Origin of the sequence: Geodermatophilus tzadiensis (genome assembly GCF_003002915.1) — a bacterium.
GTDB classification, from domain to species: domain Bacteria; phylum Actinomycetota; class Actinomycetes; order Mycobacteriales; family Geodermatophilaceae; genus Geodermatophilus; species Geodermatophilus tzadiensis.
Map to the genome: position 1 here is coordinate 1 of NZ_PVTG01000011.1, position 111,066 is coordinate 111,066.

Sequence of the window (111,066 nt, forward strand, 5' to 3'; positions counted from 1 at the left end):
CACCCGCTACGACAAGCACGTCCGCAACTACGCCGGCGCGCTCAACCTCGCCGCGCTACTGACCTGGCTCCCTTGATCCGGCAGAAACTCCCTAGCGGACCTCGACGCCGCGCCAGAACGCGACGCGGCCGGTGATCTCCTTCGCCGCGTTCTTGGGCTGCGGGTAGTACCAGGCCGCGTCCGGGTTGGTCTGCCCGTCGACCTCGAGCGTGTAGTACGACGCCTCGCCCTTCCACGGGCAGGTGGTGTGGGTCGACGACGGGCGCAGCACGTCCTCGCGCACCGACTCGCGCGGGAAGTAGGCGTTGCCCTCCACGGTGACGATGTCGTCGGACTCGGCGACGACGGTCCCGTTCCAGGTGGCTGTGGTCATGACCGGATCGTCCTCCGCGCCCGGCCCCCGCGGCACCCCGCGGACGCGTGAGACCTGGTCGGCTGGGCATGGGAGCGGGGGAGGGGTGTGCACCGGCCCGTCGCGCCGGCCCATCGGCGTCGCGTCGCGCCGCACCCGCCCGAGCCGCCGCCGACGACGAGGAGACGCCATGTCCACCCCCGACCCCGACGACCAGCGCCACGGCATGACGCCCCGGCCCAAGCGCGGGCGGGCGCTGCTGCTCGCCACCTTCCTGGGCGTGATCGTCTTCGTCTTCCTGTTCATCACGCTGGTCAGCCAGTGCGGCACGGGCGAGGACACCGCCCAGGGCCCGAGCTCCGTGGTCGAGCACCAGGTGCCCTCGGCCGTCGGGGTCTGATCGGCGACGACGTCCCGGCCGACCGCTCCCGGCCCGTGTCATGCTCCCGGCCGGTGACCGGCGCCGCGCCCGGCGTCGGCCGGAGACCAGGAGCTCGACATGACCCACCCCGGACAGCCCGGCTCCAGCGTCCCCGGCCCATCCGGCCCCGGCCGGCCCGGCGCGGCGCCCCGGGGCGCCGGCAGGGGCCGCAGGATCGGCGGCGCCGTCGCGGCGGTGGCGGTCGCCGGCGGGATCGCCGCGGTCACCCTCGGCGGCTTCGGCAGCCCCGAGGTCGGTGACTGCGTCCAGCAGGAGGGCGTCGACTCGGTGGAGACGGTCGACTGCGACAGCTCCGAGGCGCAGTACCGCGTCGTCGGCACCGAGGCCGACGAGGTGACCGAGGCCGAGTTCTCCGACACGGCCTACACCCCGTGCACGGAGTTCGAGACCGCCGTCCGGGCGCTGTGGCGCGCCGGGGACAACGGCGACGGCACGGTCTACTGCGTCGAGCCGGTCTGACCCACTGCCCGCGAGCGCCCCGCCGGACCGACCGGCGGGGCGCTCGCGCGTCCGGGGCCGGTCAGCGGTCGAGCAGCGCGAAGGTGGCGACGGCGTGCGCGACGGCCTTCCCGTCCTGCTCGACGTCGGCCTCGCAGATGGTGAGGTGCTCGCCGCGGGTGCGCACCCGGCCGCGCACGTCCAGCCGCCCCGGCCGACCCGGGCGCAGGTAGGTCACGGTCAGCTGGCTGGTCGCCGGCACCTCGCCGTCGCCGATGGTGGTGCGCACCGCCTGGCCCATCACCGTGTCGACCAGGGTCGCGACCACCCCGCCGTGCAGCGTGCCCGCCGGGTTGAGGTGCTCGTCGCCGGCGTCGAAGGCGAGCGTCGCGGCACCGTCGCCGGCCTCCTGCAGGGCCGCGCCCAGCCGTTCCGCGAACCCGCCGACCGTCGCGTCGTCTGCCATGCGCGGCCGGTACCCGGTGCCGTGCGCGGGACACCCCCCGGCCGGACGGCGCGCGGCTAGGGTCCGCCGCCGTGGCGGTGCGGCGGCGGACGTGGATCGCGCTCGCGGCGGTCGTGGTGGCCCTGCTGGCGGCCGTCACGCTGGTCTGGTTCCAACCGCAGAAGCTGTTCTACGACCAGCGCGTCGACGAGGCGCTGCCGTCGGCGGAGGCGCCGTCCCCGGCGCCCGCCGGCGAGCCGACCCCCGAGCCGCCGCCCGGACCGGTGGACCTCGCCGCCGGCACCTTCGTCTCCCGCGAGCACGACACCGCCGGCACCGCCCGGGTGGTGGGGCTGCCCGACGGGCAGGTGGTGGTCCGCCTCGAGGGCTTCACCACCTCCAACGGCCCGGCGCTCTTCGTCTACCTCTCGCAGAACCCCGCGCAGGGGGAGGAGGCGGCCTTCGACGACGAGTTCGTCGACCTCGGCCCGCTCAAGGGCAACGTCGGTGACCAGAACTACGCCGTGCCCGCCGGTGTCGACGCCGGCGGCTGGACCAGCGTCGTCATCTGGTGCGACCGGTTCGACGCGGCCTTCGGCGCCGCCGACCTCAGGCCCGCGACGGCGACCTGACCGCCGCTCACTCCGCGACGTTGCCGGCCAGGGTGGCGAGCAGTCGCCGCAGCTGCGCCACCTCGGCCTCCGCCAGCCCGGCCCGCACTCGCCGGTCGAAGGCGACCGCCACCTCGCGCAGCCGCAGGAACAGCTCCTCGCCGGCGGGGGTGAGCACCACGCGCTGTCCGCGCCGGTCGCCGGGGACCGGCGCGCGGGTGACCAACCCGTCGCGCTCCATGCCGTCGAGGTGGTGGGTCAGCGTCGGACCCCGGACGCCGACGGCCGCGGCCAGCTCCGCCTGCGTGCGGTGCGATCCGGTCCTGGCCGAGAGCAGCACCAGCCAGGTCGGCGTCGACCCGCCGGCCGTGGCCAGCGCCTGCTCGAACGCCCGGGCCAGGGTGCGCGAGGTCCGCGTGACCACGAGCCCGACGGGTTCCTCCTGCGGTCCGGGCACGCACCGAGCCTAGCGGTCCGGTAGACGACTAACCGTTAGACGTCTATCGTTTCCGGCATGGCCGGGATGTCGCGGCTGTCACCGCGCTGGCGCAAGGGGTGGGTCGTCCTGCACGTCGGGACGTCGGTCGGACTGCTGGGCGCCGACGCCGCCGTCCTGACCCTCGACGTCGCGGGCGCCACCGGTCGCGACCCGGCGACGGTCTACCCGGCGGCGCACCTGGTGGGCACCGCGCTGCTGGTGCCGCTGGCCCTCGCCGCCCTCGCCACCGGGGTGCTGCTCGGCGCCCGCACGCCGTGGGGCCTGCTGCGCCACTGGTGGGTCGCGCTGAAGCTGGTGCTCACGGCCGCCGGTGCGGTCCTCGCGCTCGCCGTCCTCGTGCCGGCGCTCGCCGGTGCCGCCGACGCCGCGCTCGCCGGTCCGCCGCTCACGGCAGGGGAGCGGTGGGGGCTGGTGCGCAACTCCTCGGCGGCCTCGGTGGTGCTGGTGACCACGCTCGCGCTGTCGGTGGTCAAGCCGTTCGGCCGCATCCGCCGACGGGCCTGACCCGGGCGGTCAGGCCGGCTCGCGGCGCATGGGGACGTGCGGGATGCCGTCCTCCACGTAGCCCGGCCCGCTGCGCCGGAAGCCGAACCGTTCGTACCAGCCCTCCAGGTGCGCCTGAGCGCCCAGCGTGATCGGCGCGCCCGCGCACTGCTCGATCCCGGCCTCGACCAGCCGCGCGGCCAGGCCCCGCCCGCGGGCGGTCGCGGCGGTGGCCACCCGGCCGATCGCGCGCGCGTCCCCGTCGTCGAGGACCCGCAGCGTGGCCAGCACCTGCCCGTCCTCCTCCAGCCACAGGTGCACCGTGGCCGGCTCGCAGTCGCGGCCGTCGAGCTCCGGGTAGGGGCACTGCTGCTCGACGACGAAGACGTCGACCCGCAGCCGGCACAGCGCGTAGAGCTCGAACGGCGTCAGCTCGGCGAAGCGGGCGCGGCGCAGCGCGGGACCGGTCACCCCTCGTTTGTAGCCGAGCGGGCTGTCGGGGCGGCGGCGTGGTCTGTTTAGGTGTGCCTACCCTGGGCTGCCACACGCACAGCCGCCGTCGTCTGCTGGAGGACCCCCGTGACCAGGCCCGCGCGGGCGACCGCCGTCGCTCTCTCCGCCCTCGCCCTCGCCGGGGGTCTCACCGCGTGCGGCGACACCGCCGGGGCCTCGGACGCCGAGACGCTCACCGTCTACAGCGCCCAGCACGAGAGCCTGGTGCGCACGATGGTCGAGGGCTTCACCGAGGAGACCGGCATCGAGTTGGAGTTCCGCGACGGCAACGACGCGGAGCTGGCCAACCAGATCGTGCAGGAGGGTGAGGCCAGCCCGGCCGACGTCTTCCTCACCGAGAACAGCCCCTCGATCGACGTCCTCGACCGGGAGGGCCTGCTCGCGCCGCTGGAGCAGGCGACCCTCGACCAGGTCGGCGAGCAGTTCCGGCCCTCCTCGGGCACCTGGACCGGCTTCGCCGCGCGCTCGACCGTGCTGGTGTACAACCCCGCGCAGCTGCCCGAGGGCGACCTGCCGGCCTCGATCCTCGACCTCGCCGACCCCGCCTGGGAGGGCCGGATCGGCATCGCGGCCGGCGGCGCGGACTTCCAGGCGATCGTCGCCGGCGTCCTGGCGCTGGAGGGCGAGGACGCCACCCGCGCCTGGCTCGAGGGCCTGCAGCGCAACGCGAACGTCTACCAGAGCAACACCGCGGTGATGGTCGCCGCCGACGAGGGCGAGATCGACGCCGGCGTCATGTACCACTACTACTGGTACCGCGACCAGGCCGAGCAGGGCCTCAAGGGCGACGACGCGCGGCTGCACCACTTCGGCAACGGCGACCCCGGCGCCTTCCTCAGCATCTCCGGCGCCGGCGTGCTCGCCTCCTCCGACCAGCAGGACGACGCCCAGCGGCTGGTCGCCTGGCTGACCGCCCGGGACGCGCAGCAGCGGCTGGCCGAGAGCACCGCGCTGGAGTACGCCGTCGGCACCGGGGTGCCCTCCGCCGAGGCGCTGCCGCCGCTGGACACCCTCGGCGCGCCCGCCGTGGACCCCGGCTCGCTCGACCAGGACCGGGTCACCGAGCTCATGCAGGAGGTGGGTCTGCTCTGAGCGCCGCCCCCGTCCTCCCGGGCCCCAGGACGCCGACCGTCCCGGCGTCCCGGGGCCGGCGCGCGCCCGGGACGCTGCGCCGCTCACCGGTCACCGTGCTGCTGGCCGCCGCGGTCGCGGCGCTGGCGCTGGTGCCGCTGGGCCACATCGTCGTGGCGGCCGTGGGCGTGGGCTGGGACGGCATCACCGAGCTGGTCTTCCGGCCGCGGGTGGCCGAGCTGCTGGTCAACACCGTCCGGCTGGTCGGCGGCGCGGTCGTGGTCTGCGTCGTCCTCGGGGTGGGCGCGGCGTGGCTGGTCGAGCGCTCGGCCGTCCCCGGCCGCCGGGTGTGGCACGTGCTGCTGGTGGCGCCGCTCGCGGTGCCGGCCTTCGTCACCAGCTACGCCTGGATCTCCCTGCTGCCCGGCTTCGACACCTACGGCGGCGCGCTGCTGGTGGTGTCGCTGTCGTACGCGCCGTTCGTCTACCTGCCCGCGGTCGCCGCCTTCCGCGGGCTGGACCCGGCGCTGGAGGACACCGCCCGTGGCCTGGGGCTGTCGACGTGGGGGGTGTTCCGGCGGGTGCAGCTGCCCCAGCTGCGGGTGGCCGTGCTCGGCGGCGCCCTGCTCGTGGCGCTGCACGTGCTGGCCGAGTTCGGCGCGCTGGCGATGCTGCGCTACCCGACCTTCACGACGGCCGTCTACGACCAGTACCGCGCCACCTTCAACGGGCCCGGCGCCACGATGCTCGCCGGCGTCCTCGTGCTGCTGTGCCTGGTGCTGCTGCTCGCCGAGATCCGGCTGCGTGGCGCCCGGGGCTACGCGCGGACCGGCGCCGGCGCGGCCCGCGCGGTGCGGCCGGTGCGGCTCGGCGCCCTCACCGCGCCCGCCCTGCTCGCGCTGGCCGCGGTGGTCGCGCTGTCGGTGGCGGTGCCGCTGGTCAGCCTGGTGCGCTGGATGGCCACCGGGACCTCCGCCGGCCTCGACGTCGACACCCTGGCCACCACCACGGGGACGACGCTGGCGCTGGCCGCCGCGGCCGCCGTCGTCACCACCGTGTTCGCGCTGCCCACCGGCTGGCTGGCCGTGCGCCGGCGCGGGCCGGTGGCCACCCTGCTCGAGCGCAGCACCTACCTCGGCAGCGCGGTGCCGGCGATCGTCATCGCGCTGGCCCTGGTCACGGTGTCCATCCGCCTGGTGCCCGGCCTCTACCAGACCGTGCCGGTGCTGCTGGCCGCCTACGCGATCCTGTTCCTGCCACGGGCGATCGTCACCGTGCGCGCGGCGGTCGAGCAGTCGCCGCCGCTGCACGACGACGTCGCCGCCTCGCTGGGCGCCTCGGCCCCCGCCCGGCTGTGGCGGGTCACCCTGCCGCTGTTGGCGCCCGGCATCGGCGCCGGCGCGGCGCTGGTCTTCCTCGCCGTGGTCACCGAGCTGACCGCCACCCTGCTGCTCGCCCCCACCGGCACCACCACGCTGGCGACGGCGTTCTGGTCGGCCAGCAGCGCCCTGGAGTACGGCGCCGCCGCGCCCTATGCCGTCGTCATGGTCCTGCTCTCGGCACCGGCCACGGTGCTGCTCTCCCGCGACGTCTCCCGGGACGTCCTCCCCGCTGCCCGACGAGGTCCCACCCCATGAGTGCGCTGTCCGTCACCGGCGTGACGAAGTCCTACGGCCGCACCCCGGTGCTCGCCGGCGTCGACCTGCACGTGCCGGCCGGCACGACCACCGCGCTGCTCGGGCCCTCCGGCTGCGGCAAGACCACGCTGCTGCGGATCGTCGCCGGGTTCGACGACCCGGACGCCGGCACCGTCGAGCTCGGCGGCCGGGTGGTCGCCGGAGCCGGGCGCCCGGTGCCCGCCCGCCGGCGCGGCATCGGCTTCGTGCCGCAGGAGGGCGGGCTGTTCCCGCACCTGACGGTGGCCGGCAACGTCGCCTTCGGCCTGCCTCGCCGGCTGCGCCGCGACCGCGCCCGGGTGGCGTCGCTGCTGGAGCTGGTCGGGCTGGACGCCGCGCTGGCCGACCGCACGCCGCACCAGCTCTCCGGCGGCCAGCAGCAGCGGGTGGCGCTGGCCCGCGCGCTGGCGCCCGAGCCCTCGCTGGTGCTGCTCGACGAGCCGTTCTCCTCGCTGGACGCGTCGCTGCGGGAGGACACCCGGCGGGCCGTGGTCGCGGCGCTGCGGGCCACCGGCGCCACCGCCGTCCTGGTCACCCACGACCAGGCCGAGGCGCTGTCGACCGCCGACCAGGTGGCGGTGCTGCGCGGCGGCGTGCTGGCGCAGCTGGCCGACCCGCGCACGCTCTACCGCGACCCGCGCGACCTCGACGTCGCCGCGTTCGTGGGCGAGGCGGTGGTCCTCGACGGGGACGCCGTCGGCGGGCGGGTCGCCTCCGAGCTCGGGGAGCTCGTGCTCGGGCGGGCGTGCCCCGACGGGCCGGTGCGGGTGCTGCTGCGCCCCGAGCAGCTGCGGCTGTCGGCCGGCCCCGGACCCCGGGCACGGGTGTGCGCGGTCGACTTCTACGGCCACGACGCCCGGGTGGAGCTCGAGCTGCCCTCGGGACGTCGGGTCAGCGCCCGCACCGAGGGCGGCGACCTGCCGCTCGCCGGCGCGGAGGTGTCGGTCGCCGTCACCGGCACGGCGGTGCCCTTCCCGGTCGGCACCCCGTCGGGCGCCCCGTGCCCGTCCCCGGCGCCGGCCCCCGCCTGAGGGCGGCGACGATCAGGTCCCCTGGTCATCGCGTGTCCTCCTCGACGGTGGGCGGTCGGGGAGGACACGCTGCGGTGGGGGAGGACGCGGGATCCGGGGACCCGCGCCCCCGGCGCCCGGACCTGGGTGCGGGCCGTGAGTTAGGTGTGCCTAAGCTCACTCCCGTGGACCTGCTCCTCTTCACCGTGGACCCCGGCTTCGGCCGGGACGTCGTCGCCGCGGGTGCGGCCGGGATCGTCGTCGACTGGGAGCGCCGCGGGAAGGCCCGCCGCCAGGCCGGCGAGGGCACCCAGATCAACGCCGACACCGCCGACGACCTCACCCGGATGCGCGCGGCCACCGACGGCCGGCTGGTGTGCCGCGTCAACGGCTTCGGTCCCTGGACGGCGGGGGAGGTGGACGACGCGATCGCCCGCGGCGCCGACGAGCTGCTGCTGCCGATGGTGCGCACGCCCGAGGAGGTCGACCGCACCCTCGACCTGGTCGCTGGCCGCTGCGGCCTGGGCATCCTCGTGGAGACCCAGGACGCGGTCGACCGGGCACCCGCGCTGGCCCGCCGGCCGCTGTCGCGCGTCTACGTCGGCCTCAACGACCTGCGCATCGACCGCCGGTCCCGGGAGCTGTTCCGCCCGCTGGTCGACGGCACGGTCGACGCCGTCCGCGCGCACGTGGCGCAGCCCTTCGGCGTCGGCGGCCTGACGCTGCCCGGCGGCGGGTTCCCCGTGCCCGGTGACCTGCTGGCCGCCGAGCTGGTGCGGCTGGGTACCGACTTCACCTTCCTGCGCCGCTCGTTCACCGCCGACATGGCCGGCCGCGACCCCTTCCGCGAGGTGCCGCGGCTGCTCGCCGCGCTGGCCGACCTCGCCTCCGCCGACCCGCTCACGGTGGTCGAGCGGCGCGCGGACTTCGTGGCCGCCGTCGAGTCGGCCGGGTCCCCGGTCCCGGTGGCCCTGCCGGCGTGAGCGGCCGGGCGCTGGTCACCGGCGCCGGCGGGTTCGTCGGCCGGCACCTGGCCGACCGGCTGCGCGCCGACGGCTGGTCGGTGACCGGGTTGACCCGCGCCGACGTCGACCTCACCGACCCGGGAGCCGCGGCCGCCGCCGTCCGCGCCGCCGACCCCGACGTCGTCTTCTCCCTCGCCGCCGGCCGCGCCAAGGCGACGGCGCAGGAGCGCGCCGCGACGGTGGCGGTCAACACCAGCCCCTGGCTGGTCGACGCGCTGCCCGACCGCTGCCGCGCGGTGGTCCGGCTGGGCTCCTCGACCGAGTACGCCGCCGGGCCGGTGCCGCTGGCCGAGGACGCGCCGCTGCACCCCCGCGGCTTCTTCGGCGCCACCAAGGCCGCCGGGTCGCTGCTGCTGCAGGCCGCCGCCGCCGAGCGCGGCGTGCGGGCCGCCGTGCTGCGCGCCTTCCAGGTCTACGGGCCCGGCGACCACCCCACCCGGCTGGTGCCCGTGGTGCTGGCCGCCGCCCGCAGCGGCGGCACCGTGCCGCTGCCGGCCGGGGTGAGCCGCCGCGACTGGGTGTGGGTGGGCGACGTCGTCGACGCCTGCGTGCGGGCCGCGCTCGCCGACGACCTGCCGCCGGGCGCGGTGCTCAACATCGGGACCGGCGTGCAGACCGGCGTCGCCGACCTGGTGGCCACCGCCGAGCGGGTCACCGGCCGGCCGATCGCCACGGCGTCGGGTGCGCACCCCGGCCGGGCGTGGGACACCGCCGACTGGGTGTGCGACCCGCGGGCGGCCCGCGCCGCGCTCGGCTGGGTGCCGACGGTCGGGCTGGAGGAGGGGCTGGCGCGCACGTGGGCGGCGGGCTGAGCGGGCCGCGGGTCGCCGTCGTCGTCCCGGTGTACGGCAACGCGGCCACGCTGCGCCCGCTGGCCCACCGGCTGGCCGCCGCGCTGGCGGGCCGGGACTGGCGGCTCCGCCTGGTGGTCGACGCCTCGCCCGACGACAGCCTGGCGGTGGCCGCGGCGCTGGCCGCCGACGAGCGCATCGGCGTCACCGGGCTGACGGTCAACGTCGGCCAGCACCGGGCGCTGGCCACCGGGCTGCTCGCCGAGGACGCCGACGTCTGGGTGTGCCTGGACGCCGACCTGCAGGACCCGCCCGAGGCGGTGCCGCTGCTGCTCGACCGGCTCGCCCGTGGCGACGTCGGCGCGGTGTTCGCCGGCCGCCGCGGCCGCTACGAGTCGCCGGTGCGGCGGCTCACCGGGACGCTGCACCGCCGGCTGGCCGCCCGCCTCACCGGCCTGCCGCCCGACGCGGGCGCCTTCCTCGCGCTGGGCCCGGCGGTGCGCGCGGCCGTCGTCGACTCGGTGCTGGGCGGCGACGCGCCGAGCGTGGTGCTCGCCGCCGGCCGCGCCGGGCTGCCGCTGGCCAGCGTGCCGGTGGCCCGCGACCGCCGTCCCGAGGGCTCCTCGTCGTGGACGGCGCGAGCGCGGCTGCGGCAGTCGCTGCGCTCGCTGTGGTGGGCGGCGCGCCGGCGGTGACTCAGGCCCGGTTGCCGTAGCGCCGCATGGTCAGCGGCCCGAGCACGGCCACCAGGGCGACCGCCCAGACCAACACCAGCAGCACGTCGGAGCCGGCGACCTCGCCGTGCACCAGCCCGCGGACGGCGGTGACCAGCGAGCTGAACGGGTTGTCCGTGACCGCGAAGCGAGCGGCCACCTCGGGACCACCGAGGTCCCCGTCGGCGCCGGTGTCGGCCTTGACCGCGTCCAGGCCCCTCCGCCGCGGCTGGCCAGGAACGAGCCGTGTGCGTTGGCCGAGCTCCTGCCTACACCACGGGGCCTGCGGTGCAGGGCGCACGGAAGACGAGCAAGTGCGGCGACTCCTCACCGTGCCCTGGAGGCAGCCGACCGTTCGACGACCTGACCGCAGGCGGCTCGGATCGTCTCCGAGTCGAGTGGGCCGGCCTCGTGGTTCATGACCGCCCGCAGGGCGTCCGGCGGGTGCTCGACGAGGGCGGCTACCGCGGTCGGCAGCGACCGGTGGATCTCCTCCGACGGGCGGTGGAAGAGCCGGACCGAGTCGGGGTCCACCTTGAGGTGCTCGGCGAGCAGTGGCCAGCGGGCCTCCAGGATCGTCCATAGCGCCAGCGGTCCGACGCCTACGGCAGACCCCTCGGCGGTCCGGACGGCCCGCATCATGCTGTAGGCCATCAGGAACCTCTTCATCACCCGAGGAGTCGGGTCGAGGAGCGGGGCGAACCGGGCGAGGGCGTGCTCGGTAGCAGCCTGTGCATCAGGTCCGAGGACGATCTTGTCGACGGCCACGTCGGCGACCTGTAGGCGGTCGTCCGGCGACATCCGGGCGTACTCGGCCAGGGCCTGGTCCGGAGGTGCGTTGGTGATGCGCGCGGACAGCTCCGCCCGAGTCGGGCCGTCCCCAAGTGGGCGGTCCGGGAGCGGTCGTCCGTCCAGCAGCCCGGAAAAGTACGGGCGTCCGAGTTCGTCGGGCAGCCGTGGCACGGGCACCGACACCTGGAAGATCTTCTGCAGGAACAGCGAGCCGACGGTCGCCCCGGGCCGGCTCACCGCATCGTCGAGCGACGTGTAGGCGTTGTCGTACGCCTTGCGGATCCACCGGCCGTCGGCGGCGACGACAACGAACAGACTCGGCGCCGTGTCCGGCTCCGCCGGCGACCCGTGCCGGGTGGGATGGGGCTCGCGCATCAGCTTCTGCACGACGTCGAGAAGTTCGACGACGAACGTGTCCGGACACCGGTCCAGATCGTCGACGAGCAGGAGCAGCGACCGCCGCGCACGACCGAACACCCACCGGAAGTGGTCGGCGAGGTTCTCCATGGGGTCGGCCCGGTTGTCGAGGAACGCCTGGGCGGACCGCCGTGAGTCCAGGGAAAGGAAGCGTGCCCCGAGACTGGAGAGGGCCCACACCGCAGCGGCGAGTGGCACCATGCCTCCCGCGAGCCTCCCGACGTCGCCCCACCGGCTCAGCGTCACGCCGCCGGCCGCGGTGGCGGCGACGAGCCAGACGAGCGTCGCGGTCGCCGCTGTGACCAGGGCGAGGGCGACCCACTGCCAGGCGCTGACCAATCTGGCCCGTTCCCGCATCGAGAAGACGAACCGTCGCCACCGGGATGTCTGGCTCCTGCGCACCTCCGACCGCACCGCTTGCAAGAGGGTGAGCCACGACGGGCCGACCCGGGACTGCCGCCACGCGTCGTACGTCGCCACCAGCCACGGGTTCCTGACTGCACTGCTCTCCGGTCGGGAGCTGTGCGCGCGGGGGTCCGCGGCCAGTTCGGCGAGGAAGCGGAGCAGAGTGCTCTTGCCCGCGCCCCAGGCGCCGTCCACGTGAACGAGGAAGGACCGCCCTGGGAATTCGGTCTCCAGAGTCGCTAGCTGGTCCCACAACGCCTCGGCTACCTTCGCCCGGCCTAGCTGGTCGGCCGCCATACCGACGGGCTCATCGGCCACGAACCGGACATGCTGCCGCTGCTGCCCGCCGGCGGTGTGCCCACCTGCGAGCTCCGCGTTTCGCCCCGCGTCGGCTCCCGCATCGACGACCGCATCCACGACGCCGTGCTGCCGCATGGCCCGGACGACAGCGCACCCTTCGACGGACAGTGCGCCGGCCAGGAGGTGCCGGGTGCGGACCCATCCGTCGACGCCCTCCCGTGCGAGATCGAAGGCCCGTTCCACCGCCTGCGCTGTGTGCCGGGACATGGGCGGGAGCCCCGTGAGCTCCGTCGGCTGCACGTCCTCCGGCAGGGACACCTCCACGGCCTTGGCGATGATCTCTCTCAGCCGGTCCCGGTCGATCCCGTGCCGCTCCAGCAAGCGGCGGGTGGGCCCGTCCTCCTTCTGGTAGAGGCCCTCGATCAGGTGCTCCATGTGCACCTCGCGCTGGTTCAGGACGCGACGCAGGCCGTCCGCATACGCCAACGCCGCCTGGGACGAGGGCGAAAGCGCCACCGGGGGCGAGGGCGCGAGGCGGTCCTGGGCGGCGGGGAGCTCGTCACGCCCTGCGGCGGGTCGGGGCGACGCCCGATGCAGCCTCTGCCTGAGCTCGCCTAGGAGCCTCCGCAGCACGGGGTCGTCCCGGGAGCCGTCCCATCCCGAGAGATCCACCGTCTGGTAAGTCATGAAGCTGCGCGGTACGGCACGGAAACCGTCCAGCGTGACCGGCACCAGCGTCCTCGCGGCGGCCGCGCGGTCGGCCTCCCGGAGGAGCCACTCCGACTGCCTGACTCCCTCGGTCCAGATCACCAGGACGGCCGATGCGCCCTTGAGGAGCTTCGTGTGGACCGCCTCCCAGTCGTCACCGGGGCGGAGCGCTTCCTCCAACTGGAGCGCCGCGATGCCCTCCTCGCGCAGGGTCTCGAGGAGCGGCTCGGCCCGCCTAGCCCCCTCCTGCGCGACGCTCACGAAGACGTAAGGCTCGGACGGGAACCCGACGTTCCGGGTTCCCCTCGCCGGTCCCGCAGGGAGGTCGCGGGACGTCGGTGTCTCGGTCATCGGCCCCTCGACTCGTCAGCGCCTGAGTCACGTGCGCGGTCCCGGCCGGCAGCGCGGCATCGGCCGTCACTGTCCGGTCAGCCCGTCACCGCACCGTCACGAGGGCCACGACCGAAGGCCGACAGCTGGTCGGCGCGGGTGCGCGCCGCGGCCCGGGAGTAGCCCAGCAGGAGCGCACCGCCCGCGGGCACCGGCCCGCCGGCGGGCGCCGCGTCGACGTACGCCGTCACGTGCCCCACCTCCTGCTCTGCGCCTCGGGTGCGCGCACCGTCGCGCGCGGGTGTGACGCTTCCGACCGCGCGGGGGGCGCGGACTCACCGGTGCCGCGGGTCAGCGGCTCCAGAGCTGCAGGACGAGGTCGGTCCGGGTGGCGGGGAAGGCGCGCTCCTCGGCGAGGGAGAGGCCGGCGGCGGTGAGGATCCCGTCGTCGTCGGTGGGCACCGGCTCGCCGTCGATCTCCCGCCGGACCAGCCACACGCGGTCGGCGTCGGCGGGGGCGTCGTCGGGCGGCAGGACGACGTCGGGCCGCAGGCGCGGGGCCAGGGTGCGGACGTAGTGGTCCAGGCCGAGGGCGGAGCGCTGGTCGGCCGCGACCACCGGCTCGCCGGGCCGCTGCAGCCGGGCGAGGGTGGCCACCACCTCGTCGGAGCGCTCCCGGGGCTCGCGCACGGCCAGCGGCGAGGCGGCGAGCAGCGAGAGGCCGACCAGCGCCGCGGCCACGGGCGCGCGGGCGCCGCGGGGGAGGGCGGCGGCGCCGGCGGCGGCCAGCACGCCGAGCCCGACCAGCCCGGCCAGCAGGTAGCGGGGGTGGTACACCGGCCGGACCAGCTCGCCGGCGAGCAGGAGCAGCAGCGGCACCAGCAGCCAGCAGGTGCCGACGACGCGGACGCCGGTCCCGCGCAGCGCGCCGACGACGGCCAGCCCGACGGTCAGGTACAGCAGCGGCGTGCGGCCCCCGGCCCAGGCCTCGACGGCCAGGTCGGGAAAGGTGCCGCCGGTGTCGCGCAGGTGCTCGGCGTTGCGCGCGCCGGTGCCGTTGAGCAGGTTGAGCGCGACCAGGCCGAGGGTGGGCAGCACCGCCGCGGCGCTGATCGCGACCACGCGGACGGCGGCCCGCCCGCGCAGCAGCAGCGCCGCGACGACGAACGCCGCCAGCACCGTGACCGCGTACCAGTGGGCGAGCCCCGTGCCCGCGCCGGCGAGACCGAACAGCAGCAGGCCGCGCGGTGGCTCCTGCAGCCAGCGGACCAGCCCGAGCAGCGCCCCGCCGGTGGCCAGCACGGCGAGGCCGTAGCTGCGGGCCTCGACGGCCTGGGCGAGCAGCAGCGGCGCCGTCGCCACCACCAGACCGGCCAGCACGCCGGTGGGCCGCCCGGCCAGCCGGGTGACCGCGCGGGTGACCAGTGCCAGGCCGCCGGCGGTCGCCAGCACGGACAGCACCCGCAGCGAGGTGTCCCCACCCAGGCCGGGCAGGGCCATCCACGCGTGCACCACGACGTACCAGGGCGCGTTGTAGGACGGGGGGACGTCGGCGAGGTAGCTCGTCGTCCCCTCGCCGCTGACGATCGCCCGCAGGATCTCGCCGAGCGGGCGCCGTCCCACCTCGGCGGTGAACAGCTCGTCGAACCACAGCCCGTGGCCGGGGGCGAGCAGGACGGCGGCGAGCAGCACCAGCACGACCGGGGGGAGCAGCTCGACCGGCGTCCAGCGGGCGACCGGGACCGCCGGCGGTACCCCGACCGGGTGCGGCGCCGTCGTCGTCACGGAGAGGAAGGGTAGGCGACCCTTCCTCGGGCGGACCGTCGGTGCGGGGGAGCAGGCTGCGCGACGTGGACCCCTGTGCCGGCCCGGGACCCGCGCCGCCGCCGTCCTCGGAGGGAGTGCGGGCGCGGTTCCGCCGGCAGGGCCGGCGGGACACCGCGCACGATCTGGCCGTGCGCCGGCGCCTGCACGCGCGCGGTGTCCGTTACCGCGTCGACGTGCGGCCGTGGCCCCGTCCAGAGGCTCGCCCCGAGCCTGCGAGGGGTGAGGAGGACGGGGTCCTTACCGGGTGCTTCTGGCACGGCTGCCCGTCGTGCGGGCACCTGCCTCGGGCGAACCGGGCGTGGTGGGCGGCCAAGCTGGCGGCCAACACCGCCCGCGACCGCCGCGCCGACGCCGTGCTCACCGCGCTGGGCTGGCGGGTGCTCCGCTTCTGGGAGCACGAGGACCCCGACGACGTCGCCGACGCCATCTGCGCCGTGCTGGGCCGCTGACCGTCGTCACTCGTCCCGAGCGCCGCGGGCGCGCTGGACCACCGGGCTGCCGATCCACAGCCAGCCGAGCAGCGCCGCCACCACGCCGCCGGTGACGAGGGCCTGGGGCAGCGCGAAGAGGAAGTCGACCACCAGCACGACGGCCGAGACGATCGCGACGGCCAGCACGACGAGGCCGAGGAAGGCGTTGCGGTTGCTGCGCCGCAGCAGGTCCTCCTTGTCGTGCTGGCGGAACAGCGCCCGGTGCTGCGCGGCCGGGGCGATGAGCAGCCCGGTGGCCACCACGGCCGCGATCAGGGTCACGAAGTAGACGTCGCGCTGGAAGTCCGTCGCCCGCTCCGTGGCCTGCTGGAACGGCACGACCAGCAGGAAGGCGAACAGGAACTGCACGCCGGGCAGCGCCACCCGCAGCTCGTTGAGCAGCTCCATCAGCTCCCGGTCGATGCGCTCCGCGTGCGTCTCGTCGCGACCGGAGGCGCCCCGGCGGGTGCCCTCGGGGCTCCGGTCGCGCTCGTCGGCCGCGGCGCCGTCGACGGCGGCCCTGCGTGCGGGACCCGGTCGCGCGCCGCGCCGTGCCCGCTGTCCCGATCCCGTGGTGGCCATGTCCCTGGTCCTCCTCCTCGGATCCCGACGTCCCCCTGGGTCCCGCGACCCCGTGTGCGGGTGACGCGTCTACCCGCTGGCAACCCCCGCGTCACCCGCCGGCCACTCTCCTCGCCCGGACGTGGGTAGGGGAGAGGCATGTCGATGGGGGATCCGATGACGCCGCACCAGCAGCAGCCCGGCGACGAGGTCGCCGCCGCCGACCCGGGTGCCGGGGGACCGCCGCCGGCCGAGGGCTTCGGCGTCGGGGGCGAGGAGCCCGACCGACCCGAGGAGGCCGACGAGGCCGGCCGCACCGCCGGCGAGGTGGCGACGCCCGACACGCCGTTCACCCCGCCCGACCCCGGCACCGTCCGCCGTCCGGGCGCCGGGTGACCTGCACCGCGGCCGTACCGTCGGGAGCGTGGACCTGAGCGTGCTGCCCCGCCGTACCGCCGACGAGCTCGACGCGATGCGCGACGCCGGGCGCGTGGTGGCGCAGACGCTGCAGGTGGTGCGCGCCGCGGCGGTGCCGGGGGTCAAGCTCCGCGAGCTCGACGACCTGGCGCAGACCGCGATCCGGGAGGCCGGGGCGACGTCGTCCTTCCTCGGCTACAAGCCGGCCTGGGCGCCGACGGCCTACAACGGGGCGCTGTGCCTCTCGCCCAACGAGGTGGTCGTGCACGGCCGGCCGAGCGGGCAGCGGCTCAAGGAGGGCGACCTGCTCAGCGTCGACTGCGGCGCGATCGTCGACGGCTGGCACGGCGACGCCGCGATCACCGTCCGGGTGGGCGCCGGCAGCGAGGACGACGCCCGGCTGGTGACCGCCACCGAGGAGGCGCTCGCCGCCGGGATCGCCGCCGCGGTGCCGGGCGCGACGCTGCAGGACGTCGCGCAGGCCGTCGACGCCGTCGCCCGCCGCTACGGCTACGCGCACCTGCCCGACCACGGCGGGCACGGCATCGGCCGCTCGATGCACGAGCCGCCGTTCGTGCCCAACCGCCCGCAGACCGGCCTGGACCGGGTGCGGCTGCACGCCGGCAGCACGCTGGCCATCGAGCCCATGCTGCTGGCCGGCGGCGAGCGCTACCGGCACAAGAAGGACGGCTGGGCGGTGGTCACCGCCGACGGACGGCGCGCCGCGCACGTCGAGCACACCGTCGCGGTCACCGACGAGGGGCCGGTCGTCCTCACCGCCCTCTGAGCGCGGTCACCGCTGCCGGCGCCGGGTCATCGCCCACCGGACGGCGCGCCGCTGCGCCGCGGCCAGCGGCGGCGGCGCCCACGAGGTCGTCGGCGGCTGCAGCGCGGTGCCCAGCTCCACGCGCAGCAGGTCCACGCCGTCGAGCAGCGCGCCGTGCTGCGACCAGGCCGCCGGGTCCGCCCGGGGGTCGACCAGCAGGGCGTCGGCCAGCCGGCCGCGCAGCTCGAGCAGCGCCGTCAGCGAGCCCAGGTCGGTGCCCGACGCCACCCGGGTGCCGTCGGCCACCGCCCCGGCGTCGCGCAGGGTGGTCGCGACGACGAGCAGCACCTCGGCCAGCGCCTCCCGCGCGGGCGGGGACCAGGCGCGGTCGGCCTCGTCCTCGGGCAGGAAGTAGGTGCGGTCGAGCAGCACCCGTGCGACGGTGCGCAGGCTGACGTGCAGCCGCTCCAGGGCGGTCAGCGTGTTCCGCAGCCGGGGCTGGGCCTCGCGGGCCGCCCGCCCGCGGGGGTTGAGGCGGGCGCTCTCCTCGGTGCGGGCGAGCCGGCGGTCGGCCCGGGCCAGCTCCGTCGCCAGCCCGCGGGCCCGGGTGAGCAGCTCGTCGGCGAGGCCGCGCGACCACGGGCCGCGCAGCGAGGCCGCGAGTTCCTCGCTGACGGCGGCCATGCGCTCGGCCAGCTCGGCGATGGCCTCGCCGGCCGGCTGGATGTAGAGCGGCGGCGCGATGACCAGGTTCACCAGCACCCCGACCGCCGCGCCGACCAGGGTCTCGGTGACCCGGTCGAGCGCCGCGCTCTCCGCCCCGCCCACCGCCAGGACGAGCATCGCGCTGATCGGCACCTCGGCCAGGTGCGGCCCGAGCCGCAGCAGCCGGCCGACGACCAGCGAGAGCGCCACGACCAGCCCGAGGCTCCACCAGCTCAACCCCACGACGGAGGCGAACAGCGCCGCGATCAGGACGCCGGCGGTGACGCTCGGGATCCGCTCCCAGCCGGTCGCCAGCGTCTCGTACAGCGTCAGCTGCACGACCAGCAGCGCGGTCAGCGGCGCGAGGATCGGCGAGCTGCTGGTGTCCAGCCAGGTCGCGACCTGGAACGCCACCACCGCGGCCAGCACGGTCTTGGCGGTGCGCAGGCCGGGGGTGCGCCCGCGCCGCAGGAGCCGCGGCAGGAGCCGGTGCAGCCGGCGGGGCAGGGCGTGCGGTCCGGCCACGGCTGCCAGTGTCCCCGGCGGGCGGGCCGGACACGCGCCGGCCGCCGCCCGCGTCGTGCGGGCGGCGGCCGGAGGGGAAGCGCGGTCGGCCCGGCCCGGAGGCCGCGGCGCCGCTGCGGCGGTGCGTCAGCGGCGGGCGGTGCCCTTGATGACCTCGCTGGCGCGCTGCTGCTCACCGGCGTAGGAGCTGACCCACACCAGCGCGCCGGTCAGCGCCGGGATGACCCACTGCAGCGCGTCGAGCTGCTCCTGGGCGGCGGCGATCTCGGCCTTGGTGAGCTTGGTCGGCTTGGTGCCCGACCGCGACGACGGGTTGTCCTGGCTGTTGACGATCTGCCCCAGCGAGCGGCTGTAGGCGGTGACGCCCAGCGCGGCGGCGGTCAGCACGGTCTTGAGCGTGGACATCGCGGCCACGCCCTCCTGGTTGGCCACCCGGCCGCGGTTGCCGATCAGCTGGCCGACGCTGCCCACCAGGTGGGCGCCGATGGCGACCGCGTTGACGGGGGTCCAGCGGTTCCAGCCCTCGTTGGCGACGCGTCCGGTGTCCTTGCCGGCCGCGGACGCGGCGGGGTTGAGGGCGACGGCGTTGGCCAGCGTGCCGCCGAACCAGGCGGACAGGCCCAGGTCGTGCAGGGCGCGGGACAGGGTGTTGCGGGCCATGGATGTCTCCAGCAGGTCGGGTGCGGTGAGATCGCCACCTACCCGCTCATCCGGGGACCATTCCCGCAGCGTGCATCCCGGTCCGGCGCCGGACCCCCAGCCGTCCTCAGCGTGCGTAGCGGACGGCGGCCCGGGCGCGGGCCTTCTCCGCCTCGACGGCGCGGTCCTTGGGCGGGGCGGTGGTGACCAGCGCGTCGAGCAGCCGGGCCGACGCGGCGGCCACCTCGGCGACGGCGCGGTCGAAGGCCTCGGCGTTCACCCGCGCCGGTCGCGCCGAGCCGCTGATCTTGCGCACGTACTGCAGCGCCGCGGCGGTGACCTCCTCGTCGGTCGCCGGCGGCTCGAAGTTCGACAGCGGGCGGATGTTGCGGCACATGCGCGCAGCGTAGGACCGGGGTACGACCGCGGGACCCGTCCGCGACCGGACGGGTCCCGCAGTCGGCCTCCCTGCAGGGCCCCGCCGCGAGCTCGCGAGCGGTGGGGGGCAGGGAGGTCCTCCTAGAAGCCCGCGCGGTCGACCTTGCGGTGGTAGCGGGTGCCGAGCGTGCCGCCGAGCAGCGCGCCGACCAGGGTGACGACCAGCACCGCCGCCAGCGTGACGAGGCCGGCCGTGGTCGCGGTGCCCTCGTCGATCGGGATGCGCGGCAGGTTGAGCTGCTGCAGCACGTTGTACTGCGCCCCGAGCACCGTGCCCACGATCGCCAGCACGACCACGACCAGCAGGCCGATCAGCCACACGGCCAGGCCCTGGCGGGCGCCGTCGAAGCGGGCCATCCGCCCGGCGACGTACCCGCCGGCCAGGTAGGCGAGGAAAAGGATCACCAGCAGCGCGATGCCGCCGGCGATGCCGAGGGTGCTCGCCGGGTCGGCCGGCACGTCCTCGACGCCGTCGACCTCGGCGAGGCTCAGGCCCACGCCGGTCGCGGCCAGGAGCGCGGTCAGCACGACCGCCAGCCCGTTGGCCGACAGCCAGCCGAAGAAGGCCGCGCCCCACTTGATCCCGCCGAACCGCGCCCGCTGCGCCGCGACGGCGTCCCGCGCCGGCCCGCGGGTGACGCTCGCGCCCTCGGTCGTCACGGTCGCGTCGTGGTCGTGGTGGGTACGGTCGTTGGTCGCCATCGGACCTCCTCGTCGTGGGCGGGTAGGGGAGCTCCCGGCCCGGCGTGCGCCGGCCCGTCCGGCGCGTCCGCGCAGGCCAGGTACCCGGTCGTGACGATCGTGAACAGCGGCGCCCCGACCGGGTGACCCGCGGGAGGTGGCATGACGGTCCTGCTCGTGGACGCCGCGAACGTCGTCGGCGCCCGCCCCGACGGGTGGTGGCGCGACCGCGCCGGGGCCACCACCCGGCTGCTGCGGCTGCTGGCCCCGCTGGCCGGCCGCGCCGTCCCGGACGTCGGCCTCGTCACCGAGGTGGTGGTCGTCGTCGAGGGCGCGGCGGCCGGGGTCCCGCAGCCCGACGGCGTCCGGCTGGTGCGTGCACCCGGGAGCGGGGACGACGCGCTGGCCGCCACCGCCGCCGGCCTGGCCGCCGCGGGCCGCCGGGTGCTCGTGGTGACCGCCGACCGCGGCCTGCGCGCCCGCCTGCCGGCCGGGACCGGGGTCATCGGCCCCGGCCGGTTGCTGGCCGCGCTCGATCGCATGGCGGGCAACGGACCGGGGTAGCCGGGACCGGACTGCCGAGCCGGGGATGGCCTCGGCGCACTCCGAGCCGAGGAGCCCGACCGCATGCCCCAGACCGTCCTGATCACCGGAGCCTCCAGCGGCATCGGCCGCGCCACCGCCCACCTCTTCGCCCGGCGCGGGGCCTCCCTGGTGCTGCTCGCGCGCGGCCGGGAGGCGCTGGAGGAGACCGCCGCCGAGGTGCGCGCGGCCGGTGCCGCCGACGTCGTCGTCTGCCCGGCCGACGTGCTCGACGAGGACGCGCTGCGCCGCGCCGTCGAGGGGACGGTGGCGCGCACCGGCCGCCTCGACGTCGTCGTCCACGCCGCCCAGGTGGTCGCCTACGGGAAGCTGGAGGAGGTGCCCAAGGAGGTCTTCGAGCGGGTGGTCGACACCGCGTTGCACGGCACCGGCAACCTCGCCCGCACCGTGCTCCCGGTCTTCCGCCGGCAGGGCGCCGGGCACCTCGTCGTCGTCAGCTCGCTGTTGGCGTCGGTGACCACGCCGTTCATGGGCAGCTACACCACCGCCAAGTGGGGCCAGCTGGCGATGATCCGGACGCTGCAGCAGGAGACCCGCGACGTGCCCGGCATCCACGTCTCCGCGGTCGCGCCCGGCGGGGTGAACACCCCCATCTACTCGCAGGCCGGCAGCTACATCGGCCTCAAGGGCCGCCCGCCCATCCCGATCTACTCGCCCGAGCGCGTGGCCCGCTCGGTGGTCGCCCGGCTGGACCGGCCGCGGCGGCTCGTCCAGTCCGGCTTCGCCAACCCCGTCGTCATCCTCGGCTTCCGGCTGTTCCCGGCCGTCTACGACCTGCTCGTGGGGCCGCTGCTGCGCATGTTCGCCCTCGCCGACGACGACAGGACGCCGCCGACCGAGGGCAACGTGTTCGAGTCGCGGCCGGCCGGCAACGCGACGAAGGGGCGCTGGCACGGCATCCCGTGAACAGCGTGTTGCGCACCGCCGCACCCCGTTGACCTGGGGTCGGGGCCGGGACGAGGCTGGCCCTCCCCGCCGCCGGGCGGGCCGACCGCCGGAGGCACCGTGACCGTCGACCCCACCGCCCGTCCCGCCCCGACCCGGCACCCCGCGCACGCGGGTGTCGAGGCCGAGCGGGTCGGCGCCGAGTACCTGGAGCGGCGCCGGCTGCGCACCGGGACGGCGGGCTGGCTGCTGCTGGCCGGCCTCGGCGTCTCGGCGGTCATCTCCGGTGACTACGCCGGGTGGAACTTCGGCCTGGCCGAGGGCGGCTTCGGCGGGCTGCTGATCGCCACGGCGCTCATGGCGGTCATGTACACCGCCATGGTGTTCGGCCTGGCCGAGCTCGGCTCCGCGCTGCCGACGGCGGGCGGCGGCTACACCTTCGCCCGGCGCGCGCTGGGCCCGTGGGGCGGGTACGCCACCGGCGTCGCGGTGCTCATCGAGTACGCCATCGCGCCGGCCGCGATCGCCACCTTCATCGGCGCCTACGTCGAGTCCCTCGGCCTGTTCGGCATCACCGACGGCTGGTGGGTCTACCTCGCCGCCTACGCGCTGTTCATCGGCATCCACCTGATGGGCGTCGGCGAGGCGCTGAAGGTCATGTTCGCCGTCACCGTGGTGGCCGTCGCCGGGCTCGTCGTCTTCCTCGTCGGCGCGGTCCCGCAGTTCGACGCGGCCAACCTGACCGACATCGCGCCCACCGACGCCGCCGGTGCGTCGTCTTTCCTGCCGTACGGGCTGATCGGCATCTGGGCGGCGTTCCCGTTCGCGATCTGGTTCTTCCTCGCCGTGGAGAGCGTGCCGCTGGCCGCCGAGGAGGCCCGCGACCCGGCCCGCTCGATGCCGCGGGGGATCGTCGCGGCGATGGGCGTGCTCGTCGTCCTCGCCGTCCTCATGCTGGTGTTCACCCCGGGCGCCGGCGGCGCGTCGACCATCGCCGACTCGGGCAACCCGCCGGTCGACGCGCTGGCCGCCTCCGCGGCGCCGGACGCGCTCACCCGGGTGGTCAACTACGCCGGGCTCTTCGGCCTGGTGGCCAGCTTCTTCTCGATCATCTACGCCTACTCGCGGCAGGTGTTCGCGCTGTCCCGCGCCGGCTACCTGCCGCGGGCGCTGTCGGTGACCAACTCCCGCCGGGCGCCGGTGCTCGCGCTGCTGGTGCCCGGCGCGATCGGCTTCGTGCTCTCGCTCACCGGCCAGGGCGCGATGCTGCTGAACATGGCCGTCTTCGGCGCGACGGTGTCCTACGTGCTGATGATGGTCAGCCACATCGCGCTGCGCCGCCGCGAGCCGGACCTGCCGCGCCCCTACCGGACGCCCGGCGGGACGGCCACCACCGGCGTGGCGCTGGTGCTGGCCGCCGCCGCGGTCGTGGCCACCTTCCTCGTCGACGTCACCGCCGCGCTCTGGACGCTGGCGGCCTACGTCGTGTTCCTCGCCTGGTTCGCCCTGTACAGCCGCCACCACCTGGTGGCCTCGGCGCCGGAGGAGGAGTTCGAGCTGCTGGCCGACGCGGAGGACGACGTCCGGTGAGCGCCCGGCGCGGCACCGTGGGCGGGCACACCTTCGAGTTCCCGACGCTGGTCGAGCTGCTGGCCAGGGCGACGCCGCTGCGCTCGGGTGACGTGCTGGCCGGCTGCGCGGCGGAGTCGGCGGCCGAGCGGGTCGCCGCCCAGGAGGTGCTCGCCGACCTGCCGCTGGCCACCTTCCTCGACGAGCAGGTGGTCGGCTACGACGAGGACGACGTCACCCGGCTGGTCCTCGACACCCACGACGCCGCGGCGTTCGCGCCGGTCGCGTCGCTGACGGTGGGGGAGTTCCGCGACCGGCTGCTGGCCTGGGCCGCGGCCGGTGACGAGGCGTCGATCTCCGCGCTGGCCCCGGGGCTGACGCCGGAGATGGTGGCGGCCACCTCGAAGCTGATGCGCAACGCCGACCTGGTCGCCGTCGGCCGGCGGACGCGGGTGGTCACCGGGCTGCGCAGCACGATCGGCCTCCCCGGGACGCTGGCCTCCCGGCTGCAGCCCAACCACCCGACCGACGACCCGCTGGGCGTGACCGCCTCGATCGTCGACGGGCTGCTGCAGGGGTCGGGCGACGCGGTCATCGGCATCAACCCGGCCACCGACTCACCCGCCCGCACCGTGGCACTGCTGGAGCTGGTCGACGCGGTGATCGAGCGCTACGGCATCCCCACCCAGTCGTGCGTGCTGGCGCACGTGACGACGACGCTGCGGGCGCTGGAGCAGGGTGCCCCGGTGGACCTGGTGTTCCAGTCGGTGGCCGGCACCCAGGAGGCCAACCGCGGCTTCGGCGTCACCCTCGACCTGCTGGCCGAGGCCCGGGCCGGGGCGCTGGCGCTGGGCCGCGGCACGGTCGGCGACAACGTCACCTACTTCGAGACCGGGCAGGGCTCGGCGCTGTCGGCCGGCGCGCACCTCGGCGTCGGCGGGCGGCCGGTGGACCAGCAGACGCTGGAGGCCCGGGCCTACGGCGTGGCCCGGCACTACGCGCCGCTGCTGGTGAACACCGTCGTCGGGTTCATCGGCCCGGAGTACCTCTACGACGGCAAGCAGGTGCTGCGCGCCGGGCTGGAGGACCACTTCTGCGGCAAGCTGCTCGGCCTGCCGATGGGCGTGGACGTCTGCTACACCAACCACGCCGAGGTCGACGGCGACGACACCGACTCCCTCATGCTGCTGCTGGGCGCCGCGGGCTGCTCGTTCCTCATCGCCGTCCCGGGCTCGGACGACGTGATGCTGCACTACCAGTCGCTGTCGTTCACCGACGTGCTCACCGCCCGGCAGGTGCTCGGGCTGCGCCCCGCGCCGGAGTTCGAGGCGTGGCTGGCGCGCATGGACCTGCTCGACGACGCCGGCCGGGTGCGCGAGCTCGCTCCCGACGCGCCCGCGGCGCGGGCCCTGCTCGCGGCGGCGTCGGCGTGAGCGAGGCCCTCGACCGGCCGCTGCCGCCCGGGAACGACCCGTGGACGGTGCTGCGCGCGGCCACCCGGGCGCGGGTGGCCCTGGGCCGCGCCGGCGACGCGCTGCCCACCGCCCGCGAGCTGGAGTTCCGCGCCGCGCACGCCGCCGCCCGCGATGCGGTGCACCAGCCGCTGGACCCGGACGCGGTGCGCGCCGCGCTGCCCGGGCGCGAGCTGCTCGAGGTGCACTCGGCCGCGCCCGACCGGGCCACCTACCTGCAGCGGCCCGACCTCGGCCGGCAGCTGGCGGAGGGGACGGCGCTGCCGCGGACCGACGCCGACCTCGCGGTGGTGGTCGCCGACGGGCTGTCCCCGCGGGCGGTGCACGAGCACGCCGCGGGCCTGGTGACCGCGCTGCTGGAGCGGCTGCCCGGCTGGCACGTGGCCCCGCTGGTGCTCGCGCACCAGGCCCGCGTGGCGCTCGGCGACGCCGTCGGGCAGGCGCTCGGCGCCCGGGCCGTCGTCGTGCTCATCGGCGAGCGGCCCGGGCTGTCCTCGGCCGACTCCCTCGGCGTCTACCTCACCTGGGACCCGCGGCCCGGCCGGGTGGACTCCGAGCGCAACTGCGTCTCCAACGTCCGCCCGCCGCACGGGCTGTCCTACGCCCAGGCCGCCGACACCGTCGCCGCCCTGCTGGGCGCGGCCCGCGAGCTGGGCGCCTCGGGGGTCGCGCTCAAGGACGAGGGCCCGGCGCTGACCGCCGGCTGAGGTCAGGCGAAGAACTCGTCGACCGTCGCCTGCTCGGTGTGCGCCGCCCGGAACTCGGCGGCCCGGCCGTCCTCGAAGCGGAGGAGGTGGGCGGCCAGCACGTCGAGGTGCCGGTCGCCGCGGTGGGCGGACATGTGGACCAGGGCGACGCCGTGGGTGTCGTCGGCGAAGACCCGCTGCACGTCGATCCGGAAGCTGCCCCCGGTGTCCGCCATGATCCGGCCGAACAACTCGAACACCGCGGACGGGCCGGTGTAGGTCCCGGAGAGCCGGTTGCGGCCGGGCTCGTGCCACCGGATGTCCGGCGTCCAGAGCTCGGTGAGGCGGTCGAGGTCGCCCTTCCCGAAGGCCTCGTAGGCCTCGTGCAGCCGGGTGACGTTGGGGTGGTCGGACACGTGCACTTCCTCCCGAGACGGCCCCCGTGGACGGTGAGGCCAGTGTCGATCCCGTCGCCCCTGCGCGGGAAGCGAATTACCGGGGTCCCGGTCTCCCGCCACGCGTCCCTACGACAGCACGGAGGGGAGGGAGCGCGCGGCGTCCCTCCCCTCCGTGGGTCCGTGGTGTCAGGACCCGGGCGGCGGGTCCCCCGGTGCCCGGTCGCGGCGCTCGCCGGCGGGACGCTCGCCGGCCCGGCCCCCGTCCACGTGCCGCTCGCCGACGTGCCGCTCGACGGCGACCGCCGTCGTCGCCCCGTGGTGGGCGTGCGCCTCCTCGAGCTCGTGCACCGCCTCGTCGAGCACCGGCACGTGTGCCTTCCGCGGCAGCACCCGCCGGACGATCGGGAACAGCAGGACCAGCGCGATGATCACGTAGACCACGACCGACATCGGGTCGATGAGCCCGCCGAGGTCGCCGTTGCTGATCTGCAGCGCCTGCCGCAGCTCCGCCTCGGCGTAGGGGCCGAGGATCACGCCGATGATCGCCGGCAGCAGCGGCAGGCCGTAGCGCCGCATCATCATGCCCAGCGCCCCGATGACCAGCAGCAGGAACAGGTCGAAGGTGTTGGCGTTGGCCGCGTAGGCACCGAGGCTGGCGAAGAAGAGGATGCCCGCGTACAGGTAGCTGCGCGGGATCCGCAGCAGCCGGGCCCACACCGGGGCCAGCGGCAGGTTGAGCACCAGCAGCGCCGCGTTGCCGATGAACAGGCTGGCGATCAGACCCCACACGAGCTCGGGCTCGCTGTCGAACAGCTGCGGCCCGGGCTCGATGCCGTAGCTCTGGATGGCCGCGAGCATGACCGCGGCGGTCGCCGTCGTCGGGATGCCCAGGGTCAGCAGCGGGACCAGGCCGCCGGCGGCCGAGGCGTTGTTCGTCGCCTCCGGCCCGGCGACGCCCTCGATCGCGCCCCTGCCGAACTCCTCGGGGTGCTTGGACAGCCGCTTCTCGGTGACGTAGGAGAGGAACGTCGGGATCTCCGCGCCACCGGCCGGGACCGCGCCGAACGGGAACCCGATCGCCGTCCCCCGCAGCCACGGCTTCCACGACCGGCTCCAGTCCGACCGGCTCATCCGGGGGCTGCCGACGGGGATGACGTCGACCGGCCGCCGCCGCAGGTGCGCGGCGGTCCACAGCGCCTCGCCGACGGCGAACAGGCCGATCGCGACGACGACGACGTCGATCCCGTCGGCCAGCTCCGGGACACCGAAGGTCAGCCGCTGCTGGCCGGAGGTGGCGTCGATGCCGATCAGCCCGATGGTCAGGCCCAGCCCCAGCGAGGCCAGGCCGCGGATCCGCGAGCTGCCGAGCACCGAGGTGACGGCGATGAAGGCCAGCGCCATGACGGCGAACATGTCGGCGGGGGAGACCTCGATCGCGAGGTCGGCGACGGTCGGGGCCAGCAGGGCCAGCAGCAGCGTGGCGATGGTGCCGGCGACGAACGAGCCGATCGCCGCCGTCGCCAGTGCCTGCGCCGCCCGCCCGGCCCGGGCCATCTTGTTGCCCTCGACGGCGGTGACCACCGAGGCGCTCTCCCCGGGGGTGTTGAGCAGGATCGACGTCGTCGACCCGCCGTACATGCCGCCGTAGTAGATGCCGGCGAACATGATCAGCGCGGTGGTGACGTCGAGGCCGCGGGTCAGCGGCAGGAGCAGGGCCACCGCCATGGCCGGGCCGATGCCGGGCAGCACGCCGATGGCGGTGCCCAGCAGCACCCCGAGCAGGGCGAACGCCAGGTTCGTCGGGGTCAGCGCGGTGCCGAAGCCCTCGACGAGGGAGCCGAACGCGTCCATCTACAGGATCCCCCTCAGGATCCCCGGGGGCAGCACGGTGCCGAGCCCCAGGGCGAACAGGTAGAAGGAGCCGATCGACAGCGCGAAGGCGATGACCGCGTCGCGCACGTAGTGGCGGCTGCCGAGGGCGAAGGCCGATCCCCAGAAGAGGATCGCGCCGGAGAACACCCAGCCGAGCGACTCGATGAGCAGGGCGTTGGCGGCGAACGACGCCGCGAGCAGGAGGATGGTCCGCCAGTCGCTGCCCGCGCCGAGCTCGACGTCCTCGCCGGACTCGGGCTCGCCGCGGCCGCCACGGGCGACGTCGACGGCGAGGAAGGCCGCGACCACGACCAGCAGGCCGCCGACGACGACGGGCACGGCAGCCGGGCCGACCGGCCCCCGGCTGATCCGGCTCTCCGGCAGCAGCAGCGCCGAGACGACCACGAGGACGCCGATCGCCCCCAGGAACAGGGCCACCCCGTACTCGGAGCGGCCCTGCTCCTGTCCCTGGGCGGGGCCGTCCTGGGCGGAGGTCACGCCAGCCCCAGCTGACCCAGCACGGACTGGACCCGCTGGCTCTCCTCGTCGAGGAAGGAGGAGAACTCGTCGCCGGTGGCGAAGGCGTCGGTCCAGCCGTTGTCCTCGAGGGCCTGCTGCCAGGCCTCGCTGCCGTGCATCTCGGTCATCGCGTCGACGAAGCGCTGCGTGTCCTCCTCGGAGATGCCGGGGGCGGCCACGACACCCCGCCAGTTGGTGAAGGTCAGGTCGACGCCGGTCTCGGTCAGGGTCGGCGCGTCGACGCCCTCGACCGGCTCCTCGCTGGTGACCGCGAGGATGCGGACGTCGCCGCCGGCCGCGGACTCGGCCACCTCGCCGACACCGGTCGCGGCGAAGGCCACGTCGCCGCCGAGGATGCCGGCCAGCAGCTCGCCGCCGCCGTCGTAGGGCACGTAGTTGACCGTGGTCGGGTCGACCTCGACCTCCTGCGCCAGCAGCATCGGCGTCAGGTGGTCGGGGCCGCCGGGGTTGGACGCACCGCCGACCGGGGTGCCGCCCGGGTCGGCCTTCCACGCCTCGACCAGCGCGTCGAGGTCCTGGTAGGGCGAGTCGGCCGGGACGACGATCGCCTCGGCCTCCTCGACCAGCCGGGCGATCGGCGTGGTCTCGTCGAGGGTGGCCTCGGACTGGTTGCTGAACTGGGCGCCGACGACGCCGAGGCCCATCTGCATGAGCATCTCGGCGTTGCCCTCCTCGTTGACGAGGCGCTGCAGGCCGACCGTGCCGCCGGCGCCCTCGACGTTGAACACCTCGGTGCCCGACGCGAGGCCCTCGTCGTCGAGGACCTGCGCCCAGGCGCGGGCGGTGGTGTCGTAGCCGCTGCCGGGCGAGTTCGGCACCAGGACCCGCAGGCCGCTGAGCGCCTCGTCGCTGCCGCCGCCGGAGGCCGAGCCGCCCTCCGCCGTCGTGCCGCAGCCGGTGAGCACGAGGCCGGCGGCCACGGTGCCGACGGCGATCCTCCGCAGGTGGGCGTTGCGCATGCGTTCCTCCAGGTGTGGGGGCGGCTCCCGTGCCGCGTCGGAGGAAGGCTGGCAACCGGCCGGTGGGGTGTCACCGTTGCGGACGCATTGCGCCTTGCGGTCCTTGTGTTCACGGTCACAGGACGACGGTGGCGTGGTGCACTGTCAGGCGTTCCCCTAGCCCCGGGAGGCGCGCGTGCTCCGGCGACTGTCGCTGGCCGGCCAGCTGCTGGCGCTGCAGGTGGTGATCATCCTGCTGGTGCTGGTCGGCGTGGCCGCCGTCTCGGTCGCCCAGACCATCCAGCGGGCCGAGGACTCGGAGGGCCGCCGGGCGCTGTCGGTGGCCGAGACGCTGGCCAACTCCGTCTCGTTGCGCTCCGCGATGGACGAGGACCTGGTCCGCTACGTCCGGATCGCCGCGGAGAGCGCGCGCACCGTCTCGGACTCCGCGTCGGTGGTCGTGGCCGACGCCGGCGGCACCGTCCTCGCCAGCGCCGACCCCGCCGAGCTCGGGAGGACGTTCCCGCTGGGCGACAGCACGGTGCTCGCCGGCCGCGCCTGGGTGGGGGAGCGGTCCGACGAGCGCGGGCGGTACGCCGTCGCGATGGCGCCGGTGCTCACCGGCCGCGACCAGCTCGGCTTCGTTGCGGTGGAGCGCCGCTACCCCGGCGTCCTCGACGGCCTGGCCGAGGCCGCCCCGAACCTGCTCACCTACCTCGGCGTGGCCAGCGTGCTGGGCCTCGGCGGCTCGCTGCTGGTGGCCCGCCGGGTCAAGCGCCAGACCCTCGGCCTCGAGCCGGCCGAGATCACCGGCCTGGTCGAGCACCAGCGGGCGATGCTGCACGGCATCCGCGAGGGCGTCGTCGGGCTGGACCTGCACGGCCGGGTCACGCTGGTCAACGACGAGGCGATCCGGTTGCTCGGCATCCCCGGCGACGCGGTGGGCCGCGACCTCGCCGAGCTGGGCGTGGGGGAGGAGCTGCGCGAGGCGCTGCTGTGCGGCGAGGAGGAGCGCGACCGCGCGGTGGCCACCGCCGGCCGCGTCGTCGTGGTCAACCGGCTGCCGATCAGCAGCCGCGGCCGCACCCTCGGCTCGGTGACCACGCTGCGCGACCGCACCGAGCTGCTGGAGCTGCGCCGGGAGCTGCAGCTGACCCGGCACGTCACCGACACGCTGCGCGCCCAGGCGCACGAGTTCAGCAACCGGCTGCACACGATCGCCGGGCTGATCGAGCTGGGCCAGGCCGAGGAGGCCGTGCGCTTCGTGCACCGGGTCAGCGCCGGCCGATCGCGGCTGGGTGCCGAGGTGACCGGTGCGGTGCAGGACCCCGCCATCGCCGCGCTGCTCATCGCCAAGGCCAGCCAGGCCGCCGAGCTGGGGGTGGACCTGCGCTTCGCGCCGGACTCCGCGCTCCCGCCGCTCGGGGACGAGCTGTCCACCGACGTCGCCACCGTCGTGGGCAACCTGGTCGACAACGCGCTCGACGCCGCGGCCGCCGCCCCCGAGCGGTGGGTGGAGGTCTCCCTCGGCCTGGTCGACGGCGAGGTCGACGTCGTCGTCCGCGACTCCGGTGCCGGCGTGCCACCGGGCCTGGAGCGCGAGGTGTTCCGCAAGGGCGTGACCACCAAGGACCCGGCGGGCGGCGGGGAGCGCGGCATCGGGCTGTCGCTGGTGCACCTGGTCTGCACCCGACGCGGCGGCGAGGTGGTGGCCTCCTCCGACGGCGGTTCGGTGTTCACCGCCCGCCTGCCGGCCGACCCGGAGCTGGTGGGCGCGTGATCCGGGTCCTCATCGTCGACGACGACTTCATGGTCGCCCGCGTGCACGCCGGCTTCGTGGCGGCGGCCGACGGCTACGAGGTGGCCGGCACCGCCGCGACCGGCGCGGCGGCGCTCGCGGAGGTCGAGCGGCTGCGGCCGGACCTGGTGCTGCTCGACGTCTACCTGCCCGACATGACCGGGCTGGAGGTGCTGCAGCGGCTGCGGGCCTCCGGCTCGGCGGTCGACGTCGTCGTCATCAGCGCGGCGCGCGACGTCGAGAGCATCCGCAGCGCGCTGCACGGCGGCGTCCTGCACTACCTGGTCAAGCCCTTCGACCGGTCCACGCTGGAGCGCTGGCTGGCCGACTACCGGACCCTGTCCGCCGAGCTCCGTCGCGGCACCGAGCTGGCCCAGGACGACGTCGACCGGGTGTTCGGCCGGCCCGGCGGCACGGCCGCCCCGCGGCCGGTGAGCACGCCCAAGGGCATCAGCCCGGAGACCCTGGAGCTGGTCCGGCAGGCGCTGGCCGAGGCCGGCCCGCAGGGTCTGTCGGCGACCGAGGCGAGCGAGCGGACGGGGCTGGCCCGGGTCAGCGCGCGCCGCTACCTCGAGCAGCTGGTGGCCCAGCAGGAGGCCGACGTCCGGCAGCGCTACGGCACGGCGGGCCGTCCCGAGCGGCGCTTCAGCGTGCGGTCGGGACGGCCGGTGCCCCGCTGACCGGCTCCGACCACAACGACCGATAGCTCCACTAGGGCCGCAAGCGTGACCCCGGCCACGCGTGGGCGCAGGCTGCCGCCCATGACCGTCGTCGTTGGTTACGTCCCGACCCCCGAGGGTGAGGCCGCCCTCACCGCGGCCGTCGCCGAGGCCGAGCGCCGCGGGGAGCCGCTGCACGTGGTCAACACCTCCCGCGGGGACAGCCTGGTCGACCGACGCTTCGCCGGCGAGGAGGACCTGCGGGCCGTCCGCGAGCGGCTCGACGCGACGGGCGTGCGGTACGAGCTCGAGCAGCAGGTGCGCGGCCGCGAGGCCGCCGAGGAGGTGGTCGACGCCGCCGAGCGCCTGTCGGCCAGCCTCCTGGTCATCGGCCTGCGCCGTCGCACGCCCACCGGGAAGCTGATCACCGGCAGCTCCGCGCAGCGCATCCTGCTCGACGCCCCGTGCCCCGTCCTGGCGGTCAAGGCCGCCTACTAGGAGGACCCCCTCGCCCCCGGCCCGCCTGCAGGGTCCCGCCCCGAGCGCCGGCGAGGGGTGGGGGGCCAGGCGGGTCCTTCCTCAGCCCAGCAGGTCGACGTCCTCGCCGGGGTTCCCGGCCAGGTTGCGGAAGATCGTCTCCAGGCTCCTCCGCAGGTGCTCGGTGAGGGCGGCGGCGGCGCCGTCGGCGTCCCCGGCGAGCAGCGCGTCGCAGACCGCCAGGTGCTCGCCGACGGACACCTCGACCCGCTGCGGGTCCAGGTGCGAGAGGTTGCGCAGCCGGGCGGTGTGCGGCCGCAGCTCGGCGATGGTGCGCCGCAGGTGCTCGTTGCGGGTCGCGCGGACCACCGCCCAGTCGAAGCGGTCGGCGAGCTCGTAGAACGACCGGGACCGCGCCGTCGACGGCGCCCGGTCCAGCGTGCCCGCGAACGCGTCGCGCATCGCGGCGAACTCCCGGTGCAGACCGGGATCGGCGCCCGCCGCCTCGGTGGCCTGCCGGACGGCGGCCGGTTCGAGCAGCGTGCGGAACTCGAAGAGGTCGCGGACGCTGCGGGCCGAGACCCGCGAGACGCGGGCGCCCTGGCGTGGCACCAGGTCGACGAGGCCCTCGGCGGCCAGCCGGCGCAGCGCCTCGCGGACCGGGGTCCGCGAGGCGCCGGTGCGCTCGACCAGCCACAGCTCCGACAGGGACGCCCCCGGTGCCAGCTCGCCCAGCTCGATCTCCTCCTTGAGCCGGGCGTGGACCTGGTCGGCCTTGCTGGGGGCCAGGTCGGTCACCGCGCACCCTCGGCGTCGAAGGACACGCCCGTCTCGGTGCCCAGCCGACGCAGGTCGGCCAGTGACCCGGTCGCCAGCTGCACCCCGCCGGCGGCCAGGTTCGCCGCCTCGGCCCGGTCCTCGACCTCCCCGGGGGAGAACACCTCGTCGAACCCCTGCGCCAGTGGCACGTCCTTCACCTCGTCGATCAGTCGCCGGACCCGGGCGTCGTAGTCCGCCCGGTCGCCGAGCGCCGACGGGTCGATCGTCAGGAACAGGTGCCCGGCGCGGCTGCGCGCCTCCGGCTCGTACGGCCCGTGCACCTCGGTGCCCACGCCGCTGCCGGTGAGCGCGCCGGAGAGGACGTCCATCAGGAACGTGATCGCGTAGCCCTTGTGCCCGGCCATGGGCAGGACGACGCCGAGCAGGCCCTCGGCGGGATCGGTGGTCGGGGTGCCGTCGGCGGTGAGCGCCCAGCCGTCCGGGATCGGCTCGCCGCGCTGCCGGGCCAGGTGGATCTTGCCGCGGGCCACCGCGGTGTTCGCGATGTCGACGGCGACCACCCGGCCGTCCGGCGCCGGTGCCGCGATCGACCAGGGATTGGTGCCCAGCCGCTTCTCCCGCCCACCCCAGGGGGCCATGGCCGGACTGGCGTTGGTGGTGAGGACGGCGACGACGCCGTCGTGCGCGGCGCGGCGGGTGAACCACATCGCCGTCCCGAAGTGGTTGGAGTCCCGGACGGCCACCGCGCCGATGCCGTGGGTCCGGGCCCGCTCGACGGCCAGCACACGGGCCCGCTCGGTGAGGACCTGGCCGATCCCGTCGCGGCCGTCGAGCAGCACCAGCGGGCCGGTGTCGACCAGCACCACGGGGGCGGTGACCGCCGTCATCGCGCCGCTGCGCAGCCGGGCGGCGTACCAGGGCAGCCGCAGCACGCCGTGCGACGCGTGCCCCCACAGGTCGGCCTGGACCAGGCTGTCGGCCACGAGCGCGGCGTCCGCGGCCGGCACGCCGAGGCTCTCGAGGACCCGGCCGCCGAAGGTCCGGAGCACGTCCGGTGCGTACCGCTCCTCGGTCATCGTGGTCCTCTTCCCCTCGTCCGGTGGTGCCTGTATACAGGATTGCATACACATCCGGACGACGGGAGGACGGGCGATGTACAGCCTGCTGGTGCAGATGGAGGTCCGGCCCGGTCGGCGCGAGGAGTTCCTCGCGGGCATGGCGGCCAACGCCGAGTCCTCGGTGCGGGACGAGCCGGGCTGCCTGCGGTTCGACGTCTGCTCCGTGGACGGCGACGAGGACCGCTTCCTCCTCTACGAGCTCTACACCGACGCCGAGGCGTTCGCCGCGCACAAGGCGTCGCCGCACTTCGCGCGGTGGCGCACCGTCGCCGAGCAGGTCGTCGCGCACCAGGTCAACACCCCCAGGTCGCTGCTGGTCACCCACACCGCCGAGGAGTCCGCGTGAGCACCCAGCCGCAGCCGCCGTCGATGGTCCTGCGCCCGGAGGAGATCGAGCGCTTCGACCGCGGCAACGGCGTCGTCACCGTCCCGTTCGTCGGGAGGTGGAACTGCGAGGGCAACCGGGTCACCACCGGGATGACCGTCTTCTCGCCGGGCACCGGGATCCCGCTGCACTCGCACAACGTGGAGGAGACCGTCCTGGTCTTCGCGGGCGAGGCCACCGCGGTCGTCGGCGACGACGAGTTCGACCTCGTCGCGGGCCAGGCCACCTGGGTGCCCGCCGGCGTTCCGCACTGCTTCCGCAACCGCGGGGAGGGCTCGATGACCATCTACTGGGTCTACGGCGGTCGCGACGTCACCCGCACCATCACCGCGACGGGGGAGACGTTCGAGCACCTCTCCGACAGCGACCGCGGCGCCACCCCGGCGTCCTGAGAGGACCGGCCGTGACCCCTCCCGCGACGCCCGCACCGCCGCGCTCCTACCGCCTCGGCGTCATGCTCGGTGACGGCATCGGCCCCGAGATCGTCCCGGCCGCCGTCCACGTGGTCGACGCCGCCCTGGCCGCCGCCGGCGCCGCGCCGGCCGACTGGTCGCAGCTGCCCCTGGGCGCCTCGGCCATCGAGGAGCACGGCAGCGCCATCCCGCCCGCCACGCTGGCGGCCCTGGCCGGGCTGGACGGCTGGCTGCTCGGACCGCACGACAGTGCCGCCTACCCGGAGCCCTTCCGGAGCCAGCTCAACCCGAGCGGGGCGATCCGCAAGCACTTCGACCTGTACGCCAACATCCGGCCGGCCCGCGGCCTCGGCGGCGGGACGGCGATCGCGCCCGACACCGACCTGGTGGTGGTCCGGGAGAACACCGAGGGCTTCTACGCCGACCGCAACACCCACGCCGGCACGGGGGAGTTCATGCCGTCACCCGACGTGGCCGTCGCGATGGGCGTGTTCACCCGGCGGGCGGTCGAGCGGATCGCACGGGCGGCCTTCGAGCTGGCCCGGCGCCGCCGCCGGAGGGTGACGATCGTGCACAAGGCCAACGTGCTGCAGCTGAGCTCCGGGCTGTTCAAGCGGGTGTGCCTCGAGGTGGCCGAGGGCTACCCCGACGTCGCCGTCGACGACGTCCACGTCGACGCGATGACGGTGCACCTGCTGCGCCGGGCGTCCGCCTTCGACGTCGTCGTCGCGGAGAACATGTTCGGCGACATCCTGTCCGACCTGGCCGGTGAGCTGGCCGGCTCGCTGGGCACCGCCCCGTCGGTCAACGCCTCCGACGACCGCTGCATGGCGCAGGCCGCGCACGGGTCGGCGCCCGACATCGCCGGGCGGGGGCTGGCCAACCCGGTCGCGATGATCCTGTCGGCGGGCATGCTGCTCGACTGGCTGGGTCGGCGGCACGGCGACCAGCGAGCCCTCGACGCCGCGGCGCGCGTGGAGGAGGGGGTCCGCGCCGCCGTCCGCGACGGGGTGTGCACCCGCGACCTGGGCGGCAGCGCCTCGACCGGCGAGTTCACCGCGGCCGTGGTCGAGCGGGTCGCCGGACGCTAGGCGCCGGTGCCGCCGTCCACCGCCAGCCGGCGGGCGGCGGCACCGGCCAGGGCCAGCGCCCCGGCGGTCGCCCACAGCACCCCAGCCGAGCCGACGCCGGCGGCCAGGAGCCCGACCGTGCTGGGCAGGAGGACCTGGCCGAGCCGGTTGCCGGTGAGCCGCAGCGACATCGCCCGGCCACGCAGACCGGCGGGCGCGACCTCCGCCAGCCACGACATGGTCAGCGGCTGGCCGACGCCCAGGCCCAGGCCGAGCAGGACGACCAGCGCCACCAGCGCCGCGGGGGGCAGCGGCGCCGCGACGGCCGCCATCGACGCGGCCGACAGCAGCACGCTGGTCAGCATCAGCCGCCGGCGGCCCAGCAGCGCCACGAGCCGGCCGAGGAAGAACCGCGACGTCATCGAGGCGACCGCGCGCAGGGTGAGCAGCAGGCCGACGAAGCCGGCGGCCAGTCCGCGGTCGGCGCCGAGCGCGGGCAGGTAGACCAGCGTGATGTCGACGGCGGCCAGCACGATGCAGCTCACCGTCAGGGCCCGCAGCAGGCCGGGCAGGCGCAGCAGGGTGCCCATGCCGCCGCGCTCGGCGGCGCCCGCGGCGGCGGCGCGCGCCGGCAGACGGAGGACCGCGGTGCAGGCCAGCAGCGCGACGGCGAACCCGGCCGCGACGAGGAAGACCGGCCGGGTGTCGGGCAGCGTGCCCGAGCCGCCGACGGCCGTGATGAGCGCCGGTCCCAGCGCCTGGCCGAGGGACGCGGCGAAGGTGTAGTGGCCGAAGGCGGTGTCGAAGCGGCCGGGCCCGGCGGTGTTGGCCACCGCGGCCTGCTGGCCGACCACCGACAGCAGGTGGCCGGTGCCGAGCACCACGCTGGCCGCGACCAGACCCGCGGCCCCGCCGCGCCCGGTGGCGAACAGCGCCGCGGACGCCAGGACGAGGACCGCGCCGGCGAGCAGCACCCGCCGCTCACCGAAGCGGTCGGTGGCCTGCCCCGAGGGCACGGCCAGCAGCAGCGGGACCACGGCGAAGGAGGCGGTCAGCGCACCCAGCCAGGCCGCGGGGACGTCGAGCTCGAGGGCGCGGTAGGCCGACGCGGGCCGGAGCACGAAGGTCACCACTTGCGTGAGCGCCGAGTGCGCCAGCAGCAGCGCCAGCGCGCGGCGGCCGCCGGCGGTCACCGACGTCCCCCGCCGTGGACGGCCCGCCCGTGCTGCTCGGCGGCGAGCCGGTCGGCCGAGCGGGCGCCGAGGCTGGTCTCGACGTGGGTGCGCATGAGCGCCGCGGCCGCCTCGGCGTCCCGGTCGGAGACCGCGTCGAGCAGCGCGCGGTGCTCGGCGGCGCGCTGCTCGACCTCCTCCTCGCTGCGCCCCGCCGCGAGCGCGTGCCGCCGGTAGCGGTCGGTCTTGTCCCACAGCCCGTCGAGCGCCTCGACCAGCAGCGCGTTGTGCGAGGCCCGGTAGACCGCCGCGTGGAACGCCCGGTGCCCGTCGAGCTGAGCGGGGGAGGCGCCGGCGTGCAGCGAGGTGAGCGAGCCCAGTGCCGCCCGCATCCGCGCGAGGTCCTCGGCCGTCCGGCGCTGGGCGGCCAGGCCGGCGGCCAGGGGGTCCAGGCTCTGGCGCAGCTCCAGCAGGTCGCGCGCCTCCGCGGCGTCGAGCGGGGTGACCCGCGCGTCGCGGTGCGCGTCCAGCTCGACCAGGCCCTCCTGCTTGAGCAGGCGCAGCGCCTCGCGCAGCGGCGTGGTGCTCACGCCCAGCTCGCGGGCGAGGACCGCCTGGTTGATGACCGACCCGGGCGCCAGCTCCCCCGACAGCACCATCTCGCGCACCCGGGCGTGGGTGCGCTGGCTCTTGGTGGCTGCTCCCTCTTCGGCGGCTGTCACGGCGCCTCCTTGCAACGACGACATACTCGTGACCTGCGCCTTCGCATGGGACTGGCGCGGACCGGCCACCAGCTTATAACCTCGGCCCGACCGGGAGGGGGAGGCCGTGTTCAGTCAGGTGGTGCAGGTCCGCGTGCGGCCGGGGTGCCGGGAGGAGTTCCTCGCCGTCGTCACGGCCACCGCGGAGGCGACGGTGCGCGACGAGCCGGGGTGCCTGCGCGTCGAGGTGTGCGAGGTGGCCGGCGAGCCCGACGCCTTCGTCGTCACCGGGCTCTACGCCGACGACGCGGCGTTCGCCGCACACGGACGGACGCCGCACGCCGCCGCGTGGCAGCGGGTGGCGGAGCGCACCGTGGTGCCGGGCACCGAGGTCGGCACGGCCGGCCGGGTGCTGGTCGGGCACTGCGTCGGGGGATGGGCGGAGGCGCTCCCGGGAGCGCACCAGGACGAGGAGGAGCGATGAGCCGGGCGACGACCGACCTGTGCGACGAGCACCCGGAGGCGCAGGTGTGCGACGCGGGCTTCGCGGCCTTCGGCGGCCGCCCGGCGTTCAGCGGGACCATCAGCACGCTCAAGGTGTTCGAGGACAACACCCTGGTCCGCGACGCGGTCGGGCAGCCGGGGGAGGGCCGGGTGCTCGTCGTCGACGGCGGCGGGTCGCTGCGCTGCGCGCTGCTGGGCGGCAACCTCGCCGTCGCGGCCGCGGAGAACGGCTGGGCCGGCGTGGTGGTCAACGGCGCGGTGCGCGACGCCGACGAGATCGACGCCCAGCCGATCGGCGTCCGGGCGCTGGCCACCCACCCGCGGCGCAGCGTCAAGGGTCTGCACTCGGGCCAGGCGGGGCTGCCGGTCGTGTTCGCCGGCGTGGTGTTCCGCGAGGGCGAGTGGCTGTGCGCCGACCGGGACGGGATCGTCGTGCTGCCGGCCGCGCCGGAGGCGGACGGCTAGGACCCGCTTGCCTCAGCCCCGGCGGCGGAACGGGCGCCACCGGCGGCGGGCGGGCACCGGCACCGGACCGGGCGGCTCGTCGCCGGGGTCCCCGGCGGGCATCGTCGCCGCGGCGTGCCGCTCGTGCAGCCGGGCGCGGAGGTCGTCGGGCGTGTACGCGCGGCGCTGCCGCTCCCCGCGGACCAGCACCGCGCCGGTGGCCGCGACCCCGGCGACCCCGGCCGAGCCGAGCAGCTGCCACGCGTTCTTCGGGAGCTGGTGGGCCCGGCTGACGACGGCGGCGTCACCCGCGACCTGGTGTAAGGACCCCCTGCCCCCCGCCACTCGCAGGCTCGCGGCGGGACCCTGCAGGGGGCCGAGCGGCTGGTTGGGAGGCCGGCTGCGCCGCGGGACGGCGGCCGAGACGGTGTTCTACGCGGAGCTGGTGGCCGCCACCTACGCCGAGATGGGGCTGCTCCCGCCCGACCGGCCGCGCAACTCCTACGACCCCGGCAGCTCCTGGTCCGGCGACGACCTGCCCCTCCTGCAGGGCGCGACCCTGGGCGATGAGATCCCGGTCGACGTGCCGTCTGCCCCGTATCAGCAGAGAACCGTCAGACCTCAGGAGTAGGACGGAACTGCACGAGGGGACCCCTCCCAGGAGGCTCGCCATGGTCACCACCGCCACGATCACCACCGCCACCCCGGTGATCGACCGCCGTCCCCCGACCGCGCTCCGGCCGCTGCCCGACGTCGCCCGTGACGTCCTCGCCGTCGCGTGGGCGCCCGGCGCCGCGCCGCCCCGGGAGATCCGCGTCCGGCCCGAGCTCCACGACCGGCTCCGCGCGCAGCTCGGCCCGGCGGTCGAGGTGTCCGGCCTGCTCGGGGACCCGGCCGGCGTGCCGCTGGTCGTCGACCCGCTGCTGCCCCGCAGCCCGGGCTTCGAGGTCCGCCGCGTCCCGCCCGGCGGCCCGGTGCGCCCGCGCCTCGCGGCGGCCGCCTGAGCTCAGGCGACCAGGGCGGGCTCGGGAGCGCCGAGCCGGACGACGCTGTCGCCGGGCTGCTCGAGCGCGTCGTCGTGGGTCACGCAGACGACCACCCGGCCGGCCAGGGCGCGGCGCAGGTCCCGCACCAGCGCCGCGGCGGTGGGCGGGTCGAGGTGCGCGGTGGGCTCGTCGAGCAGCACGACGTCGCGGTCGGCGAGCAGCGCCCGGGCCGCGGCCAGCCGCCGCCGCTCGCCGCCCGACAGGGCGGTGCCGCCGGCGCCGACCGGGGTGTCCAGGCCCTCGGGCAGGCCGGCCAGCAGCGGGCCCAGCCCGGCGGCGACCAGGGCCGCGGTCATCCGCGCCTCGCCGTCCGGGCCGGCCAGCGCACCGCTCGGCGCGGCGAGGGCCAGGTTGGCGCGGATGGTCGAGGCGAACACGTGGGCGTCCTGCGGCAGCCACGCCGTCCGCGACCGGACGGCGTCGCCGGTCAGCCGGGCGGTGTCCACACGGGCGAGGTCGTAGCGGCCCGCGCGCGGCCGCAGCGCCGCCAGCAGCACGGCCAGCAGTGTCGACTTGCCGGCGCCCGACGGCCCGCGGACGACCAGCCAGCCGCCGTCCGCCCGCGCCTGAGCGGACAGCCCGCGCAGCACGTCAGGGCCGCCCGGCCAGCCCGCGACCAGGTCGGTGACGGCGACCTCGCGCACGGGGGCGGGCGCGGGCAGCGGGTCGGCGGGGTCGGCCGGCACCGGTGCGGTCAGGACGGCGTCGAGGCGGGCGCGGGCGTCGGCCAGCGCGCCCCGCCGCTGCAGGGCGGCGACCAGGCCGGTGGACGGCTCAGCCAGCGCCAGCGGGGCCAGGCCGAGCACGGCGACCTCCGGGCCGGCCAGCCCGCCGGCCGCGCCGAGCGCGGTGGCCAGCACCGCGGCCAGCCCGGTGCCCAGCACGACCAGCCCGGTGCCCAGCGCGCCGGCCCGGGCGCCGGTCGCGGCCACCCCGGCGCGCCGGCCGGCGACCGCGGCGAGGTCGGCGGCGGTGGCGGCGGCCAGGCCGTGCGCCCGCAGGTCGGCCGCGCCCTCGAGCGCGGTGGTGACGTCGCGGAGGGCGCCCACCCGCAGCGCGCCCTCCTCCCGGGCCGCGCCGGCGTCGACCCGCCGGTGCACGAGCAGCACGCCGAGGGCCGTCGCGACCAGCACGAGGGCCGTGGCGCCCGCCGCGGCCGGGGAGAGCAGCGCGAGCGCGCCGACGGTGAGCGCCGGGACGGTGGCCGCCACCAGCGCCGGCGGGACCACCCGCACCGACAGGTCCTGCACCAGGCCGACGTCGCCGACCACCCGGGCCAGCGCGCTGCCCGGCGTCCGGTCGGCGGCCACGCCCTGGGCGGCCAGCGCGCGCCACACCCGCACCCGCAGGTCGGCGGCCGCGCGCAGGGCGGCGTCGTGCGCGGCCAGCCGCTCTCCCCAGCGCAGCCCGGCCCGGCCGAGCCCGAAGGCCCGGACGCCGACGATCGCGACCAGCAGGGTGAGCACCGGCGGCATCTCCGCGGCCCGCACGATGAGCCAGCCGCTCACCGCGGTGAGCGCGACGCCGGCGCCCGCCGAGGCGGTGCCCGCGGCGACCGTCCGGACCAGCGCCCGCCGCGGCCACCCCAGCCCGCCCGTCGCCGCGGGAGCCGGGGCCGCGGCCGCTGTCGCGCCCGCTGCCGCGAGATCGGCGCTCTCGTGGCGATCGGGCGCTGATGGCCCCGAGACCGGCGATCTCGCGGGGAGGGAGGCGGGGGCGGTGCCGGGGAGGACGACGGTGCGGTCGGCGAGCGCGGCCAGGGCCGGGTCGTGGGTGACCAGCAGGACGGTGACGGTGCCCCGCAGCTCGGCCAGCACGGCGGCGACCCGGGCGGCCGAGGCCGCGTCGAGGTGGGCGGTCGGCTCGTCGAGCAGCAGCAGCCGGGCGCCGCGGCGGACCCGCAGCAGCGCGCGGGCCACGGCCACCCGCTGCAGCTCGCCGGGCGAGAGCGTCGTGCAGGTGCGGTCCGCGAGGCCGGCGGCGCCGACGTCGGCCACCGCGGCCGCGAGATCCACCCCGCTGCCGCCCGCGTGCCGGCGCAGCTCGTCGCCGACGGTGGGGGCGGTCGTGCGGGGGTGCTGCGGCACCAGCGCGATCCCGCCCGCGGGGACGCCGGTGACGGTGCCGGCGACGTCGGCGGCCGGGTCGAGCGCGCCGGTGAGCGCGGCCAGCAGCGTCGACTTGCCCGAGCCGCTGGCCCCGCGCAGCACGACGAGCTCGCCGGGCCGCAGCGCCAGGTCCAGCGGTGGCAGCGCGGGCAGCGCCCGGCCGGGGTGGCGCACGGTGAGCCCGGTGACGACGACGCCGGCGCCGCGCGGGTCGTCGTCGTCCCCGGCGGCCACGGGGGAGCGGCCGTCGGGGGCGGCGAGCACGGCGCGCGCCTCGGCCGCGGCCAGGGTGGCGGCCTCGCTCGCGTGGTGCGCCGCGCCCAGGGCGCGCAGCGGGGCGAAGGCCTCGGGTGCGAGCAGCAGCGCGGTCAGCCCGGTGGCCAGCGCGAGGTCACCGTGCACCAGCCGCAGGCCCACGGTGACCGCGACCAGCGCCACCGACAGCGTGGCCACCAGCTCGAGCACCAGCGCCGAGACGAACGCCAGCCGCAGCACGGCCAGCGTGCGCCGGCGGGAGACCTCGCCGAGCTCGGCCAGCGCGGCCACCTGGTCGGCGGCGCGGCCCAGGCCCACCAGCACCGGCAGGCCCCGCACCAGCTCGGCGACGTGCGCGGCGAGCCGGTCCAGGGCGCGGGCGGCGTCGGCGGTGCCGTCGCGGGTGGCCAGGCCGACCAGCGCCAGGAACAGCGGCACCAGCGGGAGGGTGACCGCGACCAGCCCGGCCGAGAGCAGGTCCGTGGCGGTCAGCACCACCAGCAGCACCGGCGGGACGACGAGCGTCTGCGCCAGGGCGGGCAGGTAGCCGGCCAGGCCGGGCGCGAGGTCGGCCAGCCGCGTGGTGGCCAGCACCGCGGCGGGCGCGGGACCGCCGGCGGCGGCGACGGCGGCCGGCGAGGCGGCCAGCCGGCCCAGCAGCGCGCGGCGCAGCGCGTCCTCGGCGCGGCGGGCGTCGCGGGTGGCCGCCAGCTCGCCGAGGGTGCCGGCCAGCGCCCGCAGCGCCGCCCCGCCCGCGGCGAGGGCGAGCGGGGGCAGCAGCGCGCCGTCCGCCGTCCCGGCGGCCCGGGCGACCGCGTGCGCGAGCCCGGCGGCGAGCAGCACCAGCCCGGCGGTCTGGCCGAGCGCGGCCAGCGCGGCCCGGGCCAGCGCGCCGGGCAGGCCGGGGACGCCGGCCAGCGGCGCCAGCGGACCCCGGGAGGTCATGCCGCCACCGTCGCGTGTTCCGGCTCGGCGGTGAGCCGCCGGCGGAACACCCAGTAGGTCCAGGCCTGGTAGGCCAGCACCACGGGCAGGCCGACGGCGGCCACCCAGGTCATCACGGTGAGGGTGTAGTCGCTGACCGCGGCGTCGGCGATCGTGACGTCGAAGGCGGGGTCGATGGTCGAGGGGACCACCACCGGGTGGGCCGCGCCGAACAGCGTCGCCGCCGAGGCCAGAAGCACCGCGGCCCAGCCGGCGAAGGCCTGCCCCTCGCGGTCGAGCCGCACGCGGGTCCAGGTGAGCACGACCGCCAGCGCCGCCACCAGCCACAGCAGGCCGGTGACCGCCGTGCCCGAGCGCAGGTGCACCAGCCCGGCCCACGCCAGCAGCGGCAGCGCGGCCACCGGCGACCAGTGCAGCGCGAACGCCCGCGCCCGCAACCGCACCGGCCCGTCGGTCTTCAGTGCGAGGAACAGCGCGCCGTGCACCAGCGAGAAGCCGACGACGGCGACCGCGCCCAGCAGCGACGACCAGCCCAGCCCGACGAACGCCCCGCCCACCCGGGTGCCGTCGCCGTCGACCGGCAGGCCCAGCGTGGTCGCGCCCAGCGCCGCGCCGATGCCGAGGGCCGCGACCAGCGAGCCGCCGGTGATGACGCGGGTCCAGGCGGCGTCCCAGCGCGGGTCGTGCGACGCGTGCCGCCACTCGAAGGCCACCGCCCGCACGATCAGGCCGAGCAGCACTCCCACGAAGGGCAGGTACAGCGCCGGCAGCCACGTGGCGTACCAGCCGGGGAAGGCGGCGAACACCGCGCCGGTGGCGGTGATCAGCCAGACCTCGTTGCCGTCCCAGACCGGGCCGATGGTGCGCAGCATGAGGTGGCGGTCCGCCGTGCCCTGCTGACCACGCCGGCCGAGCACCGGCAGCAGTGCCGCGACGCCGAAGTCGAAGCCCTCCAGCAGCAGGAAGCCGGTCCACAGCACCGCGACGGCGGCGAACCACAGGGTCTGCAGGTCCATGGTCAGGGGCTCCTAGTAGGCGAAGGAGAGGACGTCGTCGTCGGCGCGGTCGTCGTCGGGACGCTCGTCGTCGTCCCGGCGCGAGGAGCCCACGGCCGGCGGCGTGGCGGTGGTGTCGCCGGTGGTGACGCCGCCGCGGACCAGCCGGGTGATCAGGAACAGCTCGACGACCGCCAGCGCGCCGTAGAGCAGGCCGAGGCTGACCAGCGAGGTCCACACCTCGGCGGCGGTGACGCCGGGGGAGACGGCCTGGGCGGTGAAGAACCACACCTGCTCGCCCACGGGCACGTCCGGGTTCGGGTAGACGACGAAGGGCTGGCGGCCCATCTCGGTGAACACCCACCCGGCCGCGTTGGCCACGAACGGCGCGCCGACGGCGAGCAGCGCGCCGTAGACGCCGACCCGCGACGTCGGCACCCGGCCGCGGCGGGTGGCCCACAGGGCGTAGGCCGCCACACCGGCCGAGACGCCGCCCATGCCGATCATGAGCCGGAAGCTCCAGTAGGTGGCCGCGAGCACCGGGGTGTAGTCGATCGGCTCGCCGGCCCGGTCGCCGAAGGACGGGTCGTCGGGGTATGTCGCGCCGTAGACGGCGGCGTACTCCTCCTGCAGCTCCTCGACGCCCGGCACGGGGGAGGAGAAGTCCCAGTGCGCGAGGAAGGACAGCAGGCCCGGGACGGTCCAGCTGTGCACGTCGTCGCACTCGTTGCTGCCGAGCTTGGCCCAGGCGAAGACGGAGAGCGGCGCCGGCGCCTCGGTCTCGCAGAGCGCCTCGGCGGAGCTCATCTTCAGCGGCTGCTGGTGGTACATGAGCTTGCCCTGCCAGTCACCGGTGACGGCGACGAGGACGAAGGCGGCCAGCGAGACGAACCCGCCGACGCGCACCGAGCGGCGCCACACCGCGTGGTCGACGTCGGTGGTGGGCCGGCCGGCCAGCTGCCGCCGGCGCAGGTGCCACAGGCCGATGCCCACCAGCAGCGCGCCGGCGACCATGAGCGCGGCCACGATCGCGTGGCTGAAGGCGGCCAGGGCCGTGTTGTTCGTCAGCACCGCGAGGAAGTCGACCTGCACGGGGCGGCCGTCCTCGCCGACGGCGACGCCGACCGGGTGCTGCATCCACGAGTTGGCCGCGATGATGAAGTACGCGCTGACGATGGAGCCGACGACGGCGGCCCAGAGCGCCGCGAGGTGCAACTTCTTCGGGATCCGGCCCCAGCCGAAGATCCACAGGCCCAGGAAGGTCGACTCGAGGAAGAAGGCCAGCAGCGCCTCGAGCGCCAGCAGCGAGCCGAAGACGTCGCCGACGAAGCGCGAGTACTCGCTCCAGGCCAGGCCGAACTGGAACTCCTGCACGAGGCCGGTGGCCACGCCGAGCACGAAGTTGACCAGGTAGACCTTGCCCCAGAAGCGGGTCATCCGGAGCCACTCGGGCTTGCCGGTGCGCACCCACATGGTGTGCATGACCGCGACCAGGATCCCCAGGCCGATGGTCAGCGGGACCATCAGGAAGTGGTAGACGGTCGTGATGCCGAACTGCCAGCGGGCGATGTCCAGGACGTCCACGCCACCTGCTCCTCACCTGCCGGGAGCCACTCCCGACGACTCCTTTCTACGCCTCGTAGAACAACTTCTCTACGTCTCGTAGAACGCGGCGGGGTGAACTGCGCGACACGGTCCGTGCGCCGGGTGGCACGCCCGTTCTACGCTGGGTAGAACCCGACCGACTGGAGGAACCGTGGCCTCGCTGGGCGACCTGGAGCGCACCGTCATGGACCGGCTGTGGGCCGCCGACGGGCCGGTCGCGGCGGCCGGGCTGCGCGACGCGCTGGCCGACCGCGGGCTGGCGCTGACCACCGTGCACACCGTGCTCTCCCGGCTGGAGGCCAAGGGCTTCGTCGAGCACGACGACGCCCGGCCGCGCCGGTTCCGGCCCACGGCGACCCGCGAGCAGCACGCCGCCGAGCTCATGCACGAGGTGCTCGGCCGATCCGGGGACCGGCAGGCGGTGCTGGCGCGCTTCGTCGGCGGCGTGGACCCCGAGGAGGCGCGGCTGCTGCGGCAGCTGCTCGAGGAGACGGCGCCGGACGCCCGCTGACGTGCTGCCCGCGACCGCCGCGGCGCTGGCGGTCCTCGCCGCGCTGCTGGCCTGGCCGGTGCCCGCGGGGCTCGGCCGGGCGCGCTGGCCGCGCCGCGACCCGCTCGTGGCGCTGGTCTGCTGGCAGGCGGTCGGCCTGGCCGGCGGCCTGTCGATCGTCGGCGCGCTGCTGGTGCACGGCCTGGCACCCTGGGGGCACTCGCTCCCGGAGGCCGGCTGGGCGGTGCTCACCGGGCGGTCGGCGGCCGATCCGGTCCGGGGCGACCACTGGGTCGCGCTCACGCTGGCCGCCGTCCTGACCGCGGAGCTGCTCGGCGTCCTGGCGCTGTCGTGGGCACGCACCGCCCGCACCCGCCGCCGGCACCGGGAGCTGCTCGAGCTGGTCGTGCAGCCCTCGCCGGCCGCGCCGGACGCCCGGCTGCTCGAGCACCCGGCGCCGGTGGCGTTCTGCATCCCCGGCGCCCGCCCGCTGCTGGTGCTCTCCTCGGGGATGGTCGCCGAGCTCGACGACGACCAGCTGGCCGCCGTCGTCGCGCACGAGCGGGCGCACCTGGCCGAGCACCACCACCTCTACCTGCTGCCGTTCGTGGCGTGGGAGGCGGCGCTGCCGGTGCTGCCCGCGGCCGCCCGGGCGCACGCCGCCGTCCGGGAGCTGGTGGAGATGCGCGCCGACGACCGGGCGCTGACCACGCTCGGCGGGCCCGCCCCGCGGCGCACGCTGGCCCAGGCGATCGTGGTGGCCGCCGGGGGAGCGGGCGGCGGGGTGCCCGACGGCGCGCTGGCGGTGGCCGGCAGCGCGGTGGGCGCCCGCGTCGTCCGGCTCGTCAGCCCGCCCCCGCCGCTGCCGCCCGCCGCCCGCGCCGCCGCGCTCCTCGCCGCCGGCCTGCTCCTGCTCGTCCCGACCGTCCTGCTCCTGCTCCCCGCCTTCTGACGGGGCAACTCCGCGGAGGTGCACGGGGCAGGTCCGCGGAAGTGCTCAGGCGCGGGTGGTGAGGGCGGCCGGGAAGTCGACGCCGGTGAGCTCGGCCGAGGCCCTCCACAGCGCCGCCGCCGTCCGCAGGTCGCTGGCCGCGGCGCTGCGCCCGACCAGCGTCGGGTAGCCGCGGACCTCGACCGGGCCGTCGGGACCGGCGTAGCTGCCGCCGGGCAGGTCGGCGGTGGCCACGAACAGCGTGGGCAGCGCCCCCTGCTCGGCCGACTGGGCGACCACCCGGTTGCCCAGCGCCATCGCGACGTCCTTCACCCGGTTCTCGGTGCGGCCCTGCAGGTTGGTCGCCGACCAGCCCGGGTGGGCGGCCATCGCGCGCACCGGCGACCCGGCCGCGGTGAGCCGGCGCTGCAGCTCCAGGGTGAACAGCAGGTTGGCCAGCTTCGACTGCCCGTAGGCGCGCTCGGGCGAGTAGCGCCGCCGCTCCCAGTTGAGGTCGGCGAGGTCGATGCGGCCCGTCCGGTGCGCCGTCGAGGAGACGGTGACCACCCGGTCGGTGACCTGCGGCAGCAGCAGGTTGGTCAGCGCGAAGTGCCCGAGGTGGTTGGTGCCGAACTGCAGCTCGAACCCGTCGGCGGTGCGGCCCTGCGGCACCATCATGATCCCGGCGTTGTTCACCAGGACGTCGAGCGGGCCGTGCCAGCCGTCGGCGAAGGCGCGCACCGAGGCGAGGTCGGCCAGGTCGAGGCGGCGCACCTCGACCTCGCCGGGCAGGTCGGCGGCTGCCGCCTCGCCGCGGGCGGGGTCGCGGACGGCGAGCACCACGCGGGCGCCGGCCGTGGCCAGCGCCCGCGCGGTGGCCAGCCCCAGCCCGCTCGTGGCGCCGGTGACGACGACGGTGCGGCCGGTCTGGTCGGGGATGTCGGCGGGAGTCCAGCGGTTGGTCATGCCCGGACCAACGCCGCCTCCTCCGCCGGAGTGCCGCCGCCGGTGACGCCGACCGCCGCCTGCACGGCCGCGGCGTTGCGGTGGGCCAGGTCGAGCGCCGCCTCGCGCAGCGTGCACCCCCGGGCCGCCGCGTCGTCGGACACCGTGGTCACCAGCCGCCGCACCACCGCGTCGATCTTGGCGAACGACGACTCCGCGGTGGGCTCGACGTCGCCGAAGACCGTCCACCACCACCAGGCGTTGGTCATGACGTTGGCCAGGAAGTCGGGCAGCACCGGGATCCCGGCGGCGTGCAGCAGGGCCTCGGCGTCGGGCAGCGTGGGCATGTTGGCCCCCTCGACGACGGCCCGGGCGCGGATGCGCGGCACGTCGTCGGCGCTGATCACGTAGGACATCGCCGCGGGCACCAGCAGGTCGCAGCTGACGTCGAGCCACCCGTCGTTCGGGGCGGAGGTGTCCGAGGGGCGCAGCGCCGAGCGGTCGACGACGCCGAGCGGGTCGCGCGCGGCGAGCAGCGCCTCGACGTCGAGGCCGTCGTCGTTGCGGACCAGCCCCGCGCGGTCGGCCACGGCGACCACCGACACCCCGGCCCGGGCCAGGTAGCGCGCCGCGGCCCCGCCGATGGAGCCGAACCCCTGCACGACCGCCGTCGCCCCGGCGGCGGGCACGCCGGTGCGCTCGAGGTGCACCACGCCGGTGCGGGCCACCCCGTAGCCGCCGACCAGGTCGCCGAGCGAGACGCCGTCGACGTCGACGGCGAAGGCCCGCGTCAGCCGGCTGCGCGCCGCCGGGGCGTCCTCCAGCGTGGCGAAGACGGCCTCCACCGTGCTGGCCAGCCCGAGCCCGGCGGCGACCTCGTCGATCGTCTCCTGGCGCAGCCCGAAGTCCTCGCCGGTGTTCCACTGGCTGCGCACCACCGGCAGCACGGCGGCGAGGAACCGCCGCAGCACGTCGACCGCGCGGGGGTCGGCCGGGTCCAGGTCGATGCCGCCCTTGCCGCCGCCGAGGGGCAGGTAGCGGTCGGCCGGGTCGTAGACGAGGGCCTCCTTGCGGGTCATCCCGCGGGCCAGGCCGCGCACCTCCTCCAGCGTGCAGCCCTCCCGGATCCGCAGGCCGCCGCTGGCCAGCCCGCGGACCAGGGTGTCCAGGACCAGGTACCCCCTCACGCCGGTGACCGGGTCGGTCCACGTGGTCTCGAGCAGGGGGGCGCTCATCGGGCGGCTCCTTCACCGGTCGGAGGGGAGTGGCGGACGTGCACGACGGTCGGCCGGTTGGCGGCCAGCGCCCGGCGGACGGCGTCGGCCAGCCCGTCGGGGCCGTCGAGGGTCACGCCGTGGCAGCCGAGCGCCCGGCCGACCGCCGCGAGGTCGGGGGAGGGCAGGTCGACGGCGTGCACCGGGTCGTCGCGATCGCGCATCTCGTTGCGGATCTCGCCGTAGCCGGCGTTGTCGACCACCACGACCGGCAGCGGCAGCCGCAGGTCGGCGGCCATGGCGAGCTCGGGGAGGGTGAACATGACCCCGCCGTCGCCGAGCAGGGCGACGACCGGGGCGCCGGGGTCGGCGACCTTCGCGCCGACGGCGGCGGGCAGGCCGTAGCCGAGGGTGCCGAAGCCGGTGGGGAAGAGGAACGACCCCGGGCGGTGGGTGGCCAGGTTGGCCAGGGCGCCGTAGTAGCAGACCATCGCGTTGTCGGCGCCGACGACCGCGTCGCGCGGCAGCGCGTCGGCCAGCTGGGCGAGCAGCGGCAGCCACTCGGCGCCCTCGGCCCGCGCGTCGGCGTCCTTGCGCGCGCGCCACCCGGCCGCCCGCCCGGCGGCCGAGGGATCCGGCGAGCCGCCCTCCGGCAGCGCGGCGAGCAGGGCGTCGAGCGTGGCCGCGGCGTCGCCGACGAGGGCCACGGTCGGGACGGCGTTGACGACGCAGCCGACGGGGTCGACGTCGACGCGGACCAGCCGGTCCTCCAGCGGCAGCGGGCCGTACCAGAGGTCCGAGGGCGCCAGCTCGGTGCCCACGGCCAGGACGGCGTCGGCGTCGGCGACCAGGTCGCGGACGGCGGGCAGCTGCAGGCCCGCCCCCAGCGACAGCGGGTGGTCCTCGGGCAGCACGCCCTTGCCGTTGGTCGTGGTGACGGTTGGGGCGCCGAGCCGCTCGGCGACCCGCCGCACCTGCCCGGCGGCACCGCGGGCCCCGCCGCCGACGACGAGCACCGGCCGGGCGGCCCCGGCCAGGCGGGCGGCGGCCGCGGCGAGGTCGGGGCCGGCGGGCACGGCCGGCGCCGCGGCCGCCGGCCGGGTGGCGACCGCCGGGCCGGTCTCGAGCAGCACGTCGAGGGGCACCTCCAGGTGCACCGGGCGCGGCCGGCCGGCGGTCATGACCGCGAACGCCTGGGTGACCGCCACCGGGATCTCGGCGACGCTGGTGGCCCGGATGCTCGCTGCGGCGACCGCAGCCATGGCCGCGCCCTGGTCCCGCGTCTCGTGCAGCAGCCCGTTGCCCAGGCCCGGGTGGCGCAGCGGCAGCCCGGGGGAGACGACCAGCACGGGCACCGAGTCCGACCACGCCTGGCCGACCGCGGCGGCGGCGTTGAGCAGCGCCGGCCCGCTGGTGACGACGGCGACGCCGGGCCGGCCGCTGGTGCGGGCGTACCCGTCGGCGGCGTAGCCGGCGCCCTGCTCGTGCCGGGGGCTGACGTGCCGGACGCCGGCGAGCGCCAGGTGCCGGTAGATCTCCAGGTTGTGGGTGCCCGGGATGCCGAAGACGGTGTCGACGCCGTGCGCCACCAGGGCCGCCACCAGCGCCTGCCCGCCGCTCACCTCGGTGCCGGTCACCGCGGCCCCTCCTCGCCGGCGACCAGCAGGGCGTCGACCGCGACGGCCCCGGTGGGCCCGACGCGCAGCGGGTTGACCTCGGCCTCGGCCACGTCGCCCTGCTCGGCGACCAGCCGGGAGACCGCGGCGGCCACCTCGGCCGCCGCGTCGAGGTCGACAGCGGGGGCGCCGCGCCAGCCGGTGAGCAGCGCCGCGCCGCGCAGCCGGCCGAGCAGCTCGCGGGCCTGCCCGGCGGTGACCGGGGCGAGGGCCACCTGCACGTCGCGGTACACCTCGGCCTGCACGCCGCCGAGCCCGACGAGCAGCACCGGGCCGAACGCCGGGTCGCGGCGGGCGCCCACGATGAGCTCGACGACGTCGGGACGGGTGTCCATCTCCTCCAGCACGTACCCACCCTCCCCGAGGCGGGCGGTGAGGTCCCGCAGCGCGCCGACCGCGGCCTCGGCGTCGGTGAGCCCGGCGACCACGCCGCCGACGTCGCTGCGGTGCTCGATCCAGCCGGCCTTGAGCACGTAGGGCGCGCTCAGCCGGCGGGCCGCGGCGCGGACGTCGTCCGCCGTCCGCACCGGCTCGGCGCCCGGGTAGGCCACGCCGGACGCCGCCACCCGGGCGCGCGCCTCCAGGTAGGGCAGCGCCCGGCCGGTCGCCGCACCGGGGGCCGCGTCGGGCACCGGGTCGCCGCCGCCGGCGGCCAGACGCGTGGCCAGCGCCAGGGACCGGGCCGCGGCGTCGACGGTGTGCAGGGTCGGGACGGCGGAGGCGCGCAGCGTCCGCACGGCCTCGGAGTCCGGGCTCATGGAGTGCACCACCACCGGCCGGCGGTGCACGCGGACGGCGTCGGCGAGCGTCTTCACCACCTCCAGCTCGCGGTGCACCAGCTGCGGGGTGTCGGCGCCGTAGCAGCCGAAGTAGCCGGTGAGCACGACGGCGTCGACCTCGCCGCTGTCGAGCAGCGTCTCCACCACGCGGGCGTAGCTGTCGAGGTCCTGCTCGCCGGCGCCGGCCAGGTCGACGGGGTTGCCGACGGCGGCCGTCGGTGGCAGCGCGCGCGCCAGGGTCCCGGCCGTCGCCGGGCCGAGCCGGGGGACGACGAGTCCCTCGCGCGCCAGGGTGTCGGCGGCCAGCGCCCCCTGCCCGCCGCTGTCGCTGACGACCGCCACCCGCCGCCCGGGCGGCAGCGGGCTGCCCAGCAGCAGGTGCGCCAGCTCGACGGCCTGCGCGGGGGTGTCGACCAGGACCGACCCGGCGGTCCGGCACGCCGCGGACACCACCTCGGTGGCCGCCGTCAGTGCCCCGGTGTGCGACCGCGCGGCCGCCCGGCTGGCGTCGCTGGCGCCCACGGTGAGCACGACGACCGGCTTGCCCGCCGCGCGCAGCCGGGCCATCGCGCCGAGCAGCGCACGGCCGTCGGCGAAGCTCTCGAGGTAGAGGACCACCGCCCGGGTGGCCTCGTGGGCGACCAGGTCGTCGAGCACCTCCACCGCCGTGACGTCGACCTGGTTGCCGATCGAGACGAACCGCGAGACGCCCAGGCCGGCGTGCGCGGCCAGCCCGGCGAGCTCGAGGCCGAGCTGCCCCGACTGGGACACGATCGCCAGGTGACCGGGGGTGAAGGTGCCCCAGGCCAGCTCCAGGTCGGTGGCCGCGTCGTACACGCCCAGGCAGTTGGGGCCGACCAGGCGGGCGCCGGCGGCCCGCACCCGGGCGGCGAGCCGCCGCTCCAGGCCGGGCTCGCCGTGGGCGAGGTCGATCCCGGCGGTGATGGCCAGCAGGCCCCGGGCGCCGAGGTCGAGCGCCTCGTCGACCAGGCCCGGCACCGAGGCGGCGGGCGTGCAGAGGACGACGAGGTCGGGTGTCCCGGGCAGGTCGCGCAGCGAGGGCGCGGACGGCGTGCCGTCGATGACCGCCCCGCGGGCGTTGACCAGGTGCACCGGCCGCCGGGTGGCGCCCTGCAGCGCGCCGCGGGCCAGCCAGTACCCCCACTTGGCCGGGTCGGGGGAGGCCCCGACGACGGCGACCGACCGCGGGTCGCGGAAGACCGAGAGGTCGCCGGTCACGGGGAGCCCGTCAGCGACCGGGAGATGATCAGCCGCTGGATGTCGGAGGTGCCCTCCTCGAGCTCCTCGAGCTTGGCGTCGCGCAGCCACTTCTCCGGCAGGTACTCGCGGCTGTAGCCCCAGCCGCCGTGCGTCTGCAGCGCGGCGTCGGCCACCCACGTGGTGTTCTCGCTGGCGGTCACCTTGGCGATGGCCGACTCGGCCGCGCACGGGATCCCGGCGTCGTACAGCCGCGCCGCGCGCATCGTGACCAGGTGGGACACGTCGGTGCGGGCGGCCATGTCGGCCAGCCGGAAGGCGACGGCCTGGTGCTCGATGATCGGCCGGCCGAACTGGGTCCGCTCCCGCGCGTAGGCCACCGTGGCGTCCAGCGCGGCCCGTGACAACCCGGTCGCGCCGGCGCCGATGAGGATGCGCGACCCGTCGAAGGTGCGCATGAGGCCGTAGAAGCCCTGCCCCTCCTCACCGAGCCGGTCCTCCACCGGCACGCGGACGTCGCTGAGGAAGACCTCGGCGTTGACGATGCCGCGCTGGCCCAGCTTGCGCATCGGTCGGCCCACCGTGACGCCGGGCGTGGACCGGTCGACGACGAAGGCGGTGACGCCGCGGGAGCGCAGCGCCGGGTCCACCGTGGCGAAGACGACGAACGACGCGGCGTAGGGCGCGTTGGAGATCCAGGTCTTCTGCCCGTTGAGCACGTAGGAGTCCCCGTCGCGCACCGCCGACGTCTGCAGGCTCGCCGCGTCGGAGCCCACCCCGGGCTCGGTGACCGCGACCGCGGTCACCGGCGGCCGCGGGCCGGTGAGGGGGGTGATCCAGCGCTTCTTCTGCTCCTCGGTGCCCAGCGCCAGGACCGGCTCGGCGAAGAAGGCGCTCGAGGTCAGGAAGTTGCCGATGCCGATGTCGCCGTAGCAGAGCTCCTGCTGCACGAGGCACTGCGTGACCAGGTCGGTGACCCCGCCGCCGCCGTACTCGGCGGGGAGCATGTAGGAGGCCAGGCCCACCTGCGCGGCCTTCTCCCACAGGTCCAGCGGCGACTCGGTGTCGGCCTCGTCCACCGCACGGGCCCGCGGACGGATCTCCCGCGCGGCGAAGTCACGGGCCAGCGCGACGAACTCCCGCTGCTCCTCGGTGAGCTCGAGTCCGTCACGGATGGGGCGGGTCATGCGGTCTCCTCGGGTCACGGTGGGCTCGGGTCACGGTCGGATGGCCGGGCGTCGCGGACGCCGGCCGGTGCACGCAGGAGAGGTCAGGCGCCGGGCGACGACGCCGGGACGAGGACGCTCAGGCAGGTCACGCAGCCCTCGAGCTTCTCGAACTCGCCGATGTCGACGACCACGGGTGTGAACCCCAGGTCGGCGAGCCGGTCGGCCGTCCGCGGGGCCGCCGCGCTCATCAGGACCCGGTCCCCGCCGAGGGGGACGACGTGGCAGCCGGGCTCCTCGTCGACCGGCCGGGCGGCGGGCAGGACCCCGGGCTCGAGCAGCTCCGGCAGCGCCAGGAAGGTGCCGTCGGGCAGCGCGGTCACCGCCGACTTCAGGTGCAGCACCGCCTTGAGCCCGATCGGGACGACGGTGCGGCCCAGCGGCGCGACGTGCGCGCGCAGCTGCCGGATGCCCTCGGCGTTGGTGCGCCCGCCGCGGCCCACGTACACGGTGCGGCCCACCTGCAGGACGTCGCCGCCGTCGAGGGTGCCCTCGCCGTCGATGCGGACGACGTCGAGGCCGAGCTCGCGCACCGCGGCCTCGGTGCCGGCGACCTCCGCCCGGCGCGCGGGGGCGCCGCTGCGGGTGAGCACCGCCAGCTGGTCGACCACGACGACCGAGTCCTCGACGAAGGTGGCGTCCGGGCAGCCGGGTGCGGGCTCGACCTCGCGGACGTCCCAGCCGGCGTCGGCCAGCGCCGCCCGGTAACCGGCGTGCTGCGCGGCGGCGAGGTCGGCGTCGACCGGCACCCGCTCGAGGTGGGTGACGATGCCCTCGGCGAGGTCCGGGGTGGGGCGGCGGACCAGCGCCGTGCCTGCGGAGGTCACCTCACAGCCTCCCCGAGGCGAGGACCCGGCCGAGGAACTGGCGGGTCCGGTCCTCCTGCGGGTCCTCGAAGATCTGCGCGGGGGTGCCGCGCTCGAGGATGCGGCCCTCGTGCAGGAAGCACACCTGCGAGGCGACCTCCCGGGCGAAGCCCATCTCGTGGGTGGCCAGCAGCATGGTCAGGCCGTCCTGGGCCAGCTCGCGGACGATGGCCAGCACGTCGCCCACCAGCTCCGGGTCCAGCGCCGCGGTGATCTCGTCGAGGAGCAGCACCTGCGGGTCGGACGCCAGCGCGCGGACGATCGCCACCCGCTGCTGCTGGCCGCCGGACAGCGCGTCGGGGTAGGCGCCGGCCTTGTCCTTCATGCCCACCCGGTCGAGCAGCGCGAGCGCCTTCTCCTCGGCTTCGGCGCGCGACCGCCCGCCGACCCGGACCGGGGCCAGGGTGACGTTGCGCAGCACGCTCATGTGCGGGAAGAGGTTGTAGGACTGGAAGACCATGCCGACGTTGCGGCGCAGCCGGTTGACGTCGACCCCGAGGCCGCTGACCACGTCGCCGGCCACCCGGATCTCCCCGGACCGGATCGGCTCGAGGGCGTTGATGCAGCGCAGCAGGGTGGACTTGCCCGAGCCCGAGGCGCCGATGAGGCAGACGACCTCGTGCTTGGCCACCTCCAGGCTGACTCCGCGCAGGACCTCGTGCTCGCCGTAGTTCTTGTGCACGTCGTGGATCTCGAGGAACGTCATGACCGCCCCGTCCGGGTCTGCTCCTTGGCCAGGAGCCGGTCGACGTAGCGCGCCTGCGGGATCGTGATGAGCACGAACAGGACGGCGACCACGATGACCGGCGTGAGGTTGAAGACGTTGGAGGCCGTCAGCCGGGACTGCGCGAAGGCGTCGGTGACCCCCATGACGCCGATGAGCGCGGTGTCCTTCTGCAGGCCGATGAAGTCGTTGAGCAGCGGCGGGACGATCCGCCGCACCGCCTGCGGGACGATCACCGTGCGCAGCGTCATCCCGTAGGACAGGCCCAGCGAGCGGGCCGCCGCCCACTGGCTGGGGTGGATCGACTCGATGCCGGCCCGGTAGACCTCGGCGACGTAGCTGGAGTAGGTCAGCGTCAGGGCGATGATCGCCAGCCACACCGGCGAGAGGTCCTTGAAGACCGGCACCTGCGCGAGCTTCAGGCCGAAGCCGACCAGGTAGAGCGTGATGATGCTGGGGATGGCGCGGAAGGTGTCGACGTAGGCGATCGCCAGCCACCGCAGCGGCCGGCCGGCGCGGCCGGGCAGCAGCCGCATCACCGCGACCACCAGGCCGACCACGAGGACCAGCAGCTGGGCGCCGACGGCGACCTCGACGTTGATCCAGAAGGCGTCGAGGACGTTGGCGAAGCTGGACCGGAGGAACTCCCACCGCAGGAACGTCGTGGTGATGGCGCCGTCGTTGGCGGTGGTGAACCACACCAGGCCGGCGCAGATCAGGACGGCGAGCGCGTAGCCCATCGCGGTGTGCGCGTGCTCCCGGCCGGAGGCCGCCTGGTGCCGCGCCGGGGCGAGCCGGCCCGCGGCGAGGTGCCGGGCGCGCCTGCGGTCGTCGCCGAAGGCGCGCACGGCGGGCACCAGCGGCAGGAGCGCGACCACGGCGAGCGCCACGAGCAGCGCGTCCACCGCGGCCGGGGGCTCGAGCATGCGGTGCAGCGACCACAGCGCGAGCGCGGCCGCCAGGGCGCACAGCACCGCGACCAGCAGCGCCACGACCGCGGTCGGCAGGACCCGCTGGGGAGGCGTCGGCTCCGCCGCGACCGCCTCGGTCTCCGCGCCGCTGGTCACGGTGCTGCTGCTCACTGCACGGACCAGACCGGGACGGCGGCCGGGTCACCGCCCAGCTCGGGGCCGAGCCAGGTCGCCGACAGCTCGTCGAGCGTGCCGTCCTCGCGCATGGCCTCGATGGCCCCGCTGATGGCGTCGCCGTTCGGCGAGTCCTTGGGGTAGATCGCCGCGTAGGACTCGCCGCTCTCGTACTGGCCGACGACCTCGAGCGTGCCGCCGGAGTTCTTCGCGAACGCGAGCAGGATCGCGGTGTCCATGACGGCCGCGTCGACGACGCCGGAGCTGACCGCGGTCACGAGCGCCGTGGTGTCCGGGAAGACCTGGACCTCCTGCTCCGGCGCCAGCTCGCCCTGGGCGAACTCCACGGCCGTCGTCCCGAGCTGGACGCCGATCCTCTTGCTGGCCAGGTTCCCCTCGTCGATGCCGGCGTCGGGCGGCGCCAGGACCCCGATGTTGGAGTCGAAGTACGGCGCCGAGAAGGTGACGACCTCCTCGCGCTCGGGGGTCACCGAGATCTGGGCCATCGCCATGTCGAAGTCCTGCGTCTGCCCGGCGACCAGCGCGTCGAAGGACACGTTGTCGACCCGGAGGGAGTCCAGGCCGGCCCGGTGGGCGACGTTCGCGGCCAGGCAGTACTCGTAGCCGCCGTTGATCGACTCCGGGGTCTCGCCCTTCCACCAGCCGGGCGAGGGCAGGTTGGTCTGCACGGTGAACACGCCGTCGGTCACCGGCTCCAGCTCGATGGAGCCGGCCTCGCCGTAGAGCTCGCACTCGCCGAAGCCGCCACCACCACCGCCGCCGTCGGTGCCGGCACTGGCCTCGCTGCCGCCGGAGCCGCCGGAGCACCCGGCCACGAGGACGGCGGTCAGTGTGGTCAGGGACGCCAGGAGCGTTCTCTTGGCAGTCGGCACGTTACCCTCCGATGGTTGACGGACCCGTCAGTTATCAATCCGGCGGAGAGCGTGGCGTGGCTCACGAGAGGCTGTCAAGGGGACGCGTCGCACCTGGTCAGGGCGTTGTGCCACGACCGGCCGCTGCTCTAAGTTGACTGGCCAGTCAGTCCAGAACGGGGGATCGGCGCAGGGGAGGAGGGGGCGTGCCCAGACCCAGCGTGGAGGCGGAGCGGCGGGAGCAGATCCTCTCGGCCGCCTGCGAGGTGGTGTCCGAGATCGGCTTCAAGTCGCTGCGCATCGCCGACGTCGCCGGCCGCGCGGGGACGAGCAGCGGCACGGTCCACTACTACTTCGACACCAAGACCGCCCTCATGCGCGCGGCCTTCGAGTGGAACTTCACCCGGTCGCTGGAGCGCCGGCGCCACCTGCTGGAGGAGCACCAGGACCCCCCGCAGCGGCTGCGGGCCTTCGTCGAGTCCTATCTGCCGGGCGACCCGGAGACCGTGCGCGCCTGGCACGTGTGGGCCGAGCTCTGGGTGGAGGCGCTGCACGACCCCGATCTGCAGGAGCTCAACGAGCAGGTCTACGGCGAGTGGCGGCGGCTGGTGGCGAGCATCGTCCGCGACGGTCAGGACGCCGGCCTGTTCCGCGACGAGGACCCCGTGGTGGTCGCCAACGCGCTGATCGGCATGATCGACGGCCTCGCCCTCCAGGTGCTGCTCGGGTCGCGCAGCATGACGCTCGAGCGCATGCGGGCGGTCTGCGAGCAGGTGCTGCGCAGCCTGACCGTCGGGTCGTCCGCGCAGCCCCCGCTCGACGGCCGCGGGGCCGGGTCGACGGCGGCGACCGCATAGCGCGTCCGGGGCGAGCCGCCGGGCCAGGCCTCACTGTCCCGCAGCACCGGGCGCACGGGAGGCCCGGCCGGGTCGAGCGGCGGCGTCCCCGTGCCGAGCGGCACCGGCGCGACGAACAACTCGAGGTCGTCCACGGACCGGACGTGTGCCTACCCGGCAGCACCTCGGCCCGTGACGCGGGGGCTCATCGCGCCCCGCGACCGGGCGTCGACCTGCGTGCGAGTACCGGTGCCGCGCGGTCCTCGCACGCAGGTCGCATCAGCCGCGAGGCAGCCCGATCAGCAGCGCGTCCTCCGCGTCCACCGGGTGGTTCCCCGCGTCGGCGACCTGCCGGACCGTCCGCCACTGGCCCGGCGCCCAGGCACGGGTGAGCAGGCCGTCCTGCGACAGGGCGACCAGGGCACCGCTCTCCGTCGCCAGCAGCCCGGCCTCGATCTCCTCGTCCTCGCCGCCCGTGGTGCGCACCGTCCAGATCGGCATCCCGTGCTCCCCCTCCCGCGGCACCGCCTCCCGGCGCCGGTGCCAGCAGACAACGGGGTCCTGGGGGCCGGTGGCAAGCACTCCTGGGCGCGTCATCGCTGTGCGTCAACGGAACCGCATAGGACGGAACCGCGGAGGTCGCCACCAGAACCCCTGCGTCTCGTCCGCCGAGGTGCTCAGGGACTCCGCCACCAGGTCGCCCCGAGGGTGGTGATGAGGTCGGAGTGACGCGTGAGACGCGTGTGGGCACGCGTGGCGAGGGTTGCCAGTCGATGGGCCGAAGGTCAGCAGAAGCGGTTCCCGTACGAGCCGTATCGGAACGGCTCCGGTGTGTGAGGGTGACAGCCGTCTCGCCCCACAGATCTTCGGAGTCCGAACCATGCGTCGTCGTACCACCGCCGCTGTTGGTGTCCTCTTCACCGCAGCCCTGTCCTTCGGCCTCTCCGGCACGGCCCAGGCCGCCGACCTCTACAAGTGCGAGGACTTCCAGTACCAGGAGGACGCCCAGGCCGAATACGACAAGGACACGAGCGACCCGCACGGCCTGGACGGTCCCCCCGGGACCGCCTCGACCGGAGTCCCCGGTCTGGCGTGCGAGGACCGTCCGAGCAGAGGGACGAGCGGTGCGGTCAGCGCGACGACGGCCGGGTCCACCGGTGTCGCGGCCACGAGCGGTGGCGGCCAGGTCTCGACCCGGCCCGCGGGTGCCGTGGCCGCCGGTGACGGCAGCTCGGCCGGCGACGAGGCCAGCGCCCTGCCCTACGTCCTCGGCGGCGTCGCCCTGACCGCGGCCGGTGGCGCCGCGTTCGCCGCCCGGCGCAGCTCCCGCGCGACCGTCTGACCGTTCCGACGTGCACCACCGCGCACGCGCCACCCGCCCCGGCCCGTCAGGAACCGGTGCGGGTGGCGCGGTGCGCATCGTCGGGGCGTACCCCCCGCCGCTCCCTCCGGCACGAGCGGCAGACGCCGACGCTGACGCCGAGCTCGAGGCCCTCCTCGCCCGGCCGCCCCGGGTCACCCGCTACGGACGAACCGGTCGCCGCCCTTCCCGGCCCACCGCCGCCCGCGTCTGGGCGGGCACCTCGGTGGTGCTCGCCGCCGCCGGGGTCGCCGCGGTCGTCGTCCTGCCCCAGGACACGAGCGACCCCGTCCGGCTCGACGTCCCGGTCGCCGTGGCCGCACCGCCGGTCGCTGCGACCGCCACCCCCTCCGCGCCTCCCGCTCAACTGGCCAGCGCGGCGGCCGCCGCGCCGCAGTTGCCGGCCAGCACTCCGACCCGGGTCCAGATCCCGGCGCTGGGGGTCACCTCCCGGATCATGGAGCTCGGCCTCGAGCGGGACGGGTCCATGGAGGTCCCGCCGGGCGCCCATCCCGTGGGCTGGTACGACGGGAGCCCCACCCCCGGCCAGCTCGGGCCCGCGGTGCTGGCCGGCCACGTCGACTGGGAGGGCGAGCCCGGTGCCTTCTACGGGCTGCGGGAGCTGCGTCCCGGGGACACCGTCGTCGTCGACCGCGCCGACGGCACCGCCGCGACCTTCCGCGTCGACCGCGTCGAGGAGCACGCCAAGGACGACTTCCCGACCGAGGAGGTCTACGGCGACATCGAGCACGCCGGTCTGCGCCTGATCACCTGCGGCGGGGCCTTCGACGAGCACACGGGGGACTACCAGGACAACGTCATCGTGTTCGCCAGCCTCGCAGCGGCCGGCTGACAACCCAGCAATCCCGAGCGATCCCCGCACAGACAGGCCCTGTCGAGGGCGATCGGAAGCAGGCCCAGCAGATGCCCCGCGACTGACGGACGTCGCCCTGATGGACCAGTGGATGCCCGGCTCAGGACGTGCGACGCCGGATCCGCACGCCTGCCGGACTGGGTCTCGGCCGTCGACGGACAGGCGCGGAGGAGTTGCGTGCCTCGGCCGAGCGGATCCCTGCATTCGGGCGGCCGTCCCCTCACGAGGTCCACCGATCGAGGCCGGCCCCGAATCCAGCCGGTGATCGTACCTAGGGGTTGTTGCGGTTGGCCTGTCCACAGTTGGCGAGCCCGAGGTTGTCCACGAGTTGCTGATCCGCTGCGCCCGAGACCGTTGAGCCGAAGCCCGGCCCCGCCGCCTGGCTCACCACGACTCCAGCGCAGTTGTGCCCGGTCCCGGCGGGAGCAGCGGAAGCCGTACCGACCCCGCTCACCCACAACAGTCCGACACAACCCGCCGTGACCACCACGCGCGTCATCCGGCCCCCAGAGTTCTCGCGGCCGCGGGAGCGTCGCGCAAGTAGCGGCGCAACGTCCACCCGTTCCTGCGCGACGCTCCCGAGCTCTACTCGGTCGGGCCCGGGGTCGCACCCGTGGGTGACGGACTCCGTTCCGCTTCACCGCACGTCCCGTGTCGCGTAACCCATGTACGACACTGCCCGGCTCCTCGTCTGGCCGAAGTCGAGTCTGCGGCTCAGTTCCCCGTATGACATCCGTCCCCGCTGGGCTCGCACGAAGCCGAGGACAGCGCTCGCCGGGTTCTTGGCTCGCGGTCCCAAGCCCACCGTCTCGTGCAGGCGCAGCCCGTGGCGAGCCATCGTGGTGGCGAGGTCCTCCGGCTTGATGAACATGCCGTAGTCGTGCACCGGGGTGTCGAACGCGCGGGTCATGCGCCACTCCTGCATGACCTTGATGGCCAGGAGCTTGCTGGCGATGGTGCGGTTGACCGTGTCGAACAGGTAGATCCCGCCAGGCCTCAGCGCACGAGCGGTCTCGCGGATCACTGCTTCGAGGTCGGTGACGTGCTCGAGGACGTCGCAGCAGTAGACGAGGTCGAACTCACCGTCCTGCACCGGCAGGGCCTCCCCGGAACCGACGCGGTAGTCGATCTCCAGTCCGGCCTCGGCTGCGTGTCGGCGGGCGGTCTCGAGCGAGGGCGCAGACGGATCGACGCCGACGACTCGACACCCCACGCGGGTGAACTCCTCCGCGAGGAACCCACCTCCGCAGCCGATGTCCAGCGCGCGGAGCCCGGAGGGGTCCCGGCCGAGACGCTGCAGGACAGCGACGAAGTAGCCGAAGCGCGCCGGCGTGACGCTGCCGTGCAGCAGGTTGAGCGGTTCGTCCTCATCCCACCACCTGGCGGCGTGCCTGTTGTAGACGTCGTTGTCGATCGGCACTGGAACCTCCTCGTGATCCGGTGAGCGACGTGTGAGATGTCGCGACGGGGGTGTCGTGCAGAGCCGGCGGTCGGGGTCAGGCACTCCTGTCCCGGAGTGCGACTCCCCGAGCCCACGCGTCCACCTCGCGCTGCAGGTACCAGGTCAACAGCGGGTGCACCGCGCGCAGCAGCGCGCCACCCAGCCAGTTCCGTGCCTCCATCTCCCAGTGCCCGCTCACCCGGGTCCCCTCAGGCACGGGCCGGAACGTCACGTGGAAGGTGCCACCCACCGGGAGGCCGAGCACGCGGTTGGCGGAATGGGTCGGGCGTTCGAACGTGGCGTAGTCAGACGTGCTTCGCTTGTGCAGCGGTCCGAGCTTGTTGACCATCGTGTAGCGGGGCGTCCCGTCCGGCCGCATCTCGTAGTCCTCGACTGCTGCGACCGTCGGGGAGAACTGCACGATGTGGCGCAGCTGGTCCCCGAAGAGCAGGTCCCAGGTCTCCTCAGGGCTCAGCGGGAACACCGCCGACGCGTCCACTGATTGCACTCCACCTCTCCTCTCTGCCATGCGACGCGTCCGGAGGCTGGCGCCCACGAACGCCGAAACCGGAGCCGTGTCGGTCACCGTGGCCGGCAGCCACCCTGGGAGCGTGAGGTGTCCGTGGGGGGCCCATGCCCGCCCACCGGTGCGCCACGAGGATCGGGACGGACCGGGGGGAGCGGTGCATCGCGGACCGCTGCGCGTGCTCGTCATGACGCTCTCCTGGCAAGACGCCAGCACGGGAGGACAGTGTCCACCGAGGCGCCGCTGACAGGGGCGGACTGCCACGTCTCCCTGTGCGGGCAGTGGTGGTCCCCGGAGTTCAGGCCGACGGCCACCGGTACGCAGCGCGGGGCATCCGGCGGCGCTCCTGCGCCGTCAGCGCCCGGCGTGCTCCCGGACGCGGCCCGCGGGCAGGGCCGACGTCGCCTCCGTGTTGCCCGGCAGCGGCCGGAACCGCCGCAGCCGCAGGCTGTTGGTCACCACGAACACCGAGCTCAGCGCCATCGCCGCGCCGGCCACCATCGGGTTGAGCAGCCCGGCCATCGCCAGCGGGATCGCCGCCACGTTGTAGGCGAAGGCCCAGAACAGGTTGCCCTTGATGGTCGACAGCGTGCGGCGGGCCAGCCGGACGGCGTCGGCGGCGGCGCGCAGGTCGCCGCGCACGAGGGTCAGGTCGCTGGCCTGGATGGCGACGTCGGTGCCGGTGCCCATCGCCAGCCCGAGGTCGGCCTGGGCGAGCGCGGCCGCGTCGTTGACGCCGTCGCCGACCATCGCCACCGTCCGCCCCTCGGCCTGCAGCCGCCGGACGACGTCGACCTTCTCCCGCGGCAGCACCTCGGCCACCACCTCGTCGATCCCGACCTCGGCGGCCACCGCGCGGGCCGCGGCCGCGGAGTCGCCGGTGAGCAGCACCGGCCGCAGCCCCAGGTCGCGCAGCTGGCGCACCGCGGCGGCCGACGTCGGCTTGACGGTGTCGGCCACGACCAGCACCCCGCGGGCGGCACCGTCCCAGCCGACCGCGACCGCGGTCCGCCCGGCGGCGTCGGCACGGGCCACGGCCGCGGCCAGCTCCGGCGGCAGCGCGCCCACCAGCGACGGCCGGCCGACCACCACCGGCACCCCCTCGACGGTGCCCCGCACGCCGAGCCCCGCCTCGGCGCGGAAGCCGGTGACGGCGGGCAGCTCCCCGCCGCGCTCGCGGGCGGCCGTGGCCACCGCGGCGGCGATCGGGTGCTCGGAGGCGTCCTCGAGCGCACCGGCCCGGCGCAGCACCTCGCCGGCGTCCTCGCCGTCGGCGGCGGCGAGGTCGACCAGGCTCATCCGGCCGGTGGTGACCGTGCCGGTCTTGTCGAGCACCACGGTGTCGACGAGCCGGGTGGACTCCAGCACCTCGGGCCCGCGCACCAGGATGCCCAGCTGCGCGCCCCGGCCGGTGCCCACCATGAGCGCGGTCGGCGTGGCCAGCCCGAGCGCGCAGGGGCAGGCGATGATCAGCACGGCCACCGCGGCGGGGAACGCCCCGGCCAGGCCGGCGCCGGTACCGATCCAGAAGCCGAGCGTGGCCGCGGCCAGCGCGAGGACGACGGGGACGAAGACGCCCGAGACGCGGTCGGCCAGCCGCTGGACGGCGGCCTTGCCGTTCTGCGCCTCCTCGACCAGCCGCGCCATCTGGGCCAGCTGGGTGTCGGCGCCGACGCGGGTCGCGCGCACCACCAGCCGCCCGCCGGCGTTCACGGTGGCGCCCACGACGGCGTCCCCGGGGCCGACCTCCACCGGCACCGACTCGCCGGTGAGCATCGACGCGTCGACCGCCGAGGAGCCCTCGACCACCTCGCCGTCGGTGGCCACCCGCTCCCCGGGCCGGACGACGAACAGCTCGCCGACGCCGAGGGCGTCCACCGGCACCCGGGTCTCGGCCCCGCCGCGCAGCACGGACACCTCGCGGGCGCCCATCTCCAGCAGCGCCCGCAGCGCCGAGCCCGCCCGCCGCTTGGCGCGCGCCTCGGCGTACCGCCCGGCGAGCAGGAAGGTGGTGACGCCGGCGGCGGCCTCGAGGTAGACGTCGCCGGACCCGTCGGTGCGGGTGACGGTCAGGGAGAAGCCGTGCACCATGCCCGGCTCGCCGGCGGTACCGAGGAACAGCGCGTACAGCGACCAGAGGAACGCCGCACCCGTCCCGAGCGAGACGAGGGTGTCCATGGTGGCCGCACCGTGCCGCAGGTTGGTCCAGGCGGCGCGGTGGAACGGCAGCCCGCCCCAGACGACCACCGGCGCGGCCAGGGTGAGCGAGAGCCACTGCCAGGAGGTGAACTGCCAGGCCGGGACCATGCCGAGCGCGACGACCGGCAGCGTGAGCACCGCGGACACCACCAGCCGGGTGCGCAGCCCGGCGTCGGGGTCGGTCTGCGGGACGTCCTCCTCCGGCGGCGCGGGCAGCGCGGCGGTGTAGCCGGTCTTCTCGACGGTGGCGATCAGGTCCTCGGGCGTGACCTCCCCGCCGTAGGAGACGCGCGCCTTCTCGGTGGCGTAGTTGACGGTGGCGGTGACACCGTCCATCCGGTTGAGCTTCTTCTCCACCCGGGCGGCGCAGGACGCGCAGGTCATCCCGCCGATCGACAGCTCGATCTGCGTGGGGCCGCTCATCGCGCGTCCACCGTGACCGCGGCGGTCCGGACGACGTCGCCGTGCCGGAAGTCGAAGAACAGCCGGTGCGCGCCGGCCGCGGGCACCTCGACGGCGAACCGGACCTCCGCGCCGGAGGCGGTCGTCGGGTGCACGTGCAGGTAGCCGAGGTCGCCGGCGCGCAGGGCCACCAAGTGGCCGCGCGCACCCAGGTACGGCTGCAGGTCGGTCACCGGGACGCCGTCGCGCGCGACGCGCACCACCACCTCGGACTCCTGACCGGCGACCAGGTCGCCCTCGACGGTGACGGTGTAGCCGTCCACCTCGGCGGTGGACGACGGCGCGGGCAGCGGCACCGGCTCGCCGGTCCCGCCCACGGCGAGGTCGGCGCCGAGCACCAGGCCGGAGCCGAGGTCGCTGGGGGTGGCGTCGGCCAGCACCCGCCAGGAGCCCGGCTGCAGCGCCACCGCCGTCGTCCAGGTGCCGTCGGGGGCGAGCTCGGGGTGCAGGTGCTGGTAGCCGCTGAGGTCGCGGCGGACGACGACGAGGTGCAGGTCCTGCTCGTGCACCGTCTCGTAGGCGGTGACCGGGGTGCCGTCGGGGCCGAGCAGCCGGAACGACAGCGGGACGGCGTCGCCGGCGGGCAGGGCGTCGGCGGCCAGGTCGAGGGTGTGCCCCTCGGCCGAGACGGCGAGGCCCGCGGGCAGGCCGGTGTCCACCGGGGCGGGCTCGTGCCCGCCCGCGGCGTGGTCCTCGTCCTCGGCGTGCTCGGCGGCGGACGCCGGCGCGCCGACCGGACCCACCAGCGCGCCGACGCCCCATCCGGCGCCGAGCACGGCGGCCAGCCCCAGCACGGTGGCGCCCAGCCGGGCGGCGGTGCGCATCGGGTCCTCCTCGCCACGGGCCGGCCTAGCGGCCGGCGACCTCGTAGCCGGCCTCCTCGACGGCGGCGCGGACGGCGTCGTCGTCGAGCGGGGCGTCGCTGGTGACGGTCAGGCCGCCGCTGTCGAGGTCGACCGCGACGTCGGTGACGCCGGGCAGGCCGCTGACCTCCTCGGTCACCGCGGTGACGCAGTGGCCGCAGGTCATGCCGACGACGGTGTAGCTGGTGGTGCTCACGGGGGAGTCCTCTCGGGGGGTCAGGAACGGACGAGCCGGGCGATGGCGGCCGAGGCCTCGCGCACCTTGGCGTCGGCCTCCGGGCCGCCGCTGGCGACGGCCTCGGCGACGCAGTGCGACAGGTGCTCCTCGAGCAGGCCGAGCGCGAAGGACTGCAGGGCCGACGTCATCGCCGAGACCTGGGTGAGGACGTCGATGCAGTACTTCTCGTCCTCGACCATGCGCTGCAGGCCGCGGGCCTGGCCCTCGATGCGGCGCAGCCGCTTGAGGTGGTCGTCCTTGCGGTGGATGTAGCCGTGGACGTGGCCGGGGGTCTCCGCATCGCTCACGGGACCCACTGTACACCCCTACCCCCCAGGGGTTCATCCGACGGCGGGGTCCTCCTGGTCAGCGCGCAGGCGGTCCACGGTGGCGCGCAGCCGCTTGGTGGTGGCGCGCGACTCGGCCAGCTCGTCCTGCAGGCCGAGGATCACCTCGGCCGACGCCAGGGTGTGACCCTCGTCGAGCAGGCCGCGCAGCCGCGCGGCGAGCACGAGCTGGTGGCGGGAGTAGCGGCGGTGGCCGCCGGGGGAGCGGTGCGGCTGGAGGACGCCGGAGCCGTCGAGGCTGCGGAGGAAGGCCGCCTGGACGCCGAGCAGCGCCGCGGCCTGGCTCATGGTGAGCGCGGGGAAGTCGGGGTCGTCGAGCCGGCGGACGGCGTCGGCGGCCGGCTCGACCGGCTCGTCGTCCGGCCGGCGGGCGCTGTCCGTGGCCACGGGGGTCCTCCTCGGTCGGGGTGAGGTGCCGGGAACGCCGCGGGGGCCGGGCCACGACTGGCCCGGCCCCCGGTTCGGGTGACCGATCAGCGGGTCGGCCCGCCGGTCACCGCTCGACGGCCCGCTGCTCCTGGTCGCCGGACTCGTGCTCGATGGTCCGGCCCTCCACCTGGGCCGGCACGTCGGCACGGGTGACGGTGATCTTGCGGGCACGGGCCTTCTCCGCCACCGGGATGCTCACGGTGAGCACGCCGTCGTGGTAGCTCGCCTCGAGCCGGTCGGTGTCGAGGCTGCGGCCCAGGACCAGCTGCCGGGTGTAGGCCCCGTAGGGGCGCTCGGCGACGGCCCACTCCGCGTTCTCCAGCTGGGGTACCGAGCGCTCGGCGCTGACGGTGAGGGTCGTGCCCTCGACCGACAGGTCGATCGAGCCCGGGTCGACACCCGGCAGGTCGAAGTGGGCGACGAACTTGTCGCCGACGCGGTAGGCGTCCATCGGCATGCCCGACAGGGCGCGGGCGGTGCCGGTCCGGCCGGCGAGCTGGTCCAGCGCGCGCAGGGCGGCGGACGTGGTGGCGAACGGGTCGTAGGCGGTGAGCACCATGTCGTGAACCTCCTGGGAGATCCGGGATATGTGTTCGCTGCCCGAGGGTGAACCTCTAGTGGCAACTGGAGATTACCTCAGGCGTGCACCCGTGTAAACATCCACCGCACGAGTTTGTTCCGCGGCGCGCATGGGATCGGCGGGGGCGGGGCAGACCCCCGGCATGGACGAGCACGCCTCCACCGGGGACCCGGCCGCCCGTCAGGACGCCGGCCCCGACGCCTCTCCGGGCGCCTCGCACGGCGCCGAGCCCCAGGTGACCGCCACCCTCGACGGGAACGTCTCGTCCGTCACCGTCGTCGGCGAGCTCACCGAGGCCGCCCGCCGGCCGCTGGTCCGCGCGGTCACCGACCAGCTGCTGTCCACGCCGACGCTGCACCGGCTGGAGCTGCAGCTGTCCGGGGTCACCTTCATGAACTCCGCCGGGATGGCCGTGCTGGTGCAGCTGCAGCGGATGACCCAGCCGCGCGCGGTCACCGTGGCGCTGGTCGAGCCGCCGCCCACCGTCGCCCGCCCGCTGCAGCTGACCGGCCTGTGGCGGCGCTTCGAGGTGGTCGACGACGACGACGGTCCCGCCGGCGCCGGCGGCTCCCCGCCGTCGGGTGCCCAGCCGCGGCCGGACGGCCCGGGCGGCCGCAGCGCCTGAGGGTGTCGGGCGGGACCCGGCGTCGCCTGCTCCTAGCCTGGCCGGGTGCCCGCCTCCACCCCGCACGGTCACTCGCACGCCCACGGGCCCGACCCCGACGCCCCGCCCCCGAGCCCGGAGGTGCTCGCCCGCCGCCGCCGCGCGGTGTGGCTGATGCTCGTGGTGCTGGTGCCGGCCGGGCTGGCCACCGTCATCGGGCTGGTCGTGCTCTGGCCCGGCGACGAGCCGACGCAGGCGCAGCAGGTCGCCGAGACCTACCTGCCCCCGGGGCAGACCTACCCCGACGCGCGGGTCGTCTCCCTGCAGACGTTCCCGTGCGGCGACACCGGCGGCGGGCAGGCCACCTGCGCCACCGCGGTCGTCGAGGTGCTCGACGGCGAGGGCGCCGGCGACTACCAGCAGGTCGACCTGCAGGCCGACGTCGTCGCCAACGGCGTGGCCGAGGGCGACACCATCGTGCTCACCCGCGACGCCGGGGCCGACGGCGGCCTGAGCTACCAGTTCTTCGACTTCGAGCGGACCACGCCGCTGGTGGTGCTCACCGTCGCCTTCGCCGTCGTCGTCGCGGTGGTCGCCCGGCTGCGCGGGCTCGCGTCCCTGGTCGGCCTCGCGTTCGCCTTCTACGTGCTGCTGCAGTTCGTCATGCCCGCGCTGCTCACCGGGGCCTCCCCGACGCTGGTCAGCCTGGTGGGCTCGGCGGCGATCATGTTCGTCGTCCTGTACCTGGCCCACGGCCTGTCCGCGCGGACGACGACGGCGCTGATCGGCACGCTGTTCGGCCTGGCGCTGGTGACCCTGCTCGGGTCGGTCTCCGTGGGGGTGGCCCGGCTGACCGGGCTGACCACCGACGAGACCACCACGCTGGCGACCTACGACCCCACCCTGGACTTCTCCGGCCTGGTGATCGCCGGGTGCGTGGTCGCCGGGCTGGGCGTGCTCAACGACGTCACGATCACCCAGGCCTCGGCCATGTGGCAACTGCACGAGGTGGACCCGGCGATGGGGTGGCGGGAGCTCTACCGCCGCGGCATGGCCGTCGGCCGCGACCACATCGCCTCGACCGTCTACACGATCGTGTTCGCCTACGCCGGGGCCGCGCTGCCGCTGCTGCTGATCTTCGAGCTCTACTCGCGGCCGGCCGGGGTCACCCTGACCAGCGCGGTGGTGGCCGAGGAGGTCGTACGGACGCTGGCCGGGGCGATCGCGCTGGTCCTCGCCGTCCCGGTCACGACCGCGGCCGGCGCGTTCTTCGCCACCGCGGCCGGGGCGGCGCCCGAGCGGCGCATCTCGGCGCTGCGTGCGAGGTTCGCCCGATGAGCGACCTCCTCGCCGCCGCCGAGGCGGCCCCCGGCTTCATGCCCCCCGACGAGGGGCACGCCCTCTACGAGGCCGCCCGGTCGGTCGCGGTGCCCGGACCGCTGCTGGAGATCGGCTCCTGGATGGGCAAGTCGGCGCTCTACCTGGCCGCCGCGGCCCGGGAGACCGGCCGCCAGGTGGTCACCGTCGACCACCACCGCGGCTCCGAGGAGCACCAGCCCGGCTGGGAGTACCACGATCCGTCCCTGGTCGACCCCGCGGTGGGGCTGGTGGACACCCTGCCGCGGTTCCGCCGCACGATCGCCGACGCCGGTGCCGAGGACGTCGTCGTCGCCGTCGTCACCCGGTCGGAGACCCTCGCCCCGCTGTGGTCGACGCCGCTGGCGCTGCTGTTCCTCGACGGCTCGCACACCGAGGAGTCCGCCCGCCGCGACCAGGACGCCTGGGTGGCCAAGCTCGCCGTCGGCGGCACGCTGGCCATCCACGACGTCTTCCCCGACCCCGCGGACGGCGGCCAGGCACCCTTCGGCGTCTACCGGCGGGTGCTGGACTCGGGCGACTTCAGCGAGCTGCCCGGCACCGGCTCGCTCCGGCTGCTGCGGCGCCTGCTGTGAGCGACCCGCTGGGGGAGGAGCGGGCCGCCGCCCTCGCCCAGATCGACGCGCTGACCCGCCAGTTCGACGAGATCGTGGCGGCCTCCCGCGCCTCCAACGCCGACGACGAGCACGACCCCGAGGGCGCGACGATCGCCTTCGAGCGCCAGCAGGTGGCCGCGCTGCTGGCCGCCGCGCGCCGCCGGCTGGCCGACGCCGAGGCGGCGGTCCGGGCCGTCGAGGGCGGCACCTACGGCCGCTGCGAGTCCTGCGGCGGCCCGATCGCCCCGGAGCGCCTCGCCGCCCGGCCCACCGCCCGCACCTGCATCACCTGCGCGACCTGAGCCGCCGTCCCGACTGCTCGAGCGGCCCGCTGCAGGGGCCCGCGCCGAGCGCCAGCGAGGCGTGGGGGGCAGCGGGGTCCTTCGTCAGCTCACGTACCTGCGGGCGGTGGAGCGGCGCTGGACGGCGTCGAGCGCGGCGAAGCGGGCCTCGGCGTGCGCGGGCAGCACCCGCCGCTCGCGCAGCACCCACGGCGCCCCGCGCACCGCCGCCCAGAGCCCCTGCGCCGTGACCCGGTCGCGGGGCAGCGTCTGCAGCAGGTGCAGCGTGCGGCGCAGGGCCGGGCGCAGCGGGCGGCGCAGCCACGTCGTCCAGAGGGTGTTGCGGATGCCGTCGCGGCGCCGGCGGTGCGAGTCGCGGACCCTCGACGCCTGGTGGTGCACCGTCAGCGACGGCAGGTAGCACAGCTCCCAGCCCGCGGCGGCGAGGTCGCCGGCCATGAGCTCCTCCTCGCCGCCCAGCCACAGCCGCTCGGAGAAGCCGCCGACCTCGGTGAACGCCTCCCGCCGCAGCACCGAGGCGCCGGCGAGGAACGACCCCAGCGCCGGTCCCGGCAGCCACGAGGCGCCGCGGACGGGGGAGTCGCGCAGCTCCGGCACGATCGGGTCCTCCCGCGACCCGGGCTCGACGACGATCCGGGCGGTCACCACGGCCAGCCGCGGGTGGGCGTCGAGCACGTCGGCGGCGTGCCGCAGCGAGCCGGGGTCCCACCACGTGTCGTCGTCGCAGAAGGCCACGTACGGCGTGGACACCCGCGCGACGCCGACGTTGCGGCCGACCGCCCCCAGGTTCTCCGGGCTGGCCACCAGCTCGACCTCGGGGAACCGCTCGCGGACGGCCGCCGCCGTCCCGTCGGTGGAGCCGTTGTCGACCGCCACCACGTGCGGCCGCTCGGGCAGCGCCACCAGCCGCGACAGCGCCAGCAGCACCTCCTCGCGGCGCTGGTGGGTGATGACGACGACGGCGACCCGCGGGTCGGCGCAGGAGCGCGTCATCCGGCCAGCAGGCGCCGGTCGGCCAGCACCAGGCCCGGCAGTCGGCGGCGGCGGCGCACCGCGGCCGGCAGGTCCGGCACCGCCCGCCACAGCCCGCGCCGCTCGGGCGCACCCGCGCGCAGGGCGGCCGCCACGGTGCCGGCGAGGTCGCGCAGCGGCAGCCGCATCACCGCGGTGAGCACCTTCGACCGCCACACCGCCGTCCGCCGGGCCGCGGGGTCGTGGCGGCGGGTCGAGGGGTGGTGGTGCACGGTCACCGAGTCGACGTAGGCGATGTCCCAGCCGGCGGCGGCCAGGTCGAGGGAGAGCCGCTCCTCCTCGCCGGGGAAGCGCACCACCGGGTCGAACCCGCCGACGGCCAGGAACGCCTCCGTGCGCACCATCGCCGCGCAGCCGATGAAGCCGAGCAGCCGCGGTCCGGGCAGGTGGGCCGGCGTCCCCAGTGGACTGGTCGCCAGCTCCGCGCACAGCGGGTCCAGCCGCTCCTCGGGGCCCACCAGCACGCGCGCGTTGAGCACCGCCAGCCGGGGGTGGGCGCGCATGACCGCCGCGGCGCGGGCCAGGTTCCCCGGTGCCCACCACGAGTCGTCGTCGGCGAAGGCCACGAACTCGGTCCCCGCGACCCCGACGCCGATCGTGCGGGCGCGGGCGCCGGCGTTGCCGGCCAGCGGCACCACGGTCACCTCGGGCAGCGCGGCGCGGACGGCGTCGACCGTGCCGTCGGCCGACCCGTTGTCGACCAAGACGACCGGCGCCTCGTGCCGGGGGAGGGTGGCCAGCAGGTCCTCCCGGCGGTCGCGGCTCATCACGACGACGGTCACGCCGTCGGTGGTCGGGAGTGCGGGCGTGCGGGTCACGGCTGACCCCTGCCCGGCAGCGGCGCGGCCGAACCCGGGGTGTCGACCGTGCCGGGGGCCGGCAGGGCGGAGGGGTCGGCGAACAGCACCGACGCCGGGGTGGCCCGCGCCAGGGCGTCCACGGCCAGCACCACCGCGGCCGCCGTCCAGGTGGGGCGCTCGACCGGCCACCGGGCGTCGTCGGCGTAGACCAGGCCGGTCCAGTACGAGCCGTCGTCGTGGCGCAGGTGCTGCATCGCCGCCACCTGCTCGCGGGCGGCGTCGGGCTGCCCGGCGACGACGAGGGCCAGCGCCAGCTCGCAGGTCTCCGCGCCGGTCACCCACGGGCGGTCGGCGACGCAGCGCGCCCCCAGGCCGGGGACGACGAAGCGGTCCCAGTCGGCGGCCAGCCGGGCGCGGGCCGCCTCGCCGGTGACCGCGCCGGCCAGCACCGGGTAGTACCAGTCCATCGAGTACCGCGACCGGTCGGCGAAGGCGCCGGGGTCGGTGCGCAGCGTCGTCCCGAGGTCGGTGACGGCCAGTTCCCAGTCCGGCTGCGGCTCGCCGGCCAGCCCGGCCAGGGCGACGCCGCAGCGCAGCGCCTGGAAGAGGCTGGCGTTTCCGGTCAGCAGCGCGGTGTCGTCGGGGGTGCCGTCCGGGCGCAGCGCCCAGCTGACCGCGCCCGACGACAGCTGCATGCGCACCACCAGGTCCAGGCCGCGGCGCACGGCCGGCCACAGCTCGCGCACCAGCCGCTCGTCGCGGCCGGCCAGCCAGGAGTGCCAGACGCCGACGGCGAGGTAGCCGGCGTGGTTGCTCTCGACGGCGGGCGAGGTCTCGGCGCCGTCGCGGTACTCGGCGGCCCAGGAGCCGTCGGGCCGCTGCCGCGCGGCCAGCCACCGGTAGGCGGCCGCCGCCCGCTCGTGCTCGCCGCCGACGTCGAGGGCCATGGCCGCCTCGACCGAGTCCCACGGGTCCAGCTGCGCGCCGCGGGACCAGGGCAGGGCGCCGTCACGGTGCTGCTCCGCGGCGATCGCGGCCACGGTGCGCCCGACCGCCCCGCCGTCGAGGACCCCGGGGAGCTCGGGCAGCTCAGCGCGCGGCAGCGGTCCGCTCCCGCTCCGGGTGGGCGACCTCGGCCGGCGGGAGGGCGGGCCTGGTCGCGTAGACGACGAGGCTCTTGCCGATGAGCGGGTCGAGCACCCGCTCGGCGAGGCGGGTGAGCCACGGCCGCCGGGTCAGGTCCCAGACCAGCAGCCGGTGGTAGGCCCGGACGACGGCGGGGTCGCGGTCGACGCCGACGGCGCACTTGAGCCACCAGTAGGGCGCGTGCAGGGCGTGCGCGTGGTGCTGCCTCCCGGGCACCAGGCCGGCCACCGACAGCCGGGCGCGCAGCGCGTCCCCCCGGTAGATGCGCACGTGGCCGCCCTCGTTGGCGTGGTAGGCGTCCGACAGCGCCCAGCAGACCCGCTCGGGGCCGAAGCGCGGCACGGTCACCGCGACGGTGCCGCCGGGCTTGAGGACCCGGGCGATCTCGGCCATGGCGCGGGCGTCGTCCGGGACGTGCTCGAGCACCTCGGAGGCGATCACCCGGTCGACGCTGGCGTCGGGGACGGGCAGGTGCCGCAGGTCGCCGCGCACCACCTCGTAGCGGGCGCCGGCCGGGGCCTCGCCGGCCGCCGCGATGGCGCCCAGCCACGCCCTCGTCGTCGCCACCTCGGACTCGCCCCAGTCGACGGCGACCACGTGCGCCCCGCGGCGGTAGGCCTCGAACGCGTGCCGGCCCTCGCCGCAGCCCAGGTCGAGGACGGTCATCCCGGGCCGCAGGTCGAGCAGGTCGTAGTCGACGGTCAGCACGGGCGTCCCTTCGCCTCGAGCACGCGGCCGTACCAGTCCGCGGTGCGCTCGGCGGTCGAGCGCCAGGTGTAGGAGGCCAGCACGCGGCGGCGCCCCGCGCGGCCCAGCTGCTCCTGCAGCGAGGGGTTCTCCAGCACCAGCCGCAGCGCCGCGGTCAGCTCGTCGACGTCCCCGGCGCGCACCCGCAGCCCCGCGTGCGTGCCCACCACCTCGGGCAGCGCCCCGGCGTCGGTGGTGACCAGCGGCGTGCCGCAGGCCATGGCCTCGACGGCGGGCAGCGAGAACCCCTCGTACAGCGACGGGATGGCGGCCACGGTCGCCGACTGCAGCAGCCGCACGAGGTCGGCCTCGGGCAGCGGCCCGGTGAACCGGACGGCGTCGCGCAGGCCGAGGCGGTCCAGCGCCGCCTCCGCCGGGCCGCCCGGGCGGGCGGTGCCGACGACGGTCAGCCGCACCGGCCGCTCGGTGCGCAGCTTGGCCACCGCCTCGAGCAGGTGCACCAGCCCCTTGAGTGCGACGTCCGCGCTGGTGGTGACGACGACCGAGTCGCTCTCGCGCGCCCGGCCGGCCGGCGGGGTGAAGACCTCCGGGTCGATGCCGACCGGGACGACCTCGACGCCGGCGGCGGGCACCCGCAGGTGTGTCCCGATGTCGCGCCGCGAGCTCTCCGACACGGTGGTCACCGCGTCGAGCCGGGGGGCGACGCGGGCCTGCATCGCGGTGAACCCGTACCAGCGGGTCAGCGTGAGGCGGCGGCGCAGGGTGGGCGCGGCGGCCAGCTCCAGCTGCCGGTCGATGGCGACCGGGTGGTGCACGGTGGCCACCGTCGGGACGCCGGCGCGGACCAGGCGCAGCAGCCCGTAGCCGAGGCTCTGGTTGTCGTGCACGACGTCGAACTCGTGCGCGCGGGGGAGCAGGGCCCGGGCCGCGCGGAGGCTGAAGGTCAGCGGCTCGGGGAAGCCGGCGGTGCACATCGCCGCCCACTCCAGGACGTCGATCCCGTCGCGGAACTCCGACGGCCGCGGCGTGCGGAACGGGTCGGGCTCGCGGTAGAGGTCGAGGCTGGGCAGCCGGGTCAGCGGGACACCGTCGTCGAGCTCGGGGTAGGGCTGGCCGCTGAACACCTCGACGTCGTGGCCGAGCGCCGCGAGCTCCCGCGACAGCGCCCGGACGTAGACGCCCTGGCCACCGCTGTGCGGCTTGCTCCGGTACGACAGCAGGGCGATGCGCAGCCGTCGTCCCATGCGCCGGACTCTAACGACCCCGGACCGTCCGCCCGCTCGCCCGTGTCCCGCGGCGCCTGCCAGGGTGGGGGGCGTGATCCGACACGTCGTCCACTTCACCTGGTCCGACACCGCCGACGAGGCCCGCCGGGCCGAGACGGTGGCCGCGCTGCGCCGCCTGCCCGAGCAGGTGCCCGGCTCGCTGGCCTTCACCGTGGCCTCCGACGCCGGGCTGGTCGAGGGCAACGCGCACACCATCCTGGTCGCCGACTTCCCCGACGCGGAGACCTTCCGCGCCTACGCGACCGACCCGACGCACCAGGCCGTCATCGCCGAGCACGTCCGCCCGATCCTGGCCGCCCGCAGCGCCGTCCAGTACGAGCCGTGAGCCCCCGCCGGACGGCCCGGCTCGCGGCTCCGGCGCTGCTGGCCGCCGCGCTGGTCACCGGCTGCGGTGGCGGCGACGACGACGGGGAGGCGGCGGCGGAGCCGTCGTCCGCCTCTCCGTCCTCGTCCTCGTCGGTGGCCGGGGGCTCCGAGCTCGCCCCCGGGCTGCTGCCGGCCGACGCGTTCGGCCCGGACGCCCAGGTGGTGCCGGTGACCGAGGAGCAGCTCGCCCAGGGCGCGGCGCTGGCCGGCGGATCGGCCGCCGACCTGCAGGTGGACCCGCCGGAGTGCGCTCCGCTGGTGCAGCAGAGCCAGCCGTCCTTCGACGAGTACGAGGACGTCGCCGCGCAGGTCGCCGTGCTCGGGACGACGACCACCGTGCAGGCGCTGGTCTCCGGCGGTCCGGCGGAGGAGGCGCTCGCGGGCCTGGGCCGACCGCCGGCGGGGTGCGAGTCGGTGCAGGTCACCTCGGCCGAGGTCGGCACCGTGGACATCGCCTACGGCCCGCTCGACGTCCCCGACCTGGGCGACGGCTCCGGCGGCGTCGCGTTCACCACCACCGCGCCGGGGCCCGGCGGGCAGCCGCTCGTCGTCCCGGCGCTGGTCGGCGTGGTGCAGGACGGCGAGCGCGCCCTCGTCCTGGTGAGCACCGACACCCAGGGCGGCACCCTCGACCCCGCCGCCTTCACCGCGCTGCTGCAGCGGGCCCACGAGACGCAGGCGTCGGTCCTCGACTAGCGGGCTGCACCGACGTCCCCCGGGTCGGCCGTCCACAGCCGGCGGCGGGTCCACAGACCCGGATCGACCGGCCCCGGCGGCGCCCGGCCGGCCCCAGGGTCGGCCGGGTGGACGAACCCCCGATCCCCGTCATCCGGCTCGGCGACACCGGCGAGGTCGCCGCCGCCCTGCCCCACCTGCTCGGCTTCCGGCCCACCGAGTCGGTGGTGCTCATCGGCCTGCGCAGCCCCGGCGGCAGCCGGGTCGGCCTGACCGTGCGCGCCGACCTGCCCCGGCCCGCCGACGCCGCCGTCCTGGCCCGCACGCTCACCGCCAAGCTCGCCACCGACGACCCGGCCGCGGTGCTGCTGGCGGTCGTGTCCGAGGCGCCCGACCGCCCCTCGACCCCGCTGCTGCACGGCCCGGCCGGCCCCGGCCCGGACGCCGACCTGCCGCACCGCGACCTCGTGCACGAGCTGGTGCTCGCTCTCGACGCGGTCGACGTGCCCGTCCGCGAGGCGCTGCTCGTGCGCGGCGGCCGCTGGTGGGACTACGACTGCCCGTACCCGTGCTGCGAGCCCGGGGCCGGCACCCCGCTGCCCGGCGGCGCCAGCCCGCTGGCCGCCGCGGCGGTGGCCGGCGGCGCGGTGCTCGCCGCCGACCGCGACGCGCTGGCCGCCCGCATCGCCCCGCCTCCGGGTGACGTCGGGGCCGCGGCGATGGCCGACGTGTGCCTGCGGGCCGGGCGCGAGCACGCCGCCCGGCTGCGCACGGCCGGGCGGTCCGTCCTCGCCGGCGAGTGCGAGACCGAGGTCGCCGACGCCGTGGCCGCCTGCCGCCCGGGACCGGACACCGCCGGCACGCGGCTGCCCGACGCCCGGGTGGCGCGTGTGCTGTGGGCGCTCACCCTGACCGAGGTGCGCGACCGCGCGCTGGCCACCGCGCTCGGCGAGGACGCCGCGGCCGCCGAGGTGCTGTGGACCGAGTGCACCCGCCGCGCGCCCGTCCCGCTCGACGGCGCCCCGGCCACCCTGCTGGCGATCAGCGCGTGGCTGCGCGGCGACGGCGCCATGGCCAACGTCGCCCTCGACCGCGCGCTGGCCGCCGACCCCGGCGCCGTGCTGCCACGGCTGCTCGCCGACGGGCTGGCCGCCTGCCTCCCCCCGGCCGAGCTGCGTGCGCTGATCAGCGACTCGCTGGCCTCCGGCCAGGACGCCCGGTGAGCCGGCTACACCAGGTCGGGCCGCTGCCACTCCTGCCCCAGGACGTGCTCGGCCAGGAAGGCGAGCACCGTCTCGTACCAGACCGCCGCGTTGCCCGGCGTGAGCACCCAGTGGTTCTCGTCGGGGAAGTACAGGAACCTCGAGGGGACGCCGCGCTTCTGCAGGTCGTACCAGAGCCGCAGCCCCTCGCCGATCGGCACGCGGTAGTCCTTGTCGCCGTGGATGACCAGCACCGGCGTCCGGATGGCGTCGGCGAACCGGTGCGGGGAGTTCTGCTCGTAGCGCTTGGGCTCGACGAGCGGGTCGCCCCACTCCTTCTCCCAGTAGTAGCCGGCGTCGGTGGTGCCGACGAAGGAGTCGAGGTCCCAGAGGCTGGCGTGGGTGACGATCGCCCGGAACCGGCCGGTCTGGGTGGCCACCCAGTTGGCCATGTACCCGCCGAAGGAGCCGCCCATCGCCGCGGTCCGCTCTGCGTCGAGGTCGGGCCGCTCGAGCGCGGCGTCGACGGCGGCCATGAGGTCGGTGTACGGGGCGCCGCCCCACTCGCCCCAGCCGCGGCGCACGAAGTCCTGCCCGAAGCCCTGCGACAGGGCCGGGTTGGGCAGCAGGACGGCGTAGCCGCGGGCGGCCAGCACCCACGGGCACCAGCGCCACGACCACGAGTTCCAGCTCATCAGCGGGCCGCCGTGGATCCACAGCACCAGCGGCGCGGGGGCCTCCGCGCTCGCGCCCTCGGGCAGCACCAGCCACGACTGCACGCGGGTCCCGTCGGCGGCGGTGGCCTGCACCTCGGTCAGCGTGCCCGGCAGGCGGGGAAGGGTGCCGGGGTTGGGCAGTGGGTCGGGGTGCTGGTCGGTGGCCCGCGGGTCCAGCCGCACCGGGGCGGGCGGCTCGTCGTACGCGGAGCGCAGCGCGTACAGCGCGCTGCCGTCGCGGGCCACCTGCAGGTCGCTGTGGGCGCCGTCCGTGGTCAGCCGCACGGGCTCGCCCCCGGCGAGCTCCACCCGGAAGAGGGCGTGCCGGCCGTCGTCGTCGGCCAGGAAGTAGACGGCGTCGCCCTCGGCGCTGAACTGCGGCGCGCTCGGCCAGCGGTCGAAGCCGGGCGTGAGGTCGCGGGCCTCTCCGGTGGCGACGTCGACCACCAGCAGCGTGTAGTCCGGCGGCTCGGCGTAGGTGGTCAGCGACTCCCGGACGCACACCACCGCGGCACCGTCGGGGGAAAAGCGGGCGGAGTGGACGTCGGCCAGCGGGTCGTCGACGAGCACCCGGCCGTCCCCGGAGCCGGTCTCGACGAGCACCAGCCGGTCGCGGCGCCCGGCCGGGCCGTCTGGGACGGAGTCCACCCGCAGCACCAGCCGGCCGTCGGGGGAGAGGGTGACCGACTCCCCGGCGCCGGTGGGCGGGCCGGCGTCGGGCGTGAGGTCGCGCAGCTCCACCGGCTCGGGCGGCTGCCCGGCGGGGCCCTCGGCGGGCAGCGCGCCGGCCCAGAGGACGTGCGGGACGGCCGGGCCGAGGTCGCTGTCCCAGTACCGCACCGGGTAGGCCTCGTGCAGGATCGCCGACACCCCGGCGTCCTTGCGGGCGGTGCGGCGCTGCTCGTCCTCGGCGGCGTCGGCGGCGCCCGGCATCGCCGAGGCCACGACGACGACCTCGCCGGTGTCGGCGGCCACCGCGAAGCCGCCCACGCCGCCGGGCCGGGTGACCACCGGGCGGGCCTCCCCGCCGCCGGGCGGCAGCGCCCACAGCGCCGACTCGGGGTCGGCGCCGCCGGTGGCCGCCGGGTCGGGCCGGGCGGAGAGGAACAGCAGGCTGCCGTCGGCGGCGAACACCGGGGCGGACTCGCCGGGCGCGCTGCGGGTCAGCCGCCGCGCCGGGCGCTGCCCCTCCGGGTCGACCTCCCACAGCGCCGGCAGCCACTTCTTCCGCTCGGCGTCGAGGGTCTGCACCGCGACGGCGAGCCGGCGGCCGTCGGGGGAGAGCGCCAGCCCGGCGACGCGCGGCACGGCGACGAAGTCGGCCAGCCGGGTGAAGGGGTGTCCCGGGTCGTCGGCGGCGGTGGTCGGTGGGCCGGTCGGGGCGTCGGGCTGGCTCACCGGGTCTCCTCGCGGGTCGGGTGGCGCTCGGTCGGTGCCGCCCACCGTAGACACCGCGGCGCCCGGGACCCGCCGGAGCGGATCCCGGGCGCCGGGAGGCGGCCCCTCGCGGGGTCCCGCCACGAGCCCGCGAGTGGCGGGGGGCGAGGAGGTCCCTCGTTCAGAGCTGTGCGGCGGCCTCGGCCGGGGTGAGCTCCTCGTCCAGGACGGCGACGAAGACGTGCTGGGCGACGCCGTGCGGCAGCGCCTGGCCGTCGAGGCTGATCGTCCCGTTGCTCGACGTCGCCACGACCGTGGCGCCCGGGCGCAGGCCGCGGTCGGCGAGCGCGCGCAGCAGGTCGGCGTCCTCCTGCAGCTGCTCGCTGATCCGCCGGATCACCACCCGGCGGCCCTCGGCGGTGGCCGAGGTGGACAGCAGGGTGAGCGAGTCGAGCACCGCGGAGGTCTCCCCGCCCAGCGCGTCCAGCCCGGGGATCGGGTTGCCGAAGGGCGAGACCGTCGGGTTGCCGAGCAGGGTCAGCAGCTTGCGCTCGACCGCCTCGCTCATCACGTGCTCCCAGCGGCAGGCCTCCTCGTGGACGTCGGCGTAGTCCAGGCCGATCACGTCGACGAGCAGGCACTCGGCGAGCCGGTGCTTGCGCATGACCGCGGTGGCCAGGTGGCGGCCCTGGTCGGACAGCTGCAGGTGCCGGTCGCCCTCCACCGTCAGCAGCCCGTCGCGCTCCATCCGGGCGACGGTCTGGCTGACCGTCGGGCCGCTCTGGTGCAGCCGCTCGGCGATGCGCGCCCGCAGCGGCACGATGCCCTCTTCCTCCAGCTCGAAGATCGTGCGGAGGTACATCTCGGTGGTGTCGATGAGGTCGTTCACTGGCACTCCTCCGTGTCGTGCCCGATCCTACGGCCCGGCGCCGTGCCGTCCGGATCACGCCGAGGGCCGGACGCAGGGCACCACCAGGGTCGCGGCGGTAGCGTCCCGCCGCAGGGGAGTGGCCGTACCGGCGTCCCCGGCCGGCCGGGCGAGGTGGCCCGGGCCGGCGAGCGCGGCGACAGGAGGAGCCCGTGAGCGACGCGGTTGCCGTCGTGTGGGACGACGCGCTGCTCGGCTACACCATGGGCGGCGACCACCCGCTGCACCCCGTGCGGCTGGACCTGACGATGCGGCTGGCCGAGGGCCTGGGCGTGCTGGCGAGCGACCGGCTGGAGGTCGTCGCACCGACCCCGGCCGGGCCGGACCTGCTGACCCTCTGCCACGACCCCGAGTACCTCGAGGCCGTCAAGCGGGCGCCCACCGACCCCGGGGTCGGCCACGGGCTGCACACCGCGGACAACCCCGTCTTCGAGGGCATGTACGACGCCGCCGCGCTGATCACCGGCGGCAGCGTGCTGGCCGCCGAGCTGCTGCACCACGGCCGGGCGCAGCACTCGGTCAACATCTCCGGCGGCCTGCACCACGCGATGAGGGACCGGGCGTCGGGGTTCTGCGTGTTCAACGACGCCTCGATCGCCATCGCCTGGCTGCTGCGCCAGGGCTGGGAGCGGATCGCCTACGTCGACCTCGACGTCCACCACGGCGACGGCGTGCAGACCGCCTTCTACGACGACCCGCGCGTGCTCACCGTGAGCATCCACCAGACGCCGCTGACGCTGTTCCCGGGCACCGGCTTCCCCGAGGAGACCGGTGACCCGGACAAGGCGCTGGGCAGCGCGGTCAACCTGGCGCTGCCCAACGGCACCGACGACTCGGGCTGGCTGCGCGCGTTCCACGCCGTCGTCCCCAGCGTGCTGCGGGCCTTCCGCCCGCAGATCCTGGTCACCCAGTGCGGCTGCGACGCCCACCACGAGGACCCGCTGGCCGACCTCGCCCTCACCATCGACGGCCAGCGCGCCGGGTACTCGGCGGTGCACGAGCTCGCCCACGAGCTGTGCGAGGGCCGGTGGCTCGCGCTGGGCGGCGGCGGGTACGGGCTGGTGCGCTGCGTGCCGCGGGCCTGGACGCACCTGATCGCCGAGGCGTCGGGGGAGCGGCTGGACCCGGTGACCGAGATCCCGCAGTCCTGGCGCGACGACGTCATCGCCCGGGGGCTGCGCGCGCGGCCGCCCACGCACATGACCGAGGGCGGCTACACCGGCTTCGCGGCGTGGGACCCGTTCACCGAGTCACGGGTCGACCGCGCGATCGCCCGCACCCGCCGGGCGTCGTTCCCCTACTTCGGCCTCGACCCGGACGACCCCCGTGACTGAACAAGGACCCCCCAGCCCCCCACCACTCGCAGGCTCGCGGCGGGACCCTGCAGGGGGGCCGTCGGCGGACCTGGCCACCCCGCCGGAAGAGCAGGAGGCGCCGCGGCCGCCGGCGCACTGGGAGGCCGACATCATCGCCGCCGACGGCGGCACCGTGCACCTGCGCCCGATCTGCCCCGAGGACGCCGACGGGCTGACCGGGCTCATGGAGCGCAGCTCCGACCAGACCCGCTACCTGCGGTTCTTCGGGCCGATGAAGCGGCTGTCGGACCGCGACCTCTACCGGTTCACCCACGTCGACCACTCCGACCGGGTCGCCTTCGTCGTGCTGCTGGGCGACCAGCTGATCGCCGTCGGCCGCTACGACCGCCTGCCCGGGACCGCCGACGCCGAGATCGCCTTCCTCGTCGAGGACGCCCACCAGGGCCGCGGGCTGGGCTCGGTGCTGCTCGAGCACCTCGCCGCCGCGGCCCGCGAGCGCGGCATCACCCGCTTCGTCGCCGAGGTCCTGACCCAGAACGCGCGGATGGTGCGGGTCTTCCTCGACGCCGGGTACCAGGCCAGCCGCTCCTACGAGGACGGCGTGGTCCACCTGACCTTCCCGATCGCGCTGACCGACGACTCGCTGGCGGTGACCCACGAGCGCGAGCAGCGCAGCGAGTCCCGCTCCATCGCCCGGCTGCTCACCCCGTCGTCGGTGGCCGTGGTCGGCGCCAGCAACGACGAGGGCAAGGTCGGCAACGCCGTCCTGCGCAACCTGCTGGAGTACGGCTTCGACGGGCCGGTGTACCCGGTCAACCCGAACGTGCGGCACGTCCGCGGCGTGCCGGCCTTCGACTCGATCGAGGCCATCGGCGACGACGTCGACCTCGCCGTCGTCGCCGTGCCGGCCGACGAGGTCGCCGGGGTGGTCGAGAGCTGCCGGCGCAAGCGGGTGCGCGGCCTGGTGGTGATCTCGGGCGGCTTCGGCGAGAGCGGCCCGGCCGGCCGCGACGCCGAGCGCCGGCTGGTCGCCGCCGCCCGCGCCTCGGGCATGCGCGTGGTGGGGCCCAACTGCCTGGGCATCGTCAACACCGACCCCGCGGTGCGGCTGGACGCCAGCCTCGCGCCGCAGGTGCCGGGCCGGGGGCGGGTGGGCTTCTTCGCGCAGTCCGGGGCGCTGGGCGTGGCGCTGCTGGAGCGGGCGCGCAGCCGCAACATCGGCCTGTCCAGCTTCGTCTCGGCGGGCAACCGCGCCGACGTCAGCGGCAACGACCTGCTGCAGTACTGGGCCACCGACCCCGGCACCGAGGTCGTGCTGCTGCACCTGGAGAGCTTCGGCAACCCCCGCAAGTTCGCCCGGCTGGCCCGCTCGGTGGCGCGCACCAAGCCGGTGGTGGCGGTCAAGAGCGGCCGGCACGGCGGCCTGGCGCCGGGCCTGGCCGGCACCTCGGTGGCCGTGCCGGAGCAGTCGGTGGCCGCCCTGTTCACCTCGGCCGGCGTCATCCGGGTCGACACGGTCGCGCAGCTGTTCGAGGTCGGCATGCTCGCGGCCCACCAGCCGCTGCCGGCCGGCGACCGGGTGGCCGTCGTCGGCAACTCGACCGCGCTGGGCGTGCTGGTCGCCGACGCCGTCCTCGACCAGGGGCTGACCCTGGCGCACGAGGCGCCGGTCGACATCGGCACCGGCGGCAGCCCGGAGCAGTTCCGCGCGGCGCTGCAGGCGGCCGTGGACGACGACGGGGTCGACACCGTGGTGGCGGTCTTCCTGCCGCCGCTGGTGCGCACGCCGCCCGAGGAGTACGGCCGGGCGCTGTGCGAGGTCTCGGTCGGCTCGGCCAAGCCGGTCGTGGCGACGTTCCTCTCCGCCGAGGGCTTCCTGCCCGAGCTGACCGTGCCCGACGCCGCCGGCATGCCCGCCCGCGGCTCGGTGCCCTCCTACGCGACGCCGGAACGGGCGGTCATCGCGCTGGCCCGGGTCACCGAGTACGCGCGCTGGCGGCAGCGGCCGGTGGGCACCGTGCCCGAGCTGCCCGACGTCGACGAGGAGCGCGCCCGGGCGATCGTCCACGGCGCGCTCGCCGACAGCCCCGCGGGCCGGCCGCTCACCGACGACGAGGCGCTGGCCCTGCTGGGCGCCTACGGCATCCCGCTGCTGGGCACCCGGGTGGTCACCGACGCCGAGCAGGCGGTCGCCGCCGCCGACGCCGTCGGGTACCCGGTCGTGCTCAAGTCGACGGCGCCCTGGCTGCGGCACCGCACCGACCTCGGCGGGGTGCGGCTGGACCTGGCCGACGCCGCCGCCGTCCGGGCCGCGTACGCCGCCATCCCGGCCGGTGACCCGGTGATCGTGCAGGAGATGGCCGCTCCCGGGGTGGCCACCGTGGTGGCGGTGGTCGACGACCCGTCGTTCGGCGCGCTGGTCAGCTTCGGCGTCGGCGGGGTGGCCACCGAGCTGCTCGGCGACCGCGCCTATCGCACCCTGCCGCTGACCGACCTCGACGCCGCCGAGCTGGTGCGCGCCCCGCGCGCGTGGCCGCTGCTCGACGGCTGGCGGGGGGCCGAGCCGGTCGACGTGGCCGCGCTCGAGGACCTGCTGCTTCGGGTGGCGCGCCTCGCCGACGACCTGCCCGAGGTGCTGGCCCTGGACCTCTCGCCGGTCATCGTGGGCCCGGCGAACCCCTGGCACGGCGGCCGCTCGCTGGTCGTGGCCGGGGGCACCGCCCGCGTCGGCCCGCCCACCGCGCGCGTCGAGCCCGGCGCCCGCCGGATGCGCGACCTGTACTGAGCCCCGCGGCCGGACCTCACCGCCGCCAGAAGAGGTGGTGGGTGACGCCGCTCGGGCTGGGGACGACGTCGCGGTGGAAGCGGTCGAGCAGCTCGTCGGGTGACGTCCACAGCCGGGTGCCGGCGCCCAGCTCGATCGGGGCGACGGCGACGTGCAGGGTGTCGACGAGGTCGGCCTCGAGGAACTGACGGATCACCGTGGCGCCGCCCCCGAGCCGGACGTCGGCGCCGCCGGCCGCCGCGCGGGCCTTCTCCAGCACCGTGGCGGGGTCGGCGTCGACGAAGTGGAACGTCGTGTCCGACAGCGTGAACGACGGGCGCACGTGGTGGGTCATCACGAAGACCGGTGTGTGGAACGGCGGCTCCTCGCCCCACCAGCCCTGCCACTCGTGGTCCGGCCAGGGACCGCGGTGCGGCGAGAACTTGTTGCGGCCCATGATCTCGGCGCCGATGCCGTGCGCGAAGTCGCGGACGAGGAGGTCGTCGAGACCGCGGCCGCCGCCCGGCCCGGTGCGGCCGGGGAAGCTCGCGGTGGCGAGCGCCCAGGCCATCAGCTCCCGCGGGTCGGCGTGCCCGAAGGGCCGCTCCAGGCTCTGCCCCTCGCCCGCGCCGTACCCGTCGCTCGAGACGGTGAAGTTCTGCACCCTCAGCAGCTGGCCCACGGTCCCCTCCTCGGTGTCGGTGCCGTGGTGACCGTCGTCGACCCCGGAACTCATCTGTGCCGGCAGGGTCCGGGCCTGCGGCGCGGTCAGGGCCTCCGGCCGGTGAAGGCGAGCAGCTTCACCTGGTCGTCGGCGTCGTCGGGGACCGGCACGCGCGGGCCGTAGTAGCCGCTGCTGCGCAGCGCGGCGTCCCACGGCTCGATCCCGGCGAGGAACCCCGAGACCTCCGCCGGGTCGAGCGCCTCGTCCTGACCGGTGGCGCGGGCGAGGTCCCAGGCGTGCACCAGCAGGTCCATGAGGCCGGTCATCGCGACCAGGTCCTCCAGCGGCATCTCACCCGCGCGGGTCCGCGTCGGCTGTCGTGCCGTGGCGGGGTCGGCGAGCAGGGCGCGGACGGCGCGGTCGGCCGCCCGCCAGGCGCCGGGTGGGTCGTCGTCCACCGACGGGCCGTCGGGCAGCGGGAGCCCCACCGCGCCGAGGTAGAGCGACGGCATCCAGTCCACGACGTGCCGGACGACGTCGCGGGCCACCCAGCCCTCGCAGGGCGCCGGGTCGTCCCAGCGGTCGGGCGGGACGCCGTCGACCCGCCGGCCGAAGCCGTCCGCCAGTCGCGCCCAGCGCTCCGCCGTCGTCGCCATCGCCATCGCCGCCTCCTCCTCAACCGATCGGTTGAGGAAGACCCTGGCCCCGCGCGTCGGCGCTGTCAACGCCCGGGAACGCCGAGAGCCGGTCACCCTCAGGATGACCGGCTCTCGGTGGGGGCTGGACTAGGCCAGGTAGTCGCGCAGGGCGTCGGCGCGCTGCGGGTCGCGCAGCTTGGCCATCGTCTCGCGCTCGATCTGGCGCACCCGCTCGCGGGAGAGACCGAACTGCTTGCCGATCTGCTCGAGCGTGCGGGGCTGGCCGCCGTCGAGACCGAAGCGCAGCACGACCACGTCGCGCTCGCGGTCCTCCAGGGTGGAGAGGACGTTGCGCACGTCGCCCTTCATCATCTGGAAGGCCACCGCGTCCTCGGCGACCGCGGCGTCGGCGTCCTCGATGAAGTCACCCAGGCGGGACTCCTCGTCGGCACCGACGGTCTGGTCGAGGGAGACCAGGTCGCGGCTGTACTCGAGCAGCTCGGTGATCCGCTCGGGCGTCATGTCCAGCTCGAGACCGAGCTCCTCGGCGGTGGGCTCGCGCTCGAGCTCCTGGTGCACCCGTCGACGGGTCCGCACGACCTTGTTGACCTGCTCGGCCAGGTGCACGGGCAGCCGGATGGTGCGGCCGGAGTCGGCCATCGCGCGGGTGATCGCCTGGCGGATCCACCACGTCGCGTAGGTCGAGAACTTGAAGCCCTTGGTGTAGTCGAACTTCTCGACGGCGCGGATGAGGCCGACGTTGCCCTCCTGGATGAGGTCCAGGAACGTCATGCCGTGGCCGGTGTAGCGCTTGGCCACCGACACGACCAGCCGGAGGTTGGCCTCCAGCAGGTGGCGCTTGGCGGCCTTGCCGTCGGTCGCGAGGGCCTTGTAGTCGCGCTCGACGGCGGGGGTGAGCTGCCGCTCGCCGAGCAGCCGCTCGGCGTAGAGGCCGGCCTCGATGCGCTTGGCGAGCTCGACCTCCTGCTCGGCGGTCAGCAGGGCGGTCTTGCCGATGGTGTTGAGGTACACGCGCACCAGGTCGGTCGACACCAGGCCACTGGTGTCCGGCTCGCGTCGCGGTGAGCGGACCTCGAGGGCGTCACTGGGGGAAGACTGGAGGAGCGTCACGGTCTGTCTTCGTCCTTGCGTCTGGTTCGGATGCACCGGTCGGTCTGCTGGCCGGTCGCGCACCCGCACGGGTGGGGCTCCGTGTCCGGCGGAGCGCCTCGCTGTGTGGTCCGTTGTGGTCCAATGTGTTACGCCCCGTCCAACGGTCGGGACGGGTACCGTGTTCCACGGTGCCGGGGTTCTCAGCGAAACCACAGGTGGTGTGTTCGGTCACCATCCGTACCCACGCGACCGCGGGTCAGACCTCCAGCAGCAAGGTCATCGGTCCGTCGTTGACCGAGGCGACTGCCATGCGTGCCCCGAACACCCCGGTCGCGACCGTGGCGCCGCGACGCCGCAGCTCCGCGACGACCTCCTCCACCAGCGGTTCGGCGACCTCGCCGGGCGCGGCGCCGTCCCAGGAGGGGCGCCGTCCCTTGCGCGTGTCGGCGTAGAGGGTGAACTGGCTCACGACCAGCACCGGCAGGCCGAGGTCGTCGGCGGACCGGGCGCCGTCGTCGGTGGGGAAGACCCGCAGCTCGTGGACCTTGCGGGCCAGCGTCCGCGCGCGGGCTCCGTCGTCGTCCCGGCCGACGCCGACGAGCGCCAGCAGTCCCCGGCCGACCTCCCCGACGACGGCACCGTCGACGGTCACCGACGCCGAGGACACCCTGCTCACCACCGCGCGCACCGGCTCATCCTCCGCGACCCGCCGGGGACCCGTGCGGCGCGGGCCGGAGTCCAGGCGGCCGTGCGGCGCCTGTGGTGATCCCGGCTCCCGGCAGACACTGCACGGAACGCCTCGGCGGCTGGGGACGGTCCGGTCGGCGTCTTGTCGCGGTGCCTGCGGCAGATCCCCCGGAGCCGGCGGCCACCCGACCACGCCTCGACGGACGACGAGCACCGGGACGAGGACACCAGCAGTTGCGAGCGGTGACCAGCCGAGGCTGCAGCCGGGTACCCGAGCGGGGACCGTTCCTCCCGTCGACCGACCGTCGACCCGTGGCCGACGTCCCCACCTCCGCCTGACCACCCGCCGGGTCCTCGGCGACGACGCGGGTGACCGCGGTCCCGGGCTCTCGGTCAGAACGGTGGCGGGTCGTCGCCGGGGTCGGCCGGCGGCGCCGTAGGTGAGGCGTCGGTGTCGTCCGGTGGTGGGGTCGCAGCCGGTGGGGGTGGTCGCATGCCCGGTGGCCAGGTGGTCCTCGTGATGCCCGACGGGGTGGTCACGGTGAGCACGCCGTCGGCGGTCATGGTGAACCGCCAGCCGCGGGCGAAGGTCTTCAGCCGGTGGTGGCTGCGGCACAGGCAGCACAGGTTGGCGCAGTCGGTCGGGCCGCCGCGGGCGTGCGGGATGACGTGGTCGGCGTCGGCCCAGCCCACTCGTTGGCCGCAGCCGGGAAAGCGGCAGGTGCGGTCGCGGGTGTGCACGAACGTCTGCTGCGCCGCCGACGGCGCGTAGGCGTCGGTCCCCCCGGGCCGGTCGAGCAGCGCGCACCCGCACTCGTCCTGCCCGTGGACGGTGCAGCCCCGCCTGGCGAGGCGGCGCAGCTGCTCGAGCGTGGTGGTGGCCCGCAGGGTCCCGTTGTCGTCGGTGAGGGCGAGGCCGACTGATCCGCTTCCCGGCGTACGGAGGCCGAGGGCGTCGATCTGGGTGAGCAGGTCGCGGAGCTGGCCGATCGTGATGGGCAGCCCGTTGACCTCCCCAGCCTCGCTGCTGCGGCCGGCCAGCGCGCTCAGGGTGGCGATCAGCTGCAGGTGCGCCGTCACCGGTGGGCGGGTGTCGTCCCAGGGGCGCTGGAGGAGGTCGGCGAGCACCGCGGCGCGCAGTTGCCCGAGGGGTCGGTCGTCGCCGTCCTGCTTGAGCAGGACGGCCAGTTGGTCGACCAGGTCGAAGCACGCCGCCGCCACCGGCGCCGGCAGGTCCGCGGCGAGCGTCGACATGCCTTCCCGCGGGGAGGGGTAGACGCGCACGTCGGCCTGCCGCTCGGCCTCCCTGCGCCGGGCATCGACTGCGTCGGCGTCGACAGCGAGGAGGGCGGCGACCGCGCGCTTGCGCAGCATGTGCGTGGTCCAGCTCGCGGCCTGGCCGATCAGCTGGGACTCCACCCGCCGCGCCACCGCCGGGTCGGTGTGCTGCAGCACATCCACCAAGACCTTCGCCCGCGCCTCGTCCAGCACACCGGCGGCCAGCGCCGCCCGCGTCGCCGGCAGCGACTCCCGGTACACCCACGCCCGGTGCGCCAGCAGCGACGCCGACCGGCGGCCGCAGTTGAGCACCACCGCCAGCTCGGCGGGAAAGAACTCCGAGACACCGGGCAGCTCCGGATCCGGCGCCCACGACCCCCGCGTCGCACCGGGTGTCCCGGGCGCGGGATCGAGGTCGTCCGGGGTGTCGTCGGCCAGGCCCAGGACCAGCTCGGCCTCGTAGGCGGCATCCATCGCCTTGCGTGCCTGCACCCGGGCCAGCTCGGCAGCCTTCTGCTCCCGCGACAACAGCGCCACCGGCAACCGCTGCACCTCCGGCGGCCCGGCGACGAGCAGGTCGAGGAGACCACCGGCGAACACCGGCGGCGCGTCGTCCTCGATCTCGGGCACGAGACGAACCTACGACCGGGGTACGACAGTTCCCGCAGGTCAGGACCAGGTCAACGGAGAAGGCGCCCCGTCCGACCGCCGGTGCCGCGCTCCCGTCGTCGGCAGCCGCAGCCACAACCGGCTCGCGAGCACAGTCCTCGGCTCGGTGGCTGCAGTCGACCCTGCGCCACCACACGTTCGAGGAGGAGGCGCGGATGTCCCCCCAGTCGCACGCCCCCGGTGCCGACCGCCTCGAGGAGCTGGGCCGTGAGCTGGAGGAGCGCCAGCGCCAGCTGTACCGCTCCGGGACGATGCGGCTGATCGTGCGGCTCAAGCGGGCGACCCTGCGCCCCGTGTGAACCCGCCTCCGGCACCCGGGCCCCGCCGCGGGGCCCGGGGATCGGTGATCCCGGGCTCGTCGGCGAACAGCGGCGGCAGGTGGCGCAGCATGAGCACCGACCAGACCAGGTGGGTCAGGACCGGTGCCTGGATGCCGCCGGTGGCCTGCCGCTGCAGCCCGAACAGCGCTCCCATCGCGAGGCTGGCCAGGACCAGCGCCGGGTTGCGCGTGGCGGTCGTGGCCAGGCCGTAGACGGCCGTCGACTTCAGCACCGGCCGGTCGACGCCGATCGCGGCGTACAGCGCGCCGCGGAAGAAGACCTCCTCGGCCACGCCGTTGGCCAGCGTCGTCGTCAGCACCAGCGGGAAGGACCCCTGGTGTGCGTAGCGCAGCACCGACGTGATGGCCCGGTCGAGGACCGGGATCCGCCGGGCGACCAGCGCGGCGCCGTAGAACGCGCCGAAGGCCCCCACGCCCGTGAGCAGCGGCGTGCTCAGCGGCCGGCGCAGCGTGCTGCCCGAGTCGAGGGTCCAGCCCAGGTGCAGCGGGCCGGAGGCCAGCCCGCCGGCCACCCAGGTGCCGGCGACGGCGAGCGTCAGGCCGTAGAACCGCGGCGAGTCCGGCGGCTGGGACAGCGACACGCCGAGCAGGGTCGCGCCGGCCACCGCGGTGCCGGCGGTGATCCGGCGCCGGCGGCGGAAGGCGGCGTCGGACTCGCGGTGGTCTCGGGGCACCCGGTCGACCAGCGTCCGCCGCAGCCAGCCGCCGACGGTGCCGCGCAGCCCGCGCCGCGCCACGGTCACCGGCGGGCTCCGCGGCTCAGCCACCCCGCCCGCTGCCTCCGGCCCCGTCGCCGGTGCTCGCGGGCCCGCTCGACGAGCGCCTCGAGGACCATCCGGTCGTAGTCCATCGGCTCGAAGGGCAGCACCGAGCGGATCGCGTCGTCGGTGACGACCACCTCGTTGCTCATCGAGTCGATGAGCGAGCGGCCGGTCGCGACGTCGACGTCGGTCACCAGCGCCAGCCAGCGGGAGGACAGCCGCGGGGTGAGCAGGGGCACCGGGACGACGAAGAGGTGGCGGTTCTGCAGCTGGGCGACCCGGGTGAGCATGTCGAGGTAGGACAGCACCTCGGGGCCCCCCACCTCGAACACCCGGCCCGCGGTCTCCGGCACCCGCTGCACGCCCACGAGGTAGCGGATCACGTCGGCGACCGCGATCGGCTGGGTGCGGGTGTGCACCCAGCGCGGGGTGACCATCGCCGGCAGGTGGGCCACCAGCTGGCGGGTCAGCTCCCAGGAGACCCCGCCGTGGCCGACGACGATGCCGGCGCGCAGCACCGTCACCGGCACGCCGGTCTCGCCCAGCAGCCGTTCCACCTGGCGGCGGCTGCGCAGGTGCGGGGAGAGGGTGTCGGCGTCGCGGCCCAGCCCGCCCAGGTAGACGATGCGCCCGACCCCCGTCCCGGCCGCCGCCCGCGCGAAGGCCCGGGCCGCCGCGGCGTCCTTGCGCTCGAAGTCGGGGTCGGCGAGCGAGTGCACCAGGTAGTACGCCGTCCCGCAGCCGTCCAGGGCCGTGCGCAGCGACTCCTCGTCGCCGACGTCGCCGGCGACCGGGGTGCCCGCGCCGCGGTAGCTCTCCGGGTGCCGGGTCATCGCCCGGACGTCGTGGCCCTCCTCGACGAGCGCGGTGGCCAGCCGGCTGCCGACGAAGCCCGACGCCCCCGTCACCAGGATCCTCACCCGGTCGAGCCTGACCTGATCGCGCACGACGCGCCACCGGGGTGCGCGTCGACGGCGCCCGGTCGCGACGGGCCCGTCCCGGCGTCGCGCTGCGGCACACTGCCGGCGTGCCGACGCCGCGCGGACCGAGAGGAGCCGGAGTTGTCAGCAGCCGATCTCGTCGCAATCGCCGAGCAGTGGACCGCCGCCGACGACGCGGGTGACTTCAACAGACACGGGGAGTGGATGCACCCGGACACGGAGATCCACCTGGTGAGCCGAGGGCGCGTCCTCCGTGGCCCGCAGGAGTGGGTCGACTTCATGCGGGCCTACCGGGCCGGCGTACCGGACCTGCACACCACGGTCCACGACCGCTTCGCCACCGAGGACAGGCTCGCCCACCGGTGGACCCTGACGGGCACCCACTCCGGCGACCTGTTCGGGATGCCGCCGACCGGGCAGCCGATCCGGGTCGAGGGCGCCTCGGTGTGGGAGTGCCGTGAGGGACGCCCCGAGCGCATCTTCGTCTACAGCTCCGTCGTGACAGCGGGGTCGGCAGGCGGTGGCCCGGCCACGTAGCGGCGCTGCACCCCGGGGTGCGGTGGTCCTCGTCGGTCCCGGCTGCCGGGTCGCGCGCGGGCAGGGTGCCCCACGCCCGCGGACGCACGGACGACGGTGTGCGCCGGGCGGCGGGACCTCGCCGTCCCGGGCCGGTGCGGCAGGATCTCCGACCGTGCCGACGCCGCGCGCCACCCCGGACGACGCCGCCGACGACCCCTCGGGGCGGGACCCGCTCGCCGTCCTGCCCTGGTCCGGCGGGTCGTGGACCACCCCGCCGGTCGCGGTCTCGGAGGAGGGGCCGGACCTGCTCGTCACCGCGGCCGAGGGCAGCGACGCCTGGCGGCACACCTCCTACGGCTTCGTGCACGACGACGCGCACGCGCTGCTCGCCCCGCTGACCGACCCGGGCGCGGTGGAGGTCTCCTTCGACGCGGCCTTCGGCGAGCAGTTCGACCAGGCGGGGCTCGTGCTGCGGGCCGACGCGGAGACGTGGCTCAAGGCCGGCGTCGAGGTCTCCGACGGTGCCCTGCAGGTCGGCGCCGTCGTCACCCTGGGCCGCTCCGACTGGTCGGTGGCGCCGGTGCCGGGGTGGGCCGGGCGCCGGGTGACCGTCCGCGCGAGCCGGACCGGGGACGCGGTGACCGTGCGGGCACGGGTCGACGACGAGCCGTTCCGGCTGGTCCGCGTCGCGCCCTTCCCGGCGGGCGTCCCGGCCTCGGCGGGCCCGTACTGCTGCGCCCCCACGCGGGCCGGCCTGGTCGTCCGCTTCCGCCGCTGGGCCGTCGGCCCGCCCGACGCCGCCCTGCACTGACCACCCTGCGGCACCATCTCGGTGTGCCGACGATCGGCATCACCCAGGACGCCGCCGCCGAAGACATCTTCGGCCGCGACCCGCTCGCCCTCCTGCTCGGGATGCTGTTCGACCAGCACAGGCGTCAACGAAGCAGTGGAGCGTGACGCCACCGCTCCGCCCGATCTTCGCTCGCCGCGATCGGCGGGTGCCGCGCCACCGGATGGTCGGCCGGCGGCGAGTGTGGCAGCGACGACCTGGTCCTGTGTCATCGCCTGCCTTCCTCCCGACCAGCGGCTGATCAGGAGTGCTCCGGGGCTTCTCGGCCGCGGTGCCCGCGGCGAGGGCCGAGGCGGCCGTCGTCGCCGTGCGGCGCCGTCCCGAGGAGCTCGCCGGTGCGGATGAGGTGGTCGGCGACGTCGCGCAGCTTCCGGTTGCCGTTCATCGACGCCCGGGCCAGCAGCTGGAAGGCCTGGTCGGGTGTCAGCTTGTAGCGCTCGATGAGCACTCCCTTGCCCTGCTCGATGACGGCGCGGGAGTCGAGCGCCATCTGCAGGTTGTCGGCCTTGTCCCGGGCGCGCTGGTAGAGGTGCAGGTTGCCGACGGCGACGGCAGCGTAGGGGGCGATGCGGCTGGCCAGGGCACGGCTGTCCTCATCGAACGCGTCGGCCTGGCGGGCGTAGATGTTCAGCGTCGCGGTGACCCGGTCCTCCTGGTCGATGGGCAGCGGGACCGACAGGGAGCTGAGGCAGCCGCGCTCGACCGCGCGTGGCAGGTAGTCCCGCCACCGGGTGTCGGTGCGGGTGTCGGTGATCAGGATCATGTGACCGGTGCGGGCGGCGTGCAGGCAGGGTCCGTGGTCACGTTCGTACTGGCGCTCGTCGAGGTCGTCGGCGAGCCGGCCGGTGCTCACCAGCGTGGTGGGGCGGTCGCGGACCAGGAAGGACACCGAGGCCTCGGGGTCACCGGGCATCACGGCTTTGGTGAGCTCGGCCACCGTCTGCAGCAAGCTGTCCATCGACAGCTCGCGCGGGGACAGCCGTCCCAGCCGTTCCAGCGCCTCGGCGGGGTTCGCAGGCGCCGGGTCCGGATGACGGGCCACGGCACGGCCGAGTCTGATCGGCACCGAGGCGCGCGTCCTCTGCGTCAACCGGGCCAGGGACCTGGCCTCGAGCAGTGCGGCCCGCTCGTCCAACGCGTCCGCCCTCTCCCGTGCCAGCTGCGCCTTGCGCGCGGCCTCCTGAGCGGCCTGCAGCATCTCGTCGGCGCGACGGCGCGCCTCCCTCGCCTCAGCGACGTGCGCGTCGACCGGCTGGCCGGCCCCGCCGGGCGCGCGCTCGACCGCAGGCTGGGTCGCCCCGCCGTCGTGCAGACGGCTTGGGGCACGAGCAGCTGCGGCATCGTTCGGAAGGTCGGGATGGGTCATCGTGATTCACTCGGGTGGACGAAGCGCGAGCGGGTACTCGCCGCGGTGGCGGGTCCGGGGATCCGGGCCGGCGGGTCGGTGCCGGACCTGCCTCGTCAGGTGCGGAGCGGCATCCGGCCTACCAGGGCGGTTGTACGGTCCCCGGATCGGTTGAGTCCGGTCGTCGGGTCAACGTCGCATCAACGGATCTGGCGGAGGGGGGAGCACGGTGGGGCCGCTCGTCCGGCCGGTGGTCGTCCTGGTCGAGGACGAGCGGGATCTCGCGGTGATGGCGGAGGAGTTCCTGCGCCGCGAGGGGTTTGACGTCGTGCTCGCCGGCGATGGCCGGACCGGGATGCAGCGGCTCGACGACCGTGCGGTGGACGCGGTCGTCCTCGATCTGGGGCTGCCCGACGGCAACGGTCTGGACCTGCTGCGCAGCTTGCGGCGGTCCGGGCGGGCGGTGCCCGTGGTGGTGCTGACCGGCCGCGGCCGGGAGAGCGACCAGGTCCTGGGGTTGGAGCTGGGCGCCGACGACTACGTGGTCAAGCCCTTCTCGCTCCCGGAGCTGGCGGCTCGCCTGCGCGCCGTGCTGCGCCGGTCGTCGGACGCCCGCCCCACCGCGTCGGTGGAGGTGGGGGACCTGGTGATCGACACCGCGGCCCACGAGGCGACCGTCAAGGGCGAGCTCCTGCCGTTGCGACCCCTGGAACACGATCTGCTGGCCTTCCTGGCCGCCTCCCCGCGGCAGGTGTTCTCACCGGAGCAGCTGCTGGAGCGGGTGTGGGGTGGAGGCGCGGACCGGCAGAGCGCGTCCACGGTGGCCGAGCACGTCTACCGGCTGCGGCAGAAGCTGCAGCGTGCCGAGGTGACGACGCCGCGGATCGTGACCGTGCGCGGCGTCGGCTACCGGCTGGACCCGTGAGCCGGCGATGACGTCAGCGCACGAGCTGGACTTCCGGGCGCTGTTCCAGGCGTCGCCATCGCCCTACCTGGTCATGACGGCGGACTTCACGATCGTGGCGGTCAACCGGGCCTACGCCGAGGCCACGTTCGTCGACCCCGACGCCGTGGTCGGCCGGCCGATGTTCGACGTGTTCCCCGACAACCCCGACGACCCGCTGGCAGACGGGGTGGTGAACCTGCGCCGGTCGCTGGAGACGGTCGTGCGCACCGGCTCCCCGGACGCGCTCGCGCTGCAGCGCTACGACGTCCGCGCGCCGGACGGCACCTTCGTCAAGAGGTACTGGAGTCCGGTGAACACCCCGGTGCTCGACGACGACGGCCGGGTGGCGGTGGTCATCCACCGGGTCCAGGACGTCACCGACCTGGTGCGGCTCTCCGAGGCCGGACAGGAGCGGCAGCGACGGGAGGATGCGCTGTGGACCCGGCTCGAGCAGATGGAGGCCGACCTGTTCACCCGGGCCCGAGAGGTCCAGGACGCCAACCAGCGCCTGCGCGAGCTCAACGACCAGCTCGAGGTGACCACGGCGGCCCTCCGGGCACAGACCCGCGCGAAGGACCAGTTCCTGGCCACCCTGTCGCACGAGCTGCGCAACCCTCTGGCAGCGGTCCGGGCGGCCCTCGACGTGCTGGCGCTCGACCTGTCCGGGCACCCGGCTCTGGACGTGCTCGACCGCCAGAGCGCGTCGCTGACCCGGATGAGCGACGACCTGCTCGACGCGGCCCGCGGTCTCACCGGACGCCTGGCCGTGCAGCGACAGCAGATCGACCTGCGCGCGGTGGTCGAGCAGGCCGTCCACGACACCGGGTCCACCCGAGGGACCGCGGGCAGGCCGGTCGGGTTGCACCTCGCGAGCACGCCGGTCCTCGTCAGCGGGGATCCCGTCCGCCTCGCCCAGGCCGTCGCCAACCTGCTCGACAACGCCTACAAGTACACCCCGGACGACGCGGTGCTCACCGTGGAGCTCGCCCGCCACGCAGACGTTGCCGAACTGCGCGTCCGCGACACCGGACCGGGGCTGCCCCCCGACCTGGCCGGTTCGCTCTTCGAGCCGTTCACCCGGGCGGCCGATCCCGGCCGGGGTGCCCCCGAGGGCCTCGGCCTGGGGCTGGCCGTGGTCCGCGGCATCGTCGAGGCGCACGGAGGCACGGTGACCGCGCGCAGCGACCCGGCCGTCGGGGGGGCGACGTTCACCGTCCGGCTCCCCGCTCCCACGGCACCGGACGCGGGCGCCGACGAGGCCCCCGCCCCCACGACCGCCGTGCCGATGGCACCACTGCGCGTCCTGGTCATCGACGACAACGAGGACCTGGCCCGCTTCTACGCGTCCCTCCTGCGGGAACTCGGGCACGAGGTGACGCTCGCCTCCAGCGGCGAGGGCGGAGTGGCCGCCGCGCAGGAACCCTTCGACGTCGTGCTCTGCGACATCGCGCTCGGTGCGGGCATCGACGGGTACGAGGTGGCCCGGCGGCTCCGCGGTTCGCCGGCCCACCGCTCGACCGGCCTGGTCGCCGTCTCCGGGTTCGGCCGGGAGGAGGACCGGGTGCGGGCCCGTGAGGCGGGGTTCGACCGCCACCTGACGAAGCCGCTCGGGATGGACGACCTCGACCAGCTCCTCCGCTCGCTGGCCGGAGACGCGGCGGAGCGCGGAGCCCGGCTGAGCGCTGCGGAGCCGGTCGACGAGGAACACGGTGGGGACACGGGGTGAGTGCGCCCGGTTCGCCCTGCGGCACCATCTGCGGCGTGCCGACGATCCGCATCACCCAGGACGACGCCGCCGACGACCTGCTGAGCCGCGACCCGCTCGCCCTCCTGCTCGGGATGCTGTTCGACCAGCAGTTCCCCATGGAGCGGGCCTTCGCCGGGCCGCGTCTGCTCGCCGAGCGGATGGGCCTGGACCCCGCGTCGGACGGCCTGTCGGCCGCGGACCTCGCCGACGCCGACCCCGACGCGCTGGCCGCCTGGTTCGCCGGGCCGCCCGCGGTGCACCGCTACCCCGGGTCGATGGCCGCCCGGACGCGGGCGCTGTGCCGGCTCCTGGTCGACCGCTACGACGGCCGCGCCGAGAAGCTGTGGGGCGGGGTCCCGGACGGCGCGACCCTGCTGCGCCGCATCGGCGAGCTGCCCGGCTTCGGCGCGCAGAAGGCCAAGATCCTCGTCGCGCTGCTCGGCAAGCAGTACGGCGTCACCCCGCCCGGGTGGCGCGAGGCGGCCGGCTCCTACGGCGAGGAGGGCTCACGGCGGTCGGTCGCCGACATCACCGGGCCCGAGTCCCTGGCCGAGGTGCGGGCCGCCAAGCAGGAGGCGAAGAAGGCGGCGAGGGCCGCCTCGGCGGCCCGCTGACCACGCCCTCCACCAGTACCGGATCGGGCGCGAAGGCCCCTGCACGGACCTGCTGCGAGTGGCACGATGGAGGGCGGACCGGGAGACGCCGGATTGCCCGCCACCGGATGGCGAGCAACCGGTCCCGCGCAGGCGACACCGTGCCGTCTCTGCCCCGGCCCGCGGAGGGAAGGGTGCTCGTGGCCTCGAGCCAGCAGTCCGCGCGACCCCGCAAGGCCGAGCCGGTGCTGATCACCCAGGCCGAACCCAGCCTGGTGGAGCAGCACGCCGCCCGGAAGAGGCGCTACGTCCTCACCATGGCCGTCCGCGGCGTCAGCCTCGTGCTGGCCGCGGTGTTCTACCAGACCGTGTGGCTGATGATCATCTTCGCCGTGCTCGGCACGGTGCTGCCCTGGATCGCCGTCGTCATGGCCAACGACCGGCCGCCGAAGAAGAAGCTCGACGCGCACCGCTACGTCGCCCCGCGGCCCGACCGGATCCTGGAGGCTCCCGGACGGGAGCGCCGGGTGATCGAGGGCGGCAGGGTCATCGACGGCTGAGCCTCAACGCGCCCCGGGCCGCCCGACCACCGCGGCGGCCCGGGCCAGCCCGGCGTCCAGGGCGGCGACCGGGTCCGCTCCGGTCAGCCACGCCGCCAGCAGCCCGGCCGTGAACGCGTCGCCCGCGCCGGTGGTGTCGACCACCTCGGCCGGGTGCGCGGGGCGGTGCACCAGCGTGCCGCCGGAGGCCCAGAGCGCGCCGTCGGCCCCGAGGGTCACCGCCACCGCGGCGTGCCGGCCGGCCAGCGCCCGCGCGGCGGCGGCCGCGTCCGCGCAGCCGGTGAGCAGCCGCGCCTCGTCGGCGTTGGGCAGCAGCAGGTCGGCGCCGGCGGTGTCGGCCAGCCACCTGTCCACCCCGGAGGCGGCCAGCGGGCCGGTCGAGGCGGGGTCCACCGAGACGGTGCACCCGGCGGCGCGGGCCGCCGCCAGCGCGGCGAGCCCGGCGGCCCGGGGCCGCTCGTCGAGCAGCGTGTAGCCCGACAGGTGCAGGTGCCCGCCGGGCGGCGGTGCCGGGACGTCGCCGGCACGCAGCGCCAGGTTGGCGCCTCGGTCGGCCAGCATGCTCCGCTGCCCGCCGGGCTCGACCAGGCTCACGACCGTGCCGGTGGCGGCCCCGGCCACGCTGCGCAGCGCCGTCCGGACGCCGGCCGCGGCGAGCTCGCCGGCCAGCGCCGTCCCGGCGGCGTCGTCGCCCACGCAGCCGGCCAGCAGCACCGGCACGCCGAGCGCGGCCAGGTGGACGGCCACGTTCGCGCCGGCGCCGCCACCCCGGGTGCGGATGGTGGCCGGCCGGTCCGAGCCCGGCGCCGGCTCGCCGGCGAGGACGGCGACGACGTCGGTGGCCACGTCGCCGACGACGACCACCGGCCGCGCGGTGCTCAGCGCGCCTGCCCGGCGAGCGCGGCGGCGATCCGCCCCGCGAGCTCGGCGTTGCGCAGCACCAGCCGCACGTTGACCGCCAGCGTGGCACCGCCGCTGGCCCGGTGCAGGTGGTCGAGCACGAACGGCGTCACCGCCTTGCCGCGCACGCCGGCGGCCTCGGCGGCGGCCAGCGCGTCGGCGATGACCCGGTCGTGCAGGGCCGCGTCGAGCTGCTCGTCGGCCGGCAGCGGGTTGGCGACGACGACCGCGCCCGGTGCCAGCTCCCGGCGGGCGGCGACCACCGCGGCGGCCTGCTCGGGGGAGTCGACCGACCACTCGACCGGCGACCCGGAGTCGGCCACGTAGAAGCCGGGGAAGGTGCGCGTGCGGTACCCGATCACGGTCACCGACAGGCTCTCCATCCGCTCCAGCGTCGCCGGGACGTCGAGGATGGACTTCACGCCGGCGCAGACGACGGCCAGCGAGGTCCGCGACAGCGCGGTGAGGTCGGCGGACTCGTCGAAGGTCTCGGCCGACTGGCGGTGCACCCCGCCCAGCCCGCCGGTGGCGAACACGCCGATCCCCGCGGCGGCGGCCAGCAGCGCGGTGCTGGAGACGGTGGTGGCGCCCGACAGGCCCAGCGCGGCGGCCACCGGCAGGTCGCGGACGCCGAGCTTGGCCAGGTCGGGGTCGTGGCACACCCGGTCGACCTGCTCGGCGGTCAGGCCCACGTGCGGGACGCCGTCGAGCACCGCGACGGTGGCCGGCACGGCGCCACCGGCCCGCACCGCGGCCTCGACGTCGTCCGCGGCGGCCCGGTTGTCCGGCCGGGGGAGGCCGTGGGCGAGCAGCGTGCTCTCCAGCGCGACGACGGGGGCGCCGGTGGCCAGCGCGTCGGCGACCTCGGGGGAGAGGCGCAGCGGGGAGTCGGTGGCGTGGCGGCCGGTGGAGGGGGGTTCGACGGACACCCTGCCATCATGGTCGGTGGGCGGGTGACGCCCGGCTCCTCCCTCGGCGCCGGGTCCCCGCCGCGACCTGGACCCGACCCTGGGAGAACCCGTGAGCGACTCCGACCTCCTCGAGAAGCCCGACGTCCGCGACAGCGACACCGGCAACGCCAACGAGGTCTTCCACTACGTGCGCAAGAACAAGATCGCCGAGAGCGCGGTCATGGGCACGCTGGTCGAGGCGCTGTGCGGCGAGGTGTTCCCGGTGACCAAGAGCCCCAAGCCCGGGAGCCCGATCTGCCCGGCCTGCAAGGAGGTCTACGACCAGCTCAGCAAGTAGAAGGACCCCCTTGCCCCCGCCCTTCGCAGGCTCAGGGCGGGGCCCTGCAAGGGGGCCGTTCCAGCTCCTCACTGCAGGCCGAGGCGCTTGGCCTCGGCCTGCAGCTCGGCGGCCCGACGGCGCTGGGCCCGCCGGGTGTGCCGGCGCATGGGGGCCGGCCAGCGGTCCTGGACGGTCGCGTTGAGCTCGGCGCCCAGCAGCACGGCCATCCCGAAGAAGAACAGGAACAGCAGCGCCGCGATCGGGGTGGCCAGCGCCCCGTAGGGCAGGGCGGCGACCAGGATGTCGGAGACGTAGAGCCGCAGCACCGTCGCCGCCACCACGAAGAACACCACCGCGAGCAGCGTTCCGGGCAGGTGCCGGTGCCACGGCAGCCGCCGGGGCAGGATCACGTGGTAGAAGCTCGTGAGCGCCAGCACCAGGCCCACGACGACCAGCGGCACGTACACCGCGTTGATCAGCACCGTGGCGGTGTCCTGCCAGTCCTGCGGCAGCACCGCGACGAGCAGGCCGGGCCCGAGCACCAGCAGCGGCAGCATGAGCACCGCGAGCACCAGGCCCACGACGAACAGCCCCAGCGCCATCAGCCGGGTGCGGATCGGGCCGCGGACGTCGCGCTGGTCGTAGGCGATGACGATCGTGTTCATGAACGTCGCGGTCGCCGACGACCCGGCCCACAGGGTGAGCAGGAAGCCGAGGCTGACGATGTCGAGCCGGCCCGAGGTCAGGATGTCGCTGAGCGTGGGCCGCACCAGCGAGTCGACGACGTCGGCGGTGAGCACCTGGCTCGAGGCGTCCACCAGCGTGTCCTCGATCGTTTGCACCGACCGCGCGCCGATCCAGTCGCCGAGGAAGCCCAGTGAGCCGAGCAGGGCGATCAGCAGCGGTGGCACCGAGAGGATCTGCCAGAACGCCGCCTCACCGGACAGCCCGAGGATGCGGTCCTGCCACGCCTTGGCCACCGTGCGGCCGAGCACCTGCAGCGGCACGCGGACGACGGCCGGCCAGTGGTCGAGCCGGCCGGGCGGCGGGACGTCGGCGCGCCGCGCCCCCGAGGTGGTGCCGGCGGCGGGGGCTGCTGAGCCGTCGGTGCGCTTCCCGGCCGCCCCGTCCGCGCGGGGCGGCCCGCCGGCCCGCACGGTGCTCACCGGCCCAGTGTGCACGCCGGTCGCGGGCGCCCGCCGGGCCACGGGACCGGCGGTGCCGGCGGCCGGCCGGTCGGGCGAGGACCTCAGCGGGTCCTGCGGTGCCCGGGCCGGCGGCCGGGGGCCGACGGCGCGGCGGGCGGCGGGGCGCCTTCCGGGGCGGGTGCCGGCGCGGCCGGGTCCGGCGGCGCCGGCACGCAGCGGATGACCGCCTCGGCGGCGTAGCTGGTGTCGAAGGACTCCCGCCGCACCTCCGCGCCGCTCTGCAGGTCGCGGAAGACCCGGGTCACCGTGACGTCGAAGCCCTGGGCGCCGCCCTGGGCGATGCAGCTGCCGTCGTCGACCTTCTCCTGGACGGCGGGCTGGCGGATGTTGCGCCGCGGCCCCTCGATGGCCTCGACCTCGTAGTAGCGGGTGCCGTAGAAGGTGACGGTGATCGACCCGCCCGAGGCGCCCGGCGTCCACTGGGTGTCGACGTAGATCCCGGTCTCGGTGTCGTTGCGCCACTGCAGGTCGATCTGGCCCTCGTACACCGTGGCCTCGCGCCCTGCCGGGTAGCGGCTGATGTAGAAGCTGTGCGGCTTGTGGTAGACGTCCTCGAGCCCGGCGAAGAAGACGGCGTTGAACATCGTGGTGGCGAACTGGCTGATGCCACCGCCGACCGCGGTGGACAGCTCCCCGCCGCTGATGACGTTGGCGGGCACGTAGCCCTGCGCCGTCCCCCGCGGGCCGGTGTGGGTGTTCAGGCTGAACGTCTCGCCGGGCAGCACCAGCGCGCCGTCGACCTCCTCGGAGACGACGCGGATGTTGGTGCCGCTGGAGTTGTTGCCCGTGGTGGTGGTGAACGAGCTGACCTCCTCCGTGATGCCGAGGGCCTCGGCCTCCTCGGTGGTCAGTTCGGCGGGCACCGGTCCCAGCTCGGCGGTGATCGTGCGCGGCGCGGGGTCGGGCAGCACCGCCAGCAGCTCGGTGGAGAGCCAGGCCGGGTCCACGCCGGTCCCGTCCACCGACGGGACGACGCGCACGGTGTCGCCGGTGACCTCGAAGCGGGCGTCCTCGGCCGGGGTGCCGAACGCGGTGAAGTCCTCGCCCATCGCCGTCTGCAGCGCGGCGGGGTCGACGCCGACGGTGAGCTCGCCGCCGTCCTCGGGGGTGAACGTCAGCGAGGCGGCGATCGCCTCGACCGGGACGTCGACGGAGGTCGCGCCGTCCTGGCTGGTGACCGTCACCGGTGCGGCCAGGGCCGGGGTGACCGTCTCGTCGAGGACGCGCTGCGCCTCCTCGGCGTCGACCCGCACCGGGACGACGTCGACCGGCAGCTCGATCGGGGTGGCGGGGTCCCCGCCGGAGGCCAGGGCGGCGGTGATCGCCTCGGCGGCGCCCTCCCGGTCGAGGGTGCGGCCGTCGGCCGGCTCCACCAGCGTCGCGGTGGTGTCCTCGATGGCGATGGAGGCGTCCACCGGCACGCGGTCGACCTGGGTCGCGATGGTGTCCACCTGCGCGGTCAGCGAGGTCTCCTCGCCGGTGATGACCGGGGTGACCTGGCGCTCGGTGAACAGGGAGGCCAGGCGCGTCCAGGGGGCGAGCGGCTGGTCGTCGGCGGCGTCGACGGTGCCCTCGACGTCGAGGGTGATGCCGGCGGTGGCGGGGGAGAGGGTGGTCTCCACGTCGTCGGCCACGACGACGTGGTCGGCGGCCACCCGCGGCGCGAGGTCCTCCTCGAGCCGGTCGGCGGCCGCGGCGGGCGAGAGGCCGCCGATGTCGATCCCGGCCACCACGGTGTTGCGCGGCACGTCGTCCCCGGCGACGAGCAGGTCGACGCCGTAGGCCACGCCGAGCGCGGCCAGGACCGCCACGGGCGCCAGGACGGCCGGTCGCCGCCAGCCGCGCCGCCGGGGCCCGGCAGCGGCAGGCGCGGGCGCAGCGGGGACGTCGGGGGAGGGCGCGACGGCGGGGGGCGTGGCCGGGGGTGCGGGGGGCGTGACGGGCGCCACCGGCGGCGCGGCGACCGGGTCGAGGCGCGCGGTCGCGTCCGTGGCGACCGGTGCGGTCGGGTGCGCGTCCACCGGTCCGTCGGGGAGCGCCACGGTGTCGTGCACCGGGTCGGGCGCCGGCGCGGGAGAGCTGTCCGCCCCGGGCGTGTCGCCGGCCGCGGGAGCGGTCCGAGGGGCCTCGGTGGCCGGGATCCCGTCGGCGGGGGCCTCGGCCGGTGACCCGGCCTCGGGTGCGGTCACCTCGGGTGCCGTGCGCTCGGGTGCCGTGGGCTCGGGCGTCGCGGGGGGCGCCGTGGGCGGGGGCGGCGCGTCGGGCCCGACGGGACCCCGGTCGCGGGGGACCGGGCGGGTGTCGTCGGACAGCTCGCCGAGCACGGCGGCGTCCGGAGCGGGCGCGTGGGGGGCGGGGTGCTGCGGCATCTCGGGGTCCTCGTGTCGACCGGGGGTCCCCGACAACGACGGAGCCGCCGGCTCCCCGTCCGCGTCAGGCGGAACGGGGACGCCGGCGGCGTCGTCGGGTGAGGGCTTCATCGCAGGGAGCGACGATAGCGCCTCTCTCAGCGTGCGATGTGCTGCTCGCCGTCCGTCTCGATGATGTCGACGGCGATGTCGCGGAGCTTGGACTCGTACTCGCGAGCGTGGTGCCCGCAGAAGACGAGGTCGCTACCGCTGGCGAGCACGACACGCACCTTGGCCAGTGCGCCGCACCGGTCGCAGTGAAAGGGCACGACCAGGTCGTCGGCGGCGGGGGTCGTCGTCAGCGTCTGGGTCATCTGGGTCATCACTCGCTCTCTACCGCACGGACCCGCGGCTGCGGATCGGCCTCCTGCACAGCGCCAGGATGAGCCCCTGTGTTCCCGGTCCTCCCGATCCGTCGGCCGACTCGCCCGGGATGGGGAGCGGGTGGCCGGTGGGACGGGTGGGTGGGGGTCAGCAGGGACGTCACTGGGTCGTGCCGGTCTGTCTCGGTGGTGCTGGTCGTTCCGTGCGCCGGCATGTCTCCGGCTCGTGGGTCCGCTGCTGTCTCGACGTCCTCCACGCTACGCCGTCTACCCGGCCGCTGCCGTCGTACACCGCCCCGCCCGCCCGGGCGGGTGAGATCGTGACCTCAGCGCGACCGGGACGACACCTGCCCGCGACACGACGGCCACCCGGACGACGAGCAGGCCCCCGACCCGGCGTCCGGGTCGGGGGCCTGGTGACCTCCTGGAACGGCCTCCTCGCAGGAGCCCGGCCCGAGCGTGGCCTCAGTCGAGGTAGTCGCGCAGGACCTGCGAGCGGCTCGGGTGGCGCAGCTTCGACATCGTCTTGGACTCGATCTGCCGGATCCGCTCCCGGGTGACCCCGTAGACCTGACCGATCTCGTCGAGCGTGCGCGGCTGGCCGTCGGTGAGGCCGAACCGCAGCCGGACGACGCCGGCCTCGCGCTCCGACAGCGTCTGCAGGACGCTGGTCAGCTGGTCCTGCATGAGGGTGAAGCTGACCGCGTCGACGGCGACGACCGCCTCGGAGTCCTCGATGAAGTCACCGAGCTGGCTGTCGCCCTCGTCGCCGATGGTCTGGTCGAGGCTGATGGGCTCCCGGGCGTACTGCTGGATCTCCAGCACCTTGTCCGGGGTGATGTCCATCTCCTTGGCCAGCTCCTCCGGGGTGGGCTCGCGCCCGAGGTCCTGGAGCAGCTCGCGCTGGATGCGGCCGAGCTTGTTGATGACCTCGACCATGTGCACCGGGATGCGGATGGTGCGGGCCTGGTCGGCCATGGCGCGGGTGATCGCCTGCCGGATCCACCAGGTGGCGTACGTGGAGAACTTGTAGCCCTTGGTGTAGTCGAACTTCTCCACCGCGCGGATCAGACCGAGGTTGCCCTCCTGGATGAGGTCCAGGAACGCCATGCCGCGGCCGGTGTAGCGCTTGGCGAGGGAGACCACCAGGCGGAGGTTGGCCTCCAGCAGGTGGTTCTTGGCGCGCTCGCCGTCGCGGACGATCCAGTTGAGGTCGCGGCGCATCTGCGGGGAGAGCTTCTGGCCCTCCTCCTCGGCCTGGCGCAGCCGCTCGGCGCCGTAGAGGCCGGCCTCGATGCGCTTGGCGAGGTCGACCTCCTCCTCGGCGTTGAGCAGCGCGACCTTGCCGATCTGCTTGAGGTAGGCGCGGACGGAGTCGGCCGAGGCGGTGAGCTCGGCGTCCTTGCGGGCCTGCCGCAGCGCCTCGGACTCCTCCTCGTCGTCCCACTCGAAGTCGCCGCCCTCGGCGGTGGCCTCCTCCGCGGGCGCGTCGGCGGGCTCGGCGCCGTCGGGGCCGGCGACGACGGTCTCATCGAGGGTGAGGCCCTCGGCACCGGCGTCGACCACCGCCACGGCGGAGTCCTCGGTGGCGACGGCGGTCAGCACGGTGCCCTCGCCGGCGCCCGGGGACGGGCTGATGCTGGGCTTGCCCTTGGCGGCGGTCTTCGCCGGGGCGGCCTTCTTGCGCGGCGCGGGCTTGGCCGGCGTGCTCCCGGCCACTCCAACGGGTGCGCTGGTCCGGGATGCCCGGGGACCGGCGGCGACCGTCCTGGAGCGGGTCGTGCTCCCGGCGGCGTCCGGTGCTGGCTTGTCGGCGGGCACTCAGGTTCCTTCCCGTGCTGGGTGCGTCCCCGGGAGCGGGTGGAGCTCCGGGCAGCGGCCCCGGTCAGTGACCACGGAGCGAGGAGTGCCGCCGGTCCGGCGCGGTGTTTGACCGCGGCGCGGGCGGGGGATGACTCCCGGCTGGGTGGCGACGGGCTGGGGCTCCTCCATTGTAGCGACGGAGCGGAGTGTGACCACCGTCATCGAGGCGGTGCTCGCCCGGAGGGGTCGACACACCACCCCAGGTCAGCCGCTCCCTCCGGGGGGTGACCGACGCACCGGGGCGTCCGACCGACCCGGACCGCGGCCCCGTCCCGGGTCCCGCCGCGCGCCTCTGCCGGCCGCCCCGTGGGGCCCGCCGCGGGCCTGCGACTGGTGGGGGGCAGGGAGGTCCTCCCCGGGGAGGACGGGTCCTCAGTGGTCGATGCGCTCGGCGGCGGTGAGCGCCGCCCCGACGATGCCCGCGTCGTTGAGCAGCTGCGCCGGCACGACCTCCGTGCGGGTGGTGAGCAGCGGCACCCACTTGTGCGCCTTCTTGCTCACCCCGCCGCCGACGATGATCAGGTCGGGCCACAACCCGTTCTCGAGGACGTCGAGGTAGCGGTCGACCCGCTTGGCCCACTGCGGGTAGCTGAGGTCCTCCCGGTCCTTGGCCGCTGCCGACGCCCGCTTCTCGCCGTCATGGCCGTCGACCTGGATGTGGCCGAACTCGGTGTTGGGCACCAGGTGGCCGTCGACGAACAGGGCGCTGCCGATGCCGGTGCCGAAGGTGAGCATGAGCACCACGCCGCGGCGGTCGCGGCCGGCGCCGTAGCGCATCTCGGCCAGCCCGGCGGCGTCGGCGTCGTTGAGCGTCTCGACGGTGCCGGGGACCAGCACGGTCATCCCGGCGTCGACGTCGGTGCCGATCCAGCCCGGGTCCATGTTGGCGGCGGTGTAGGCGACGCCGCGCTTCATCACGCCGGGGTAGGTGACGCCGATCCGGCCGGTCCAGCCGAAGGACGCCACGATCCCGGCGACCTCCCGGTAGACCGCCTCCGGCGTCGAGGGCCGCGGTGTCTCCACCCGCACGCGCTCGCCGACGAGGGCGCCCAGCGCGAGGTCGACCAGGCCGCCCTTGATCCCGCTGCCACCGATGTCCACCCCGAAGCCCTGCTGCACGGCGGTCACCCTAGTGACCGGCGCCGCACGGTGGCGCGGTCACTGGGGCAGGATCGCCCGGGTGAGTGCCGCGCCCCCGCCCGCCGTCCTGCTCGACCTCGCGGTCGCCACCGCCCGGGAGGCGGCCGCGCTGATCGCCCGCGAGCGCGGGTCGGCCGCGGCCGCCGTCGACGTCAAGTCCAGCCCGACCGACGTCGTCACCGCCGTCGACACCGCCGCCGAGCGGCTGATCACCGGCCGGCTGCTCGAGGCGCGGCCCGACGACGGGTTGCTCGGCGAGGAGGGCGCCGACCGCCAGGGCACCAGCGGCGTGCGGTGGGTGGTCGACCCGATCGACGGGACGGTCAACTTCCTCTACGGGCTGCGCGGCTACGCCGTCTCCATCGCCGCCCAGGTCGACGGGTCGACCGTCGCCGGCGCGGTCCTCGACGTGCCCACCGGGGAGCTGTTCACCGCGACCGTCGGCGGTGGGGCCTACCTGTCGACGCCGGCCGAGCCGGAGCCGGTGCGCCTGGCCGGGAACCGGCCGGGGTCCCTCGGGCAGACGCTGGTGGCCACCGGCTTCGGCTACCGGGTGGAGCAGCGCCGCGCGCAGGGCGCCGTCGTGGCCGAGCTGCTCACCGAGGTGCGCGACATCCGCCGCCAGGGCTGCGCGTCCCTCGACCTGTGCTCGGTGGCCGCCGGGCGGGTGGACGCCTACTACGAGCTCGACCTCAAGCCGTGGGACCACGCGGCCGGCGCCCTGGTGGCCGCCGAGGCGGGGCTGGTCGTCACCGGCCTGCCCGGCCGGCCGTTCGCCGCGCCGATGGCCGTCGCCGTCCCCGAGACGGTCGCCGAGCCCTTCCTCGCGCTCCTCGACCGGCTCCACGGGGGCCGCTAGCAGGCGGCCTCGGCGCTGGCGATGGGGGTGAGGGTCGCCGCGACCTCCTCGGGCGAGGCCAGCCGGTCGAACTCCGGGCCGATCACCAGGTCGACGCGCGCGTCGGCCCGGGTGTCCTGGTAGCTGCCGGCGCCGGGCAGGAACAGCGCCAGGTAGGCGGCCGCCTCGCTGCCGGCCGGGCCGTAGCGCACCTCGCCCGGGCCGGTGACCTCCCGGTCGCTGGAGTCGTTGGCGATCTCCTCGACCACGAACCCGCGCTGCTGCAGCTCGGCGGCCACCGTCTGGGCCAGGCCCGCGGTGTCGGTGGCGTTGAAGACGCGCACCGCCAGCGTCGAGGGGTCCAGGGACGGCGGGGCGGCCTCGGCGGTGGCGCAGGCGGCGTCGGCGGCCTCCTCCCGCGCGCTGGCGTCGGAGAGCACCTTCCACCACACGCCGAGCGCGGCGAGGGCCAGCACGAGCAGGAAGACCAGCGGCGGGATCAGCCGGCGGTCCTTGCGGGGGCGCACCGGGGGCGTCTCGGTTGCCACGCTCACGGTCGTCCTCCTCGCCGGCGGCCCGGCAGCTCTCGCCGGGTCGCGCGGATCCTACGGTCGGCCGCGGGGCTCAGAGGACACCGTCGTCGAGTGCGGCGCGTCCCCGCTCGACGCACGGGTCGATCCGGTCGGCGTACCCCGAGGTGTCCTTGCCGGCCATCGCCCCGGCGGCCGAGCGGGCGACGATGCCGGCCACGATCGCGGCGAACTTGAAGTAGGCGAACCCGACGTACCAGTGCAGGTCGGCCAGGTCCAGGCCGCTGCGCTCGGCGTAGCGCGCCGCGACCTCGGCGCGGGTGGGGAAGCCCTCGAGCGCCGTCACCGTGCTCTGCCCGGCGACGCTGGCCTCACCGGCCTCCGGCCAGTAGACGTGCAGCATCCCGAGGTCGGCCAGCGGGTCGCCCAGCGTCGACATCTCCCAGTCCAGGACCGCGCGGACGCCGCCGGGCCGGTCCGGGTCGAGCAGGCAGTTGTCGAGCCGGAAGTCGCCGTGCACGATCCCGGTCCGCTGGCCGGCCGGCACGGTCTCGGCCAGGCGGGCGGCGAGGGCGTCGAGGCCGGGGCGGTCGCGGTCCCGGGTGGCCTCCCACTGCTGGGTCCACCGGCGCACCTGGCGGGCCATGAAGCCCTCCGGCCGGCCGAAGTCGCCCAGCCCCACGGCCTCGGGGTCGACGGCGTGCAGGTCGGCCAGGACGTCGACCAGCCCCTCGCCCACCGCCCTGCGCTGGGCCGGCTCGTCGGCGTACCCGGCCGGGATGCGGTCGACGACGTGCAGCCCGAACACCCGCTCCATCACGTAGAACGGCGCCCCGAGGACGTCGGTGTCGGTGCACAGGTGCAGCGTCCGCGGCACCGGGACGGCGGTCGGGCCCAGCGCGCTGATCACCCGGTGCTCCCGGGCCATGTCGTGCGCCGTGGCCAGCACCGCGCCCGTCGGCGGGCGGCGCAGGATCACCGACTCCTCCGGCGCCCCGCCCGACGGCGTCACCACGTAGGTGAGGTTGGACATGCCCGCCGCGATGAGCTCGACGCTCACCTCGCGCCAGCGGTCGTCGCCCAGGACGGAGGCGAGGTACGGGCCGACGACGGCGGGATCGGCACCCACGGGACTCGACACGGGCCGCAGGGTAACCTCCGGCACTCCGCCTCCCCACCTGCCCGTCCGGACCCCGTCGCGGAGCCCGTCGCGACTCCTCGTGTCTCCCGCGCGCGGGTGGGCACAAACCAGGGCCGCACGGCGTTGGGGGGCTGCCGGTCCCGCACCGGGCCGACTCCCGGGAGTCGGCGGGAGCGGGCGCCGGTCCCGGAACCCACGGCCGCCCCGGCGGCCGGACCGGACGGTGGCTCTCCCCGCCGCCGTCGCACGATGCGGGCGCGTTCCGCCCGCGAGAACCCCGGAGGAGGGGCACACCCCATGGCCACCGACTACGACGCCCCGCGCCGCAACGAGGCCGACGAGCTCGGCGAGGACTCCCTCGAGGAGCTCAAGGCGCGGCGCGCCGAGGCGCAGTCCGCCTCGGTCGACGTCGACGAGACCGACTTCAACGAGAGCCTCGAGCTGCCCGGCGCGGACCTGTCCAACGAGGAGCTGACCGTCCGCGTGCTGCCCAAGCAGGAGGACGAGTTCACCTGCTCGCGCTGCTTCCTGGTGCAGCACCGCAGCCGGCTGGCGGCCACCAAGGGCGACCAGCTGTACTGCCGCGACTGCGCGGCCTGAAGAAGGGCCCCGCTGCCCCCCACGCCTCGCTGACGCTCGGCGCGGGGCCCTGCAGCGGGGCCGTTCCAGCACGTCACCGCGTGCGGGGCCCTGTAGAAGGGCCGTTCCAGCACGTCACCAGGTGCGGCGGGCCCTGCGAGGGGGCCGTTCCAGCACGTCACCACGCGCGGCGGGCCCCGTGGAGGGGCCGCTGCGGCACGTCACCGGGAGGGCAGGCGATGAGCGAGCACGGGGACCGCAGGGTCGCACCGCGGGACGTCCCGCCGCCGCGGCCGGTGCGGCCGGCCGCCGGCCCGGGGGAGACCCCGGCGGGCGGGCCGGCCTGGCTGGCGGAGGACTCCGGCCTGGGGCGGGCGGCGCGCGCCGTCGCCGACGCGGTGGCCGGGCTGCT

The 111,066-nt window shown here is 75.9% G+C and carries 121 protein-coding genes (1 of these 121 only partly in view); 54 read left to right on the plus strand and 67 right to left on the minus strand.

Annotated features, from left to right (window positions below; genetic code table 11):
• Positions 1 to 91: 91 nt before the first annotated feature.
• Positions 92 to 373 carry a DUF427 domain-containing protein gene (locus LY71_RS14365; RefSeq protein ID WP_106278719.1) on the minus strand — a complete coding sequence of 94 codons (282 nt, stop codon included), beginning with the start codon at positions 371 to 373 and terminating at the stop codon, positions 92 to 94.
• 169 nt (positions 374 to 542) lie between these two features.
• Between LY71_RS14365 and LY71_RS14370 the strand changes: the two genes are divergently transcribed.
• Both LY71_RS14370 and LY71_RS23485 read left to right on the plus strand, forming a co-directional pair.
• Positions 543 to 752 carry a hypothetical protein gene (locus LY71_RS14370; protein ID WP_106278722.1) on the plus strand — a complete coding sequence of 70 codons (210 nt, stop codon included), beginning with the start codon at positions 543 to 545 and terminating at the stop codon, positions 750 to 752.
• Between the two features lie 99 nt (positions 753 to 851).
• Positions 852 to 1,253: an LppU/SCO3897 family protein gene (locus LY71_RS23485; protein ID WP_170121363.1), complete on the plus strand. Its 402-nt coding sequence runs from the start codon at positions 852 to 854 to the stop codon at positions 1,251 to 1,253.
• A gap of 61 nt (positions 1,254 to 1,314) precedes the next feature.
• Here LY71_RS23485 and LY71_RS14380 read toward each other — a convergent pair whose 3' ends face one another.
• Positions 1,315 to 1,698: a PaaI family thioesterase gene (locus LY71_RS14380; RefSeq protein WP_106278725.1), complete on the minus strand. Its 384-nt coding sequence runs from the start codon at positions 1,696 to 1,698 to the stop codon at positions 1,315 to 1,317.
• A gap of 71 nt (positions 1,699 to 1,769) precedes the next feature.
• Between LY71_RS14380 and LY71_RS14385 the strand changes: the two genes are divergently transcribed.
• Positions 1,770 to 2,309, plus strand: a complete 540-nt coding sequence (locus tag LY71_RS14385; protein WP_211297345.1) for a DM13 domain-containing protein — start codon at positions 1,770 to 1,772, stop codon at positions 2,307 to 2,309.
• A 7-nt stretch (positions 2,310 to 2,316) separates the two neighbouring features.
• Here LY71_RS14385 and LY71_RS14390 read toward each other — a convergent pair whose 3' ends face one another.
• Positions 2,317 to 2,745, minus strand: a complete 429-nt coding sequence (locus tag LY71_RS14390; protein WP_106278727.1) for a MarR family winged helix-turn-helix transcriptional regulator — start codon at positions 2,743 to 2,745, stop codon at positions 2,317 to 2,319.
• Positions 2,746 to 2,802: 57 nt separating this feature from the next.
• Between LY71_RS14390 and LY71_RS14395 the strand changes: the two genes are divergently transcribed.
• Positions 2,803 to 3,291 (plus strand): hypothetical protein, encoded by a 489-nt coding sequence (locus tag LY71_RS14395; RefSeq protein WP_106278730.1) that lies wholly within the window; start codon positions 2,803 to 2,805, stop codon positions 3,289 to 3,291.
• A gap of 9 nt (positions 3,292 to 3,300) precedes the next feature.
• On the opposite strand, the gene LY71_RS14400 is transcribed toward LY71_RS14395, so the two are convergent.
• On the minus strand, positions 3,301 to 3,741 hold the full coding sequence (locus tag LY71_RS14400) for a GNAT family N-acetyltransferase (RefSeq protein ID WP_106278732.1): 441 nt from the start codon (positions 3,739 to 3,741) through the stop codon (positions 3,301 to 3,303).
• 108 nt (positions 3,742 to 3,849) lie between these two features.
• Here LY71_RS14400 and LY71_RS14405 point away from each other — a divergent pair, with 108 nt between their 5' ends.
• The 6 genes from LY71_RS14405 to LY71_RS14430 all read left to right on the plus strand — a co-directional run bounded on the left by LY71_RS14405 (position 3,850) and on the right by LY71_RS14430 (position 10,051).
• Positions 3,850 to 4,875, plus strand: coding sequence for an iron ABC transporter substrate-binding protein (locus LY71_RS14405; RefSeq protein WP_106278734.1), 1,026 nt, complete (start codon positions 3,850 to 3,852; stop codon positions 4,873 to 4,875).
• Positions 4,876 to 4,970: 95 nt separating this feature from the next.
• Complete coding sequence (locus tag LY71_RS14410; RefSeq protein WP_245887901.1) at positions 4,971 to 6,491, plus strand: ABC transporter permease; 1,521 nt, start codon at positions 4,971 to 4,973, stop codon at positions 6,489 to 6,491.
• Entirely contained in the window at positions 6,488 to 7,561 is a 1,074-nt protein-coding gene (locus LY71_RS14415) for an ABC transporter ATP-binding protein (RefSeq protein ID WP_106278739.1), read from the plus strand. Before LY71_RS14410 ends, LY71_RS14415 begins: the two co-directional genes overlap by 4 nt.
• A gap of 164 nt (positions 7,562 to 7,725) precedes the next feature.
• Positions 7,726 to 8,523 (plus strand): aldolase/citrate lyase family protein, encoded by a 798-nt coding sequence (locus tag LY71_RS14420; protein ID WP_245887902.1) that lies wholly within the window; start codon positions 7,726 to 7,728, stop codon positions 8,521 to 8,523.
• Positions 8,520 to 9,377, plus strand: a complete 858-nt coding sequence (locus tag LY71_RS14425) for an NAD-dependent epimerase/dehydratase family protein (RefSeq protein ID WP_106278745.1) — start codon at positions 8,520 to 8,522, stop codon at positions 9,375 to 9,377. Before LY71_RS14420 ends, LY71_RS14425 begins: the two co-directional genes overlap by 4 nt.
• The gene (locus LY71_RS14430) at positions 9,362 to 10,051 is read left to right on the plus strand and encodes a glycosyltransferase (protein ID WP_245887903.1); all 690 of its coding nucleotides are present in this window, start codon (positions 9,362 to 9,364) and stop codon (positions 10,049 to 10,051) included. Before LY71_RS14425 ends, LY71_RS14430 begins: the two co-directional genes overlap by 16 nt.
• Position 10,052: 1 nt before the next feature.
• On the opposite strand, the gene LY71_RS23490 is transcribed toward LY71_RS14430, so the two are convergent.
• The 4 genes from LY71_RS23490 to LY71_RS14440 all read right to left on the minus strand — a co-directional run bounded on the left by LY71_RS23490 (position 10,053) and on the right by LY71_RS14440 (position 14,806).
• Positions 10,053 to 10,229, minus strand: coding sequence for a hypothetical protein (locus LY71_RS23490; RefSeq protein WP_170121364.1), 177 nt, complete (start codon positions 10,227 to 10,229; stop codon positions 10,053 to 10,055).
• Positions 10,230 to 10,396: 167 nt separating this feature from the next.
• Positions 10,397 to 13,042, minus strand: a complete 2,646-nt coding sequence (locus LY71_RS14435) for a P-loop NTPase fold protein (protein WP_106278748.1) — start codon at positions 13,040 to 13,042, stop codon at positions 10,397 to 10,399.
• Between the two features lie 77 nt (positions 13,043 to 13,119).
• A complete protein-coding gene (locus LY71_RS23495) occupies positions 13,120 to 13,272 on the minus strand; it encodes a hypothetical protein (protein ID WP_170121365.1) in 153 nt (50 codons plus the stop codon).
• Positions 13,273 to 13,372: 100 nt separating this feature from the next.
• A complete protein-coding gene (locus LY71_RS14440) occupies positions 13,373 to 14,806 on the minus strand; it encodes a glycosyltransferase family 39 protein (RefSeq protein WP_106278750.1) in 1,434 nt (477 codons plus the stop codon).
• Positions 14,807 to 15,201: 395 nt separating this feature from the next.
• Here LY71_RS14440 and LY71_RS24155 point away from each other — a divergent pair, with 395 nt between their 5' ends.
• Positions 15,202 to 15,297: a very short patch repair endonuclease gene (locus LY71_RS24155; RefSeq protein ID WP_245887904.1), complete on the plus strand. Its 96-nt coding sequence runs from the start codon at positions 15,202 to 15,204 to the stop codon at positions 15,295 to 15,297.
• 6 nt (positions 15,298 to 15,303) lie between these two features.
• Here LY71_RS24155 and LY71_RS14450 read toward each other — a convergent pair whose 3' ends face one another.
• Positions 15,304 to 15,900, minus strand: a complete 597-nt coding sequence (locus LY71_RS14450) for a DUF6328 family protein (RefSeq protein WP_211297346.1) — start codon at positions 15,898 to 15,900, stop codon at positions 15,304 to 15,306.
• Between the two features lie 138 nt (positions 15,901 to 16,038).
• Between LY71_RS14450 and LY71_RS14455 the strand changes: the two genes are divergently transcribed.
• Positions 16,039 to 16,275, plus strand: a complete 237-nt coding sequence (locus tag LY71_RS14455; RefSeq protein ID WP_106278756.1) for a hypothetical protein — start codon at positions 16,039 to 16,041, stop codon at positions 16,273 to 16,275.
• 28 nt (positions 16,276 to 16,303) lie between these two features.
• On the plus strand, positions 16,304 to 17,083 hold the full coding sequence (gene map / locus LY71_RS14460; RefSeq protein ID WP_245887905.1) for a type I methionyl aminopeptidase: 780 nt from the start codon (positions 16,304 to 16,306) through the stop codon (positions 17,081 to 17,083).
• Positions 17,084 to 17,089: 6 nt separating this feature from the next.
• Here map and LY71_RS14465 read toward each other — a convergent pair whose 3' ends face one another.
• From LY71_RS14465 to LY71_RS14480, 4 genes are all read right to left on the minus strand, one after another.
• Positions 17,090 to 18,292 (minus strand): aromatic acid exporter family protein, encoded by a 1,203-nt coding sequence (locus LY71_RS14465; protein ID WP_170121366.1) that lies wholly within the window; start codon positions 18,290 to 18,292, stop codon positions 17,090 to 17,092.
• A 126-nt stretch (positions 18,293 to 18,418) separates the two neighbouring features.
• Positions 18,419 to 18,952, minus strand: a complete 534-nt coding sequence (locus tag LY71_RS14470; protein ID WP_106278762.1) for a hypothetical protein — start codon at positions 18,950 to 18,952, stop codon at positions 18,419 to 18,421.
• 106 nt (positions 18,953 to 19,058) lie between these two features.
• A complete protein-coding gene (locus tag LY71_RS14475; protein ID WP_106278764.1) occupies positions 19,059 to 19,328 on the minus strand; it encodes a DUF2277 domain-containing protein in 270 nt (89 codons plus the stop codon).
• Between the two features lie 122 nt (positions 19,329 to 19,450).
• Positions 19,451 to 20,071, minus strand: coding sequence for a hypothetical protein (locus LY71_RS14480; protein WP_106278767.1), 621 nt, complete (start codon positions 20,069 to 20,071; stop codon positions 19,451 to 19,453).
• Positions 20,072 to 20,212: 141 nt separating this feature from the next.
• On the opposite strand from LY71_RS14480, the gene LY71_RS14485 reads away from it, so the two are divergent.
• The 5 genes from LY71_RS14485 to eutC all read left to right on the plus strand — a co-directional run bounded on the left by LY71_RS14485 (position 20,213) and on the right by eutC (position 25,286).
• Complete coding sequence (locus LY71_RS14485; protein WP_106278770.1) at positions 20,213 to 20,614, plus strand: hypothetical protein; 402 nt, start codon at positions 20,213 to 20,215, stop codon at positions 20,612 to 20,614.
• 63 nt (positions 20,615 to 20,677) lie between these two features.
• A complete protein-coding gene (locus tag LY71_RS14490; protein ID WP_106278773.1) occupies positions 20,678 to 21,559 on the plus strand; it encodes an SDR family NAD(P)-dependent oxidoreductase in 882 nt (293 codons plus the stop codon).
• 99 nt (positions 21,560 to 21,658) lie between these two features.
• Entirely contained in the window at positions 21,659 to 23,128 is a 1,470-nt protein-coding gene (gene eat / locus LY71_RS14495) for an ethanolamine permease (RefSeq protein WP_211297347.1), read from the plus strand.
• Positions 23,125 to 24,540, plus strand: a complete 1,416-nt coding sequence (locus LY71_RS14500) for an ethanolamine ammonia-lyase subunit EutB (protein WP_106278776.1) — start codon at positions 23,125 to 23,127, stop codon at positions 24,538 to 24,540. The genes eat and LY71_RS14500 overlap by 4 nt, the downstream gene beginning before the upstream one ends.
• On the plus strand, positions 24,537 to 25,286 hold the full coding sequence (gene eutC / locus LY71_RS14505) for an ethanolamine ammonia-lyase subunit EutC (RefSeq protein ID WP_106278780.1): 750 nt from the start codon (positions 24,537 to 24,539) through the stop codon (positions 25,284 to 25,286). The genes LY71_RS14500 and eutC overlap by 4 nt, the downstream gene beginning before the upstream one ends.
• 2 nt (positions 25,287 to 25,288) lie before the next feature.
• Here the strand turns inward: eutC and LY71_RS14510 are convergent, their stop codons facing one another.
• The 4 genes from LY71_RS14510 to LY71_RS14525 form a co-directional block, all read right to left on the minus strand.
• Positions 25,289 to 25,681, minus strand: coding sequence for a nuclear transport factor 2 family protein (locus LY71_RS14510; protein ID WP_170121367.1), 393 nt, complete (start codon positions 25,679 to 25,681; stop codon positions 25,289 to 25,291).
• 168 nt (positions 25,682 to 25,849) lie between these two features.
• The gene (locus tag LY71_RS14515; RefSeq protein WP_245887906.1) at positions 25,850 to 27,514 is read right to left on the minus strand and encodes a tripartite tricarboxylate transporter permease; all 1,665 of its coding nucleotides are present in this window, start codon (positions 27,512 to 27,514) and stop codon (positions 25,850 to 25,852) included.
• Positions 27,515 to 28,033, minus strand: coding sequence for a tripartite tricarboxylate transporter TctB family protein (locus LY71_RS14520; RefSeq protein ID WP_106278787.1), 519 nt, complete (start codon positions 28,031 to 28,033; stop codon positions 27,515 to 27,517).
• Positions 28,030 to 29,034: a Bug family tripartite tricarboxylate transporter substrate binding protein gene (locus LY71_RS14525; protein WP_106278790.1), complete on the minus strand. Its 1,005-nt coding sequence runs from the start codon at positions 29,032 to 29,034 to the stop codon at positions 28,030 to 28,032. The genes LY71_RS14520 and LY71_RS14525 overlap by 4 nt, the downstream gene beginning before the upstream one ends.
• A gap of 175 nt (positions 29,035 to 29,209) precedes the next feature.
• On the opposite strand from LY71_RS14525, the gene LY71_RS14530 reads away from it, so the two are divergent.
• The 3 genes from LY71_RS14530 to LY71_RS14540 all read left to right on the plus strand — a co-directional run bounded on the left by LY71_RS14530 (position 29,210) and on the right by LY71_RS14540 (position 31,968).
• Positions 29,210 to 30,793: a sensor histidine kinase gene (locus tag LY71_RS14530; RefSeq protein ID WP_211297348.1), complete on the plus strand. Its 1,584-nt coding sequence runs from the start codon at positions 29,210 to 29,212 to the stop codon at positions 30,791 to 30,793.
• A complete protein-coding gene (locus LY71_RS14535; protein ID WP_211297349.1) occupies positions 30,790 to 31,491 on the plus strand; it encodes a response regulator in 702 nt (233 codons plus the stop codon). The genes LY71_RS14530 and LY71_RS14535 overlap by 4 nt, the downstream gene beginning before the upstream one ends.
• Before the next feature lie 81 nt (positions 31,492 to 31,572).
• A complete protein-coding gene (locus LY71_RS14540) occupies positions 31,573 to 31,968 on the plus strand; it encodes a universal stress protein (RefSeq protein WP_106278794.1) in 396 nt (131 codons plus the stop codon).
• An 81-nt stretch (positions 31,969 to 32,049) separates the two neighbouring features.
• Here the strand turns inward: LY71_RS14540 and LY71_RS14545 are convergent, their stop codons facing one another.
• Positions 32,050 to 32,745, minus strand: a complete 696-nt coding sequence (locus tag LY71_RS14545) for a GntR family transcriptional regulator (RefSeq protein WP_211297350.1) — start codon at positions 32,743 to 32,745, stop codon at positions 32,050 to 32,052.
• Positions 32,742 to 33,803 carry an Ldh family oxidoreductase gene (locus LY71_RS14550; protein ID WP_106278798.1) on the minus strand — a complete coding sequence of 354 codons (1,062 nt, stop codon included), beginning with the start codon at positions 33,801 to 33,803 and terminating at the stop codon, positions 32,742 to 32,744. The genes LY71_RS14545 and LY71_RS14550 overlap by 4 nt, the downstream gene beginning before the upstream one ends.
• Before the next feature lie 76 nt (positions 33,804 to 33,879).
• On the opposite strand from LY71_RS14550, the gene LY71_RS14555 reads away from it, so the two are divergent.
• The 3 genes from LY71_RS14555 to LY71_RS14565 are packed head-to-tail and all read left to right on the plus strand — an operon-like array spanning position 33,880 to position 35,734.
• Entirely contained in the window at positions 33,880 to 34,191 is a 312-nt protein-coding gene (locus LY71_RS14555; RefSeq protein WP_106278801.1) for a putative quinol monooxygenase, read from the plus strand.
• Entirely contained in the window at positions 34,188 to 34,622 is a 435-nt protein-coding gene (locus LY71_RS14560; protein WP_245887907.1) for a cupin domain-containing protein, read from the plus strand. Before LY71_RS14555 ends, LY71_RS14560 begins: the two co-directional genes overlap by 4 nt.
• Before the next feature lie 11 nt (positions 34,623 to 34,633).
• Entirely contained in the window at positions 34,634 to 35,734 is a 1,101-nt protein-coding gene (locus tag LY71_RS14565; RefSeq protein ID WP_245887908.1) for an isocitrate/isopropylmalate dehydrogenase family protein, read from the plus strand.
• On the opposite strand, the gene LY71_RS14570 is transcribed toward LY71_RS14565, so the two are convergent.
• Together LY71_RS14570 and LY71_RS14575 are read right to left on the minus strand one after the other, a co-directional pair.
• On the minus strand, positions 35,731 to 36,906 hold the full coding sequence (locus LY71_RS14570) for an MFS transporter (RefSeq protein WP_106278804.1): 1,176 nt from the start codon (positions 36,904 to 36,906) through the stop codon (positions 35,731 to 35,733). The two genes, LY71_RS14565 and LY71_RS14570, sit on opposite strands and share 4 nt — an antisense overlap.
• Positions 36,903 to 37,607: a GntR family transcriptional regulator gene (locus LY71_RS14575; RefSeq protein ID WP_245887909.1), complete on the minus strand. Its 705-nt coding sequence runs from the start codon at positions 37,605 to 37,607 to the stop codon at positions 36,903 to 36,905. The genes LY71_RS14570 and LY71_RS14575 overlap by 4 nt, the downstream gene beginning before the upstream one ends.
• A gap of 106 nt (positions 37,608 to 37,713) precedes the next feature.
• Here LY71_RS14575 and LY71_RS14580 point away from each other — a divergent pair, with 106 nt between their 5' ends.
• Together LY71_RS14580 and rraA are read left to right on the plus strand one after the other, a co-directional pair.
• Entirely contained in the window at positions 37,714 to 38,070 is a 357-nt protein-coding gene (locus tag LY71_RS14580) for a putative quinol monooxygenase (RefSeq protein WP_106278811.1), read from the plus strand.
• Positions 38,067 to 38,555, plus strand: coding sequence for a ribonuclease E activity regulator RraA (gene rraA / locus LY71_RS14585; RefSeq protein WP_106278815.1), 489 nt, complete (start codon positions 38,067 to 38,069; stop codon positions 38,553 to 38,555). Before LY71_RS14580 ends, rraA begins: the two co-directional genes overlap by 4 nt.
• Before the next feature lie 12 nt (positions 38,556 to 38,567).
• Here rraA and LY71_RS14590 read toward each other — a convergent pair whose 3' ends face one another.
• Positions 38,568 to 38,879, minus strand: a complete 312-nt coding sequence (locus LY71_RS14590) for a hypothetical protein (RefSeq protein WP_106278819.1) — start codon at positions 38,877 to 38,879, stop codon at positions 38,568 to 38,570.
• Positions 38,880 to 38,922: 43 nt separating this feature from the next.
• Between LY71_RS14590 and LY71_RS14595 the strand changes: the two genes are divergently transcribed.
• Together LY71_RS14595 and LY71_RS14600 are read left to right on the plus strand one after the other, a co-directional pair.
• Positions 38,923 to 39,165, plus strand: a complete 243-nt coding sequence (locus tag LY71_RS14595) for a hypothetical protein (RefSeq protein ID WP_146146151.1) — start codon at positions 38,923 to 38,925, stop codon at positions 39,163 to 39,165.
• A 40-nt stretch (positions 39,166 to 39,205) separates the two neighbouring features.
• Complete coding sequence (locus tag LY71_RS14600) at positions 39,206 to 39,538, plus strand: hypothetical protein (RefSeq protein WP_106278826.1); 333 nt, start codon at positions 39,206 to 39,208, stop codon at positions 39,536 to 39,538.
• A gap of 2 nt (positions 39,539 to 39,540) precedes the next feature.
• On the opposite strand, the gene cydC is transcribed toward LY71_RS14600, so the two are convergent.
• The 3 genes from cydC to LY71_RS14615 are packed head-to-tail and all read right to left on the minus strand — an operon-like array spanning position 39,541 to position 45,467.
• Entirely contained in the window at positions 39,541 to 42,888 is a 3,348-nt protein-coding gene (gene cydC / locus LY71_RS14605; protein WP_106278829.1) for a thiol reductant ABC exporter subunit CydC, read from the minus strand.
• Positions 42,885 to 43,904 carry a cytochrome d ubiquinol oxidase subunit II gene (gene cydB / locus LY71_RS14610; RefSeq protein WP_106278832.1) on the minus strand — a complete coding sequence of 340 codons (1,020 nt, stop codon included), beginning with the start codon at positions 43,902 to 43,904 and terminating at the stop codon, positions 42,885 to 42,887. Before cydB ends, cydC begins: the two co-directional genes overlap by 4 nt.
• Positions 43,905 to 43,916: 12 nt before the next feature.
• Positions 43,917 to 45,467, minus strand: a complete 1,551-nt coding sequence (locus tag LY71_RS14615; protein WP_106278835.1) for a cytochrome ubiquinol oxidase subunit I — start codon at positions 45,465 to 45,467, stop codon at positions 43,917 to 43,919.
• A gap of 172 nt (positions 45,468 to 45,639) precedes the next feature.
• Here LY71_RS14615 and LY71_RS14620 point away from each other — a divergent pair, with 172 nt between their 5' ends.
• Positions 45,640 to 45,999, plus strand: a complete 360-nt coding sequence (locus LY71_RS14620) for a BlaI/MecI/CopY family transcriptional regulator (RefSeq protein WP_106278838.1) — start codon at positions 45,640 to 45,642, stop codon at positions 45,997 to 45,999.
• Position 46,000: 1 nt separating this feature from the next.
• On the plus strand, positions 46,001 to 46,930 hold the full coding sequence (locus tag LY71_RS14625) for a M56 family metallopeptidase (RefSeq protein ID WP_106278841.1): 930 nt from the start codon (positions 46,001 to 46,003) through the stop codon (positions 46,928 to 46,930).
• A 45-nt stretch (positions 46,931 to 46,975) separates the two neighbouring features.
• Here LY71_RS14625 and LY71_RS14630 read toward each other — a convergent pair whose 3' ends face one another.
• From LY71_RS14630 to LY71_RS14670, 9 genes are all read right to left on the minus strand, one after another.
• Positions 46,976 to 47,875: an oxidoreductase gene (locus LY71_RS14630; RefSeq protein ID WP_106278843.1), complete on the minus strand. Its 900-nt coding sequence runs from the start codon at positions 47,873 to 47,875 to the stop codon at positions 46,976 to 46,978.
• Complete coding sequence (locus tag LY71_RS14635) at positions 47,872 to 49,089, minus strand: Glu/Leu/Phe/Val dehydrogenase dimerization domain-containing protein (RefSeq protein ID WP_106278846.1); 1,218 nt, start codon at positions 49,087 to 49,089, stop codon at positions 47,872 to 47,874. The genes LY71_RS14630 and LY71_RS14635 overlap by 4 nt, the downstream gene beginning before the upstream one ends.
• Entirely contained in the window at positions 49,086 to 50,705 is a 1,620-nt protein-coding gene (locus LY71_RS14640; RefSeq protein ID WP_211297351.1) for a 5-guanidino-2-oxopentanoate decarboxylase, read from the minus strand. The genes LY71_RS14635 and LY71_RS14640 overlap by 4 nt, the downstream gene beginning before the upstream one ends.
• Positions 50,702 to 52,762: an acetate--CoA ligase family protein gene (locus LY71_RS14645; RefSeq protein ID WP_106278849.1), complete on the minus strand. Its 2,061-nt coding sequence runs from the start codon at positions 52,760 to 52,762 to the stop codon at positions 50,702 to 50,704. The genes LY71_RS14640 and LY71_RS14645 overlap by 4 nt, the downstream gene beginning before the upstream one ends.
• The gene (locus tag LY71_RS14650) at positions 52,759 to 53,928 is read right to left on the minus strand and encodes an acyl-CoA dehydrogenase family protein (RefSeq protein WP_106278852.1); all 1,170 of its coding nucleotides are present in this window, start codon (positions 53,926 to 53,928) and stop codon (positions 52,759 to 52,761) included. Before LY71_RS14650 ends, LY71_RS14645 begins: the two co-directional genes overlap by 4 nt.
• A gap of 83 nt (positions 53,929 to 54,011) precedes the next feature.
• The gene (gene ddaH, locus LY71_RS14655) at positions 54,012 to 54,794 is read right to left on the minus strand and encodes a dimethylargininase (RefSeq protein ID WP_106278855.1); all 783 of its coding nucleotides are present in this window, start codon (positions 54,792 to 54,794) and stop codon (positions 54,012 to 54,014) included.
• Position 54,795: 1 nt separating this feature from the next.
• Complete coding sequence (locus LY71_RS14660) at positions 54,796 to 55,539, minus strand: amino acid ABC transporter ATP-binding protein (protein ID WP_106278858.1); 744 nt, start codon at positions 55,537 to 55,539, stop codon at positions 54,796 to 54,798.
• The gene (locus LY71_RS14665) at positions 55,536 to 56,639 is read right to left on the minus strand and encodes an amino acid ABC transporter permease (protein WP_211297352.1); all 1,104 of its coding nucleotides are present in this window, start codon (positions 56,637 to 56,639) and stop codon (positions 55,536 to 55,538) included. The genes LY71_RS14660 and LY71_RS14665 overlap by 4 nt, the downstream gene beginning before the upstream one ends.
• Complete coding sequence (locus LY71_RS14670) at positions 56,636 to 57,535, minus strand: ABC transporter substrate-binding protein (protein WP_211297353.1); 900 nt, start codon at positions 57,533 to 57,535, stop codon at positions 56,636 to 56,638. The genes LY71_RS14665 and LY71_RS14670 overlap by 4 nt, the downstream gene beginning before the upstream one ends.
• A gap of 185 nt (positions 57,536 to 57,720) precedes the next feature.
• Here LY71_RS14670 and LY71_RS14675 point away from each other — a divergent pair, with 185 nt between their 5' ends.
• Entirely contained in the window at positions 57,721 to 58,371 is a 651-nt protein-coding gene (locus tag LY71_RS14675; protein WP_106278864.1) for a TetR/AcrR family transcriptional regulator, read from the plus strand.
• A 258-nt stretch (positions 58,372 to 58,629) separates the two neighbouring features.
• On the opposite strand, the gene LY71_RS14680 is transcribed toward LY71_RS14675, so the two are convergent.
• Entirely contained in the window at positions 58,630 to 58,851 is a 222-nt protein-coding gene (locus tag LY71_RS14680) for a hypothetical protein (RefSeq protein ID WP_146146152.1), read from the minus strand.
• Positions 58,852 to 59,230: 379 nt separating this feature from the next.
• Here LY71_RS14680 and LY71_RS14685 point away from each other — a divergent pair, with 379 nt between their 5' ends.
• Complete coding sequence (locus LY71_RS14685) at positions 59,231 to 59,692, plus strand: hypothetical protein (protein WP_106279097.1); 462 nt, start codon at positions 59,231 to 59,233, stop codon at positions 59,690 to 59,692.
• A gap of 244 nt (positions 59,693 to 59,936) precedes the next feature.
• Positions 59,937 to 60,563, plus strand: coding sequence for a class F sortase (locus tag LY71_RS14690; protein WP_245887910.1), 627 nt, complete (start codon positions 59,937 to 59,939; stop codon positions 60,561 to 60,563).
• A 658-nt stretch (positions 60,564 to 61,221) separates the two neighbouring features.
• Here the strand turns inward: LY71_RS14690 and ubiG are convergent.
• The 8 genes from ubiG to LY71_RS14730 all read right to left on the minus strand — a co-directional run bounded on the left by ubiG (position 61,222) and on the right by LY71_RS14730 (position 67,627).
• The gene (ubiG, locus tag LY71_RS14695; RefSeq protein WP_106278871.1) at positions 61,222 to 62,004 is read right to left on the minus strand and encodes a bifunctional 2-polyprenyl-6-hydroxyphenol methylase/3-demethylubiquinol 3-O-methyltransferase UbiG; all 783 of its coding nucleotides are present in this window, start codon (positions 62,002 to 62,004) and stop codon (positions 61,222 to 61,224) included.
• Between the two features lie 76 nt (positions 62,005 to 62,080).
• Entirely contained in the window at positions 62,081 to 62,533 is a 453-nt protein-coding gene (locus tag LY71_RS14700; RefSeq protein ID WP_170121368.1) for an SRPBCC family protein, read from the minus strand.
• A 372-nt stretch (positions 62,534 to 62,905) separates the two neighbouring features.
• On the minus strand, positions 62,906 to 65,173 hold the full coding sequence (locus LY71_RS14705; protein ID WP_106278877.1) for a heavy metal translocating P-type ATPase: 2,268 nt from the start codon (positions 65,171 to 65,173) through the stop codon (positions 62,906 to 62,908).
• On the minus strand, positions 65,170 to 66,036 hold the full coding sequence (locus LY71_RS14710) for a hypothetical protein (protein ID WP_106278880.1): 867 nt from the start codon (positions 66,034 to 66,036) through the stop codon (positions 65,170 to 65,172). The genes LY71_RS14705 and LY71_RS14710 overlap by 4 nt, the downstream gene beginning before the upstream one ends.
• A 25-nt stretch (positions 66,037 to 66,061) precedes the next feature.
• The gene (locus tag LY71_RS14715; protein WP_211297354.1) at positions 66,062 to 66,271 is read right to left on the minus strand and encodes a heavy-metal-associated domain-containing protein; all 210 of its coding nucleotides are present in this window, start codon (positions 66,269 to 66,271) and stop codon (positions 66,062 to 66,064) included.
• A gap of 20 nt (positions 66,272 to 66,291) precedes the next feature.
• A complete protein-coding gene (locus LY71_RS14720) occupies positions 66,292 to 66,600 on the minus strand; it encodes a metal-sensitive transcriptional regulator (RefSeq protein WP_281261610.1) in 309 nt (102 codons plus the stop codon).
• Between the two features lie 33 nt (positions 66,601 to 66,633).
• Positions 66,634 to 67,026 (minus strand): helix-turn-helix domain-containing protein, encoded by a 393-nt coding sequence (locus tag LY71_RS14725; protein ID WP_245887911.1) that lies wholly within the window; start codon positions 67,024 to 67,026, stop codon positions 66,634 to 66,636.
• A gap of 106 nt (positions 67,027 to 67,132) precedes the next feature.
• Positions 67,133 to 67,627 (minus strand): Hsp20/alpha crystallin family protein, encoded by a 495-nt coding sequence (locus LY71_RS14730; protein ID WP_106278886.1) that lies wholly within the window; start codon positions 67,625 to 67,627, stop codon positions 67,133 to 67,135.
• Between the two features lie 163 nt (positions 67,628 to 67,790).
• Between LY71_RS14730 and LY71_RS14735 the strand changes: the two genes are divergently transcribed.
• The 4 genes from LY71_RS14735 to LY71_RS14750 are packed head-to-tail and all read left to right on the plus strand — an operon-like array spanning position 67,791 to position 70,527.
• Entirely contained in the window at positions 67,791 to 68,273 is a 483-nt protein-coding gene (locus LY71_RS14735) for an STAS domain-containing protein (RefSeq protein WP_106279104.1), read from the plus strand.
• A 45-nt stretch (positions 68,274 to 68,318) separates the two neighbouring features.
• Complete coding sequence (locus LY71_RS14740) at positions 68,319 to 69,590, plus strand: YibE/F family protein (protein WP_245887912.1); 1,272 nt, start codon at positions 68,319 to 68,321, stop codon at positions 69,588 to 69,590.
• Positions 69,587 to 70,204, plus strand: coding sequence for a class I SAM-dependent methyltransferase (locus LY71_RS14745; RefSeq protein ID WP_106278888.1), 618 nt, complete (start codon positions 69,587 to 69,589; stop codon positions 70,202 to 70,204). The genes LY71_RS14740 and LY71_RS14745 overlap by 4 nt, the downstream gene beginning before the upstream one ends.
• Positions 70,201 to 70,527: a TraR/DksA family transcriptional regulator gene (locus tag LY71_RS14750; protein WP_106278891.1), complete on the plus strand. Its 327-nt coding sequence runs from the start codon at positions 70,201 to 70,203 to the stop codon at positions 70,525 to 70,527. Before LY71_RS14745 ends, LY71_RS14750 begins: the two co-directional genes overlap by 4 nt.
• Before the next feature lie 84 nt (positions 70,528 to 70,611).
• Here the strand turns inward: LY71_RS14750 and LY71_RS14755 are convergent, their stop codons facing one another.
• The 5 genes from LY71_RS14755 to LY71_RS14775 are packed head-to-tail and all read right to left on the minus strand — an operon-like array spanning position 70,612 to position 75,457.
• Positions 70,612 to 71,520 (minus strand): glycosyltransferase family 2 protein, encoded by a 909-nt coding sequence (locus LY71_RS14755; RefSeq protein ID WP_106278893.1) that lies wholly within the window; start codon positions 71,518 to 71,520, stop codon positions 70,612 to 70,614.
• Positions 71,517 to 72,377: a glycosyltransferase family 2 protein gene (locus tag LY71_RS14760; RefSeq protein WP_245887913.1), complete on the minus strand. Its 861-nt coding sequence runs from the start codon at positions 72,375 to 72,377 to the stop codon at positions 71,517 to 71,519. Before LY71_RS14760 ends, LY71_RS14755 begins: the two co-directional genes overlap by 4 nt.
• The gene (locus LY71_RS14765) at positions 72,374 to 73,399 is read right to left on the minus strand and encodes a prenyltransferase (RefSeq protein ID WP_245887914.1); all 1,026 of its coding nucleotides are present in this window, start codon (positions 73,397 to 73,399) and stop codon (positions 72,374 to 72,376) included. The genes LY71_RS14760 and LY71_RS14765 overlap by 4 nt, the downstream gene beginning before the upstream one ends.
• A gap of 49 nt (positions 73,400 to 73,448) precedes the next feature.
• Positions 73,449 to 74,213, minus strand: a complete 765-nt coding sequence (locus LY71_RS14770) for a class I SAM-dependent methyltransferase (RefSeq protein WP_106278897.1) — start codon at positions 74,211 to 74,213, stop codon at positions 73,449 to 73,451.
• Positions 74,207 to 75,457 carry a glycosyltransferase family 4 protein gene (locus LY71_RS14775; RefSeq protein WP_211297355.1) on the minus strand — a complete coding sequence of 417 codons (1,251 nt, stop codon included), beginning with the start codon at positions 75,455 to 75,457 and terminating at the stop codon, positions 74,207 to 74,209. Before LY71_RS14775 ends, LY71_RS14770 begins: the two co-directional genes overlap by 7 nt.
• A 73-nt stretch (positions 75,458 to 75,530) precedes the next feature.
• Between LY71_RS14775 and LY71_RS14780 the strand changes: the two genes are divergently transcribed.
• From LY71_RS14780 to LY71_RS14790, 3 genes are all read left to right on the plus strand, one after another.
• Positions 75,531 to 75,824, plus strand: coding sequence for a Dabb family protein (locus LY71_RS14780; protein ID WP_091111578.1), 294 nt, complete (start codon positions 75,531 to 75,533; stop codon positions 75,822 to 75,824).
• Complete coding sequence (locus LY71_RS14785; RefSeq protein ID WP_106278899.1) at positions 75,821 to 76,561, plus strand: hypothetical protein; 741 nt, start codon at positions 75,821 to 75,823, stop codon at positions 76,559 to 76,561. Before LY71_RS14780 ends, LY71_RS14785 begins: the two co-directional genes overlap by 4 nt.
• A 107-nt stretch (positions 76,562 to 76,668) precedes the next feature.
• Positions 76,669 to 77,763 carry a DUF4192 domain-containing protein gene (locus LY71_RS14790; protein ID WP_106278901.1) on the plus strand — a complete coding sequence of 365 codons (1,095 nt, stop codon included), beginning with the start codon at positions 76,669 to 76,671 and terminating at the stop codon, positions 77,761 to 77,763.
• Positions 77,764 to 77,768: 5 nt separating this feature from the next.
• On the opposite strand, the gene LY71_RS14795 is transcribed toward LY71_RS14790, so the two are convergent.
• Both LY71_RS14795 and LY71_RS14800 read right to left on the minus strand, forming a co-directional pair.
• Positions 77,769 to 79,856, minus strand: a complete 2,088-nt coding sequence (locus tag LY71_RS14795) for an alpha/beta hydrolase family protein (RefSeq protein WP_106278904.1) — start codon at positions 79,854 to 79,856, stop codon at positions 77,769 to 77,771.
• Positions 79,857 to 80,016: 160 nt separating this feature from the next.
• Complete coding sequence (locus tag LY71_RS14800; protein WP_106278906.1) at positions 80,017 to 80,724, minus strand: iron-dependent transcriptional repressor DtxR; 708 nt, start codon at positions 80,722 to 80,724, stop codon at positions 80,017 to 80,019.
• Positions 80,725 to 80,915: 191 nt separating this feature from the next.
• On the opposite strand from LY71_RS14800, the gene LY71_RS14805 reads away from it, so the two are divergent.
• Positions 80,916 to 82,097 (plus strand): acetoin utilization protein AcuC, encoded by a 1,182-nt coding sequence (locus LY71_RS14805; RefSeq protein ID WP_106278909.1) that lies wholly within the window; start codon positions 80,916 to 80,918, stop codon positions 82,095 to 82,097.
• 154 nt (positions 82,098 to 82,251) lie between these two features.
• Entirely contained in the window at positions 82,252 to 84,864 is a 2,613-nt protein-coding gene (locus LY71_RS14810; RefSeq protein WP_245887915.1) for a bifunctional acetate--CoA ligase family protein/GNAT family N-acetyltransferase, read from the plus strand.
• Positions 84,865 to 84,880: 16 nt separating this feature from the next.
• Here the strand turns inward: LY71_RS14810 and LY71_RS14815 are convergent, their stop codons facing one another.
• From LY71_RS14815 to LY71_RS14835, 5 genes are all read right to left on the minus strand, one after another.
• Positions 84,881 to 85,579, minus strand: coding sequence for a dihydrofolate reductase family protein (locus tag LY71_RS14815; RefSeq protein ID WP_106278911.1), 699 nt, complete (start codon positions 85,577 to 85,579; stop codon positions 84,881 to 84,883).
• A gap of 32 nt (positions 85,580 to 85,611) precedes the next feature.
• Entirely contained in the window at positions 85,612 to 86,169 is a 558-nt protein-coding gene (locus LY71_RS14820; RefSeq protein ID WP_106278913.1) for a TIGR03086 family metal-binding protein, read from the minus strand.
• Between the two features lie 123 nt (positions 86,170 to 86,292).
• The gene (gene sigB / locus LY71_RS14825; protein ID WP_281261611.1) at positions 86,293 to 87,198 is read right to left on the minus strand and encodes an RNA polymerase sigma factor SigB; all 906 of its coding nucleotides are present in this window, start codon (positions 87,196 to 87,198) and stop codon (positions 86,293 to 86,295) included.
• 316 nt (positions 87,199 to 87,514) lie between these two features.
• Positions 87,515 to 87,946: a D-aminoacyl-tRNA deacylase gene (gene dtd, locus LY71_RS14830; protein ID WP_106278917.1), complete on the minus strand. Its 432-nt coding sequence runs from the start codon at positions 87,944 to 87,946 to the stop codon at positions 87,515 to 87,517.
• 392 nt (positions 87,947 to 88,338) lie between these two features.
• On the minus strand, positions 88,339 to 89,853 hold the full coding sequence (locus LY71_RS14835; protein ID WP_245887916.1) for an HNH endonuclease signature motif containing protein: 1,515 nt from the start codon (positions 89,851 to 89,853) through the stop codon (positions 88,339 to 88,341).
• 194 nt (positions 89,854 to 90,047) lie between these two features.
• Between LY71_RS14835 and LY71_RS23500 the strand changes: the two genes are divergently transcribed.
• Positions 90,048 to 90,191, plus strand: coding sequence for a hypothetical protein (locus LY71_RS23500; protein ID WP_170121369.1), 144 nt, complete (start codon positions 90,048 to 90,050; stop codon positions 90,189 to 90,191).
• Here the strand turns inward: LY71_RS23500 and LY71_RS14840 are convergent.
• Together LY71_RS14840 and LY71_RS14845 are read right to left on the minus strand one after the other, a co-directional pair.
• Entirely contained in the window at positions 90,163 to 90,975 is an 813-nt protein-coding gene (locus LY71_RS14840) for a CPBP family intramembrane glutamic endopeptidase (RefSeq protein ID WP_211297356.1), read from the minus strand. The genes LY71_RS23500 and LY71_RS14840 overlap by 29 nt on opposite strands.
• Positions 90,972 to 91,913 carry an NAD(P)H-binding protein gene (locus tag LY71_RS14845; protein ID WP_106278919.1) on the minus strand — a complete coding sequence of 314 codons (942 nt, stop codon included), beginning with the start codon at positions 91,911 to 91,913 and terminating at the stop codon, positions 90,972 to 90,974. Before LY71_RS14845 ends, LY71_RS14840 begins: the two co-directional genes overlap by 4 nt.
• A gap of 141 nt (positions 91,914 to 92,054) precedes the next feature.
• Between LY71_RS14845 and LY71_RS23505 the strand changes: the two genes are divergently transcribed.
• The 3 genes from LY71_RS23505 (at position 92,055) to LY71_RS24495 (ending at position 93,410) form a co-directional block, all read left to right on the plus strand.
• Complete coding sequence (locus tag LY71_RS23505) at positions 92,055 to 92,471, plus strand: ester cyclase (RefSeq protein WP_170121370.1); 417 nt, start codon at positions 92,055 to 92,057, stop codon at positions 92,469 to 92,471.
• Between the two features lie 154 nt (positions 92,472 to 92,625).
• Positions 92,626 to 93,264, plus strand: a complete 639-nt coding sequence (locus LY71_RS14855; protein WP_211297357.1) for a DUF1349 domain-containing protein — start codon at positions 92,626 to 92,628, stop codon at positions 93,262 to 93,264.
• A 23-nt stretch (positions 93,265 to 93,287) separates the two neighbouring features.
• The gene (locus LY71_RS24495) at positions 93,288 to 93,410 is read left to right on the plus strand and encodes a hypothetical protein (protein ID WP_281261612.1); all 123 of its coding nucleotides are present in this window, start codon (positions 93,288 to 93,290) and stop codon (positions 93,408 to 93,410) included.
• Positions 93,411 to 93,544: 134 nt separating this feature from the next.
• On the opposite strand, the gene LY71_RS14860 is transcribed toward LY71_RS24495, so the two are convergent.
• Positions 93,545 to 94,345 carry an ANTAR domain-containing protein gene (locus LY71_RS14860; protein WP_342748012.1) on the minus strand — a complete coding sequence of 267 codons (801 nt, stop codon included), beginning with the start codon at positions 94,343 to 94,345 and terminating at the stop codon, positions 93,545 to 93,547.
• Positions 94,346 to 94,877: 532 nt separating this feature from the next.
• Between LY71_RS14860 and LY71_RS14865 the strand changes: the two genes are divergently transcribed.
• The 4 genes from LY71_RS14865 to LY71_RS14880 all read left to right on the plus strand — a co-directional run bounded on the left by LY71_RS14865 (position 94,878) and on the right by LY71_RS14880 (position 98,494).
• Complete coding sequence (locus LY71_RS14865) at positions 94,878 to 95,573, plus strand: response regulator transcription factor (protein WP_211297358.1); 696 nt, start codon at positions 94,878 to 94,880, stop codon at positions 95,571 to 95,573.
• A gap of 7 nt (positions 95,574 to 95,580) precedes the next feature.
• On the plus strand, positions 95,581 to 97,320 hold the full coding sequence (locus LY71_RS14870; RefSeq protein ID WP_106278922.1) for a hybrid sensor histidine kinase/response regulator: 1,740 nt from the start codon (positions 95,581 to 95,583) through the stop codon (positions 97,318 to 97,320).
• 35 nt (positions 97,321 to 97,355) lie between these two features.
• Positions 97,356 to 97,955 (plus strand): HhH-GPD-type base excision DNA repair protein, encoded by a 600-nt coding sequence (locus LY71_RS14875; RefSeq protein ID WP_106279126.1) that lies wholly within the window; start codon positions 97,356 to 97,358, stop codon positions 97,953 to 97,955.
• 173 nt (positions 97,956 to 98,128) lie between these two features.
• The gene (locus tag LY71_RS14880; RefSeq protein ID WP_245887917.1) at positions 98,129 to 98,494 is read left to right on the plus strand and encodes a DUF3099 domain-containing protein; all 366 of its coding nucleotides are present in this window, start codon (positions 98,129 to 98,131) and stop codon (positions 98,492 to 98,494) included.
• 3 nt (positions 98,495 to 98,497) lie between these two features.
• Here the strand turns inward: LY71_RS14880 and LY71_RS14885 are convergent, their stop codons facing one another.
• Positions 98,498 to 99,358 (minus strand): carbohydrate kinase family protein, encoded by an 861-nt coding sequence (locus LY71_RS14885; RefSeq protein WP_245887918.1) that lies wholly within the window; start codon positions 99,356 to 99,358, stop codon positions 98,498 to 98,500.
• A 14-nt stretch (positions 99,359 to 99,372) separates the two neighbouring features.
• Positions 99,373 to 100,323 carry a pseudouridine-5'-phosphate glycosidase gene (locus tag LY71_RS14890; protein WP_170121371.1) on the minus strand — a complete coding sequence of 317 codons (951 nt, stop codon included), beginning with the start codon at positions 100,321 to 100,323 and terminating at the stop codon, positions 99,373 to 99,375.
• 91 nt (positions 100,324 to 100,414) lie between these two features.
• On the opposite strand from LY71_RS14890, the gene LY71_RS14895 reads away from it, so the two are divergent.
• Complete coding sequence (locus LY71_RS14895; protein ID WP_106278924.1) at positions 100,415 to 100,642, plus strand: DUF3039 domain-containing protein; 228 nt, start codon at positions 100,415 to 100,417, stop codon at positions 100,640 to 100,642.
• Positions 100,643 to 100,710: 68 nt separating this feature from the next.
• On the opposite strand, the gene LY71_RS14900 is transcribed toward LY71_RS14895, so the two are convergent.
• The 5 genes from LY71_RS14900 to ppgK form a co-directional block, all read right to left on the minus strand.
• Complete coding sequence (locus LY71_RS14900) at positions 100,711 to 101,790, minus strand: YihY/virulence factor BrkB family protein (RefSeq protein ID WP_106278927.1); 1,080 nt, start codon at positions 101,788 to 101,790, stop codon at positions 100,711 to 100,713.
• Between the two features lie 83 nt (positions 101,791 to 101,873).
• Positions 101,874 to 104,201, minus strand: a complete 2,328-nt coding sequence (locus LY71_RS14905; RefSeq protein WP_106278929.1) for a VanW family protein — start codon at positions 104,199 to 104,201, stop codon at positions 101,874 to 101,876.
• A 137-nt stretch (positions 104,202 to 104,338) separates the two neighbouring features.
• Complete coding sequence (locus LY71_RS14910; protein WP_106279135.1) at positions 104,339 to 104,563, minus strand: DUF7455 domain-containing protein; 225 nt, start codon at positions 104,561 to 104,563, stop codon at positions 104,339 to 104,341.
• A gap of 465 nt (positions 104,564 to 105,028) precedes the next feature.
• Positions 105,029 to 106,282, minus strand: coding sequence for an RNA polymerase sigma factor (locus tag LY71_RS14915; protein ID WP_425433030.1), 1,254 nt, complete (start codon positions 106,280 to 106,282; stop codon positions 105,029 to 105,031).
• Positions 106,283 to 106,798: 516 nt separating this feature from the next.
• Positions 106,799 to 107,554 carry a polyphosphate--glucose phosphotransferase gene (gene ppgK / locus LY71_RS14920; protein WP_106278933.1) on the minus strand — a complete coding sequence of 252 codons (756 nt, stop codon included), beginning with the start codon at positions 107,552 to 107,554 and terminating at the stop codon, positions 106,799 to 106,801.
• Between the two features lie 52 nt (positions 107,555 to 107,606).
• On the opposite strand from ppgK, the gene LY71_RS14925 reads away from it, so the two are divergent.
• The gene (locus LY71_RS14925) at positions 107,607 to 108,425 is read left to right on the plus strand and encodes an inositol monophosphatase family protein (protein ID WP_245887919.1); all 819 of its coding nucleotides are present in this window, start codon (positions 107,607 to 107,609) and stop codon (positions 108,423 to 108,425) included.
• Here the strand turns inward: LY71_RS14925 and LY71_RS14930 are convergent.
• Together LY71_RS14930 and LY71_RS14935 are read right to left on the minus strand one after the other, a co-directional pair.
• Complete coding sequence (locus tag LY71_RS14930; protein ID WP_106278938.1) at positions 108,422 to 108,958, minus strand: LytR C-terminal domain-containing protein; 537 nt, start codon at positions 108,956 to 108,958, stop codon at positions 108,422 to 108,424. The genes LY71_RS14925 and LY71_RS14930 overlap by 4 nt on opposite strands.
• 70 nt (positions 108,959 to 109,028) lie before the next feature.
• Positions 109,029 to 110,075: a phosphotransferase family protein gene (locus LY71_RS14935; RefSeq protein ID WP_106279137.1), complete on the minus strand. Its 1,047-nt coding sequence runs from the start codon at positions 110,073 to 110,075 to the stop codon at positions 109,029 to 109,031.
• Between the two features lie 297 nt (positions 110,076 to 110,372).
• On the opposite strand from LY71_RS14935, the gene LY71_RS14940 reads away from it, so the two are divergent.
• Both LY71_RS14940 and LY71_RS14945 read left to right on the plus strand, forming a co-directional pair.
• Positions 110,373 to 110,675 (plus strand): DUF4193 domain-containing protein, encoded by a 303-nt coding sequence (locus tag LY71_RS14940; protein WP_091111521.1) that lies wholly within the window; start codon positions 110,373 to 110,375, stop codon positions 110,673 to 110,675.
• A gap of 218 nt (positions 110,676 to 110,893) precedes the next feature.
• On the plus strand, positions 110,894 to 111,066 hold the start of the coding sequence (locus LY71_RS14945) for a hypothetical protein (RefSeq protein WP_106278940.1). 724 nt of this gene lie beyond the right edge of the window; only the first 173 of its 897 coding nucleotides appear in the window; the start codon lies at positions 110,894 to 110,896; its stop codon lies beyond the right edge, outside the window.

Excerpts from the sequence above, each read along its gene's own strand:
- LY71_RS14365 (WP_106278719.1), bottom strand. The coding sequence starts at position 373 with ATGACCACAGCCACCTGGAACGGGACCGTCGTCGCCGAGTCCGACGAC.
- LY71_RS14370 (WP_106278722.1), top strand. The coding sequence starts at position 543 with ATGTCCACCCCCGACCCCGACGACCAGCGCCACGGCATGACGCCCCGG.
- LY71_RS23485 (WP_170121363.1), top strand. The coding sequence starts at position 852 with ATGACCCACCCCGGACAGCCCGGCTCCAGCGTCCCCGGCCCATCCGGC.
- LY71_RS14380 (WP_106278725.1), bottom strand. The coding sequence starts at position 1,698 with ATGGCAGACGACGCGACGGTCGGCGGGTTCGCGGAACGGCTGGGCGCG.
- LY71_RS14395 (WP_106278730.1), top strand. The coding sequence starts at position 2,803 with ATGGCCGGGATGTCGCGGCTGTCACCGCGCTGGCGCAAGGGGTGGGTC.
- LY71_RS14415 (WP_106278739.1), top strand. The coding sequence starts at position 6,488 with ATGAGTGCGCTGTCCGTCACCGGCGTGACGAAGTCCTACGGCCGCACC.
- LY71_RS14435 (WP_106278748.1), bottom strand. The coding sequence starts at position 13,042 with ATGACCGAGACACCGACGTCCCGCGACCTCCCTGCGGGACCGGCGAGG.
- LY71_RS14450 (WP_211297346.1), bottom strand. The coding sequence starts at position 15,900 with ATGGCCACCACGGGATCGGGACAGCGGGCACGGCGCGGCGCGCGACCG.
- LY71_RS14455 (WP_106278756.1), top strand. The coding sequence starts at position 16,039 with ATGTCGATGGGGGATCCGATGACGCCGCACCAGCAGCAGCCCGGCGAC.
- LY71_RS14470 (WP_106278762.1), bottom strand. The coding sequence starts at position 18,952 with ATGGCCCGCAACACCCTGTCCCGCGCCCTGCACGACCTGGGCCTGTCC.
- LY71_RS14475 (WP_106278764.1), bottom strand. The coding sequence starts at position 19,328 with ATGTGCCGCAACATCCGCCCGCTGTCGAACTTCGAGCCGCCGGCGACC.
- LY71_RS14480 (WP_106278767.1), bottom strand. The coding sequence starts at position 20,071 with ATGGCGACCAACGACCGTACCCACCACGACCACGACGCGACCGTGACG.
- LY71_RS14485 (WP_106278770.1), top strand. The coding sequence starts at position 20,213 with ATGACGGTCCTGCTCGTGGACGCCGCGAACGTCGTCGGCGCCCGCCCC.
- LY71_RS14490 (WP_106278773.1), top strand. The coding sequence starts at position 20,678 with ATGCCCCAGACCGTCCTGATCACCGGAGCCTCCAGCGGCATCGGCCGC.
- LY71_RS14515 (WP_245887906.1), bottom strand. The coding sequence starts at position 27,514 with ATGGACGCGTTCGGCTCCCTCGTCGAGGGCTTCGGCACCGCGCTGACC.
- LY71_RS14525 (WP_106278790.1), bottom strand. The coding sequence starts at position 29,034 with ATGCGCAACGCCCACCTGCGGAGGATCGCCGTCGGCACCGTGGCCGCC.
- LY71_RS14540 (WP_106278794.1), top strand. The coding sequence starts at position 31,573 with ATGACCGTCGTCGTTGGTTACGTCCCGACCCCCGAGGGTGAGGCCGCC.
- LY71_RS14550 (WP_106278798.1), bottom strand. The coding sequence starts at position 33,803 with ATGACCGAGGAGCGGTACGCACCGGACGTGCTCCGGACCTTCGGCGGC.
- LY71_RS14555 (WP_106278801.1), top strand. The coding sequence starts at position 33,880 with ATGTACAGCCTGCTGGTGCAGATGGAGGTCCGGCCCGGTCGGCGCGAG.
- rraA (WP_106278815.1), top strand. The coding sequence starts at position 38,067 with ATGAGCCGGGCGACGACCGACCTGTGCGACGAGCACCCGGAGGCGCAG.
- LY71_RS14600 (WP_106278826.1), top strand. The coding sequence starts at position 39,206 with ATGGTCACCACCGCCACGATCACCACCGCCACCCCGGTGATCGACCGC.
- cydC (WP_106278829.1), bottom strand. The coding sequence starts at position 42,888 with ATGACCTCCCGGGGTCCGCTGGCGCCGCTGGCCGGCGTCCCCGGCCTG.
- cydB (WP_106278832.1), bottom strand. The coding sequence starts at position 43,904 with ATGGACCTGCAGACCCTGTGGTTCGCCGCCGTCGCGGTGCTGTGGACC.
- LY71_RS14630 (WP_106278843.1), bottom strand. The coding sequence starts at position 47,875 with ATGACCAACCGCTGGACTCCCGCCGACATCCCCGACCAGACCGGCCGC.
- LY71_RS14635 (WP_106278846.1), bottom strand. The coding sequence starts at position 49,089 with ATGAGCGCCCCCCTGCTCGAGACCACGTGGACCGACCCGGTCACCGGC.
- LY71_RS14650 (WP_106278852.1), bottom strand. The coding sequence starts at position 53,928 with ATGACCCGCCCCATCCGTGACGGACTCGAGCTCACCGAGGAGCAGCGG.
- LY71_RS14660 (WP_106278858.1), bottom strand. The coding sequence starts at position 55,539 with ATGACGTTCCTCGAGATCCACGACGTGCACAAGAACTACGGCGAGCAC.
- LY71_RS14680 (WP_146146152.1), bottom strand. The coding sequence starts at position 58,851 with ATGCCGATCTGGACGGTGCGCACCACGGGCGGCGAGGACGAGGAGATC.
- LY71_RS14685 (WP_106279097.1), top strand. The coding sequence starts at position 59,231 with ATGCGTCGTCGTACCACCGCCGCTGTTGGTGTCCTCTTCACCGCAGCC.
- LY71_RS14705 (WP_106278877.1), bottom strand. The coding sequence starts at position 65,173 with ATGAGCGGCCCCACGCAGATCGAGCTGTCGATCGGCGGGATGACCTGC.
- LY71_RS14710 (WP_106278880.1), bottom strand. The coding sequence starts at position 66,036 with ATGCGCACCGCCGCCCGGCTGGGCGCCACCGTGCTGGGGCTGGCCGCC.
- LY71_RS14730 (WP_106278886.1), bottom strand. The coding sequence starts at position 67,627 with ATGGTGCTCACCGCCTACGACCCGTTCGCCACCACGTCCGCCGCCCTG.
- LY71_RS14735 (WP_106279104.1), top strand. The coding sequence starts at position 67,791 with ATGGACGAGCACGCCTCCACCGGGGACCCGGCCGCCCGTCAGGACGCC.
- LY71_RS14745 (WP_106278888.1), top strand. The coding sequence starts at position 69,587 with ATGAGCGACCTCCTCGCCGCCGCCGAGGCGGCCCCCGGCTTCATGCCC.
- LY71_RS14755 (WP_106278893.1), bottom strand. The coding sequence starts at position 71,520 with ATGACGCGCTCCTGCGCCGACCCGCGGGTCGCCGTCGTCGTCATCACC.
- LY71_RS14775 (WP_211297355.1), bottom strand. The coding sequence starts at position 75,457 with ATGGGACGACGGCTGCGCATCGCCCTGCTGTCGTACCGGAGCAAGCCG.
- LY71_RS14815 (WP_106278911.1), bottom strand. The coding sequence starts at position 85,579 with ATGAGTTCCGGGGTCGACGACGGTCACCACGGCACCGACACCGAGGAG.
- LY71_RS14820 (WP_106278913.1), bottom strand. The coding sequence starts at position 86,169 with ATGGCGATGGCGACGACGGCGGAGCGCTGGGCGCGACTGGCGGACGGC.
- LY71_RS23500 (WP_170121369.1), top strand. The coding sequence starts at position 90,048 with ATGTCCCCCCAGTCGCACGCCCCCGGTGCCGACCGCCTCGAGGAGCTG.
- LY71_RS14870 (WP_106278922.1), top strand. The coding sequence starts at position 95,581 with ATGACGTCAGCGCACGAGCTGGACTTCCGGGCGCTGTTCCAGGCGTCG.
- LY71_RS14905 (WP_106278929.1), bottom strand. The coding sequence starts at position 104,201 with ATGCCGCAGCACCCCGCCCCCCACGCGCCCGCTCCGGACGCCGCCGTG.
- LY71_RS14910 (WP_106279135.1), bottom strand. The coding sequence starts at position 104,563 with ATGACCCAGATGACCCAGACGCTGACGACGACCCCCGCCGCCGACGAC.
- LY71_RS14940 (WP_091111521.1), top strand. The coding sequence starts at position 110,373 with ATGGCCACCGACTACGACGCCCCGCGCCGCAACGAGGCCGACGAGCTC.